This window comes from Thalassococcus arenae (assembly GCF_019104745.1).
Lineage (GTDB): Bacteria > Pseudomonadota > Alphaproteobacteria > Rhodobacterales > Rhodobacteraceae > Thalassococcus_B > Thalassococcus_B arenae.
In genome coordinates this window covers 952089-1061339 of sequence record NZ_JAHRWL010000002.1, presented here as the reverse complement: position 1 = coordinate 1061339, position 109251 = coordinate 952089, and the positions used below count along the sequence as shown (strand labels likewise).

At 66.5% G+C, this 109251-nt stretch carries 116 protein-coding genes, 1 tRNA gene and 1 pseudogene (2 of these 118 running past the window's edge); 64 read left to right on the top strand and 54 right to left on the bottom strand.

The window, feature by feature from the left end; translation table 11 throughout:
* Together glnA and KUH32_RS16550 are read right to left on the bottom strand one after the other, a co-directional pair.
* On the bottom strand, positions 1 to 112 hold the start of the coding sequence (gene glnA, locus KUH32_RS16555) for a type I glutamate--ammonia ligase (RefSeq protein WP_217779703.1). 1295 nt of this gene lie to the left of the window's left edge; the window shows 112 of its 1407 coding nt (coding positions 1–112); the start codon lies at positions 110 to 112; its stop codon lies beyond the left edge, outside the window.
* Between the two features lie 73 nt (positions 113 to 185).
* On the bottom strand, positions 186 to 524 hold the full coding sequence (locus tag KUH32_RS16550) for a P-II family nitrogen regulator (RefSeq protein ID WP_217779702.1): 339 nt from the start codon (positions 522 to 524) through the stop codon (positions 186 to 188).
* Between the two features lie 177 nt (positions 525 to 701).
* On the opposite strand from KUH32_RS16550, the gene KUH32_RS16545 reads away from it, so the two are divergent.
* Positions 702 to 2315 carry an NAD(P)H-hydrate dehydratase gene (locus KUH32_RS16545; protein ID WP_217779701.1) on the top strand — a complete coding sequence of 538 codons (1614 nt, stop codon included), beginning with the start codon at positions 702 to 704 and terminating at the stop codon, positions 2313 to 2315.
* A gap of 24 nt (positions 2316 to 2339) precedes the next feature.
* On the opposite strand, the gene KUH32_RS16540 is transcribed toward KUH32_RS16545, so the two are convergent.
* A complete protein-coding gene (locus tag KUH32_RS16540; protein ID WP_217779700.1) occupies positions 2340 to 2837 on the bottom strand; it encodes a Hint domain-containing protein in 498 nt (165 codons plus the stop codon).
* A 155-nt stretch (positions 2838 to 2992) separates the two neighbouring features.
* Between KUH32_RS16540 and KUH32_RS16535 the strand changes: the two genes are divergently transcribed.
* Positions 2993 to 3077, top strand: a tRNA-Leu gene (locus KUH32_RS16535).
* Positions 3078 to 3130: 53 nt separating this feature from the next.
* On the opposite strand, the gene KUH32_RS16530 is transcribed toward KUH32_RS16535, so the two are convergent.
* Positions 3131 to 6412 carry a hypothetical protein gene (locus tag KUH32_RS16530; RefSeq protein WP_217779699.1) on the bottom strand — a complete coding sequence of 1094 codons (3282 nt, stop codon included), beginning with the start codon at positions 6410 to 6412 and terminating at the stop codon, positions 3131 to 3133.
* Positions 6413 to 6621: 209 nt separating this feature from the next.
* Between KUH32_RS16530 and tig the strand changes: the two genes are divergently transcribed.
* Positions 6622 to 7953: a trigger factor gene (gene tig / locus KUH32_RS16525; RefSeq protein WP_217779698.1), complete on the top strand. Its 1332-nt coding sequence runs from the start codon at positions 6622 to 6624 to the stop codon at positions 7951 to 7953.
* A 287-nt stretch (positions 7954 to 8240) separates the two neighbouring features.
* On the opposite strand, the gene KUH32_RS16520 is transcribed toward tig, so the two are convergent.
* The 4 genes from KUH32_RS16520 to rpsF form a co-directional block, all read right to left on the bottom strand.
* A complete protein-coding gene (locus tag KUH32_RS16520) occupies positions 8241 to 8762 on the bottom strand; it encodes a GNAT family N-acetyltransferase (RefSeq protein ID WP_217779697.1) in 522 nt (173 codons plus the stop codon).
* Between the two features lie 197 nt (positions 8763 to 8959).
* Positions 8960 to 9583 carry a 50S ribosomal protein L9 gene (gene rplI / locus KUH32_RS16515; protein ID WP_217779696.1) on the bottom strand — a complete coding sequence of 208 codons (624 nt, stop codon included), beginning with the start codon at positions 9581 to 9583 and terminating at the stop codon, positions 8960 to 8962.
* Between the two features lie 13 nt (positions 9584 to 9596).
* Positions 9597 to 9824 carry a 30S ribosomal protein S18 gene (rpsR, locus tag KUH32_RS16510; protein WP_093029287.1) on the bottom strand — a complete coding sequence of 76 codons (228 nt, stop codon included), beginning with the start codon at positions 9822 to 9824 and terminating at the stop codon, positions 9597 to 9599.
* Positions 9825 to 9841: 17 nt separating this feature from the next.
* Positions 9842 to 10198 (bottom strand): 30S ribosomal protein S6, encoded by a 357-nt coding sequence (gene rpsF, locus KUH32_RS16505; protein WP_217779695.1) that lies wholly within the window; start codon positions 10196 to 10198, stop codon positions 9842 to 9844.
* Between the two features lie 241 nt (positions 10199 to 10439).
* On the opposite strand from rpsF, the gene KUH32_RS16500 reads away from it, so the two are divergent.
* Entirely contained in the window at positions 10440 to 10673 is a 234-nt protein-coding gene (locus KUH32_RS16500; RefSeq protein WP_217779694.1) for a hypothetical protein, read from the top strand.
* A 109-nt stretch (positions 10674 to 10782) separates the two neighbouring features.
* On the top strand, positions 10783 to 11352 hold the full coding sequence (locus KUH32_RS16495; RefSeq protein WP_217779693.1) for a YceI family protein: 570 nt from the start codon (positions 10783 to 10785) through the stop codon (positions 11350 to 11352).
* 116 nt (positions 11353 to 11468) lie between these two features.
* On the opposite strand, the gene KUH32_RS16490 is transcribed toward KUH32_RS16495, so the two are convergent.
* On the bottom strand, positions 11469 to 12659 hold the full coding sequence (locus KUH32_RS16490; RefSeq protein ID WP_217779692.1) for a cytochrome b/b6 domain-containing protein: 1191 nt from the start codon (positions 12657 to 12659) through the stop codon (positions 11469 to 11471).
* 155 nt (positions 12660 to 12814) lie between these two features.
* On the opposite strand from KUH32_RS16490, the gene fabD reads away from it, so the two are divergent.
* The 4 genes from fabD (at position 12815) to KUH32_RS16470 (ending at position 15926) form a co-directional block, all read left to right on the top strand.
* Positions 12815 to 13759 (top strand): ACP S-malonyltransferase, encoded by a 945-nt coding sequence (gene fabD / locus KUH32_RS16485; RefSeq protein ID WP_217779691.1) that lies wholly within the window; start codon positions 12815 to 12817, stop codon positions 13757 to 13759.
* A 90-nt stretch (positions 13760 to 13849) separates the two neighbouring features.
* Complete coding sequence (fabG, locus tag KUH32_RS16480) at positions 13850 to 14587, top strand: 3-oxoacyl-[acyl-carrier-protein] reductase (RefSeq protein ID WP_217779690.1); 738 nt, start codon at positions 13850 to 13852, stop codon at positions 14585 to 14587.
* Between the two features lie 185 nt (positions 14588 to 14772).
* Entirely contained in the window at positions 14773 to 15006 is a 234-nt protein-coding gene (locus tag KUH32_RS16475) for an acyl carrier protein (RefSeq protein ID WP_121898256.1), read from the top strand.
* Positions 15007 to 15182: 176 nt separating this feature from the next.
* Positions 15183 to 15926: a 1-(5-phosphoribosyl)-5-[(5-phosphoribosylamino)methylideneamino]imidazole-4-carboxamide isomerase gene (locus KUH32_RS16470; RefSeq protein ID WP_217779689.1), complete on the top strand. Its 744-nt coding sequence runs from the start codon at positions 15183 to 15185 to the stop codon at positions 15924 to 15926.
* A gap of 57 nt (positions 15927 to 15983) precedes the next feature.
* Here the strand turns inward: KUH32_RS16470 and KUH32_RS16465 are convergent, their stop codons facing one another.
* Positions 15984 to 16991, bottom strand: a complete 1008-nt coding sequence (locus tag KUH32_RS16465; protein ID WP_217779688.1) for a Fe(3+) ABC transporter substrate-binding protein — start codon at positions 16989 to 16991, stop codon at positions 15984 to 15986.
* A gap of 85 nt (positions 16992 to 17076) precedes the next feature.
* Positions 17077 to 17892: a nucleoside triphosphate pyrophosphohydrolase gene (gene mazG / locus KUH32_RS16460; RefSeq protein WP_217779687.1), complete on the bottom strand. Its 816-nt coding sequence runs from the start codon at positions 17890 to 17892 to the stop codon at positions 17077 to 17079.
* Between the two features lie 57 nt (positions 17893 to 17949).
* Between mazG and KUH32_RS16455 the strand changes: the two genes are divergently transcribed.
* From KUH32_RS16455 to KUH32_RS16430, 6 genes are all read left to right on the top strand, one after another.
* On the top strand, positions 17950 to 19110 hold the full coding sequence (locus KUH32_RS16455; RefSeq protein WP_217779686.1) for a M20 aminoacylase family protein: 1161 nt from the start codon (positions 17950 to 17952) through the stop codon (positions 19108 to 19110).
* Positions 19111 to 19137: 27 nt separating this feature from the next.
* A complete protein-coding gene (gene speB / locus KUH32_RS16450) occupies positions 19138 to 20097 on the top strand; it encodes an agmatinase (protein ID WP_217779685.1) in 960 nt (319 codons plus the stop codon).
* 144 nt (positions 20098 to 20241) lie between these two features.
* Positions 20242 to 20652, top strand: coding sequence for a DUF1499 domain-containing protein (locus tag KUH32_RS16445; protein ID WP_217779860.1), 411 nt, complete (start codon positions 20242 to 20244; stop codon positions 20650 to 20652).
* 31 nt (positions 20653 to 20683) lie between these two features.
* Complete coding sequence (prfA, locus tag KUH32_RS16440; protein ID WP_217779683.1) at positions 20684 to 21733, top strand: peptide chain release factor 1; 1050 nt, start codon at positions 20684 to 20686, stop codon at positions 21731 to 21733.
* Positions 21734 to 21814: 81 nt separating this feature from the next.
* Positions 21815 to 22660, top strand: a complete 846-nt coding sequence (gene prmC / locus KUH32_RS16435; protein WP_217779681.1) for a peptide chain release factor N(5)-glutamine methyltransferase — start codon at positions 21815 to 21817, stop codon at positions 22658 to 22660.
* A gap of 211 nt (positions 22661 to 22871) precedes the next feature.
* Positions 22872 to 23483 carry a DUF4167 domain-containing protein gene (locus KUH32_RS16430; protein ID WP_217779679.1) on the top strand — a complete coding sequence of 204 codons (612 nt, stop codon included), beginning with the start codon at positions 22872 to 22874 and terminating at the stop codon, positions 23481 to 23483.
* 6 nt (positions 23484 to 23489) lie between these two features.
* Here the strand turns inward: KUH32_RS16430 and rsmA are convergent, their stop codons facing one another.
* Genes rsmA through lptF form a run of 6 tightly spaced genes read right to left on the bottom strand, consistent with a single transcriptional unit; the run spans position 23490 to position 30873 of the window.
* Positions 23490 to 24329 carry a 16S rRNA (adenine(1518)-N(6)/adenine(1519)-N(6))-dimethyltransferase RsmA gene (gene rsmA / locus KUH32_RS16425; RefSeq protein ID WP_217779678.1) on the bottom strand — a complete coding sequence of 280 codons (840 nt, stop codon included), beginning with the start codon at positions 24327 to 24329 and terminating at the stop codon, positions 23490 to 23492.
* Positions 24326 to 25297 (bottom strand): 4-hydroxythreonine-4-phosphate dehydrogenase PdxA, encoded by a 972-nt coding sequence (gene pdxA, locus KUH32_RS16420; RefSeq protein ID WP_217779677.1) that lies wholly within the window; start codon positions 25295 to 25297, stop codon positions 24326 to 24328. Before pdxA ends, rsmA begins: the two co-directional genes overlap by 4 nt.
* Positions 25294 to 26517 (bottom strand): peptidylprolyl isomerase, encoded by a 1224-nt coding sequence (locus tag KUH32_RS16415; protein ID WP_217779676.1) that lies wholly within the window; start codon positions 26515 to 26517, stop codon positions 25294 to 25296. The genes pdxA and KUH32_RS16415 overlap by 4 nt, the downstream gene beginning before the upstream one ends.
* Positions 26505 to 28646, bottom strand: a complete 2142-nt coding sequence (locus KUH32_RS16410; protein WP_217779675.1) for an LPS-assembly protein LptD — start codon at positions 28644 to 28646, stop codon at positions 26505 to 26507. The genes KUH32_RS16415 and KUH32_RS16410 overlap by 13 nt, the downstream gene beginning before the upstream one ends.
* Entirely contained in the window at positions 28646 to 29740 is a 1095-nt protein-coding gene (gene lptG / locus KUH32_RS16405) for an LPS export ABC transporter permease LptG (protein ID WP_217779673.1), read from the bottom strand. Before lptG ends, KUH32_RS16410 begins: the two co-directional genes overlap by 1 nt.
* The gene (gene lptF, locus KUH32_RS16400) at positions 29737 to 30873 is read right to left on the bottom strand and encodes an LPS export ABC transporter permease LptF (protein WP_348541134.1); all 1137 of its coding nucleotides are present in this window, start codon (positions 30871 to 30873) and stop codon (positions 29737 to 29739) included. The genes lptG and lptF overlap by 4 nt, the downstream gene beginning before the upstream one ends.
* Positions 30874 to 31014: 141 nt before the next feature.
* Between lptF and KUH32_RS16395 the strand changes: the two genes are divergently transcribed.
* The 3 genes from KUH32_RS16395 to KUH32_RS16385 are packed head-to-tail and all read left to right on the top strand — an operon-like array spanning position 31015 to position 33411.
* Positions 31015 to 32475, top strand: coding sequence for a leucyl aminopeptidase (locus tag KUH32_RS16395; protein WP_217779672.1), 1461 nt, complete (start codon positions 31015 to 31017; stop codon positions 32473 to 32475).
* A 58-nt stretch (positions 32476 to 32533) separates the two neighbouring features.
* The gene (locus KUH32_RS16390; RefSeq protein ID WP_217779671.1) at positions 32534 to 32944 is read left to right on the top strand and encodes a VOC family protein; all 411 of its coding nucleotides are present in this window, start codon (positions 32534 to 32536) and stop codon (positions 32942 to 32944) included.
* Positions 32944 to 33411: a DNA polymerase III subunit chi gene (locus tag KUH32_RS16385; protein WP_217779670.1), complete on the top strand. Its 468-nt coding sequence runs from the start codon at positions 32944 to 32946 to the stop codon at positions 33409 to 33411. Before KUH32_RS16390 ends, KUH32_RS16385 begins: the two co-directional genes overlap by 1 nt.
* On the opposite strand, the gene KUH32_RS16380 is transcribed toward KUH32_RS16385, so the two are convergent.
* Both KUH32_RS16380 and KUH32_RS16375 read right to left on the bottom strand, forming a co-directional pair.
* Positions 33408 to 33989, bottom strand: a complete 582-nt coding sequence (locus KUH32_RS16380; RefSeq protein ID WP_217779669.1) for a retropepsin-like aspartic protease family protein — start codon at positions 33987 to 33989, stop codon at positions 33408 to 33410. The two genes, KUH32_RS16385 and KUH32_RS16380, sit on opposite strands and share 4 nt — an antisense overlap.
* A 49-nt stretch (positions 33990 to 34038) precedes the next feature.
* Complete coding sequence (locus tag KUH32_RS16375) at positions 34039 to 34668, bottom strand: MarC family protein (RefSeq protein ID WP_217779668.1); 630 nt, start codon at positions 34666 to 34668, stop codon at positions 34039 to 34041.
* Between KUH32_RS16375 and KUH32_RS16370 the strand changes: the two genes are divergently transcribed.
* Positions 34558 to 36369 carry an oleate hydratase gene (locus KUH32_RS16370; protein ID WP_284438346.1) on the top strand — a complete coding sequence of 604 codons (1812 nt, stop codon included), beginning with the start codon at positions 34558 to 34560 and terminating at the stop codon, positions 36367 to 36369. The two genes, KUH32_RS16375 and KUH32_RS16370, sit on opposite strands and share 111 nt — an antisense overlap.
* Positions 36370 to 36430: 61 nt before the next feature.
* Here the strand turns inward: KUH32_RS16370 and KUH32_RS16365 are convergent, their stop codons facing one another.
* Together KUH32_RS16365 and KUH32_RS16360 are read right to left on the bottom strand one after the other, a co-directional pair.
* Positions 36431 to 38284, bottom strand: coding sequence for an ABC-F family ATP-binding cassette domain-containing protein (locus KUH32_RS16365; protein ID WP_217779666.1), 1854 nt, complete (start codon positions 38282 to 38284; stop codon positions 36431 to 36433).
* Positions 38285 to 38326: 42 nt separating this feature from the next.
* Positions 38327 to 38941 carry a YceI family protein gene (locus KUH32_RS16360; RefSeq protein ID WP_217779665.1) on the bottom strand — a complete coding sequence of 205 codons (615 nt, stop codon included), beginning with the start codon at positions 38939 to 38941 and terminating at the stop codon, positions 38327 to 38329.
* A gap of 156 nt (positions 38942 to 39097) precedes the next feature.
* On the opposite strand from KUH32_RS16360, the gene ndk reads away from it, so the two are divergent.
* Positions 39098 to 39520 (top strand): nucleoside-diphosphate kinase, encoded by a 423-nt coding sequence (ndk, locus tag KUH32_RS16355; protein ID WP_217779662.1) that lies wholly within the window; start codon positions 39098 to 39100, stop codon positions 39518 to 39520.
* A gap of 137 nt (positions 39521 to 39657) precedes the next feature.
* On the opposite strand, the gene KUH32_RS16350 is transcribed toward ndk, so the two are convergent.
* Both KUH32_RS16350 and KUH32_RS16345 read right to left on the bottom strand, forming a co-directional pair.
* Positions 39658 to 39993: a TfoX/Sxy family protein gene (locus KUH32_RS16350; protein ID WP_217779661.1), complete on the bottom strand. Its 336-nt coding sequence runs from the start codon at positions 39991 to 39993 to the stop codon at positions 39658 to 39660.
* On the bottom strand, positions 39990 to 41174 hold the full coding sequence (locus tag KUH32_RS16345; protein ID WP_217779660.1) for a pyridoxal phosphate-dependent aminotransferase: 1185 nt from the start codon (positions 41172 to 41174) through the stop codon (positions 39990 to 39992). Before KUH32_RS16345 ends, KUH32_RS16350 begins: the two co-directional genes overlap by 4 nt.
* Before the next feature lie 273 nt (positions 41175 to 41447).
* Between KUH32_RS16345 and KUH32_RS16340 the strand changes: the two genes are divergently transcribed.
* The 17 genes from KUH32_RS16340 (at position 41448) to KUH32_RS16260 (ending at position 55433) form a co-directional block, all read left to right on the top strand.
* Positions 41448 to 41792 carry a hypothetical protein gene (locus tag KUH32_RS16340; RefSeq protein ID WP_217779659.1) on the top strand — a complete coding sequence of 115 codons (345 nt, stop codon included), beginning with the start codon at positions 41448 to 41450 and terminating at the stop codon, positions 41790 to 41792.
* A complete protein-coding gene (locus tag KUH32_RS16335) occupies positions 41716 to 43074 on the top strand; it encodes a DNA-packaging protein (protein ID WP_217779658.1) in 1359 nt (452 codons plus the stop codon). The genes KUH32_RS16340 and KUH32_RS16335 overlap by 77 nt, the downstream gene beginning before the upstream one ends.
* A gap of 140 nt (positions 43075 to 43214) precedes the next feature.
* A complete protein-coding gene (locus KUH32_RS16330; RefSeq protein ID WP_217779657.1) occupies positions 43215 to 44405 on the top strand; it encodes a phage portal protein in 1191 nt (396 codons plus the stop codon).
* A 1-nt stretch (position 44406) separates the two neighbouring features.
* A complete protein-coding gene (locus KUH32_RS16325; RefSeq protein ID WP_217779858.1) occupies positions 44407 to 44625 on the top strand; it encodes a GTA head formation protein, RCAP_rcc01685 family in 219 nt (72 codons plus the stop codon).
* 16 nt (positions 44626 to 44641) lie between these two features.
* Complete coding sequence (locus KUH32_RS16320) at positions 44642 to 45181, top strand: HK97 family phage prohead protease (protein ID WP_217779857.1); 540 nt, start codon at positions 44642 to 44644, stop codon at positions 45179 to 45181.
* A 30-nt stretch (positions 45182 to 45211) separates the two neighbouring features.
* Entirely contained in the window at positions 45212 to 46393 is a 1182-nt protein-coding gene (locus tag KUH32_RS16315; RefSeq protein WP_217779656.1) for a phage major capsid protein, read from the top strand.
* A gap of 160 nt (positions 46394 to 46553) precedes the next feature.
* Positions 46554 to 47147: a head-tail connector protein gene (locus KUH32_RS16310; protein ID WP_217779655.1), complete on the top strand. Its 594-nt coding sequence runs from the start codon at positions 46554 to 46556 to the stop codon at positions 47145 to 47147.
* Positions 47144 to 47482, top strand: coding sequence for a head-tail adaptor protein (locus KUH32_RS16305; protein WP_217779654.1), 339 nt, complete (start codon positions 47144 to 47146; stop codon positions 47480 to 47482). The genes KUH32_RS16310 and KUH32_RS16305 overlap by 4 nt, the downstream gene beginning before the upstream one ends.
* Complete coding sequence (locus KUH32_RS16300) at positions 47479 to 47886, top strand: DUF3168 domain-containing protein (RefSeq protein WP_217779653.1); 408 nt, start codon at positions 47479 to 47481, stop codon at positions 47884 to 47886. The genes KUH32_RS16305 and KUH32_RS16300 overlap by 4 nt, the downstream gene beginning before the upstream one ends.
* A 53-nt stretch (positions 47887 to 47939) precedes the next feature.
* Entirely contained in the window at positions 47940 to 48362 is a 423-nt protein-coding gene (locus tag KUH32_RS16295; protein WP_217779652.1) for a phage major tail protein, TP901-1 family, read from the top strand.
* On the top strand, positions 48362 to 48694 hold the full coding sequence (locus KUH32_RS16290; protein ID WP_217779651.1) for a gene transfer agent family protein: 333 nt from the start codon (positions 48362 to 48364) through the stop codon (positions 48692 to 48694). Before KUH32_RS16295 ends, KUH32_RS16290 begins: the two co-directional genes overlap by 1 nt.
* Positions 48681 to 48881: a rcc01693 family protein gene (locus KUH32_RS16285; protein ID WP_217779650.1), complete on the top strand. Its 201-nt coding sequence runs from the start codon at positions 48681 to 48683 to the stop codon at positions 48879 to 48881. Before KUH32_RS16290 ends, KUH32_RS16285 begins: the two co-directional genes overlap by 14 nt.
* Positions 48878 to 49540, top strand: coding sequence for a phage tail tape measure protein (locus tag KUH32_RS16280; RefSeq protein WP_217779649.1), 663 nt, complete (start codon positions 48878 to 48880; stop codon positions 49538 to 49540). The genes KUH32_RS16285 and KUH32_RS16280 overlap by 4 nt, the downstream gene beginning before the upstream one ends.
* 10 nt (positions 49541 to 49550) lie before the next feature.
* A complete protein-coding gene (locus KUH32_RS16275) occupies positions 49551 to 50183 on the top strand; it encodes a DUF2460 domain-containing protein (RefSeq protein WP_217779647.1) in 633 nt (210 codons plus the stop codon).
* Positions 50183 to 51070, top strand: coding sequence for a DUF2163 domain-containing protein (locus KUH32_RS16270; protein WP_217779646.1), 888 nt, complete (start codon positions 50183 to 50185; stop codon positions 51068 to 51070). The genes KUH32_RS16275 and KUH32_RS16270 overlap by 1 nt, the downstream gene beginning before the upstream one ends.
* On the top strand, positions 51067 to 51501 hold the full coding sequence (locus tag KUH32_RS16265; RefSeq protein ID WP_217779645.1) for an NlpC/P60 family protein: 435 nt from the start codon (positions 51067 to 51069) through the stop codon (positions 51499 to 51501). The genes KUH32_RS16270 and KUH32_RS16265 overlap by 4 nt, the downstream gene beginning before the upstream one ends.
* The gene (locus KUH32_RS16260; RefSeq protein ID WP_217779643.1) at positions 51501 to 55433 is read left to right on the top strand and encodes a baseplate multidomain protein megatron; all 3933 of its coding nucleotides are present in this window, start codon (positions 51501 to 51503) and stop codon (positions 55431 to 55433) included. The genes KUH32_RS16265 and KUH32_RS16260 overlap by 1 nt, the downstream gene beginning before the upstream one ends.
* A 7-nt stretch (positions 55434 to 55440) precedes the next feature.
* On the opposite strand, the gene KUH32_RS16255 is transcribed toward KUH32_RS16260, so the two are convergent.
* A complete protein-coding gene (locus KUH32_RS16255) occupies positions 55441 to 55782 on the bottom strand; it encodes a TraR/DksA family transcriptional regulator (RefSeq protein ID WP_217779642.1) in 342 nt (113 codons plus the stop codon).
* 83 nt (positions 55783 to 55865) lie between these two features.
* Here KUH32_RS16255 and cysE point away from each other — a divergent pair, with 83 nt between their 5' ends.
* Entirely contained in the window at positions 55866 to 56672 is an 807-nt protein-coding gene (gene cysE, locus KUH32_RS16250; protein WP_217779641.1) for a serine O-acetyltransferase, read from the top strand.
* Between the two features lie 15 nt (positions 56673 to 56687).
* Here cysE and KUH32_RS16245 read toward each other — a convergent pair whose 3' ends face one another.
* The 8 genes from KUH32_RS16245 to KUH32_RS16210 form a co-directional block, all read right to left on the bottom strand.
* The gene (locus KUH32_RS16245; RefSeq protein ID WP_217779640.1) at positions 56688 to 57977 is read right to left on the bottom strand and encodes a pyruvate dehydrogenase complex dihydrolipoamide acetyltransferase; all 1290 of its coding nucleotides are present in this window, start codon (positions 57975 to 57977) and stop codon (positions 56688 to 56690) included.
* 60 nt (positions 57978 to 58037) lie between these two features.
* Entirely contained in the window at positions 58038 to 58292 is a 255-nt protein-coding gene (locus KUH32_RS16240; protein ID WP_217779639.1) for a hypothetical protein, read from the bottom strand.
* On the bottom strand, positions 58289 to 59683 hold the full coding sequence (locus KUH32_RS16235) for a pyruvate dehydrogenase complex E1 component subunit beta (protein WP_217779638.1): 1395 nt from the start codon (positions 59681 to 59683) through the stop codon (positions 58289 to 58291). Before KUH32_RS16235 ends, KUH32_RS16240 begins: the two co-directional genes overlap by 4 nt.
* Before the next feature lie 3 nt (positions 59684 to 59686).
* A complete protein-coding gene (locus KUH32_RS16230) occupies positions 59687 to 60073 on the bottom strand; it encodes a VOC family protein (protein ID WP_217779637.1) in 387 nt (128 codons plus the stop codon).
* The gene (gene pdhA / locus KUH32_RS16225) at positions 60073 to 61074 is read right to left on the bottom strand and encodes a pyruvate dehydrogenase (acetyl-transferring) E1 component subunit alpha (RefSeq protein ID WP_217779636.1); all 1002 of its coding nucleotides are present in this window, start codon (positions 61072 to 61074) and stop codon (positions 60073 to 60075) included. Before pdhA ends, KUH32_RS16230 begins: the two co-directional genes overlap by 1 nt.
* A gap of 102 nt (positions 61075 to 61176) precedes the next feature.
* Entirely contained in the window at positions 61177 to 61479 is a 303-nt protein-coding gene (locus KUH32_RS16220; protein ID WP_217779635.1) for an FtsB family cell division protein, read from the bottom strand.
* A gap of 107 nt (positions 61480 to 61586) precedes the next feature.
* A complete protein-coding gene (locus KUH32_RS16215) occupies positions 61587 to 61745 on the bottom strand; it encodes a hypothetical protein (protein WP_217779633.1) in 159 nt (52 codons plus the stop codon).
* Positions 61742 to 61984: a YdcH family protein gene (locus KUH32_RS16210; RefSeq protein WP_217779632.1), complete on the bottom strand. Its 243-nt coding sequence runs from the start codon at positions 61982 to 61984 to the stop codon at positions 61742 to 61744. The genes KUH32_RS16215 and KUH32_RS16210 overlap by 4 nt, the downstream gene beginning before the upstream one ends.
* Positions 61985 to 62114: 130 nt before the next feature.
* On the opposite strand from KUH32_RS16210, the gene KUH32_RS16205 reads away from it, so the two are divergent.
* The 3 genes from KUH32_RS16205 to KUH32_RS16195 all read left to right on the top strand — a co-directional run bounded on the left by KUH32_RS16205 (position 62115) and on the right by KUH32_RS16195 (position 65983).
* Positions 62115 to 63050 carry a hydrogen peroxide-inducible genes activator gene (locus tag KUH32_RS16205; RefSeq protein ID WP_217779631.1) on the top strand — a complete coding sequence of 312 codons (936 nt, stop codon included), beginning with the start codon at positions 62115 to 62117 and terminating at the stop codon, positions 63048 to 63050.
* Positions 63051 to 63110: 60 nt separating this feature from the next.
* Positions 63111 to 64112, top strand: coding sequence for an alpha/beta hydrolase (locus KUH32_RS16200; RefSeq protein ID WP_217779630.1), 1002 nt, complete (start codon positions 63111 to 63113; stop codon positions 64110 to 64112).
* 197 nt (positions 64113 to 64309) lie between these two features.
* Positions 64310 to 65983, top strand: coding sequence for a chloride channel protein (locus tag KUH32_RS16195; RefSeq protein ID WP_254899188.1), 1674 nt, complete (start codon positions 64310 to 64312; stop codon positions 65981 to 65983).
* 16 nt (positions 65984 to 65999) lie between these two features.
* On the opposite strand, the gene KUH32_RS16190 is transcribed toward KUH32_RS16195, so the two are convergent.
* The 7 genes and pseudogenes from KUH32_RS16190 to KUH32_RS18660 all read right to left on the bottom strand — a co-directional run.
* Positions 66000 to 66653, bottom strand: a complete 654-nt coding sequence (locus KUH32_RS16190; protein WP_217779629.1) for an SH3 domain-containing protein — start codon at positions 66651 to 66653, stop codon at positions 66000 to 66002.
* A gap of 116 nt (positions 66654 to 66769) precedes the next feature.
* Positions 66770 to 67192, bottom strand: a complete 423-nt coding sequence (locus KUH32_RS16185) for a hypothetical protein (RefSeq protein WP_217779628.1) — start codon at positions 67190 to 67192, stop codon at positions 66770 to 66772.
* Positions 67193 to 67324: 132 nt separating this feature from the next.
* Entirely contained in the window at positions 67325 to 67669 is a 345-nt protein-coding gene (locus tag KUH32_RS16180; protein WP_217779627.1) for a DUF427 domain-containing protein, read from the bottom strand.
* A gap of 57 nt (positions 67670 to 67726) precedes the next feature.
* Positions 67727 to 69499 carry an aminopeptidase P family protein gene (locus KUH32_RS16175; RefSeq protein ID WP_217779626.1) on the bottom strand — a complete coding sequence of 591 codons (1773 nt, stop codon included), beginning with the start codon at positions 69497 to 69499 and terminating at the stop codon, positions 67727 to 67729.
* A gap of 60 nt (positions 69500 to 69559) precedes the next feature.
* Positions 69560 to 70744, bottom strand: a complete 1185-nt coding sequence (locus KUH32_RS16170; protein ID WP_217779625.1) for an alpha/beta hydrolase — start codon at positions 70742 to 70744, stop codon at positions 69560 to 69562.
* Positions 70745 to 70796: 52 nt separating this feature from the next.
* Positions 70797 to 71666: an alpha/beta fold hydrolase gene (locus tag KUH32_RS16165; protein ID WP_217779624.1), complete on the bottom strand. Its 870-nt coding sequence runs from the start codon at positions 71664 to 71666 to the stop codon at positions 70797 to 70799.
* A 31-nt stretch (positions 71667 to 71697) separates the two neighbouring features.
* Positions 71698 to 71964: pseudogene (locus tag KUH32_RS18660) on the bottom strand (winged helix-turn-helix domain-containing protein); the annotation flags it as partial.
* 152 nt (positions 71965 to 72116) lie between these two features.
* On the opposite strand from KUH32_RS18660, the gene KUH32_RS16155 reads away from it, so the two are divergent.
* Entirely contained in the window at positions 72117 to 72311 is a 195-nt protein-coding gene (locus KUH32_RS16155; protein ID WP_217779623.1) for a hypothetical protein, read from the top strand.
* On the opposite strand, the gene cobT is transcribed toward KUH32_RS16155, so the two are convergent.
* Both cobT and cobS read right to left on the bottom strand, forming a co-directional pair.
* Positions 72295 to 74175: a cobaltochelatase subunit CobT gene (cobT, locus tag KUH32_RS16150; RefSeq protein ID WP_217779622.1), complete on the bottom strand. Its 1881-nt coding sequence runs from the start codon at positions 74173 to 74175 to the stop codon at positions 72295 to 72297. The genes KUH32_RS16155 and cobT overlap by 17 nt on opposite strands.
* A 70-nt stretch (positions 74176 to 74245) precedes the next feature.
* A complete protein-coding gene (cobS, locus tag KUH32_RS16145) occupies positions 74246 to 75232 on the bottom strand; it encodes a cobaltochelatase subunit CobS (protein WP_217779621.1) in 987 nt (328 codons plus the stop codon).
* 89 nt (positions 75233 to 75321) lie between these two features.
* Here cobS and KUH32_RS16140 point away from each other — a divergent pair, with 89 nt between their 5' ends.
* The 4 genes from KUH32_RS16140 (at position 75322) to msrB (ending at position 77836) form a co-directional block, all read left to right on the top strand.
* Positions 75322 to 75870, top strand: a complete 549-nt coding sequence (locus KUH32_RS16140) for a sigma-70 family RNA polymerase sigma factor (protein ID WP_217779620.1) — start codon at positions 75322 to 75324, stop codon at positions 75868 to 75870.
* Positions 75867 to 76553, top strand: coding sequence for an anti-sigma factor (locus KUH32_RS16135; protein WP_217779619.1), 687 nt, complete (start codon positions 75867 to 75869; stop codon positions 76551 to 76553). The genes KUH32_RS16140 and KUH32_RS16135 overlap by 4 nt, the downstream gene beginning before the upstream one ends.
* 98 nt (positions 76554 to 76651) lie before the next feature.
* A complete protein-coding gene (locus tag KUH32_RS16130; RefSeq protein WP_217779618.1) occupies positions 76652 to 77221 on the top strand; it encodes a fasciclin domain-containing protein in 570 nt (189 codons plus the stop codon).
* A 153-nt stretch (positions 77222 to 77374) separates the two neighbouring features.
* Complete coding sequence (gene msrB, locus KUH32_RS16125; protein WP_217779617.1) at positions 77375 to 77836, top strand: peptide-methionine (R)-S-oxide reductase MsrB; 462 nt, start codon at positions 77375 to 77377, stop codon at positions 77834 to 77836.
* A 203-nt stretch (positions 77837 to 78039) separates the two neighbouring features.
* Here msrB and KUH32_RS16120 read toward each other — a convergent pair whose 3' ends face one another.
* On the bottom strand, positions 78040 to 78663 hold the full coding sequence (locus KUH32_RS16120) for a J domain-containing protein (RefSeq protein WP_217779616.1): 624 nt from the start codon (positions 78661 to 78663) through the stop codon (positions 78040 to 78042).
* Between the two features lie 74 nt (positions 78664 to 78737).
* Between KUH32_RS16120 and KUH32_RS16115 the strand changes: the two genes are divergently transcribed.
* A complete protein-coding gene (locus KUH32_RS16115) occupies positions 78738 to 78995 on the top strand; it encodes a BolA family protein (protein ID WP_217779615.1) in 258 nt (85 codons plus the stop codon).
* Positions 78996 to 79005: 10 nt separating this feature from the next.
* On the opposite strand, the gene KUH32_RS16110 is transcribed toward KUH32_RS16115, so the two are convergent.
* From KUH32_RS16110 to KUH32_RS16100, 3 genes are all read right to left on the bottom strand, one after another.
* On the bottom strand, positions 79006 to 79521 hold the full coding sequence (locus KUH32_RS16110; RefSeq protein WP_217779614.1) for a hypothetical protein: 516 nt from the start codon (positions 79519 to 79521) through the stop codon (positions 79006 to 79008).
* A 513-nt stretch (positions 79522 to 80034) separates the two neighbouring features.
* Complete coding sequence (gene gatB, locus KUH32_RS16105; protein WP_217779613.1) at positions 80035 to 81549, bottom strand: Asp-tRNA(Asn)/Glu-tRNA(Gln) amidotransferase subunit GatB; 1515 nt, start codon at positions 81547 to 81549, stop codon at positions 80035 to 80037.
* Positions 81550 to 81614: 65 nt separating this feature from the next.
* The gene (locus KUH32_RS16100; protein ID WP_217779612.1) at positions 81615 to 82862 is read right to left on the bottom strand and encodes a hypothetical protein; all 1248 of its coding nucleotides are present in this window, start codon (positions 82860 to 82862) and stop codon (positions 81615 to 81617) included.
* A 212-nt stretch (positions 82863 to 83074) separates the two neighbouring features.
* On the opposite strand from KUH32_RS16100, the gene KUH32_RS16095 reads away from it, so the two are divergent.
* The gene (locus tag KUH32_RS16095) at positions 83075 to 83812 is read left to right on the top strand and encodes a transglycosylase SLT domain-containing protein (RefSeq protein WP_254899187.1); all 738 of its coding nucleotides are present in this window, start codon (positions 83075 to 83077) and stop codon (positions 83810 to 83812) included.
* A gap of 41 nt (positions 83813 to 83853) precedes the next feature.
* Here the strand turns inward: KUH32_RS16095 and KUH32_RS16090 are convergent, their stop codons facing one another.
* The 4 genes from KUH32_RS16090 to pepN form a co-directional block, all read right to left on the bottom strand.
* Positions 83854 to 84717 (bottom strand): lysophospholipid acyltransferase family protein, encoded by an 864-nt coding sequence (locus KUH32_RS16090; RefSeq protein ID WP_217779611.1) that lies wholly within the window; start codon positions 84715 to 84717, stop codon positions 83854 to 83856.
* A gap of 122 nt (positions 84718 to 84839) precedes the next feature.
* Positions 84840 to 85265, bottom strand: a complete 426-nt coding sequence (locus tag KUH32_RS16085) for a hypothetical protein (protein ID WP_217779610.1) — start codon at positions 85263 to 85265, stop codon at positions 84840 to 84842.
* Positions 85262 to 86005, bottom strand: coding sequence for an SDR family oxidoreductase (locus KUH32_RS16080; RefSeq protein ID WP_217779609.1), 744 nt, complete (start codon positions 86003 to 86005; stop codon positions 85262 to 85264). Before KUH32_RS16080 ends, KUH32_RS16085 begins: the two co-directional genes overlap by 4 nt.
* A complete protein-coding gene (pepN, locus tag KUH32_RS16075) occupies positions 86002 to 88629 on the bottom strand; it encodes an aminopeptidase N (RefSeq protein WP_217779608.1) in 2628 nt (875 codons plus the stop codon). Before pepN ends, KUH32_RS16080 begins: the two co-directional genes overlap by 4 nt.
* A gap of 116 nt (positions 88630 to 88745) precedes the next feature.
* On the opposite strand from pepN, the gene KUH32_RS16070 reads away from it, so the two are divergent.
* From KUH32_RS16070 to KUH32_RS18600, 3 genes are read left to right on the top strand one after another with little or no spacing between them, the layout of a single operon-like run.
* Positions 88746 to 88940, top strand: a complete 195-nt coding sequence (locus KUH32_RS16070; protein WP_217779607.1) for a hypothetical protein — start codon at positions 88746 to 88748, stop codon at positions 88938 to 88940.
* Positions 88941 to 88947: 7 nt separating this feature from the next.
* Complete coding sequence (locus KUH32_RS16065) at positions 88948 to 90450, top strand: FAD-binding domain-containing protein (protein ID WP_217779606.1); 1503 nt, start codon at positions 88948 to 88950, stop codon at positions 90448 to 90450.
* Positions 90451 to 90612, top strand: a complete 162-nt coding sequence (locus KUH32_RS18600) for a DUF2256 domain-containing protein (RefSeq protein ID WP_217779605.1) — start codon at positions 90451 to 90453, stop codon at positions 90610 to 90612. It abuts the gene before it with no gap.
* 58 nt (positions 90613 to 90670) lie between these two features.
* Here KUH32_RS18600 and KUH32_RS16055 read toward each other — a convergent pair whose 3' ends face one another.
* Both KUH32_RS16055 and KUH32_RS16050 read right to left on the bottom strand, forming a co-directional pair.
* Positions 90671 to 94390, bottom strand: a complete 3720-nt coding sequence (locus tag KUH32_RS16055) for an efflux RND transporter permease subunit (RefSeq protein WP_217779604.1) — start codon at positions 94388 to 94390, stop codon at positions 90671 to 90673.
* Positions 94387 to 95949, bottom strand: coding sequence for an efflux RND transporter periplasmic adaptor subunit (locus KUH32_RS16050; RefSeq protein WP_217779854.1), 1563 nt, complete (start codon positions 95947 to 95949; stop codon positions 94387 to 94389). The genes KUH32_RS16055 and KUH32_RS16050 overlap by 4 nt, the downstream gene beginning before the upstream one ends.
* Before the next feature lie 488 nt (positions 95950 to 96437).
* Here KUH32_RS16050 and KUH32_RS16045 point away from each other — a divergent pair, with 488 nt between their 5' ends.
* The 4 genes from KUH32_RS16045 to KUH32_RS16030 all read left to right on the top strand — a co-directional run bounded on the left by KUH32_RS16045 (position 96438) and on the right by KUH32_RS16030 (position 100472).
* Complete coding sequence (locus tag KUH32_RS16045; RefSeq protein ID WP_217779603.1) at positions 96438 to 97094, top strand: hypothetical protein; 657 nt, start codon at positions 96438 to 96440, stop codon at positions 97092 to 97094.
* Between the two features lie 91 nt (positions 97095 to 97185).
* Positions 97186 to 98490, top strand: a complete 1305-nt coding sequence (locus KUH32_RS16040; protein WP_254899186.1) for an outer membrane protein assembly factor BamB family protein — start codon at positions 97186 to 97188, stop codon at positions 98488 to 98490.
* A gap of 68 nt (positions 98491 to 98558) precedes the next feature.
* Positions 98559 to 100022 carry a ribosome biogenesis GTPase Der gene (gene der, locus KUH32_RS16035; RefSeq protein WP_217779601.1) on the top strand — a complete coding sequence of 488 codons (1464 nt, stop codon included), beginning with the start codon at positions 98559 to 98561 and terminating at the stop codon, positions 100020 to 100022.
* 219 nt (positions 100023 to 100241) lie between these two features.
* Positions 100242 to 100472 (top strand): EF-hand domain-containing protein, encoded by a 231-nt coding sequence (locus KUH32_RS16030; RefSeq protein ID WP_217779600.1) that lies wholly within the window; start codon positions 100242 to 100244, stop codon positions 100470 to 100472.
* Between the two features lie 60 nt (positions 100473 to 100532).
* Here KUH32_RS16030 and KUH32_RS16025 read toward each other — a convergent pair whose 3' ends face one another.
* On the bottom strand, positions 100533 to 101234 hold the full coding sequence (locus tag KUH32_RS16025; RefSeq protein WP_217779599.1) for a hypothetical protein: 702 nt from the start codon (positions 101232 to 101234) through the stop codon (positions 100533 to 100535).
* Positions 101231 to 102523, bottom strand: a complete 1293-nt coding sequence (gene serS, locus KUH32_RS16020; RefSeq protein ID WP_217779598.1) for a serine--tRNA ligase — start codon at positions 102521 to 102523, stop codon at positions 101231 to 101233. The genes KUH32_RS16025 and serS overlap by 4 nt, the downstream gene beginning before the upstream one ends.
* 239 nt (positions 102524 to 102762) lie before the next feature.
* On the opposite strand from serS, the gene yajC reads away from it, so the two are divergent.
* The 9 genes from yajC (at position 102763) to KUH32_RS15975 (ending at position 109112) form a co-directional block, all read left to right on the top strand.
* On the top strand, positions 102763 to 103050 hold the full coding sequence (gene yajC / locus KUH32_RS16015) for a preprotein translocase subunit YajC (RefSeq protein ID WP_217779597.1): 288 nt from the start codon (positions 102763 to 102765) through the stop codon (positions 103048 to 103050).
* A gap of 29 nt (positions 103051 to 103079) precedes the next feature.
* A complete protein-coding gene (secD, locus tag KUH32_RS16010) occupies positions 103080 to 104741 on the top strand; it encodes a protein translocase subunit SecD (protein ID WP_217779596.1) in 1662 nt (553 codons plus the stop codon).
* A gap of 1 nt (position 104742) precedes the next feature.
* A complete protein-coding gene (secF, locus tag KUH32_RS16005) occupies positions 104743 to 105714 on the top strand; it encodes a protein translocase subunit SecF (protein ID WP_217779595.1) in 972 nt (323 codons plus the stop codon).
* Between the two features lie 136 nt (positions 105715 to 105850).
* Positions 105851 to 106204 carry an Mth938-like domain-containing protein gene (locus KUH32_RS16000; protein ID WP_217779594.1) on the top strand — a complete coding sequence of 118 codons (354 nt, stop codon included), beginning with the start codon at positions 105851 to 105853 and terminating at the stop codon, positions 106202 to 106204.
* A gap of 105 nt (positions 106205 to 106309) precedes the next feature.
* Positions 106310 to 106924: a heme ABC exporter ATP-binding protein CcmA gene (ccmA, locus tag KUH32_RS15995; protein WP_217779593.1), complete on the top strand. Its 615-nt coding sequence runs from the start codon at positions 106310 to 106312 to the stop codon at positions 106922 to 106924.
* Positions 106921 to 107577, top strand: coding sequence for a heme exporter protein CcmB (ccmB, locus tag KUH32_RS15990; protein ID WP_217779592.1), 657 nt, complete (start codon positions 106921 to 106923; stop codon positions 107575 to 107577). The genes ccmA and ccmB overlap by 4 nt, the downstream gene beginning before the upstream one ends.
* A gap of 101 nt (positions 107578 to 107678) precedes the next feature.
* Complete coding sequence (locus tag KUH32_RS15985) at positions 107679 to 108410, top strand: heme ABC transporter permease (RefSeq protein WP_217779591.1); 732 nt, start codon at positions 107679 to 107681, stop codon at positions 108408 to 108410.
* Positions 108407 to 108565, top strand: a complete 159-nt coding sequence (gene ccmD, locus KUH32_RS15980; RefSeq protein WP_217779590.1) for a heme exporter protein CcmD — start codon at positions 108407 to 108409, stop codon at positions 108563 to 108565. Before KUH32_RS15985 ends, ccmD begins: the two co-directional genes overlap by 4 nt.
* Positions 108558 to 109112 (top strand): DsbE family thiol:disulfide interchange protein, encoded by a 555-nt coding sequence (locus KUH32_RS15975; protein WP_254899185.1) that lies wholly within the window; start codon positions 108558 to 108560, stop codon positions 109110 to 109112. The genes ccmD and KUH32_RS15975 overlap by 8 nt, the downstream gene beginning before the upstream one ends.
* A gap of 69 nt (positions 109113 to 109181) precedes the next feature.
* On the opposite strand, the gene KUH32_RS15970 is transcribed toward KUH32_RS15975, so the two are convergent.
* Positions 109182 to 109251: the 3' portion of a hypothetical protein gene (locus KUH32_RS15970; protein WP_217779589.1), read on the bottom strand. Its footprint extends 92 nt past the window's final position; 70 of the gene's 162 nt are visible here — the last part of the coding sequence; its start codon lies off the right edge, out of view; its stop codon occupies positions 109182 to 109184.

Sequence of the window (109251 nt, the reverse complement as noted above, 5' to 3'; positions counted from 1 at the left end):
GGTCGGCCATCACCGTCACGTGCTGCAGCTTGCCGCGCGGATCGGTGAACCGGATGTCGACATAAGCGACGTCCTCGTCCTTCATCAGCTTGAGAACTGCGGAATTGCTCATTCTCTTCGTCCCTTCCTATCTCTTGGGTCGTATTCTGGGTTGATTGGGTGCGCGCCGCGGCGCGCCAGGAAAATCAGATCGCGTCCGAGCCGGTCTCGCCGGTACGGATACGGATCGCCTGTTCGATCGAACTGACGAAGATCTTTCCGTCGCCGATCTTGTCGGTCTTCGCGGCGCCGACAATGGCCTCGATCGCGCCGTCGACCTGGTCGTCGTCCAGCACCACCTCGATTTTCACCTTGGGCAGGAAATCCACCACGTATTCGGCACCGCGATACAATTCGGTATGGCCTTTCTGGCGGCCGAAGCCCTTGACCTCGACCACGCTGAGGCCCTGGATGCCGGCCTCCTGCAGCGCTTCCTTCACCTCGTCGAGTTTGAACGGTTTGATGATCGCCTCGATCTTTTTCATCGCTGGGGCCTCCCTCGTCTTGCGCCGTGCTGCGGCATGGCAGACCATTTCTTCTTGGGGGCCACAATCGGATAGGGTGCCGCAGGGGCGCCAGGGCCCGGCGGGATGCAGGTGCCGCCTAAAAAACAGGCAAAACGCCCGCAAGATGGGCGAAATTGAATCGCGGGGGAGCGCAGGGTGACGGAAGTTCTGACGGCGGCGCAGATGCGGGCCATCGAAAAGGCTTCGATCGACAGCGGCGCGGTGACCGGGCTCGAGCTGATGGAACGCGCCGGACGCGGTGTGGTCGAAGCGGTGTTCGAGGAATGGCCGGAGCTTGCCAAGGCCCCGCACCGGGCCGTGGTGCTGTGCGGACCGGGCAACAATGGCGGCGACGGATTTGTCGTGGCGCGGCTGCTGAAGGAATGGGGCTGGGAGGTGGAGGTGTTTCTCTACGGCGACCCGGCCAAACTGCCGCCGGACGCGCGCGTGAATTACGAGCGGTGGTGCGCATTGGGGGACGTCGCAATTCGCGCCATCGACCCGCCGCCGCTGATGGATGACACCCTGAGAACAGCGGAAAAGTTCGAGTTGCTTGTGGACGCGCTTTTTGGAACCGGGCTCACGCGTCCATTCAAGGGGCTATACACCATATGCGCCCAAATGCGGGACGAGTTGCGAAAGAACAAGGTTCGGGTGGTTGCGGTCGATATCCCCACAGGTCTTTGCTCTGACAGTGGTCGGGTCTTGGGCACTGTCCTCTCGGCGGACCTGACCGTCACGTTCCATGCTCGAAAGATCGGTCACGTTTTGGACTACGGGTCGGAGAATTGTGGCAAGGTCGCGGTTGCAACGATCGGACTGGAGGGGAGCCCCCGGCCGCGGGTGGGGGCAAAGCCCCCGACCAGCGGGGCGGTCAGGGGCTGCCCGGCGGTGCCGCCGGGCGCATGGGTGACCTTAATCGAGGCGCCTCGCTCCGGCGTCCCCAAATCTGGTGCGCACAAATACACCCACGGTCACGCCCTGATCCTCACCGGCGGATCGGGCCGCACCGGCGCGGCGCGACTGGCCGCGCGCGGCGCGCTGCGGATCGGGGCCGGGCTGGTGACGCTGGGCGTGCCGGGATCGGCGCAGCAGGAGGTGGCGTGCCAGATCACGGCGCTGATGTTGGCGCGGGTCGACGACGGGGCCGGGCTGGCGGAGGTGTTGCAGGACGACCGGCTGAACGCGCTCTGCCTGGGGCCGGGATTGGGTGTGGCGCGGGCGCGGGACCTGGTGCCGGTGGCGGTGCGTGCAAAGCACACACCCCACGTCGTGCTCGACGCCGATGTGCTGACCGCCTTCGCGGACGACCCACAGGGGCTGTTCGCGGTGCTGCATGAGCATTGCATGCTGACCCCGCATGGCGGCGAATTCGCGCGGCTCTTCCCTGACCTCGCGGAGAAACTGAACGCCCCAGCCGAAAAGGGCCCGGCCTATTCCAAGGTCGACGCAACGCGAGAGGCGGCCAAGCGGGCGGGCTGCGTGGTGCTGTTCAAGGGGGCGGACACGGTTATCGCCGACCCGTCGGGCCGCTGTTCGATCAACGCCGCCGTTTACGACCGCGCCGCGCCGTGGCTGGCCACAGCCGGGTCGGGCGACGTGCTGGCCGGGTTCATCACCGGCTTGCTGGCGCGCGGACTCGATCCGATGCCCGCGGCGGAAACCGCGGCGTGGTTGCATGTGGAATGCGCACGCCGCTTTGGCCCCGGCCTGATCGCCGAAGACCTGCCCGAAGAACTGCCGAAAGTCTTTCGCGATCTGGGGCTGTAGGGCGGGGTTCACCCCGCCACGCGCTCACGCGGAAACCGTCTCCGGCGCCGCAGCCGCGACCTCGAGCCCATCGGCGTACAGGATATGCGGCGCGTCGAAGACCAGCGCCACCAGATCCAGATCGACCGGGCCCAGATGGCGGATGTATTCGCCGTCCACCAGCCGCGCCGCGGGCACCAGTGCCCGTTCCGCACCGAACAGCGCCTGCGCACGCCAGTCGCGCACCAGCACCTCCTGGTTGGCGGGCAGGACCACATCCGCATCGGGCCGGGCATTGCCCAGCGTATCGGCGCCGATCGACACGGCCGGCACGCGCAGCCGCATCCGCCGCACCGCGCGCAGCACGGCCATGCCGCTGTCGCGGGTGATCACGCGGTCACCCGGGTTGAGATATTCGACCGGCAACGCGCCATCCAGCGTCAGCACGACAGTGCCGGCGACCAGCGCGTTCAAAGCGGTATCGGAATCGATATGACGTGCGGAGCGCTGCCCCGTTTCACGCCGGACCGTTTTCGGTTCCATTGGCGTCTTCCCGTTGATTTCCTGCCTCTTATTGCCGCCACAATATGGCAGGAATGGGTTAATGTCGCGCCTTTTCTTCGTTCAAATTCTACTCGCACTCGAACTGTTGCTTTGCTAGAAACCGCCGCACCGCCGGGGCGCCGCCCCGTGGGGATGCGGGTGTGGCGAAATTGGTAGACGCACCAGATTTAGGTTCTGGCGCCGCAAGGCGTGGGGGTTCAAGTCCCTCCACCCGCACCACAGTGAAAGGACTGCCGACTTCGGTTGCTCGAGGCCGTCGAGATGATTTCGTGCTATTCGCCCGTCGACCGACGGAAGATGCGCGAGAAGGTCAGGATCAGAAGCGATCCGACGATCCATCCGAACAGCTTGTAGACCGCGGTTGCGACGTGCCACAGCGCCGGAACGTCCAGCGCCTCGTCGGTCCAGACGATCAGCCGCCCTGCGCTTTCGTTCAACGACGGACCGTAGGGAAGGAATCCAGCCATGCGGGTTGCGGGTTCGGGCATCGCGGGGAAGGGCGGAAGGCCGCTTTCATCGGCGCGCACCCGGCACTGGCTTTCCTGGCCCAGTTCGATCAGCGGCACCAGCTTGTCCAGCGCAAACAACAGCGGCACGGCTTGCCCGCGGCAGGGGATGTCAATCATGCGGGACGCGGTGCCGCTGATCGTTGCGGTGTCCGGGGTGGTGTTCAGCACCAATATGTCACGCTGCAGTGCCGTTTGCGTGCCGACATAGCCGAGCACGAGAAGGGCGACGAAGGTCACCGCTCCACGCTGCAGAGAGTAGCCGTAGCCGAAGCACAGGCTGTAGAGCAGCATGAAAGGCCGCCAGATCGGCGCCGTGACCGTGCTGTGCTGCCACCGTGCGCGCAGCCGCGATACGCGGCGGTATTCCTCTTCCTGGCCCTGGTGACGCAGGACGCGCGCAAGCTGTTCGAAGGGCTGCGGATTGAACTCGGCCCGCGTCGGGTTGTAGCCGTCGTATTGCAGCCGCAGCCAGCGTCGTCGGCGCTGGTAAGTGGTGCGCGCGTCGCTCGACCGGACGGAGCGGTGTTTCTTGATGGCGGCAAAGGCGATGAGCGCCGCGATGGCCGCCAGAACCGGCCACCAGCCCGTCATACTGGCCGCGGTCTGCACGCCTTTCCATGTCAACCACAGCACGCCGAGGGCAAAGGCAATCGCCAGGGCCTGGCCCAGTCGTTCCCAGAAACCGGTCGACCCCGTGCCCGAATGCGCACCTTGCAGCGCCGCCACCCGACGCTTGAGCCTTGCGGCGTGCCTTTTCTGCCGGTCCGCCACCTGGGTGTCGCGCCGCGTGACGACGGTCAGGGCGTCGTATGTGAAGCCCGACAGGTCCAAACGCGCTTCCTTGGGCCAGGCATTGCCGTCGGAATCCGACAACTCGCGGGCGTGGGCATTGGTCAGCGATATCGTCGGACGCACGGCAAAGACCCGGTCCCTCTTCGGCATGGCGCGCCGTAGCCGTTTCAGCGTCACCTTGTCCAGAGCGCCCTCGCTGGCGGGCTGGTCCGGCAGCACCGGCGGCAGCGGCCATTCGTCGGAAAACCGCGGCCCGCCCGGCAAGGCGAAGAACAGCGGCGCATGCGACCAGGTCAGCATCGGCAGACCTTCGAACAGCGGCTTGTCCTCGGTCATCTTGAGGATCAGCGAATTGCCGGGCATGGCGATCTTGGCCTCGAAGATCGCGTTGGCGTACCAGATCGTGGCGAGCACCATCGCGCGGTTGCCCTCGGACTCGCCGGGTGGCAGCAGGCGCAACGGGCGCACAAGTTCCGCTGCGGGCCTTGGCAATTGCTGGCAAGCCCAGTCGCCGGGCTCGATAATGCGGAACGGACCGGCGGGGCCAAGCACGGTCGCGCAGAACATCCGGATAAAGGCCAGCTTGTCGGCGGCGCTGTCCAACGATAGGCCGTGCGCCATAAGCGGGGCGATCACAGTGGGCCCGGTGCCGTCCAATAATTGCACACCCTTCGATGTCCGGATCGCATAGGCGAAATGCGTCTCTCCGTCGATGGGGCCGGCGAATTCGATCAGCTCGGCGCCGGGCGCAAACGGCAAAGCCAGGATGCGCGCCTTGGGCGCCGTCTTGGCTGCGAGCAGGGCGTGCAGCTTTTCGGTTCCGGTCTGGCAGTCGATCGCGATCTTGCCCACCGCCAGCCGGTTGCCGCATCGCAGGTTTTCCAGCGATAGCGCGACGTGGTTGGTCGGCGGCACACGAAGCCGCAGGAATTGCGACGGATGGGCGTGGCCCAGCGTCAGGGTCTTGCCGACTTCGGCATCGGAGAGGCTGCACTGGCCGGCGATGTCGGCATAGAGCGCAAGCGACCCGTCGACGCGCGCCTGCGAGAGGTCCAGCAGCACAGCCGTGTTCGCCTGATCGGCCGCTGTCTTCAGCGCGGCGGTGCGCACCGGTCGCACGATTGTACCGTCCAGGGTCAGGTCTTCGCGGATGTGGCTGTTGCGCAGGCTGAAGGGACCGATGATCTCGGTCACGACGGGCGGGTCGTTTGTATCCCGGTTGCACACCAGGTTTTCCATGTCGGTTCCGAAAAAGGCCAGGGCGAATCTGTCGGGCGCTTCGGCTGAAAAATAGCCGCCGCTCAGATCGCAGGCGCTGCCAATCTTGGCGCCCATCAGATCCACGCCCCCATAGGCTTCGAACCGCTCGCGCGGTTGGCCGGGAGTGTTGCGGTTGCGCAGAGCGAGAAACCCGTCGATGCAGCAGGTTTGCCCGCGAATGGCGGTGCCTTCGCCGCCGATAACCAAGCACCCGGCCAGATAGAGATCGCCACCGATCCGCGCATTGGCCAGGTTGATACCACCCAGCACCGCCGACCGTTCGATGATCTGAACCGAACCGGCGATGCGCGTGTTGGACAATTGCAGCGCAAATTTCAGTACGGTGTTGCTGACATCCAGCCCCTTGCGCGGCTCGTCTCCGACGACCAGCGTGCGTTTCAAAACGAAACTGCCCTCGATTCTGGCGCCGTTGAAATTCAGCAGACACAACCCCTGCGCGCGCTTGGCGCGGCTGACCACGGCGTTTCGGGTCCAGGGTTCCGACAGCGGAGCGGTTTCGGCGGCCCTGTCGGCCATCGGACCGCGGCCGCCATGCCAATCGTCCAGATGCACCTGGCCGGTTCCCCGGCCGGGGGGTTCGGAACTGCACACCCCTTCCAGCGCGACCGCCCCCGAAACCCGGCAATGTTCGGCCTCGATCCGGCGCAGACGGCAATCGGTGAAGGTCATCCGCGACAGGCATGACCGACTGATGTCGATGCCCTCCTCGAAGGTGCAATTCCTGAAGTCGAGCGCGATCAGGCTCTGGCCGCCTTCCGGAAACAGACCGTCCAGCGCAAGCATGCCCGAGATCCGCGCGTTCTCGACGCGGAAGGCCCGGGGATAGGCGATGTCGTTCAGATGCGCGACATGCGCGGCAAGGATCGCCGCCCGGACTGTTTCGGATGTGATCGCGCCACCGTCGTCGGTGCCTCGCAACACCGCGGGCACGGCATTGACCGTGGCCTCGGGGGTGTCTGGAATGTCAGTCATGGCAAGACGCGAAATGGGAAATAGGAACCTGCAGGCCGCCAGACTACCGGCAGCGAGGCACCTGTCAACGTTCGCGCCGCCGCCTGGATCGGCACCGACGACACCGCGTGCGTTTCCGCTTGCAGCGCGATCGGCGCACCCGTAAGACGCGCGTCGACTCTGACCGCCGCAGACGCCTCTGCGGCCCCAATGCAATGGAAAAGGACGACATGCAGGTCACCGAAACACTCAAGGACGGTCTCAAGCGCGGCTACGCCATCACGGTCACCGCCAAACAGCTCGAAGACAAGGTCATGGAAAAGCTGGTCGAGGCGCAGCCCGACATCGAGATGAAGGGCTTTCGCAAGGGCAAGGTGCCCCTGCCGCTGCTGAAAAAGCAGTTCGGCCAGCGCCTGCTGGGCGAGGCGATGCAGGAAACCATCGACGGCGCCATGAACAAGCATTTCGAGGAAAGCGGCGACCGCCCGGCGCTCCAGCCTCAGGTCAAGATGACCAACGAGGACTGGAAGGAAGGCGACGACGTGCATGTCGAGATGACCTACGAGGCGCTGCCGGAGGTGCCCGAACTCGACACTTCCAAGATCAAGGTTCAGCGCCTGGTGGTCGAACCGGCCGAAGCCGACGTGGACGAGGCGCTGGCGTCGCTGGCCGAGACCGCGCAGGATTTCAAGGATCGCAAGAAGGGCGCCAAGGCCAAGGACGGCGACCAGGTGGTCATCGACTTCCTGGGCAAGGTCGACGGCGAAGCCTTCGAGGGCGGCGCAGCCGAGGATTACCCGCTGACGCTCGGTTCGGGCAGCTTCATTCCCGGCTTCGAAGAGCAGCTGGTCGGCGTCAAGGCCGGCGACAAGAAGGATGTCGAGGTCAAGTTCCCCGATGAATACGGTGCCGAGCACCTAGCCGGCAAGGACGCGGTTTTCGAGGTGACGGTCAAGGCCGTCAAGGAACCGGTCGCAGCCGCGATCGACGACGAACTGGCCAAGAAATTCGGCGCCGAGGATCTCGACGCCCTCAAGGGGCAGATCCGCGACCGGCTGTCGGCCGAATACGCCGGAGCCGCCCGCCAGGTGATGAAGCGCGCGATCCTCGACGAACTGGACAAGCTGGTGGATTTCGACCTGCCGCCGACCCTGGTCGAAGCCGAAGCCAAACAGATCGCGCATCAATTGTGGCACGAGGAAAACCCCGACGTGCACGGCCACGATCACCCCGATATCGAGCCGACCGAGGAGCACAACAAACTGGCCGTGCGCCGGGTGCGGCTGGGTCTGCTGCTGGCCGATCTGGGTCAGAAGTCGGAAATCGAGGTCACCGATTCCGAGATGACCCAGGCGATCATGAACCAGGCCCGTCAGTATCCGGGCCAGGAACGCGCCTTTTTCGATTACGTCCGGCAGAACCCGCAGATGCAGCAGCAACTGCGCGCGCCGATCTTCGAAGACAAGGTGATCGACCAGATCGCCGAAGCTGCGAAAGTGTCCGAAAAGAAGGTTTCGAAGGAAGACCTGCAAAAGGCGGTCGAGGCGCTGGACGACGAATAATCCCGCATCCCGCGGCGATCACAGGCGGGCCTTCGGGCCCGCTTTTTTTTCCGGCGGCGACGTGCCGATGCTGACTGCACGGACAACTCGGCCTTTTGCCAGATCGGTCTGCCAGACTGAAAGCGAGCGCTGCGTCTGCCTTTGCGCGGGTCGTGCGACTGGCCCCCGTGCTTGTCGGCGAAAACCATCCATCGCGACGTGGGCACGATCGAACCGGTTCTCGAGGAAACCCGACAGGGCAGCGATGCGATTTCCCGGGAATAGGCGACGGCTTTCGGCCTTTCGGTTCAATGGCGTCGCACTGCGTGCACCCACACCTCCGCGTCCGGTTCATGCAGGGCCCGTGTTCCGTCCGTGACGGCACCAAGCCGCTTTGCCACGGCCTGCGAACGCGTATTCTGCCGGTCGATGTAGCTGTGCAGGCTCTCCAAACCCAGTTGCTCACGGGCCCATGTCTTGACGGCCATCGCAGCTTCGGTGGCAAATCCGTTTCCTTCCGCGCCTTCGAACAGGTGCCATGCCAGTTCCACGTCCGGCCAGTTCGAATGTTTGATCAAGCCCACTCGGCCGACGGGATGCCCTGTCTGCCGGTCAACCACAGTGAAAAAGCCGAAGCCGTGCCAATGCCAATGGCCAATACCGGCCAGGAATCCGAACCAGGCCTGTTCGGCCGTGACCGTCTCTCGCAGGGCGACCATGGACGGGGCACTTGTCATGAATCGGGTGAACACTGGCAGATCTTCCCGCACGGGCCCGCGTAGAACCAGTCGGAGCGTCGTCAGCGTGGGTGCGGTCGTGAGTTTTTGCATCGGATGCTTTTCCGGTTGCGGAAATGGGTTCAGTCAGGACCAGTCTAGCGACCGATCGCGTTCAGCCGAAAGACGTCAATCGAACGGACCGATGCGGTCTTCGGGAAGGGCTCGGTCCTGTCACTCGCTCCGGGTTCCCCAAACGAAAAAGGCCGCGGGCTGATCCCGCGGCCTTTGGCTTTGTTCTGGCGATCCGCTCAGGGCTGTTCGTCTTCGCCTTCGTTCGCGGCTTCCGGTGTCGGGACAAGGTCGGCATCGTCCGTCGCGGCCGAGCCGATGTCGTCGAACAGCTCCGCGATCTCGAATTCGGCCTGTGCCTCTTCCTCGGCGGCGGCTTCCTGAATGGTCTTGCCCGAAGCCTGCAATTCGGCCTCCTCGGGCGACCGCGCGACGTTCAGGGTGATCGTGACCATCACTTCGGGGTGCAGGTGAACCTCGACCTCGTGCAGGCCCAGTTCCTTGATCGGGCGGGTGATCAGCACCTGCTTGCGATCAAGGCTGAAGCCCGCTTCGGTGGCCACGTCCGCGGCGTCACGGGTGGTGACGGAACCATAGAGCGCGCCGCCGTCCGAAGCCTGGCGAATCACGATGAACTTCTGACCGTCCAGCTTGGCGGCCATCGCATCGGCCTCTTTCTTGGTCTCGAGGTTGCGCGCCTCGAGCTGCGCCTTCTGCGCTTCGAACTGGGCGATGTTTTCCTTGGATGCGGTCAGCGCCTTGCCCTGCAGCAGCAGGTAGTTGCGCGCATAGCCCGGGCGGACATCGACGATGTCGCCCATCTGGCCCAGCTTGGCCACGCGTTCGAGAAGAATGACTTGCATGGGTCTTCCCTCCTTATTTCACGGCGTAGGGCAGCAGGGCGAGAAAGCGGGCGCGCTTGATCGCACGGGCCAGCTCACGCTGCTTCTTGGCCGACACCGCGGTGATGCGGCTGGGCACGATCTTGCCGCGCTCGGAAATGTAGCGCTGCAACAGCTTGGTGTCCTTGTAGTCGATCTTCGGCGCATCGTCCCCCGAGAAGGGGCAGACCTTGCGGCGGCGGAAAAACGGTTTGGCTGCCATGGGTTAGCTCCTTTTCCTCAGGCCCGGCGTTCGCGGCGGTCGCCGCGTTCGTCGCGTTTCTGCATCTGTGCCGAGGGGCCTTCCTCGTGGGCGTCGACCTTGATGGTCAGCACGCGCATCACGTCGTCATGCAGCCGCATCAGGCGCTCCATCTCCTGCACGGCTTCGGCCGGTGCATCGGTGCGCAGAAAGGCGTAGTGGCCCTTGCGGTTCTTGTTGATCTTGTAGGCCATCGTCTTGACGCCCCAATACTCGTTCTCGACGAGTTTGCCGCCATTGTCGGCAAGGACGGTGCCAAAGTGTTCGATGAGGCTTTCGGCCTGCGCCGGGGAAAGGTCCTGGCGCGCGATGAAAACATGCTCGTAAAGCGGCATGTGCTCTCCGGTTCTGTCAAGGCGCATTTCATAGGGCCCGGGTTTTCGCCTTCCGCTCCCGGCCCACGAGAGACTGCGCGGTGAATAGTGCCGCGGAAGGATGGTGCCTTTTACACGCTTCGCCCCGCGGCGCAAGCGTTTCGCGGCGCCTTTCCGCCGGTTCGCCGCTTTGCCCAAGCCGTGCCGTATTGTCGCCGATTTTAGGGGTTTTTCTTGGAACCGTAGCAACGAGGGCGAATCCGTGGCCGAAACGAAGACGCAGCGCAAGCGAACGATCCACATCGAGAATACGCAGCCCGATGTCGTGACACGCCTGATCGTGTCGATCGTCGGGGTTGCCCTGACGGCATCGGCCTTTGGCATCTGGCTGGTGCCGGGCGACATTCGTTACCCCGAAATGTCGCTGCTCAAGCTCGGTTTGTCGCTGTTCATGCTGCTGTCGGGCCTGTGCTGCCTGACCGTTCTGCGCCGCTAGCGCGGTCTTTGTTCGGAATTCCACAGACCCTGTTTGAATCCGGCGAATTGAAGCCGCGGCCGAATAGGTCAGTTTTCTGGCATCCACAGCAACCCAAAGGATGCCCGACATGAAATCCCTGCTATTCGCTTCGGCGCTTGCCGCACTGCCAGTCATCGGCCAGGCCGCCGAAACCTATGTTCTGGATTCCAGCCACAGCCAGATCCTGTTTTCCTACGACCACCTCGGCTACTCGACCACCTGGGGCATGTTCTCGGGCTTCGAGGGCGAGATCCAGTTCGACCAGGAAAACCCTGCCGCATCTTCGGTATCCGTGTCGTTCCCGGTCCGCAGCATGTTCACCGGCTGGGAAGCCCGGTTCGAGCACTTCATGTCCGGCGATTTCTTCGGCGCGGACGCGGATGAGATGGTCACCTTCACCTCGACCGCGATCGAGGTGACCGGCGAGAACACCGCCGACATCACCGGCGACCTGACGCTGAACGGTGTGACCAAGCCCGTCGTGCTTGCCGCAACGCTCAACCAGACCGGCGAACACCCGATGGCGAAAAAGCCCTGGGCCGGGTTCGATGCCACGACGACGCTCCTGCGGTCCGACTTCAACGTCGGTGCCTTCGCGCCTTTCGTCGGCGACGAGGTTCAGGTGCAGATCTCGGTCGAGGCGTCCAAGGCCGACTGAGCCCCCGCATCATGCAGGCGACCCCGCCCGGGACCGGGCGGGGTCGTTTGGTTTGGCGCAACCGTGATCCTGCGTGCCGCCGATCCTGTGGACGGGCGTCGATATCGGCCTCGGCTTCAGTTTTCGGCCCGCGCAGCCGTCACCGCCACGTCGACGATCACGTCGAAACCAAGCTGCGAGGCATCCGTCATCGTGTCGCCGATCCCGAAGGCGCGACGGTCCAGCGTGACCTGGCCCTGCATGTCCGCCTTGCCGTCCACGACAGTCATCTCGAAGGGCAGGGTGACAGGCAGATCGGTGCCGCGGATGCGCAGACTGCCAGCGGCGACGAACCCGGTCTCGGACGGTGCGATATCCGCTTCGAAACGCGCGGTGGGAAATTGCCCGGCGTCGAAATAGTCGGGCCCCATGGCCTGGCTTGTGACCGACCCAAGCGTCAGCGAGGCGATCGCGACCTCGACCGTCACCGTGCCGGTGCCCGCGCTTTCGTCGAACGTGATATCGGCAGTCCAGTCGGCGAACTGCCCAGACACGGCGCTGCCGAGCTGCTGCACGGTGATCGTCAGCGTTCCGCTTTCGACCTGCCAGTCGCTGTCGACGGCTTCAAGCGCGGCGACCTGCGCGGCGCTCGCCTCGTGCTCGAAAACGCCCAGACCAGCGCCGATTCCAAGCGCCCCGGCCCAGACCGCCACGGCCGCGATGGGCGCGATCAGATGGCCGCCACGGGTGTCGCTGCCCGCCTCTGTCCTGCCAGGCAACATGCGCGCCAGCGTTTCGTCGCGGTCGATGATCGCGTGTTTCACGGCGCCCGCGACATGCAGCAGAACCGCAACCACCAATACCCGTTCGAACACGATATGCAGCGCAGCGGTGGTTTCGGCCCATGCCTTGCTTTCAGGCACGAAGGCCAGGTTTTGCCCGAACGGCCACCAGATCGGTGCGAAGCCTTCGGTCGCGGCGTGATGCATCCAGCCGGTCGCCGGCACCAGCACCAGCGAACCGTAAAGCAGCCAGTGCACCACTTCGGCCAGCAGCGTTTCCAGCCGCCGTTCGGGATGCAGCGGTGCCGGTTTCGGCTGGCTCAACGCCCAACCGATCCGGGCCAGTGCAACGAAGAAGATCGTCACCCCCAGCGTCTTGTGCACCGAAAACAGCCAGGCCTTGCGGGCCAGCGCCTCGGGCGTGTCGAAGGGCGCGCCGTTGGCGAGAATACCCAGCGGGATGGCGGCCAGGATGCCGAACGCGATGGTCCAGTGAAAGACTTTGGCCACGCTGCCATAGCGCTTCGCGGTGTTCGTCAGTGCCATGTCGGGCTCCATCTTCGGCTTGTCTTCCTAGCTAGCGGATCGGGCCCGGCGCGCAATCTTCGTTCCTGCACAGCAACCGTGCAGGGGCGTTGCACCCGAGAGCGGCAGGCTGTATCCACCCGGCCTCAGAGGGACAGGAGCACAAGGGGCGGGTCATGAGCCGAGCATTCATCTTTCCGGGACAGGGCGCCCAGACCATCGGCATGGGCCGTGACCTGGCCGAAGCCTACCCGGCGGCGCGCGCGGTGTTCGACGAGGTCGATGACGCTCTGGGCGAAAAGCTGTCGGCGCTGATCTGGGAAGGCGAGATCGAAACGCTGACGCTGACCGAGAACGCCCAGCCCGCGCTGATGGCGACCTCACTGGCAGCGATGCGCGCGCTTCAGGCCGAGGGCGTCGCGATCGATGCGGCGGCCTTTGTCGCGGGCCATTCGCTGGGTGAGTATTCGGCATTGACCGCGGCGGGTGCCTTCAGCATCGCCGACGCGGCCCGGCTGTTGCGCGCTCGGGGCAAGGCGATGCAGGCCGCCGTTCCGGTCGGACAGGGCGCGATGGCGGCCATTCTCGGACTTGACCTGGCCGCGGTGCGCGCCGTCGCCGATCAGGCGGCGCAGGGCGCGGTCTGCGCGGCGGCCAATGACAACGATCCCGCTCAGGTGGTGATCTCGGGCGACAAGGCGGCGGTGGAACGGGCGGTCGACCTGGCCAAGCAAGCCGGTGCCAAGCGGGCCTTGATGCTGCCGGTCAGCGCGCCTTTCCATTGCACGCTGATGCAGCCCGCGGCGGAGGTCATGCAGGCGGCCCTGGCGGACGTGACGATCCATGCCCCGACGGTGCCCGTGGTGTCGAATGTCCGTGCCGAGGCGGTCAGCGACCCCGAAACCATCCGCGCGCTGCTGGTCGCGCAGATCTGCGGTGCCGTGCGCTGGCGCGAGTCGGTCGAGTGGATGGCCGGGCAGGGCGTGACGTCGTTCTGGGAAATCGGCGCGGGCAAGGCGCTGTCGGGCATGGTCCGCCGCATCGTCCGCGAGGCATCGGTGGGCAATGTCGGAAACGCGGCGGATGTGACCGCCGCCGCGCAAGCCCTTGCCGACGGCTGAAGCGGAGCAAGACTTTTTGCGAAAAGTCTTGCAAAAGTCTCACAAGACTTTTGCCGGTCGCGCCGCGGCCGCAGCTTGGGAAGGAACCACATGTTCGATCTGACGGGAAAATCGGCGCTGATCACCGGCGCATCGGGTGGAATCGGCGGGGCGATCGCGCATGCCCTGCACCAGGCCGGGGCGAGTGTCGGCCTGTCCGGCACCCGGACCGAACCGCTGCAGGCGCTGGCGGCGGACCTGGGCGACCGATGCTTCGTGCTGCCCTGCAACCTGTCCGACCCCGATGCGGTCGCCGCGCTGCCCAAACAGGCGGCCGAAGCGATGGGGGCGGTCGATATCCTGGTGAACAACGCCGGCATCACCCGCGACAACCTTTTCATGCGGATGTCGGACGAGGAATGGCAAAGCGTCCTTGACGTGAACCTCACCGCCACCTTCAAGCTCTGCAAGGGCGTGCTGCGCGGCATGATGAAATCCCGCTGGGGCCGGATCGTGAACATCTCGTCTGTTGTCGGGGCCATCGGCAATCCGGGCCAGGGCAACTATGCCGCGTCCAAGGCCGGGATGATCGGCATGTCCAAATCGCTCGCCTACGAGGTCGCCAGCCGCGGGATCACCGTCAACGCGGTTGCGCCGGGCTTCATCGAAACCGCGATGACGACCAAGCTGACCGACGACCAGAAACAGTCGATTTTTGCCAAGGTGCCCGCCGGGCGCATGGGCACGCCCGAGGAAATCGCCGCGGCGGTGCTGTATCTTTCCAGCCCCGAAGCCGCCTATGTGACGGGCGCCACGCTGCACGTCAACGGCGGTATGGCGATGCTCTGAAATCGGCTGCAAGTGCAGCATGCGAAAGCATTTGCCATCCCCGCCGCCTGTGCTATAGGCCCGCGGGACGGGGAAACCCACCACGCCCGGCGACGGGTCATCAAACCGCCCGGACGGGCAATCGGTGCCACCCCCTGCGGGGCGACGGCGAACAGGGCCCTTGGCCCCAGAAGTGAGGACGAGACATGAGCGACATCGCGGATCGCGTGAAAAAGATTGTGGTCGAGCATCTGAGCGTGGAAGAGGACAAGGTGACCGAGAACGCCTCGTTCATCGACGATCTGGGCGCCGACAGCCTCGACACGGTCGAGCTGGTGATGGCCTTCGAAGAAGAGTTCGGCATCGAGATCCCGGACGACGCAGCCGAGACCATTCAGACTTTTGGCGATGCGGTGAAGTTCATCAAGGAAGCGTCGTAAGACAGGTTCCGGCGGCAAACGCCACGATTTCGACGGCGCCCCCAACGGGCGCCGTTTTTCGTCGCGGTTTCGCTTTTGGTCTGCGGGTCGTCGCAGCGCGGCGATGGCGGCGCGTGATCGTGTTATACTCCGCAGACAGGCGCCGGATCGCGGCGCCGATGCAGGTGGGGGATGCCATGCAGATCATACCGACCATCGAACTGAAGAGCGGCCGCAGCGTCAGCCTGCGCAAGGGCCGGCTGGACGATGCCGAAATCTGGCATGTCGATCCGGTGGCCACGGCGCAGTCCTTTGCCGGCGATGGCGCTGAACTCATGCGCATCACCGATTTCGATGCGATCGCCGGCGGCACGCAGAACGATGCCCTGATCGAGGAAATCATCCGCAAGGCCGGGATCCCGGTCCAGGTCGCCGGCGGAATCCGGTCGCGCGAGCGCGCCGAGCACTGGATCGACCGCGGCGCCGGACAGGTTGTCATCGGAACGCTTGCGGCGCAGGCGCCTCAGGTTGTCAAGGCACTGGCCAAGGCGCATCCCGCGATGATCGCGCTCAGCCTGGACATTCGCGGTGGCAAGCTGGTCACACATGGCTGGAACGAGGCCAGCGCGCTGGATCCCAACAGCTTTCTTGCGTCCTTCGCCACCGATCCGCTGGCCTCGGTGATCGTCACCGATATCGACAACGACGACGCGCAGGTCGACGCCCAACTGGGTCTGATCACCGGCCTAGCGGCCGAAACCCGCCATCCGGTCATCGCCAGTGGCGTGGTCAACAGCCTCGACGATATTTCACGGCTGCACTACGTGCCGAACGTCGCCGGGGCGATCGTCGGCCGTGCCCTGATGCGGCAGGTCTTCACGCTTGCAGACGCCTTGAAGATCGCCCGCTCCAGCGGCGAAGCGGTTGCCGAATTCCAGTAACGCAAGAAAGGGCGCCCGGTGAGGCGCCCTTTCGCGTCGTGCTGCGTGGACCGCCGCTCAGCCGTCGAAATCCACTTCTTCGACCAGCCGCAGGGCGGCCGCGCTGTGGCTGGCGATGGTCATCAGGTTGACGTCGTCGGCGGTGAAGGCGCCCCAGCCCTGAACCAGTTCGACCGGCTCGGATCCCGGCGCGATGGGGTATTCGTAATTCGCGGCCGCATAGATTTCCTGCGCCTCCTTCGAGGTCAGGAATTCCATCATTTTCAGGGCGTTGTCCTTGTTCGGCGCCGATTTGGTCATCGCCACGCCCGAAATGTTCACATGCGTGCCCGCGCCTTCGAAGGTCGGGAACAGCACATTGACCGAATTGGCCCATTCCGCCTGTTCGGCGTCTTCCAGCATCTTGCCCATGTAATAGGTGTTGCCCAGGCTGATGTCGCATTCGCCCGACCAGATCGCCTTGACCTGCGCGCGGTCATTGCCCTGCGGCTTGCGGGCCAGGTTGGCCTTGACGCCTTCCAGCCAGGCCTTGGCGGCCTCTTCGCCGTGGTGGTGGATCACCGCGGACACCAGCGCGACGGTGTATTCATGGGTGCCCGAGCGCGTGCAGATGCGGCCCTGCCACTTGGGGTCGGCCAGATCCTCGTAGGTGGTCACTTCGGACGGATCGACCCGGTCCTTGCTGGCATAGACGATGCGGGCGCGGGTGGTCAGGCCCCACCAGTGGCCACCCGGGTCGTGATAGGCGTCCGGCACGTTGGCGCGCAGCATCTCGCTGTCGACCGGCTGGGTCAGCCCTGCGTCGACCGCCGCGGCCAGGCGCGAGATGTCGACCGTGAAGATGAGGTCGGCAGGCGAACGACTGCCTTCGGCCTGGAGCCGTTCGACCATCCCCTTTTCCAGGAAGGCCACGTTGACCTTGATGCCCGTTGCTTCGGTAAAGGCATCGGTCAGCGGCTGGATCAGCTCGGGCTGGCGATAGGAATAGATGTTGACCTCTTCGGCCAGGGCAGGGGCGGCGGTGGCGGCAAGAGCCAGGGCCGAAACGGCAAGACGCAGATTCATCGGAAACTCCTTCTGGGCGTCGGTGACATTCGATGCGCCCGTTATTTCCGACTAAAATGCTCAGGTCAATACCCGAATAGAAAAGTCAGGTATTCCGGGACGCCTTGTCGCGGGCCTTCGCCGCGTCCCACAGCGCGTCCATTTCCGCCAGATCGCTGTCTTCCGGCCGCCGCCCCTGCCTGGCCAGCGCCGCCTCTATCGCTTCGAAACGCCGCACGAATTTCGCATTGGCGCCGCGCAACGCCTCTTCGGGGTCGATGTCCAGGTGCCGGGCCAGGTTCGCCACCACGAACAGCAGATCGCCGAATTCCTCGCGGATGTGATCGGGGTCGGTGGCGTGGCGCAGTTCGTCGGCCTCTTCCACCAGCTTGTCGATCACCTCGTCCGTGGATGGCCAGTCGAACCCGACCCGCGCCGCGCGCTTCTGCAGCTTGACCGCCCGCATCAGCGCCGGCAGGCCCTTGGCCACGCCATCCAATACGCCGCGCTGTTTCTGTCCGGCGCGTTCCGCGGCCTTGATGCGTTCCCAGTCCTGAACCTGCTGCTCGGCCGATTTGTCCCGGCTCTCGTCGCCGAAGACATGCGGATGTCGCGCGACCATCTTGTCCGAGATCGCGTTGGCCACGTCGTCGAAGGTGAACAGCCCCGCCTCGTCGGCCATCTGCGTGTGATAGACCGATTGCAGCAGCAGATCGCCCAACTCGCCCTTCAACTCGTCCCAGGCCTGCCGTTCGATGGCGTCGGCCACCTCGTAGGCCTCTTCGATCGTATAGGGCGCGATGGAAGCGAAATCCTGTTCGATGTCCCAGGGACAGCCGGTTTGCGGGTCGCGCAGGCGGCGCATGATCTCGATCAGCCGGGGCATCCCGCCCTTTGGGTCGTGGACCAGGTCATCGGACATTGCGCATGGGCTCCTTTTGGCCTCAGATGTGCGGCACCTGACCCGAGGAGTCCAGCCTTGCCCATCGTGAACCGCATCGCCGAATTCGGACCCGACATGGCGGCCTGGCGCCAGCACATCCACGCGCATCCCGAATTGGGGCTGGACTGCCACCAGACCGCCGCCTTCGTGGCCGAGCGTCTGCGCGAATTCGGCGTAGACGAGATTCACGAAGGCCTTGCCACCAGCGGCGTCGTGGCGATCATCCGCGGACAGGGCGACGGGCCGGTGACGGGCTTGCGCGCCGACATGGACGCGCTGCCGATGCAGGAGGAAACCGGCGTGGCCTATGCCTCGACCGTGCCTGGGCGGATGCATGCCTGCGGTCACGACGGGCATACCGCGATGCTGCTGGGAGCCGCGCGTTACCTCGCCGAGACGCGGAATTTCGCAGGCTCGGTCGCGCTGATCTTTCAGCCGGCCGAGGAAACCATCGGCGGTGGGCGCATCATGGTCGAAGAGGGCATGATGGACCGCTTCGGCATATCCGAGGTCTATGCCCTGCACACCGACCCCTTTGCCGATGCCGGGGAAATGCGCACCTGTCCGGGGCCGATCATGGCGGCGGTGGATGACTTCCGCATCACCGTGACCGGCAAGGGCGGGCACGCCGCCTATCCCGACAGCACCCGCGATCCGATGCCCTGCGCGCTGGCCATCGGTCAGGCCCTGCCGACGATCGTGTCGCGCAACGCCCCGGCGCTAAGCCCTGTCGTGGTGTCGCTGACGATGATCGCAGGCGGCACCGCCAGCAACATCATCCCCGAAACCGTTACCCTTGGCGGCACGGTGCGCACGCTCGACCCGGCGCTGCGCGACCTGGCCGAACGCCGCATCGGCGAAATCGTGGCGGGGCAGGCGGCCAGCTATGGCGTTTCGGCCGAGTTGGATTACCAGCGGTCCTATCCCGCGACGATCAATCACGCCGAACAGGCGGAATTCGCCGCAGGCGTCGCGCGCGAAATCACGCCCGATGTCGTGACCGATCTCGCGCCGGAAATGGGTGCCGAGGATTTCTCGTACATGCTTCAGGCCCGGCCCGGCGCCTTCCTGTTCCTCGGGCAGGGCAAGGGGCCGTCGGTGCACCATCCGAAGTTCAATTTCAACGACGCCATCGCCCCGGTCGGCGCGTCGTTCTTCGCCCGATTGGTGGAACGGCGCCAGCCCTTGCGCACCTGACGTTCCCGGAAAGAGAAAGGCCCGACCATGGCTCTCGAAGACGCCAAGACCCAGATCGACCACGCCTTTACCCGCGACGACCTGAAGGGTCCGAGTTTCGAGAACGTCTTCGCCGGGGCGGCGTCCTTTCTGCGGCGGCGGTATACCAAGGATCTGACCGGGGTGGACATCGCGGTAACCGGGCTGCCCTTCGACCAGGCGGTGACGAACCGGCCCGGCACGCGGTTGGGGCCGCGGGCGATCCGCGAGGCATCGCTGCTCCAACCCTGCGACGCGCCCTATGGCTGGGGCTATGACGTGCTGAGCGAATTCGCCATCGCCGATTACGGCGACATGGCTTTCGACTATGCCCAGCCCTCCGAGGTGCCCGAACGGATCGAGGCGCATGTGGCGGGCATTCTCGACCAGGGTGCGGCCTGCGTGGCGCTTGGTGGCGATCATTCGGTCACGTTGGGATGCCTTCGCGCCCATGCCGCGCAATGCGGGCCGATGTCGGTGATCCAGTTCGACGCCCATACCGACACCTGGGCCGACGACGATCCGGCCCGCGTCGACCACGGCACGTTTCTCTACAAGGCGGTGCAGGAAGGGCTGGTCGATCCCGAACGGTCGGTTCAGATCGGCATCCGCACCGAAAATCCCGACACGCTGGGGTTCCGAATCTTCGACGCCCGCGATGTGCAGGCATTGGGTCCGCTGGCGGTGGCCGAACAGGCGCGCGAAATCGTCGCCGGTCGCCCGGTCTATCTGACCTTCGACATCGATGCGCTGGATCCCGCCTTTGCGCCGGGGACCGGCACGCCGGTCTGGGGCGGGCTGACCAGCCAGCAGGCCGCAGTGATGCTGCGTGCCCTGGCGGGCATCGAGATGGTGGGCGGCGACGTGGTCGAGGTTTCACCGCCCTTCGACCACGCCGGCATCACCGCCATCGCCGCCGCCCATGTCGCCACCGACCTGTGCTGCCTGTGGGGCTGGACCCGACGCTGAGCCGGCCTCTGGCGATCCCTTGCCGATCGGCACGAATTCGCTCGGCGCCTCTTTGCCTTGACGCGGAAACATGACACTCAGACCGGCGGGGATGGGCACTGGCCGCTGTCGAGCCAGCCGGGAAAAAGGACGGGAACCGTGCGCATGGTCTTTTGGCTGATCGTGATCCTGATCGTGGGCGGGCTGGCCTGGATCCGCTTCGCGCCGTCGGATGTCGCGGTCTGGCATGTCGATCCGATGGTCGCTTCGGACCAGGATCTGACCGGTGGCGTTCGTCGCCGGATCGATGGCGGGCTGGACACTTTCGAACGCCTGCATGGCATCATCCTGGCCACGCCGCGCACCGAATTGCTGGCCGGAAGCCCGGCCGAGGGCCGCGCCACCTATGTCACGCGGTCGCAATGGATGGGCTTTCCCGACTATACCACCGTGCAGTTCACCGACGACCATCTCGAGCTGTTCTCGCGGTTGCGATTCGGCCAGTCGGATTTCGGCGTGAACAAGGCCCGCGTCGAAGGCTGGCTGGCAGCCCTCGAGACGCAGCCCGGGGATTGACCCCGGCCTGCGCCCATGTGCATCTGCGCGCATGATCCCGACCGACCGCCTGCAACAGATCAAGGAACGTCTCGAATATGTCGAGGCGCGCATGGCCACGGGCGAAGGCGACATCGCGGCCCTGGGCCGCGAATATGCCGAGTTGCGCCCGGTGGTCGGCGTGATTGCCGAATGGGAACAGGCCCAGAGCGATATCGCCGAGGCGCGCGCGATGCTGGCCGACCCCGAGATGAAGGCTCTGGCCGAAGAGGAACTGCCCGCGCTCCAGGCCCGTCTGCCGGAGCTCGAACGCGCCGTTCAACTGGCGCTTTTGCCGCGCGACGCCGCCGACAGCCGCGCGGCAATGCTGGAGATCCGCCCCGGCACGGGGGGGGAGGAGGCGGCGCTGTTCGCGGCGGACCTGGCGCGCATGTACCAGCGCTATGCCGAGGCGCGCGGATGGCGGTGGGAGGTGATCGACGAGACGCCGACCGAGTTGGGTGGGCTCAAGGAATTGGTGGTGCGCATCGCCGGCGACGGCGTCTTCGCCCGGCTCAAGTTCGAAAGCGGCGTGCACCGGGTGCAGCGGGTGCCGGAAACCGAAAGCGGCGGGCGCATCCACACCTCGGCGGCGACGGTAGCGGTGCTGCCCGAGGCCGAGGAGGTCGACATCCGCATCGACCCCGCCGATATCCGCATCGACACGATGCGCGCCTCTGGCGCCGGCGGGCAACACGTCAACACCACGGATTCGGCGGTGCGGATCACCCATATCCCCAGCGGGATCGTGGTGACGAGTTCCGAGAAAAGCCAGCACCGCAACCGCGAGATCGCCATGCAGGTGCTGCGCGCGCGGCTGTTCGACCTGGAGCGCCAGAAAGCCGCCGATGCGCGGTCCGCCGACCGCAAGGCGCAGGTGGGCTCGGGCGACCGCTCGGAACGCATCCGCACCTACAACTTTCCCCAGGGAAGGATGACCGATCACCGCATCGGGCTGACGCTGTACCGGCTGGATCAGATCATGGCGGGCGACCTGGACGAGATCATCGACGCGCTGATCGCCGAACACCAGGCGGCGCTGCTGGCCGAGATGGAGGGCTGAGCATGCCGCGGGCGGCAAATTTCGCCACCGAAATTTGCAAATTCCTCGCAAGGAATTTGCGGCTGGAGACCGGGAACGGCGATGCGCGGTGCTGATCTTCTGGCGCGGGGCACCGCGACGCTGACGCAGGCCGGCGTTCCGGACGCCGGGCGCGATGCGCGGCGCCTGCTGGCTCATGTGCTCAAGGTCCCGCCCGGCCGGCTGACGCTGTTCCTGCCCGAAGAGGTCGAGCCGCAGCTTACGGTGATCTTCAATGCCATGATAGAACGTCGTGCCGACCGGGTGCCGGTCAGTCATCTGACCGGACGGCGGCTGTTCTACGGCCGGGAATTCATCGTCACCAGGGACGTTCTCGATCCGCGTCCCGAAACCGAAACGCTGATCGAGGCGGCCTTGTCCCAGCCCTTCGTCTCCGTTCTCGATCTGGGCACCGGCTCCGGTTGCATCCTGCTCACCCTGCTGATGGAACGCGAAGACAGCTGGGGCATCGGCACCGATCTCAGCCGCGAAGCGCTGGATGTGGCGTTCTGGAACCGCAATGCCTTGCGGCTCGAGCCGCGCGCGGCACTCGAGCTGGGCAGCTGGTTCGCGCCGCTGGAGGATATCGGCCGCCGGTTCGACCTGATCGTCTCGAACCCGCCCTACATCGCCGCCGACGAAATGCCGGGTCTGGCGCCCGAACTGCGCGACCACGAACCGCGCATGGCCCTGACCGACGAGGCTGACGGGCTGACCGCCTATCGCGAAATCGCTGCCCGGGCGCCGGAATTCCTTGAACCCGGCGGGCGGCTCTTGCTGGAAATCGGCGCCACCCAGGGCCGTGCCGTGGCGGGGTTGCTGCGCCGCGCCGGCTTTGATCGGGTCCGCGTCATCCCCGACCTGGATGGCCGTCCAAGGGTGGTCAGCGGCGTCCGAATCCACACATGAACAGGCTTTTTCGCGAAATTCCGCCGGATTCGTCGAATTATCGCTTGCCCAACACGGTCTGGCATGGTTAGCACGAAACAGTTGACGCGGTGGATGCCTTCGGGCGGTCCCGCGCAGCGGCAAGCCAAACAATGCAGCGATCCGCAAACCCGGTGCCACAGCGCCACGCGGACCGCCAAACAGTCAGACCAAAGGCTGAAATTCGTTTACCATGCGCCAATCGAAGTCCCGATCGCGGTCGAAGTCGAACCGCAACCGCAACACACTCGGCAACGTCGTCAACCGCGTGTTCGACAGCAGCGGCCCCGAGGGCAAGGTACGCGGCACGCCGCAGCAGATCATCGATAAGTACAACCAGCTGGCCCGCGATGCGGCCCTGGGCAATGATCGCGTTGCCGCCGAGAATTTCCAGCAACATGCCGAACACTACCTGCGCCTTCTGAGCGAAGCGCAGAAGGAACAGGATGCGCGTCGCGAACAGCAAGAGCGCGAGAACCGCGAGCGTCAGGCGCAGCGGGATCGCGAACGGGCCGAGCGCGATGCCACGCGCGGCGACCCGTCGGACGATCAGCCCGACGAACAGCCCCGTCAGGAACGTCAGCCCCGCCGGAACGACCCCGACCGTCAGCAGGGCGATGTGTTCGACCTTGGCGGCGACGAGGAAGGTCCGGGCCTGGTGGACACGCCCGAAAGCCGTTCCGAAGCCAAGCCCGACGAGGCCAAGGCGGAAAAGCCGAAAAAGCCCCGCGCGCCCCGCCGCAAGAAGACCGATCCGGCTTCGGATGCAGCGGCCGCCAAAGACGCGCCCGACGCCGCCGAATAATCCCTCCTAGCCTGCCAGCGATCGCGCCAGGGCACAGAACCGCTCGAGGGATACCTGTTCGGCCCGTTCGGTCGGTGCGATCCCGGCCGCCACCAGGTGCGCCTCGATGTCCCGGTCCAGCCCCTTCAGCGCCGAACGCAACATCTTGCGCCGCTGGTTGAAGGCCATCGCAACCACCTTTTCCAGCACCGCCGGATCAGCGGGATAGCGCGGTTCGGGCAAGGCGCGCAGGTGCACCACCGCCGAGCTGACCTTGGGCGGCGGGGTAAAGGCTTCGGGCGGCAATGTCATCACGATGCGGGCCTCGCAGCGCCATTGCGCCAGGATGGCCAGCCTTCCATAGGCCTTTCCACCCGGCCGGGCGGTGATGCGTTCGGCAACCTCGCGCTGGAACATCAGCGTCAGGCTGTGCCAGACCGGCGGCCAGGCAGGCGGTGTCAGCCAGCGCACCAGCAATTCGGTGCCCACGTTGTAGGGCAGGTTGGCCACCACCGCGATGGGCGGGGTCAGGTGTTCGGCCAGGTCGACCGTCAGCGCGTCGGCGTTGATGACCTCCAGCCGGCCCGGATAGGCCGCGGCGATCTCGGCCAGCGCCGGCAGGCACCGGGCATCCTTTTCCACGGCAAGAACCCGGCGCGCGCCCTCGGCCAGCAGACCGCGGGTCAATCCGCCGGGGCCGGGGCCGACCTCGAACACGTCGAACCCGCTCAGATCGCCCGCCTGTCGCGCGATCTTGGCCGTCAGGTTCAGGTCCAGCAGGAAATTCTGCCCCAAGGCCTTTTTCGCCGACAGACCGTGTGCGGCGATCACCTCGCGCAGCGGCGGCAGCCCGTCGATGGTGCTCATGCCGCGCCCCCGGTCATCCGGTCGGCGAGGCGCAGCGCCTCGACGAACGAGGCCGGGTTCGCCCGGCCGGTCCCCGCGATGTCGAAGGCGGTGCCGTGATCGGGCGATGTGCGGACGAAAGGCAGGCCCAGCGTCACGTTCACGCCGCGGTCGAAATCCAGCGTCTTGATCGGGATCAGCGCCTGGTCGTGATACATCGCGATGGCGGCGTCATAGCGCGTGCGGGCGGCGGCGTGGAACAGCGTGTCGGCGGAATGCGGGCCGGTCAGGGCCATGCCCTCGGCGCGCAGCCGCTCCAGCACCGGTGTGATGATCTCGATCTCTTCGTGGCCCATCTTGCCGCCCTCGCCGGCATGTGGGTTCAGCCCGGCCACTGCCAGCCGGGGCGAGGCGATGTTGAATTGCGTGACCAGCGCGGCATGCGTGATGCGGATACGCGATTCCAGCAGGTCGGCCGTCAGCGCCCGCGGCACGTCGGCCAGCGCGACATGTATCGTGACCGGCACCACCCGCAACTGCTCCGAGGCCAGCATCATGACCACGTCGTCGGCACCGGCCAGGTGACACAGGAATTCGGTATGACCCGGAAAGCCGAAACCGGCGCCATCGGCCAGCGCCTGCTTGTGGATCGGCAGGGTGCAGATCGCCCGCGCGGCGCCGGACTGCACCAGCGCTACGGCGCGTTCGATCGCGGCAACCACGCCCTTGGCCTGTGCCGCTTGCGGCTGACCGGGGGTGCGTGCGCCGTCGAAGCGCAGCGGCAGAACCGGCAGACCCCGTTCGGAAGCACCGGGCGCCTCGGAGGGATCAGGGACGACGACATGCGGCACCGCGCCGGGCAGATGTGCCGGATCGCCGATCCAGACGAAAGGCAGCGTCGCCCGAAGCCGCGCCCAGGCGGCTTCGGCCAGTTCCGGCCCGATCCCCGCCGGTTCGCCGCAGGACACGGCGATGGGCAGCGGGGTCATCGTTCGACGATGCGGGCGTCGGCGCGCAACTGGGCCAGGTAACCGTCCGCCAGCCGCGCGATGCGCTGATTGCGCAGGCCAAGCGTGAATTGTTCGCGATCCAGGTTTTCGTCGATCTTGTTGGTCCGGCCGCAAAGCATCAGGAACACCAGCGTCTGCCCGTTGGCGCGGGTCAGGGCGGTGGATACCTCGCCGGGATCGAGCTTGGACAGCTCGATGGCGATGTCGGTCGGTATGTCGCCGGGGGGCAGCGACCCGCGTTCCAGCACCTCGGCGGGCTGGCCCTGGGCGATGCCGTAAAGATCGTCGCAGCGGTCGACCTTGCTTGCCAGGACGCGCGCCTGGGCAAGCGTCTCCGGCGACCGGCCGCCGGGCATGTAATAGGCGGCGTATTCGACCGCCGCGATCTCGGGCGCGGAAAACCCGGTTTCTTCGATCTCGCGCAGCTGGAACAGCGCCACCGCGTTGGGGATGGTCAACGGCTGCGTCACTTCGCCTGGACGCAGCCCGATGATCAGCGGCTGGAGAACCGGGGGCAGTTCGGTCAGGTCGCGCCAGGGCAGGCGTCCGCCATTGCCGCGTGACGCGGTGGCCGAATAGCGCCGCGCCTCGGCCGAGAATTCCGATTGCGAGGTGATTTGCGAGATCCGCGCGGCACGGGCCTGCACTTCGTCTTCGCTTCCCGGCGGCATCGGCATTATGATCTCGGACAGCAGCACCCGGATGTTCGACCCGCTGCCGCGTGTCGCCAAGGCGCGATCGATCTCGTCTTCGCTGACACTGGCGCGCCCGGCAAAGCGCTGGCGCACCAGTTCGCGCCAGGCGACACCCGCCAGAACGAAATCGCGGAAGGTCTGTTCGGCGATGCCGCGCTGTGCCAGCGCGCTGACGAATTCCTCGCGGGTGAGATTGGCGCGGCCGGCGAATTCGGACATGCCGTCGATGACGTCATCCTCGTTGGGGCGGATGCCGGCGTCACGCGCGGCCTGCAGGCGCAAGCGGTCGTCGATCAGCTGTTCGCGCGCCAGCGTGGCGTGATTACCGGGGGCGTTCAGCGCCCGCAGCATCAGCGTCCGCTGTTCGATCTCGTACCCGGTGATCGAACTTTCGTTCACCGTGATCACGGGCGAAAACGTGCCCTGTGCGGCCAGTGGCACAGGGCTGGCCGCCAAGATGGCGAACACCAGGGCGGCTCGGATGAAAGCGGTCAGTTGCGGCATGTCCGGCGGTACTCCTTCGCGCTGCCGCCCGTGCCGAACCCTTTCAGCGCGACGGTCAGGTCGAAATCGGTTGACGGTTCCAGGTTGCTGGCCGAGGCGAACCGGCGCGAAACACCCATCCCCACCTCAACGCATTCGTTGCGGTATTGCAAGCCAAGCCCCACGCGGTCAAGCCGTTGGTCGGCCAGGTCGTAACGCCACTCGGTCGAACCTGTCCACTGGCGGTTGAACCGGTAGGCGCCGTCGAAGCTCCATTCCGATTGCGCCTGGTCGCGGTCCTCCTCGGGATCGGTGACCAGCAACAGGTAGGAAGCGCCCAGTTCGACGCGCGTATTGGACCAGGCGGCCCGGGCCTCAGCCTTGGAAAACCGCGCATTGTCGTCGATCAGACCGCGCGCGGTCAGCGACAGGCCGTCGTCGTTGGCGAAGCGCCCGGCGATCAGCCAGTCCGACACCTCGCCCTCCAACCCTGACGACCGGGTGAAATCGCCATCGGCCTCTTCGCGCCAGATGCGCGCGACGGTCATCGCCGCACGCCAGCCCTGTGGCGCGGCATGCATCCAGCGCAGCCCGGCGGCCAGGGTCTGACCGTGTTCGCGGCGGTCCTGCGCGGGAAAGCGCGACAGGCTCAGCAGGTTGCCTTCGTCGAATTCGATCCGCGTGCTTTCGTCGTTGGGGTTGCCGGCGCGTTCGCCGCCGGTCCAGCCGTATTGCAGCACCGGTTCCACCAGCGTCCGTCCGCCTTGGGCGCCGCGACGTTCGAACGGCCAGCGCAATTCCAGCGCCGTGCCCAGTGTCGCGCGGCTGACATCGGCCTCCGACGTGATGTCCTGCCGCGTGGCGTAGCGATCCAGCCAGAGATGGGTGGTCAGCCCTGCACGCATGCCCGCCATCAGGGTCCAGCGGTTGCGCCAGCTCAGATCCACGTTCAGCCGCGCCACGTCGCGGCCATCGACTTCGGTGTCGTCGTCATCGCCGTCGAAATCGCGGTCGGAATAGCGGAAATGGCCGTGCACCACGCCGCCGATCCGCAATTCACCCGCAAGCGCCGACGGGAACAGCCGTTTTTCATAGCGGGCATTGGCGATGATCGTCGGCTGGGTCGCGTTGTTTTCGGTCTCGCGCAGGGATTCGTAATGCACGATGCTGCTTGCAATGAAATCGTCGCGCCGCGCACGGCTGACCTCCAGCGCCGAATCCAGTCGATCGCCGCCGGCATAGCCGTAGTCGTTGATGTAACTGTTGTCCGAAACCGTCTCGATATCGAAGGTCAGCTTGAACCCGTCGCGCAGGTCGAACGCGCCTTCGGCGAAGAACAGACCACGCACCTCGCCGGGCAGCAGGCTGTCCGAACTGAGCGTCGTGTCCACCGTCAGATCGCCATTGTGAAAGGCGCGACGGTAGCGCAGTTCGACCGTTCGCGTGACCGGCGACAGGTAGGGCGTGATGGTGATGTCCTGATGATCGCCGATGGGCACGAAATAGGGCAGTTTCAGGCCCGTTCCCAGCAGCGTGGTCGATCGGATCGACGGGATCAGGAATCCTGGTGCGCGTTTGAGGGTGGGGTCCGGCAGACGCAGGCGCGGCAGCCAGAACACCGGCACGTCCAGCACGCGGAACTGCGCATCGTCGAAATAGAGCTGCCGCTCGTCCCGATCGTGGATCACCCGAGAGGCCCGGATCTGCCACAACGGAACACCGTCGGACCCGCAAACCTGGCACGACGTCACAGCCACCTTGCGCAACTGCGTATAGCGTCCCTCGCGGCGCGCTTCGGTGGCGGCCAGTTGCAACTGCTGGTCCAGAACCATCCGCGCACCGGTCAACAGCCCGTTGCGGAATCGGGTGTCCAGTTGTGCCTGGTCGGCCAGCAGGATCGTTCCTTCGGCGTCGGTCAGACGGATCGGACCCTCGATCACGACGCTGTCCGAAGACTGATCGTAGACGATGCGCGTTGCGGATAGATGCACGCCGTCATGCAGCGCTTCGACATTGCCGGTGGCGATCAGTCGGCTGTCGGACTCGACGGTCACGCTGTCGGCTACCAGCAAGGCCGGGCTGCTGTCCTGCGCATGCACGGCGGGCGGTGTCATCACCAGCAGCAGCACGCAGAGGATCAGCGCACGCATCACCCGTCCTCGCGTTGCAGGACCAGTCCCAGGGCAAGCAGTAGCGACGCCAGCGGCGGCACCCAGGCGGCCAGGATCGGCTGAAGCTGTCCGTTTTCGCCCAGGATCTGCGCGAAGTTGCGCACGTAGTAGAGCCCGAAGCCCAGCAGCACCGCCGACAATACCGAAATGCCGGTGCGCCCAAGCCGCGGATGCCGCATGGTGAAACCGGCCGCGACCAGCACCATCGCCAGCAGGAAAACCGGCCGCGCCAGCTCCATCTGAAGCCAGACGACGTGACGCCGGGCCGAGAACCCGGCTTCGTCCAGCCCGTCGATGAAAGCGGGCAGGTCCCAGATCGCGATGGCGGACGGTTTGCCGAAGCGGTCGCGGATGTCTTCCTCGGTCAGGGTCGAGGGCAGGCGCAGCTGCGCGTGTTCGCGCGCGCCGGCCTCGGGGTTCAGCCCGGCCGCAAGCGGCCAGGCCTTGGCGTCACTGAGCACCCAGGCGCCGTCCTCGAGCCGGGCGGATTTCGCCACGATCCGCTTGATCGGCCCGCCTTCGGCGGCATAGGCCAGGAAACTGACGTCGAACAGCACCGTGGCCTCGGCATTGGCGCTGCGGGCCTGGATCACCGTCTGTCCCTGCGGTCCGCCCTGGCGCAGCCACAGCCCTTCCGAGCCGACCGACAGGGTCGACACGTTGCCGCCGCGCAGCCGTTCGGAAAGGTCGGCGTATTTCTTGGACGTGGTCGCGACGATCGGGTTGACCATCGCCACCGCCGCAAAGCCGATCAGCAGGGCGACGATCACCGGACCGACCAGCGCCACCAGCCCCGAACGCCCCGAGGCCCGTGTCACCACCAGTTCCGACGACCGCGCCAGACCGAGAAACAGCGCCACCGTCGACAGGATCATCACCAGCGGCAGGATCTGGTACATCCCTTCCGGCAGTTTCAGCGCGGTCAGACGCAGGATGTCGGCAAAGCGCACGTCCTCGTCGAACCGGCGCAACTGGTCGATCAGGTCCAGCAGTGCCTGGAAGATCGCGAAGACCAGGAAGGTCGCGCTGAACAACCACAGGAACCGCCGGGCGAAGTAACGGTGCAGGATCATGCCGGCACCTCGTCGCCGGATGCCGGCACCGGGCGCGGACGAAAGGGCCGGGATGCCAGCCGCAGCAGGCCCAGCACAAAGACCAGCCCCACCAGCGACGGCAGGTAGACCAGCGGCCAGAGCGCGGCGTTCGAGCGGACCGGATCGGTGACCGCGCTTTCCACCAACTTGACCAGCACCAGCAGAAAGATCGCGAGGATGATCTGCCGGGTCACGCCGAACCGCGAAAAGCCGCCGGTCATCAGCGTCGCATAGCCGATCAGCGCCGCGATCGCGGCCAGCAGCGGACCCTGGAACCGCAGGTGTGCCTCTTCCAGCACTTCGCCCAGCGTCTCGTCCGCCTCCTCGGCAACGGCCGCGGACCGGGTCAGCAACTCGGTCGTGGGGATGTATTCGATCTTGCGCCGTTTCTGTTTGCCCGGCGCGATCAGCCCCGAGATGTCGTAGGTCAGGTCGTTGAAATTCGTCGTCGAAAGCCTGTTCTGCGCGACGTTCAGCGTCTGCGCGAGCCCGGCCAGCATCACCAGCTTGGTCCCGCCGTCGTCGTTCAGCAGAAAGGCGCGGTCCGCGGTGTAGGTGATCGTGCGATCCGCCTGACGGCGGTCCGACAGGAACACGTCACGCAGTTCGCCCGCCTCGTTTATGTCGCGCACGAAAAAGGTCACGCCCTTGTCGGGATGCAGGAACACTCCTTCGCGCAGCAGCCGGGCCGAGATCGAGCCCGAAATCTGCTGTTCGCGCAGCCGCAGCTGTTCCTGCGACTTGGGGATCAGCAGATGCGTCAGGATCGACATCATGACCGCCACGATCAGCCCGAAGACCAGCACCGGCCGCCCCAGTCGCCAGGGTGACATGCCCGTCGACTGGATCACGGTCAGCTCGGATTCGTTGCTCATCCGGTTGGTGACATAGACCGAGGCGGCAAAGGTCGCCATCGGCAGGACAAGGCCGATCACCGATGGCAGCGACAATGCGGTGAATTCCAGGAACACACCCGCCGAATGGCCATCCGCGATCAGCCGGTCGAACAGGATGATCGCCCGGTTGACCCAGTAGACCGCCACCAGAACCAGGGCGAAGAACCCGAACAGCACCATTAGCTGCGACAGCACATATCGGTCGAATCGCTGCACGCGACGAAGCCCCCAAGGCGACAATTGGGGGCGACCCTAGCGGATCGGGGCGAGGCGGAAAAGGCGGCACTGGCCTTTGCGGTGGCGGGCCGCTACCTAATCGGGACAAGACCGCGAGGCACACGACAAAAGGGGTAGACGATGACCGCATTGCGACAGTTGGAATTCCGGGCGACCGATCTCGACATGCTGGCCGAGGCGCCGGGCTGGGTTGCGGTGTTCGTGCCCGCCGACCGCAAGATGAGCCCCGGCGCTCGGCGTCTCAACCGCCTGACCAAGGGCGCCGTTGCGCGTGCGGTTGACGGCGACGCCTGGGACAAGACCAAGCCCGGCGACAGTCTGCGGCTGAACTTTCCCGCCGGGATGGCGGCCGAGGCGGTGCTGGTGATCAAGCTCGACCGGCGCCCGTCGGCGGCCGAGGCGCGCAAGGCCGGCGCGGCCATCGCCGCGGCGGCGGACAAACCCGTCACCGTGCTGGCCGAATCCGTATCGCGCCCGGCCGACATCGCGCTTGGCCTGGCGCTGCGCAGCTACGCCTTTTCCGATCACAAGACGGAAGAGACCAAGACGCCGGGCAAGGCCGTCGTGATGTGCTCCAGACCCGACGACGCGAAACAGGCTGCCGCACCGATGATGGCGGCCGCGCAGGGCGCTTTCTTTACCCGCGACCTGGTCAATGAACCGGCCAACGTGCTGACCACGACCGAATTCGCCTCGCGCCTGCAGGGGCTGAGCGAACTGGGCGTCGAGGTCAAGGTGCTGGAAGAACCGGAACTGGCCAAACTGGGCATGGGCGCCCTGCTGGCGGTCGGTCAGGGGTCGGAGGCGCCGTCCAAGGTGGTCGTCATGCGGTGGAAGGGGGCCAAGGACGCGCCGCTGGCACTGGTCGGCAAGGGCGTGGTCTTTGACACTGGCGGCATTTCGCTGAAACCCGCCGCCGGCATGGAAGACATGACCATGGACATGGGCGGTGCGGGCGTCGTGGCAGGCGTGATGAAGACGCTGGCCCTGCGCAAGGCCAAGGCGCATGTGGTGGGCATCGTCGGCCTGGTCGAAAACATGCCTTCGGGCAATGCGCAGCGCCCGGGCGATATCGTGCGCTCGATGAAGGGCGACACGATCGAGGTCATCAACACCGATGCCGAGGGCCGGCTGGTTCTTGCCGATATTATGTGGCACGTGCAGGAGGCCGAAAAGCCGGCGGCGATGATCGATCTCGCCACGCTGACCGGGGCCTGCATCATCGCGCTCGGGCACGAGAACGCGGCGGTGTTTTCCAACGATGACGGGCTGGCCGGGGATTTCCTGAAGGCCGCGCAGACCGAAGGCGAAGGCGCCTGGCGCATGCCGTTGGCCCCCGCCTATGACGAGATGCTGAAATCGCCGCTGGCCGACATGAAGAATGTCGGCGGCCGTCCCGCGGGCGCGATCACCGCGGCGCAGTTCCTGCAGCGTTTCGTCAAGGAAGGCACGCCCTGGATTCATCTGGACATTGCGGGCGTTGCGCATATCGCCAAGGATACGGTCCTGGCTCCGCAGGGCGCGACCGGCTGGGGCGTGTTGTCGTTGGACCGCCTCGTCAGGGATCGGTTCGAAAGCTGACGGGCAACTTCCGGCATCGTCCGAATCGGCTATCGTGGACCCAGAGAGGACCGTGCCCATGCTGATCCCCGCCACCCGTTACCGCGATTGCGAGGCCGCGTTGCGTTTCATCAACGACGTCCTGAACCTGCCCGCCCATGCCGTGTACCGCGACGATGCCGGCCGCATCCAGCATGCCCAGATCGCGCTTGGCGCCGGCCTGATGATGTTCGGACCGCCCAATGACGGCCCGTTCGATCGCTACATGGCAGACCCGGGTGATATCGGCGGCCGGGAAACCACGACGATCTACGCCGTGCTGCCCGACCGCGCGACGCTGCAAGCGCATTACGACCGCGCCAGGGCGGCGGGCGCCGAGATCCTGATGCCGCTCGAAGATCAGCCCTATGGCGGGGCGAATTTCACCCTTGCCGACCCCGAAGGACATATCTGGTCTTTCGGGGACTACGATCCCCGCGCGGAGGCGTGATGGGCGCGGTGTTTTTCTACCACCTGACGCGAAAGCCGCTCGAGGCGACCTTGCCGCTCTTGCTGGGCAAGGCGCTCGAGGCCGGCTGGCGGGTCGCCGTGCGTGGACCCGACAGGGCGCATCTGGAAACCCTGGACGAACAGCTGTGGCTGGGGCCCGAGGACGGGTTCCTGCCGCACGGGTTGTCCGGCGGCCCGCATGACGCGCGTCAGCCGGTGCTGCTGACCCAAGCCGATGCGACCAACGATCCGTCTTGTCTCATGGCCATCGATGGCGCCGAGGTTTCCGCCGCAGAGGTTGCGGCGATGCAGCGGGTCTGCATCCTGTTCGACGGCCATGACGACGCCGCGGTGCAAGCGGCGCGCGGCCAGTGGAAGGCGTTGACCGATGCCGGATGCGCCGCGCAATACTGGTCCGAGGAGTCGGGCCGCTGGGAGAAGAAGGCCGAGGCCGAACCGAACGCCTAGCGTTCCAGCACCATCTCGCCGCCGGTGATCGTAACCCGCCCGAAATGCTGAAGATACGTCATGCCCAGCAGCGACTGGTCCATCTCGCCGCTGTTGACGAAGGCGCGCACGCCGCGATCCTCGAAGGGTCCGAAGGTCACGCTGTCGAGCCGCACGGGCGCGGTCTTGACCGGGCCGTTGGCGGTCATCGCTTCGGAAAAGAACGCGAGGTCGCTTTCCTGCAAGCCCGCGCGGCGCGCGTCGTCCAGCGTCAGCACCATCGCGGTGGCGCCGGTGTCGACGACGAAGCGGGTGGGCGAGCCGTTGATGTCGAGCGTCGCGTAGTAATGCCCGTCAGGCGCCCGGGGCAGGGCGATCCGGCCATCCTCGGCAAAGACCGATTGCTGCGGCGCGACCGTCTGGCGGATGTCGCCCCACAGCCCGTAAGCCGCTATGACACCGAGGAAAATCAACGCCCAAAGAGCCGCCTGCTGCAGCATCTTGTTCATCGCGCCGCGATTGGCCACGACATACCATGCCGCCAGCGCCGCTCCGAGCGCACCAAGATAGATCAGGCTGCCGATATCGTCTCCGGTCACGGGTTTCCCTCCAGCAATACGTCCTGAAATAGGTCCGTTCGGTACGGAATTACAGGGTTGCCGCGGTGGCGATACCGAAATCCCGCAACCCGTCCAGCACGAACTGCACCGACAACGCCGCCAGCAGCATGCCCAGCAACCGCGTCACCACGGTGATCCCGGTCTTGCCGAGCGCCCGTTCGATCACCCCCGCCATGAGAAAGAACAGCAGCACGATGACCAGCACGCTGGCGGCGACGCCCAGCACGCCGGCCATCTGCGCGGCGTCCTGGCTGCGCCCCATCAGCAGGATGATCGTCGCGATGGCGCCGGGCCCGGCGATCAGCGGAATGGCGATGGGAAAGACCGAGGGGTCGGGATGCTCTTCTTCGTCGGCGGCGCCCTTGCGCCGCTTGGTGCGGCGTTCGAACAGCATGTCGAGCGCGGTCAGGAACAGCAGGATGCCGCCCGCGATCCGGAACGCCGGCATGGAAATGCCGATGAAGCCCAGAACCGCCTCGCCGAGGAACGCGAACAGCGCGAGGATCCCGGCCGCGACCAGGCAGGCCCGCAGCGCCACGGCACGGCGATGCGCGGCATCGGCGCCGCTGGTCAGCGCGATGAAGATCGGCGTCAGCCCGATCGGGTCGATCACCACGAACAGCGTGGCGAACGCGGTGATGTAGAAGGTCGCGTCCATGGCCGACGGCTAGCCGTTTCGCATCACCTCGTCCAGCCCCGCCGATTGATCGGCGACAGGTCCGACCGGTCGGGCGACCCTAGACTTGGCCGGCAGCACGGACACGCACGGGCGGAGGCGGACATGACGGAAAGCACAGGGCAGGCACAGCATCATATCGTCGGCGCCGGGATCGCCGGCCTGGCGACGGCGGTTTTTCTGGTCCGCGATGCCGGGGTCGCCGGAGACCGCGTTCGCCTTTACGAGCAGCTTGGGGTGGCGGGGGGATCGCTGGACGGATCGGGCGAGGCCGAAACGGGGTATCTGGCCCGCGGCGGGCGGATGTTCGAGGACCATTTCGCCTGCACCTTCGATCTGCTGGGGTCGATCCCGTCGGCGGACGATCCGGCCGTTTCGGTTCGCGACGACATCCTGGCGTTCAACCGCATGGTGCCGGGGTCTTCGAATTGCCGGCTGGTGCGCGATGGCGCCCCGGCCGAGGACCGGTTCGACCTGCTGCTGAGCGCGCAGGACATCGTCGACATCAACCGCCTGATCCTGCATCGCGAGGGCGGTCTGGGCCCGCGCACGATCGAGGACTGGTTCAACCCGGGCTTTTTCGAAAGCAATTTCTGGCTGATGTGGTCGACGATGTTTTCCTTTCAGCCCTGGCATTCCGCGGCAGAGATGCGGCGCTACCTGCGGCGCTTCATCCATCTGTTTCCCGGATTTACCCGGATCGAGGGGATATTGCGCACCCGCTACAACCAGTACGATTCGATCATCGCGCCGATCGTCGACTGGCTGCGGGCCCGAGATGTGCAGATCCGCACCGACACGGCGGTGACGGATGTCACGATCGGCGGGACGCGGCAGGACCGTGTCGCCACCGCGATAATCCTGTCGGATGGCGAAACGGTGCCGGTCTCGGAAATCGACCGGGTCTACCTGACGCTGGGGTCGATGACGGACGGCTCGACGCTGGGCACGAATGACGCGGCGCCGTCGCGGGCCGACCGGGAGAGCGGTGCCTGGACGCTGTGGCGGCGCCTGGCCACCGCAAACGAAGGCTTTGGCCGGCCCGAAGTGTTCTGCGGCGACACCGGACGCAGCGCGTGGCATTCCTTTACCGTCACGCTGGATGGGCCGGATTTCTTTGAATTCATGGAGGATTTCACCGGAAACCGGACGGGGACCGGCGGGCTGGTGACCTTTGCGGGGTCCGGCTGGACGCTGTCGATCGTGCTGTTTCACCAGCCGCATTTCCGCGGTCAGAAACACGGCACCTACACCTTGTGGGGCTATGGGTTGCGGGGCGACCGGCCGGGCGATTTCGTGCACAAACCGATGTGGGACGCGACCGGTGATGAAATCCTGGAAGAGCTGTTCGGCCAGTTGCGGCTGACGCCGGAACAGCGGCGCTGGTTCGACGGCGCACGGGTGCGGGTTTGCCGGATGCCGTTCATCACCAGCCAGTTCATGCCCCGCCAGCCGGGGGACCGCCCCGATCCGGTGCCGACCGGCGCGCGCAATTTCGCGGTGATCGGCCAGTTCTGCGAATTGCCGCGCGATTGCGTCTTTACGGTGGAATACTCGGTGCGGTCGGCACGGACCGCCGCGGCACGGTTGACCGGGCGTGTATCGCCGCCGCCGCCCGTGGCGCGGACCGATCTGGACCCGATGGTGCTGATCCGGGCGGCGCGGGTGCTGATGGGGGTTTGACGGCGGCCCTGGCGCGCCGCAACGGCCGCGACGACGATGCCGATGACCCCGGAGCGGCCGGTCAGGCCGATTCCGCCTCGTCCAGCCGCGCGAGCGCGCTTTCCCACAGCGCCTCGGCGCGGTGCAGGCCTTCCATCACCTCGGCGTATTTGCGGTTCCAGACCGCCAGATCGCCCTTGCGATCGTCCTCGTACAGCGCCGGGTCGGCCAGCTTGGCGGACAGCTTGTCGCGCATGTCCTCGATCTTGGCGATGCGGTCCTCGCATTTGCGCACCTCGGCGCGCAGTTCGAGCATCACATCGCGCGAGGGCCGTTTCTGTTTGGTTTCCTTCTGTTTTTCCGATTTCGCCGATGTGTCGCGCGCCAGAAGCATGGCGCGGTAGGCGTCGAGATCGTCATCGTAGGGTTTGACCGTACCGTCGGAAACCAGCCAGAGCCGGTCGGCCACCAGCGACAGCAGGTGCATGTCATGGCTGACCAGGATCACCGCGCCGGAATAGGCGGTCAGTGCCCCGACCAGCGCCTCGCGCGATTCGATGTCGAGATGGTTGGTCGGCTCGTCGAGGATCAGCAGGTGCGGCGCGTCCAGCGTTGCCAGCAGCAGCGACAGCCGGGCCTTTTGCCCGCCGGACAGGCGACCGACTTCGGTCTCGGCCTGCGCCGCCATCAGCCCGAACCCGGCCAGTTGCGCGCGCAGTTTCGCGGGTGGGGTGTCGGGGCGTTCGCGTTGCAGGTGCTGGAGCGGTGTTTCGTCGAGGTGCAATTCGTCGACCTGGTGCTGGGCGAAATAGCCGATGCGCAGCTTGCCGGACCGGTTCATGCGGCCCGCGGTCAGGGGCAGGCGGTCGGACAGCAGCTTGGACAGGGTCGATTTGCCCTGGCCGTTCTTGCCCAGCAGCGCGATGCGGTCGTCCTGGTCGATGCGCAGATCGAGGCGCTTGAGAACCGTCGTGTTGCCGTAGCCGGTTGCACCCCCTTCGATGTTGATGATGGGCGGGGAAAGCTCGTCGGGCTGGGGAAAGCTGAAGACGCGTTTGGCGGCGTCTTCGGGGGCGGCGACCATGTCCATCCGTTCGATCATCTTGAGCCGCGCCTGCGCCTGCCGGGCCTTGGACGCCTTGGCGCGGAAGCGGTCGACGAAGCTTTGCAGATGGGCGCGGCGGGCTTCCTGTTTCTTGGCCGTGGCGCCGGCCTGGGCGCGGCGCTCGGCGCGCAGCCTGGCAAAGCCGTCATAGGGCGTGCCGTAATAGGTCAGCTTGCGGTCCTCGAGATGCAGGATGCTGCCCACGGCACGGTTGAGCAGGCCGCGGTCATGGCTGATGACGATGACGGTGTGGGGGTATTTCGCGAGATAGCTTTCCAGCCAGAGCGCGCCTTCGAGGTCGAGATAGTTGGTGGGTTCGTCGAGCAGCAGCAGGTCGGGTTGCGCGAACAGCACGCCCGCCAGAGCGACGCGCATCCGCCAGCCGCCGGAGAAGGCCGAGCAGGGCTGGGACTGGTCGCCGTCGTCGAAGCCCAGGCCGCGCAGGATGGTGCTGGCGCGCGCCTCGGCCGACCAGGCGTCGATATCGGCGAGCCGGGTCTGGACTTCGGCGATGCGGGTGCTGTCGGTCGCGGTGTCGGCCTCGGCCAGCAGCGACGCGCGTTCGGTGTCGGCGGCCAGGACGGTGTCCAACAGGCTGACCTCGTTGGCGGGCACCTCTTGCGCGACGCCGCCGATGCGGGCGCGGGCGGGCAGCTCGATCTCGCCGCCGTCCAGCGTCAGTTCGCCCTTGATGAGCCGGAAAAGCGTGGTCTTGCCGGTGCCGTTCGGCCCCACCAGCCCCACCTTGTGGCCGGCGGGAATCGTGGCGCTGGCGCCGTCGAACAGCGGGCGGCCCTCGATCGAGAAGGATATGTCTTTCAGGCGCAGCATGGCCGGTGCATGCCGCAGCGCGGGGCTGGCGTCAATCGGATGTCAGGGTTTGGGCTGGCCGATGAACTCGGCCTCGATGGCGAAGCTGACGGTGTCGCCGACGCCCAGCGTGCTGCCCGGGGGCGGCACGCCAATGGCCATGCCGAAGGCCGACCGGCTGAGGCTGCCCCGGGCGGAAAAGCCGATGCGGGCATAGGGTTCCCACTCGGCTTGGGGATAACCGCCATTGAAGGTGACTTCCATCGTGACGGGCGACGAGACGCCCAGCATCTGCATCGTTCCCGTCACCGTGGCCGTCGTGCCGCCGGTCGGGGTGATCGTATCGGAAGTGAAGCGTATGACCGGATGGGTCGCGGCATCGAACCAGTTGGCGCCCAGCAATTCGGCCAGGAACCCGTCGGGCGGGCTGGGCAGATCGAGCGAGGCGACGTCGATTTCCGCGCTGAGACGGGCGTCCTGCGGCCGGTCGGTGCCGAAATCCAGCGTCGCCGCAAAGCGGTCGAAGCCGGCGGTGTAGTGCGAAAAGCCGAGGTGGTCGACGCGAAAGGTGATCGTGGCGTGCGCGGGGTCGAGCGTCAGGGTCTGGAAGGCAATGTCGGGCAGGTCCTGGGCCAGGGCGGGCAGGGGCAGCAGGGCGGCGGCGATCAGGGTTCGCATGATGGGGCCTTTCGCGGATCGGCCCAGCCTTGGCACGGCGGCGTTCGGCTATGATGGGAAAAATCGGCGGCGGAGTGGCTTTTCAAGCCGTCCGGCGCGTGTTAGGCGGCGCCCGGGAATTCAGGGCGCAAAGCCCCAGTCAAAGGATCGATCATCATGGCTACCGAACGCACGCTGTCCATCATCAAGCCCGACGCCACCCGCCGCAATCTGACCGGCAAGATCAACGCCAAGTTCGAGGAAGCCGGCCTGCGCATCATCGCGCAGAAGCGCATTCACCTGACCAAGGCGCAGGCAGGCGAATTCTACAAGGTTCATGCCGAGCGCCCGTTCTATGACGAGCTGTGCGAGTTCATGGCATCCGAACCGGTCGTCGTGCAGGTTCTGGAAGGCGAAGGCGCCATCGTGAAGAACCGCGAAGTGATGGGCGCGACCAACCCCGCCGATGCGGCCCCCGGCACGATCCGCGCCGAGTTCGCGGAATCGGTGGGTGAGAACTCGGTGCACGGCTCGGACGCGCCGGACACCGCCGCGCAGGAAATCTCGTTCTTCTTCTCGGGGCTCGAACTGGTCGGCTGAACCGGTCTGGATAGTCGAAACGGAAAGGCGCCCTGCGGGGCGCTTTTTTGTTGGGTTTGGGTCGTCAAGGCAGTTTTCGACGCGCCCGCCCGGTCAACCGCCGCTCTTGCGCGGCCCAACGTTGACGTCTGAGCCCGTCACTTGTCGAGCCCGATGTCGCGCAGAAACCCCGACAGGCCGTCGGGCATGCTGTCGGGGTCTTTCGCGGCGCTGGCCTTGAGCGCGTCGAAGCGTTTGCGCAGATCGGCCTTTTCCTTGCCCTTGCAATCGTTCCAGGGCCGGCCCTGCAAGGCCATGTGCAGCACGTAATAGCCGATGAAATGCGGGCGGGTGCCGTTCAGCAGGAGCTGGCGGTAGGCCTCGTCGGCACCGAGCGCGCGCAGGGTTTCGGCATCGGGGATGCCGGCGCGCTTGAACGCCTGTTCCATCGCCGGACCGAGATTGCGGATCGTCGAGATGGGTGTGCCGGTCATGCGGATATGGCCGCCTTGGCGGCGAAGGCGCAGAGGGTCTCGACGGCCTGCACCAACCGGTCATCGGCAACGGTCAGGGCGACGCGCAGATGGCCCGCGGCCGAGCGGCCGAAGCTTTCGCCGGGCATGACGGCGATGCGGTGGCTGTCGAGCAGGTGCAGGGCGAAGTCCTGGCCGGACAGGCCGGTGGCGCGGATATCCAGCATCAGGTACATCGCGCCGCTGGATGGGATCGCGCGAACGATCTGCTGGCGGGCGATGACATCCAGCACCGCGTCGCGGCGGCGTCGGAACGGTTCTGCGATGCGCGCTTCGAACGCGGTGCCCTGGTCGAGCGCGAAGAGCGCGGCATCCTGGATGAAGCCCGGCACACCGTAGGTGGTGGTGGTCGCGAGATCGATCAGCGCCGCGATGGCGGGTTCCGGCCCGACGATCCAGCCGATGCGCGAGCCGGTCATGGCGTGGCTTTTCGACATCGAGCCGATGACCAGCGTGCGGTCGGCCATGCCGGGCAGGGCGCGAGGCGACAGGTGTGTGCCCTGCCAGACCTGGGTGTCGTAGACCTCGTCCGAGATGAGCCAGAGATCGCGGTCGGTGCAGATGTCTGCCAGCGCGCGCAGGGTGGTGTCGGGGTAGACCACGCCGGTGGGGTTGTTGGGCGAGTTGATCAGCAGCGATGCCGCGCCCTGTGCCGCCGCGGCGTCGACGGCGGCGGGATCGGGCAGGAAGCCGTCTTCGGACCGGGTCGGGATAGCCACGGCCTGCGCCCCGGCGGCGCGCAGCGTACCGGGATAGGTGGCGTAATAGGGATCGATATACAGAGCGCGCCGCCCGGGCGGGCAGGCGGCGACATGGGCGGCGAAGAGCCCGGCCTGGCCGCCGGGCGTGATCAGCACATTGGCCTGCGTCGTGGCGACCCCGGTGCGGTTGCGGATGCGGTCGGCCACGCGCTGGCGCAGTGCCGCGACGCCGGGGATCATGGCATAGCCGGTATGGCCGCCGCGTGCCGCGGCATGCATGGCGTCGAGAATCGCGGGATCGGTGCGGATGTCGTGTTCGCCGATCGTCAGCTCGGTGACGTCGATGCCGTCGGCCTTCATCCGGCGGGCCTTGTAGAACACGCCCCAGCCGTCGTCGCCGCCTTCGTTGATGCCGGTCAGGCGCGGGGAAATCTCGGGCATCGGTGTCTCCTGTCGTTGTCCCGGATGTGCCAGAGGGCGGGGCCGCGCCGCAACCCCCTGCGCTTAACCTTCGGTTCAAACGGGGCGGCGCGTTTACCTTGCGCAGAGCCGCCCGCACGGTGGCGTCACGCTTTGGCGGGAAGTGACGGCTAGGGTGGTCGTACGTCGGAAAACCCCGGAACGACCCAGCGGCAAAGCACCGCGCGGCGGATCGGGGCCGAGCACCGGCGGAGGTACATGCAGGCATTCATACAGGCAAGAAAGGTATCGAGCATGACGGCACTGATCACGGCGAAGACCGAAGGCGGACGGCTGGAAGAACAACGCGAGGAAATCGCGGAGACGCTGGCGCAGCTGGCGGAGGATATCCGGGCCCTGCGCGCCCGGCTGAAGGATGGAGAGGTCGAGAAACCCAGCGAGGCGGTCAGGCTGATGGCCGATCTGCGCTATTGGCTGCGGGCTGCCCGCGAAACGGAGGCCGAACTTGAAACCATCAAACGCAAGCAAGCCGGGATCGCCGGCGAATACGGGCTTGACCTCGATGCCGCGCGGATTGCGATCGGGTGCCGTCTGGATAGCCTCCGGGCCTGCTGCGCGGAAGCGGAAATTCCTGGATGATCTGTCGGATGGGGAGCGCCTGGCGCTCCCCTACCTATTCGAGTTCTGGGCGCATGACCACCAATTGCCACCCGACGGCGACTGGCGTTCCTGGGTGATCCTGGGCGGCCGCGGCGCGGGCAAGACGCGGGCCGGGGCGGAATGGGTGCGCAGCATGGTCGAAGGGGCCCGTCCGCTGGATGCGGGGCGGGCCAAGCGCGTGGCGCTGGTGGGCGAGACCCTGGACCAGGTGCGCGAGGTGATGATCTTTGGCGACAGCGGCATCCTGGCCTGTTCGCCGCCCGACCGTCGGCCGCATTGGGTGGCGTCTCGGCGTTGCCTGGTCTGGCCGAACGGCGCCGAGGCGATGGCGTTTTCGGCGCATGAGCCCGAGGCCTTGCGCGGCCCGCAATTCGATGCCGCCTGGGTCGACGAACTGGCCAAGTGGCGCAACGCGCGCGACACCTGGGACATGCTGCAATTCGGGCTGCGGCTGGGCGCGCACCCACAGGTCTGCGTCACGACCACGCCGCGCAACGTGGGCATCCTGAAGGAATTGCTGGAACTGCCTTCGACGGCGGTCACGCGGGCGGCGACCGAGGCGAACCAGGCCTTTCTGGCGGCGTCTTTCCTGCAGGAGGTGCGGGCGCGCTATGCCGGGTCGCGCCTGGGGCTGCAGGAACTGGACGGTATCCTGCTGGACGAGGTGGATGGCGCGCTGTGGACGCGCGAGATGCTGGATGGCTGCCGCGGCGGGCGAATGCCGGATTTCGACCGGATCGTGGTCGCGGTGGACCCGCCCGCCGGCGCCGGCAAGGCGGCGGACGAATGCGGGATCGTCGTCGCCGGGGTGGTGGCGCAGGGCGCGCCGCAGGAGTGGCGCGCGGTGGTGTTGGAGGATGCCAGCGTGCAGGGCGCGTCGCCGCTGGGCTGGGCCAGCGCGGCGGCGGATGCCTATCGCCGCTGGCAGGCCGACCGCGTGGTCGCCGAGGTCAACCAGGGCGGCGCGATGGTGGAAACGGTGCTGCAGCAGGTCGATCCCGGCCTGCCGATCCGCCAGGTCCACGCGACACGCGGCAAGGCGGCGCGGGCCGAACCGGTGGCCGCGCTTTACGAGCAGGGCAGGGTGGCGCATGTCGCCGGTTTGTCCGAGCTCGAGTCGCAGATGTGCCTGATGACGCAGGGCGGATTCGAAGGTTCGGGCAGCCCCGACCGCGTCGACGCGCTGGTCTGGGCGTTGACCGACCTGATGCTGGCGCAGGGCGCGCGACCAGTGTTGCCGAAGCTGCGCACGCTGCTGTGAGGCGGCGTTAAGGCGGCAATCCTAGGGTGGCCCTCGATCGGACGGGAGCCACCCGGTTCCCGACAGGATGACCGGACGGACGGGTGTCGCCAGCGGCGCTGCCCGCCCGATTGCCAGCGACCGGAAAGGAGCGACCAGACATGGTGTTTGATTTTCTGCGGCGAAGCGAGGCGAAGGCGGAGGTGCCGGAGGTCAAGGCATCGGCTGCCGGTCCGCTGGTGGCGCATATGAGCGCCGGCCGCGTGGCCTGGTCGCCGCGCGATACGGTGTCGCTGACCAAGCAGGGCTTTTCCGGCAACCCGGTGGGCTTTCGCGCGGTCAAGCTGATCGCCGAGGCCGCCGCGGCGCTGCCGCTGGTGCTGCAGGACAATACCTGCCGGTTCAGCGACCATCCGCTGCTGCGCCTGGTCGGCGCGCCGAACCCCGCACAGGGCCGGGCCGAGCTGTTCGAGGCGATCTACGGCCAGCTTTTGCTGACCGGCGACGGCTATGTCGAGGCGGTCTGCGCCGAGGATGGCCAACCGGTCGAACTGCATGTGCTGCGGTCGGACCGGATGCGGCTGGTGCCGGGGGCGGATGGCTGGCCGGTGGCCTATGAATACCAGGTCGGCGGGCGCAAACATCGCTATGACGTGAGCGGGCCGGTATCGCCGGTCTGCCATATCAAGACCTTCCACCCGCAGGACGACCATTACGGGCTGAGCCCGATCCAGGCGGCCGCTCAGGCGCTGGACGTGCACAATGCCGCGTCGCGCTGGTCCAAGGGGTTGCTGGACAACGCTGCCCGGCCTTCGGGCGCCATCGTCTGGCGTGGCGTCGACGGGCAGGGCAACCTGTCGCCGGACCAGTATGACCGGCTGGTGACCGAGATCGAGACGCATCACCAGGGCGCGCGCAATGCCGGGCGGCCGATGCTGCTGGAAGGCGGGCTGGACTGGAAGCCGATGGGCTTTTCGCCCTCGGACATGGAATTCCAGAAGACCAAGGAAGCGGCGGCGCGCGAGATCGCGGTGGCCTTCGGCGTGCCGCCGATGCTGCTGGGCATCCCGGGCGAGGCGACTTATGCCAACTACGCCGAGGCGCACCGGGCGTTTTATCGCCTGACGGTGCTGCCGCTGGCCACCAAGGTCACCGCCGCGATCGGCCGCTGGCTGGCGGATTTCGCCGGGGAGGCGGTGGAGCTGAAGCCCGACCTGGACCAGGTGCCGGCATTGGCGGCCGAGCGGGACGCCCACTGGAACCGGGTGTCGTCGGCCGATTTCCTGACCGAAGCCGAAAAGCGCCAGATGCTTGGCCTGCCGGCATTGTCCGAGGAGGGGGCCGTTGAGTGACATGCGACGCATCGCGGCGCCGTTCGCCTGTGCGCCGGGTCTGCGGCTGGAGGCGCATGAGCGCGTCAGCAAGCTGCAGGTCGACGGGCTGAATGACCGGCTGAACCGGCTGGAGATCCTGATGGAACGGCTGGAGCGACGTTTGTGGCTGACCGTTTACGGCGTCGTCGGCGCCATCCTGGGCCAGGCCTTTCAGGGACTGTTGAATGCGGTTCCCTAAATCCGAGGAGACGATGATGGAATTGGAGCACAAGTTTTGCCGGTTCGAGGTCGAAGCCTCGGGCAAGGACGGATTGCGGATCGAGGGCTATGCCAGCCTGTTCGGAGCTTGCGATCAGGGCGGCGATATCGTGGCCCGGGGCGCCTATGCGGCCTCGCTCAAACGGGTGATGTCGGAGAAGCGGGCGATCAAGATGCTGTGGCAGCACGATCCGGCCCAGCCCATCGGGATCTGGGACGAGGTGCGTGAGGACGAACGCGGGTTGTACGTCAAGGGCCGGCTGCTGGAGAGCGTGGAGAAGGGCCGCGAGGCCGCCGCGCTGATCGCCGCAGGCGCCATCGACGGGCTGTCGATCGGCTATCGCACGGTCAAGGCCACCAAGACAGACGGGGGCCGACGGCTCCTGAACGAGCTGGAGCTTTGGGAGGTGTCGCTTGTGACCTTCCCGATGCTGCCCAGTGCGCGGGTCGCCGCCAAGGGGGACATCCCCGAGGACGGCCTGTGCGAATTGGCGGATGCGCTGGAGCGTGCCCGCCGCGACCTGGCGGGCCGCTGACGCACGCCACCAAGCAACGGGAATGACGAGATGAGCACAACCGAGACCCAGTCTCGGACCGGGGACGATCTGTCTCCGGTCGCCCGGGTGAGCGCCGCGATGACGGGGCTGATCGGGGATTTCAGGGCCATGCAGGCCGACCTTCAAACCAAGCTTCAGAAACAGGAAGAGCGACTGACCATGCTGGATCGCAAGAGCCTTACCGCCGCCCGCCCGGCGCTGTCCGCGGCGAACAACACCGCTGCCCCCCACCAGAAAGCCTTTGACGCCTACCTGCGTTCCGGCGACGACGACGGCCTGCGCGGCCTTGAGCTGGAAGGCAAGGCGATGTCGACCGCCGTCAACAGCGATGGCGGTTATCTGGTCGATCCGCAGACCGCCGACACGATCAAGTCGGTTCTGGCTTCGACCGCGTCGATCCGCGCCATCGCCAACGTGGTGAATGTCGAGGCGTCGTCGTTCGACGTGCTGATCGACCAGAACGACACCGGCGCGGGTTGGGCGAACGAGACGGCTTCGTCGTCGGAAACCGGCACGCCGTCGATCGAGCGGATCTCGATCCCGCTTTACGAGCTGAACGCGCTGCCCAAGGTGTCGCAGCGCCTGCTGGATGACAGCGCATTCGACGTCGAGGGCTGGCTGGCCGGCCGCATCGCCGACAAGTTCGCCCGCGCCGAAGCGGCGGCCTTTGTCAGCGGCGACGGCATCGACAAGCCGCGCGGCTTCCTCGACCACACCGCCGTCGACGATGCCAGCTGGAGCTGGGGCAACCTGGGCTATGTCGCCACGGGCGTCGATGGCGATATCGGCGATGGCGACGGGCTGATCGATCTCGTCTATGCACTGGGCGCGCAATACCGCGCCAAGGCGAGCTTCGTGATGAACTCGAAGACCGCCGGCGCGCTGCGCAAGCTCAAGGACACGGACGGCCGTCACCTGTGGAGCGACGGGTTCGCCGCCGGTGAACCGGCACGTCTGCTGGGCTATCCGGTGCTGATCGCCGAGGACATGCCGGACATCGCCAGCGGTGCCGATGCCATCGCGTTCGGCGATTTCGGCGCAGGCTACACGATCGCCGAACGTCCTGACCTGCGCGTGTTGCGCGATCCGTTCAGCGCCAAGCCGCATGTGCTGTTCTACGCCACCAAGCGCGTCGGCGGCGATGTCAGCGACTTTGCCGCGATCAAACTGCTGCGGTTCGCGGTGTCCTGATCGCCGATCGACCGGATGGCGGGGTCCGTGCCCCGCCATTTCCCGGGCGCGCGTCCCTAGCCACGTTGTCCTGCTGCTCCCCTCTGTCCGAGCAACGTGACCGGCGCGCGCCCACCCAGCGGACCCAAGGGGAAACCCAAGCGGATTTCGGAGAAAGACCATGATGTTAGTCGAAGAAGGCCAAATCCCGGAGGCGGTGCTGCCTGTCGATGCTTTGAAGCGGCACCTGCGCCTTGGAACGGGCTTTGGTGAAGACGACCTGCAGGATGCGGTCCTGGCATCATTCCTTCGGGCCGCACTGGCGGCAATCGAGGCGCGGACCGGCAAGGCGCTTGTCCGGCGGACCTTCCTGCTGACGCTTGATGCGTGGCGGGATCCGGCGGGCCAATCGCTCCAGATCGCGCCTGTGGAGTCGATCGTGCAAGTCGCCTTGGTCGACAGGACCGGCGCTGCGACAATTCTGACGGCCGATCGCTACAGGCTGCAGGCCGACAGCCAGCAACCGATGCTGCGGCCGACCGGCGCCCTGTTGCCGACCATTCCCGGCGGCGGGCGGGCCGAAATCCGGTTTGATGCGGGGTTCGCGGCCGATTTCGGCGGCTTGCCCGCGGATCTGGCACAGGCCGTGCTGATGCTGGCCGCCCACTACTACGAATTCCGGCACGAGACGGCACTGGGCGAAGGCTGCATGCCGTTCGGCGTCACCAGCCTGATTTCCCGCTACCGTCCGCTGCGCGCGGGGTTCACGGGATGACCCGGCATGTTCTGAACCGAAAGCTGGTGCTGGAGGCGCCGGTGCGCCTGGCCGATGGCGCGGGTGGCTTCGCCGAAAGCTGGCAGGTGCGCGGTACGCTTTGGGCGGCGATCCAGCCGCGCGGCGCCCGGCTGGGCAGTTCGGCAGCAGGAGCGCTGTCGATCGCGGGGTTCCGGATCGTCGTGCGCGCCACGCCGTTCGGGCATCCGTCGCGGCCCGAACCCGGCCACCGGCTGCGCAGTGGCGCGCGGGCCTTCCGCATCGAAGCGGTCACCGAAGAAGAGCCGGCAGGTCTGTACCTGCTGTGCGAAGCGCAAGAGGAGATGGCGCCATGAGCTATGCCCTGTCCGCGGCGCTGCAGGCTGCGATCTACCAGCACCTGGCCAACGATGCGGCGTTGCAGGCCCTGGTCGGCAGCAACGTGTTCGACGCGATGCCCGAAGGCAGCGTCCCGGCTCTGTACGTGCTTTTGGGCCAGGAGAGCGTGCGCGATGCTTCGGACGTCTCGGGCCGGGGAAGCTGGCATGACCTGGGCGTATCCGTCGTGACCGCAAGTGCCGGGTTCCAGACCGCCAAGGACGCCGCCGCCGCGATCTGCGATGCGCTGATCGACGCACCGCTTGCCCTGACCCGCGGGCGTTTGGTCGGCATGGCCTTTCGCCGTGCGCGCGCGGTGCGGGCTTCGGGCGGGGTGCGTCGGATCGATCTGACCTTCCGCGCCCGCGTCGATGACGGGTGACGGTGGGTCGAAAACCCACACCACGCAAATTTCCAATCCAAGGAGCAAGACCCATGACTGCCCAGAACGGCAAGGATTTGTTGATCAAGGTTGACCTGACCGGCGACGGCCAGTTCCAGACCATGGCGGGCCTGCGTGCCACCCGTGTCAGTTTCAACGCCGAGCAGGTCGACGTGACCACGCTGGAAAGCCAGGGCGGTTGGCGCGAGCTGCTGGCCGGGGCCGGCGTAAAGACGGCGAACATCTCTGGTTCGGGCGTGTTCCGCGATGCCGATACCGACGAACGGGCGCGGCAGATCTTCTTTGACGGCGAGACGCCGGAGTTTCAGGTCATCATCCCCGATTTCGGTACGGTCGAAGGACCGTTCCAGGTGACCTCGATCGAATATGCCGGGTCGCATAACGGCGAGGCCACCTACGAGGTGTCGCTGGCCTCGGCGGGCGCCCTGCAATTCACCGCCCAGCCGGTGGCGTGATGGCCAATCCCTGGAGGGGCGAGGTGGAACTGGTGATCGACGGCGAGCCGCGCTGTTTGCGGCTGACGCTGGGCGCTTTGGCCGAATTGGAGACGCGGCTGGAGAAGGGCACGCTGGTCGATCTGGTCAAACGGTTCGAGGCAGGCGCCTTCAGCACCCGAGACGTGCTGGCGCTGATCGTGGCCGGGCTGCGCGGTGGCGGCTGGTCGGGCAATGCGGCCGATCTGTTGCATGCCGAGATCGAGGGCGGGCCGATCGCTGCGGCGCGCGCCGCCGCCGAGATGCTGGCGCGCGCTTTCCTGTTGCCCGGAGAGGGCGATGAGCGGGTTTGACTGGCCTGGTCTGATGCGTGCCGGAATGCGCGGCCTGGGATTGAAGCCCGCGGAGTTCTGGGGGCTGACCCCGGCCGAGCTGCGTCTGCTTCTGGGCGAGAACACGGGGTCAGCCCCAATGGGGCGGACCCGGCTTGACGAATTGATGGCGGCGTTTCCCGACATCTCAGGAAAGGGATCTGAATGAGCGAGCACGACATGATCGACGATCTCGATGCGCAGGTCGAGGCGCTGGAAACCTCGTTGGCCGGGGCTGCCGGCATGGCGGCCGGATTCGATGCCGAATTGCGGCGCATCCACGAGACGTTTTCGGCGACGGGGCGGGGTGCGGCAGCGTTGGAGACGACGCTGAGCCGAGGGGTGTCCAAGGCCATCGATGGAGTGATCCTGGACGGCATGAAGTTGTCGGATGCAATGGGCGTGGTTGCGCGATCGATGATCGATGCGGCCTACAAGGCCGCCGTCAAGCCGGTTGCCGACCATTTCGGCGGCATGATGGCATCCGGCGTCAATGCGGTTTTCGGCGCGTTTTCGCCCTTTGCCGAAGGTGGCGCCTTTGCGCAGGGGCGGGTGATGCCCTTTGCAAAGGGCGGGGTGGTCAGCGGGCCGGTGAGCTTTCCGATGCGCGGCGGCACCGGGCTCATGGGCGAAGCCGGGCCCGAGGCGATCATGCCTCTGACCCGCGGCGCGGATGGTCGGCTGGGTGTGCGTGCCGAGGGCGGCGCGCGCCCGGTCAGCGTGGTGATGAACATCTCGACGCCCGACGTTCAAGGCTTTCAACGCAGCCAGAGCCAGATCGCCGCCCAGATGAGCCGCGCCTTGGGCCGCGGCGCCCGCAACCGCTGAGGAGGCTTTCATGTCCTTTCACGAAATACGCTTTCCCGCCGATCTGAGTTTCGGTGCCCTGGGGGGCCCTGAACGCCGCACCGACATCGTTGCCCTGACGAGCGGTCATGAGGAACGCAACACACCCTGGGCGCATGCGCGGCGGCGGTATGATGCGGGCCTGGGATTGCGGTCGCTGGACGATATCGAGGCGCTCGTGGCGTTCTTCGAGGCGCGGCGCGGGCAGCTTTTCGGGTTCCGATGGAAGGACTGGTCGGACTACAAGTCCTGCAAGCCTTCGCGCAAACCGGGCGGGGAAGACCAGGTCATTGCGCGCGGCGACGGGGAAACCCGCAGTTTCCAGCTTGTCAAAACCTATCGATCGGGGCCCGGCGTCTATGCCCGGCCGATCACCAAGCCGGTCGCCGGCACCGTCACGGCAGCGGTTCAGAACGTCGAGCAGCGCGAAGGCGTGCATTTCGATCTGGATATCACGACTGGCATCCTGACCTTTCGCGAACCGCCGCTGGCCGGGGTCGAAATCACCGCCGGTTACGAATTCGACGTTCCGGTCCGGTTCGACACGGACCGGATCATGGTGTCGGTCGCCAGTTTCCAGGCCGGGCAGGTGCCGGATGTACCGGTTGTGGAGGTGCGTGTGTGATGCCCGAACAGAACGCGCTTTTGAACCACCTGGCCACCGGTTGTACGACGGTGGCCCGGGCCTGGTCCGTGATCCGGCGCGACGGCGTGCGGTATGGCTTCACGGACCATGATCGGGATCTGGAATTCGATGGCCAGGTTTTCCGCGCCGGAACGGGCCTGTCCGCCAAGGCGCTGGCCCAATCGACCGGCCTTTCGGTCGACAACACCGAAGCGATGGGCGCGCTGACGGACGCCGCGATACGCGAAAGCGATATCGCCGCAGGCCGCTTTGACGATGCGGAGGTCATTTCGTGGTTGGTGAACTGGGCCGATACGTCTGCGCGGAAGGTCCTGTTTCGCGGCTCGATCGGTGAAATCCGCCGGAGCGGCGGTGCATTTCATGCCGAACTGCGCGGATTGACCGAAGCGCTGAACCGTCCGGTAGGCCGGGTGTTCCAGAAGCCGTGCACGGCGGTTCTGGGTGACAGCGCCTGCCTGTTCGACCTTGCGACGCCGGGATACCAAGTCGAAGCCGTCGTCGCTTTGGTCGAAGAAAACCGTGTGCTTGGTTTCGACGATTTCGGATCGTACGAGGAAGGTTGGTTCCGGCGGGGCCGCGTCGACATCCTGAGCGGAGACGCCGCAGGTCTGAGCGGCGCGATAAAGCAGGACGTGGCGGGCACCAATCCGGATCGAACCGTGTCGATGTGGCAAGCGTTGCGGGCACGGATCGCCCCCGGCGACGCGGTCCGACTGACAGCGGGATGCGACAAGCGGTTTTCGACCTGTCGGCTAAAGTTCAACAACGGACTGAATTATCAGGGATTTCCGGACATCCCGTCCGAAGACTGGATGACCGTTCATCCGTCGCAAGCGCAACGCAAGAACGGGGGCAGCCGGCGGTGACGGTGGTGGTGACAATTGCGCGCGGCTGGATCGGCACGCCCTACCTGCATCAGGGGTCGCACCGAAATGTCGGATGCGACTGCCTTGGCCTTTTGCGCGGTGTTTGGCGGGAACTGCGCGGAACTGAGCCCGAAACGGTTCCCCCCTACAGCATGGACTGGTCCGAGCCGCAGGGCGAGGAGCGGCTTTGGGCGGCCGCAAGGCGCCATCTGGTTGGCAAGGCCACGAACGACATCGCGTCTGGCGACGTCCTGCTGTTCCGCATGCGCAACGCTTCGGTGGCCAAACACATCGGCATCCAGGCCGAAACCGGTGCCGCACCGAGCTTTGTGCATGCCTATAGCGGTCATGGCGTGGTCGAAAGCGCTTTGACGCGCCCCTGGCAGCGCCGCATCGTGGCGCGCTTTTCCCTACCGGCGGAGAACGACTGATGGCGACAATTCTTCTTTCCGCGGCGGGTGCCGCGATCGGCAGTTCGGTGGGTGGATCGGTTCTGGGCCTGTCGATGACGGCGGTCGGGCGGTTCATCGGCGCCAGCCTTGGCCGCGCGATTGACCAGAGGCTGATGGGGTCGGGTGCCGAAGCGGTGGAAACCGGCCGGATCGAACGCTTTCGGCTGACCGGTGCGGGTGAAGGCGCGCCCATCGCGCAGGTCTACGGACGCATGCGCGTCGGTGGCCACGTCATCTGGTCGACCGAGTTCAGGGAACATGTCAAGAAAAAGCGCGGTGGTGGCGGAGGTGGCAAGGGCGCACCCGAACAACCGACAGTCAAAACCTATTCCTATTCGATCAGCCTGGCCGTGGCCTTGTGCGAAGGCGAGATCGCCGGGGTGACCCGGGTTTGGGCGGATGGCGTCGAGCTCTCTTCCGATGACCTGACGATGCGGGTGTACCTGGGAACCCGCGACCAACAGCCCGATCCCAAGATGGAAGCGGTCGAAGGTGCCGGAACGGTGCCGGCCTATCGCGGCACGGCCTATGTGGTCTTCGAAGACCTGCAGCTGGACCGGTTCGGCAATCGAGTTCCGCAGTTCAGTTTCGAGGTTCTTCGACCGGACCTGACCGATCAGACCGACGTGCCGCTGGCGGTCAAGGGTGTCGCTCTGATGCCGGGCAGCGGCGAATACACGTTGGCGACACAGCGCGTTACGCTGCGCGACGGACGCACCCTGTTCGGCCAGGTCGGAGCGAAGAAGGTCGCCAACATCAACACGCCTTCCGAACGCCCGGATTTCGAAGTGGCAATGGACGCCTTGCAGACCGATCTTCCCAATTGCGAAGCCGCTTCGCTGGTGGTGAGCTGGTTCGGTGACGATCTGCGCTGCGGCAGCTGCACCATCCGTCCCAAGGTCGAACAGACCTCGCGCGATTCCGGCAGGATGCCATGGCGTGTCGCGGGTTTGACACGGGATACGGCGCAATCGGTGCCGATGCTGGGCGATGGTGCGGTCTACGGTGGCACTCCCACGGATCAATCGGTGATCCAGGCGATCCGGCACATGAACGACCGTGGATTGGCCGTGGTCTATTATCCGTTCATCCTCATGGACCAGTTGGACGGAAACACGCTGCCCGATCCCTGGACAGGAAAGGACGGACAGCCGGCTTTGCCCTGGCGTGGCCGTATCACTCTGGATGCCGCGCCGGGACGTGCAGGATCGACCGACGGGACTGCTGCAGCAGAGGTGGATGTCGCGGCATTTTTCGGAACCGCCGAAGCCGCGGATTTCACCATCGGCGCCGACTCCGTGTCCTACCAGGGTCCGGCCGAATGGCGATATCGCCGGTTCATCCTGCACCAAGCTGCATTGTGCGCGGCCGCGGGCGGCGTCGATGCCTTCTGCATCGGTTCCGAAATGCGCAGCCTGACCCAGATTCGCGGAGCGTCGGGGTTCCCGGCGGTCGAAGCCCTGCGCGCCTTGGCGGCGGAGTGCCGGACGATCCTGGGCCCGGACGTCAAGATCGGTTATGCCGCCGACTGGTCGGAATATTTCGGCTATCACCCGCAGGATGGCAGCGGCGATGTGCTGTTCCACCTCGACCCGCTTTGGGCCGATCCGCAAATCGACTTCATCGGCATCGACAACTACATGCCGCTGTCGGATTGGCGCGACGGAGCGAACCACGCAGACGCGGAATGGTCGTCGGTCTACAACCTCGACTACCTGGCGGCCAATGTCGCGGGCGGCGAGGGATACGATTGGTACTACCCCGGCGATGAAGCGCGCGACCTGCAATTGCGCGAACCGATCACCGATGGCGCATTCGACGAACCATGGGTCTGGCGATACAAGGATATTCGCGGATGGTGGGAAAACCGCCACCACAACCGTATTGGCGGGCTTCGCAGCGAAACGCCCACCGAATGGGTGCCGGGGTCGAAGCCGATCTGGTTCACCGAAATGGGGTGCGCCGCGATCGACAAGGGGACCAACCAGCCGAACAAGTTTCTGGACGAAAAGAGTTCGGAATCCGCGCTGCCGTATTTTTCGTCCGGGCAACGCGACGAGTTGATCCAGCGTCAATATCTGCGGGCGATGTACGGCTTTTGGACCGATCCCGCCAACAACCCCGTGTCCGAGGTGTATGATGGCCCGATGGTCGACATGTCCCGTGCGCTGGTCTGGGCGTGGGACACGCGCCCCTATCCCTGGTTTCCGGGAAATTCAGAGCTTTGGACCGACAGTCCCAACTACCGGCGGGGTCATTGGCTGACGGGTCGCGCGACAGGCCGGACGCTGGCATCGGTCGTTTGCGAGATCTGCGCGCGCGTCGGACTGACCGAGATCGACACTTCGGGCCTGCATGGCTTCGTGCGCGGCTTTCTCGTTCCCGATGTGGCCGATGCGCGCCATGCACTTCAGCCGCTGATGCTGGCCTATGGTTTCGACGCCATCGAGCGCGACGGGCGTTTGGTTTTCCGGATGCGCGACGGCGCCAAGCGCGGGGTGGTGAACGCCGAGCACCTCGCGCTATCGGACGAGATCGATGGCGACCAGATCGAGACGCGCAGCGCCGAAGCGGAAATGGCGGGCCGCGTTCGGGTTCAGTTCGTCGAGGCCGATGGTGACCATGGTATCGCCGCCGAAGAGGCCGTGATGCCGGAGGACCGCACGCATGCCGTGGCCGAAAGTGATCTCGCGCTTGCGCTGACCCGAGCCGAGGGGCGGCAAACCGCCGAACGTTGGTTGGCCGAAGCCCGCGTGGTGCGCGACACGTTCCGCTTGTCCCTGCCGCTGTCCCGGTTGGACGTGGCCGCTGGTGATCTGGTCTCCTTGCCCGCGAAATCGGGTCCGATCCTGGCCCGGATCGATCGTGTCGAACTGGGCGCCCAGCAATTGATCGAAGCGGTCCGGGTTGAGCCGGACGTCTACAAACCGGCCGAGATCGAGGATTTCCCGCCGCGCATGACGGGATTTACCGCCGCTGTTCCGGTGTCGCCTGTCTTCCTCGATCTGCCGTTGATGACCGGAGACGAGGTTCCGCATGCGCCGCACCTGGCCCTCACGGCCGATCCCTGGCCGGGCTCGGTGGCGGTCTACACCTCACCCGATGACAGCGACTATGCGCTCGACACCATCATCGCCGCGCAATCGGTGATCGGTGTGACCGAGACGCCGTTGTTCGCCGCATCTTCGGGGGTTTTTGACAACGGTGCGCCCCTGCAGGTGCGTTTGGCGTCGGGGTCGTTGCAATCCGTCGGCACCCAACGCCTGTTGAGCGGAGCCAACGTGCTGGCAATCGGCGACGGCAGTCCGGGCAACTGGGAATTGTTGCAATTCGCGAATGCCGAACCCTTGGGCGCCGACACCTGGCTTCTCGGCCGCCGGTTGCGCGGGCAACTTGGCACCGACGCGGTGATGCCCGATGTCTGGCCGGAGGGGTCGATCGTTGTTTTGATGGACGGCACACCCGCGCAGATCGCGCTGAGTGCGTCCGAGCGGCGGTTGAACCGGCATTTCCGCATCGGCCCGTCCCGGCGCTTCTACGACGACGACACCTACGTTCACGAACAGCACGCCTTCGACGGGGTCGGATTGCGTCCCTACAGCCCTGCACACCTGCGCTTGCGCGACGATGGCGGAGATTTCGTCGTATCGTGGATCCGCCGGACCCGGATCGACGGCGATGGATGGGAAGGCTACGATGTTCCTCTGGGCGAGGACCGGGAAATCTACCTGGTGCGAGTGATGCAAGGCGATACGGTGCGCCGCGAGGTGCAGGTTTCCGAACCGGTCTGGACCTACTCCCAAGCATTGCGCGCCAGCGATGGTCTGGTACCGGGCGCCCGGATCCTGGTGGCTCAGATGTCGGATCGCTTCGGCCCGGGGCCATTCGCAGAACTTGCCTGTCCGGTGTGAGTCCCGGTCACCGCGCCGCGGCGCAAGACACGCACAGCATCGCCGTCGGATCGAGTTCGAGCCTTTTCGGCGCGATTTCTTCGCCGCAGTCGTCGCAAAACCCGAATTCGCCGCGCTCGATTCGGTCGAGCGCGGCCAAAAGCGCACGGCGCTGTCCGTCGCGCCGCGCCTGGGTGGCTTTGGCCATCGATTGGCTGAGCAGCGCGTCCTGACGGCTGAGCCGCCCGACCGCCTGCTGATCCAGGACGACCACGTCCTGTCCGTCTTTTCCCAGCCGGTCTTCCTCGTCAAGCGTCGCGATCCGGGTCTCGATCAGCCGGCGAAACACTGTGTTTTCCGAGCCATTCATGCCTGTTACCCCCGTCATCACGGTTTTGCGTTTCAGCCGGTACACCCTATCTGGTATATCCAAGGGATCAAAGGAGGGCACGCATGGCCGAAACACGCGCGAATATCGCCGAACTCGACCCGGTCTGGGCGCGCATCATGCGCGAGGCCGAAGATGCGGTGGCGAACGAACCGCTGCTGGGTGGCATGGTGCACTATTCGATCCTGCACCACCCGACCATCGAGCGGGCGCTGAGCTACCGGATCTCGCTGAAACTCGCCAACCAGGAGATGTCGGAACAGATCCTGCGCGAAATCTGCGACGAAGCCTATGCCAGCGAGCCGGAACTGTCGCTCGCCGCGCGTGCCGATATCGTCGCGGTCTACGAACGCGATCCGGCCTGCCACAGGTTCCTGCAGCCATTGCTGTTCTTCAAGGGCTTCCAGGCGATCCAGGCCTACCGCGTCGGCCATTGGCTGTGGCAGGAAGGCCGCCGCGATCTGGCCTATTTCTTTCAGATGCGTTGCTCGGAGGTGTTCGGGATCGATATCCACCCGGCGGCCCGGATCGGGCGCGGCATCATGATCGACCACGCCCATTCCATCGTGATCGGCGAAACCGCCGTTGTCGGCGACAATGTCTCGATGCTGCATTCGGTGACGCTGGGCGGCACTGGCAAGGAAGAGGAAGACCGACACCCCAAGATCGGCGACGGCGTGCTGATCGGGGCCGGGGCCAAGGTCTTGGGAAACATCAAGGTCGGCAATTGCTCGCGGATCGCGGCCGGGTCGGTGGTGCTGACCGAAGTGCCGCCCTGCAAGACCGTGGCCGGCGTGCCGGCCAAGATCGTCGGCGAGGCGGGCTGCGCCCAGCCCTCGGTCAGCATGGACCAGATCCTGCGCGGCGAATGATCCCGCTCAGGGGCGTCAGGCCAGCATTCCCAACGGGTTTTCCAGGTTGTCGACGACGGCCTGCAGAAACTCTGCGCCAAGCGCTCCGTCGATGACACGGTGATCGACCGATAGGGTGACCGACATCACCGTCGCGGTGCCAAGTGCGCCGTCGGCAGTGACCACAGGTTTCCTGACCCCTGCGCCAACCGCCAGGATCGACCCGTGCGGCGGGTTGATGACCGCGTCGAAACTCTCGATCCCGAACATGCCGAGATTGGAGATCGCGAAGGCACCGCCCTGGTATTCGTGCGGTGCCAGCTTGCGGTCGCGGGCGCGCGCGGCGAGATCCTTCATTTCGGCGCTCAGGGCCGAAAGCGATTTCAGATGCGCGTCGCGCAGAACCGGGGTGAAAAGCCCGCCCTCGATGGCCACGGCCACGGCGACGTCGGAGGGTTCGAGTTGCAGGATGCGGTCACCGGCCCAGACCGCGTTGGCGGCAGGCACCTGTTGCAGCGCCAGCGCGCAGGCCTTGATGATGAAATCATTGACGCTGAGCTTGATGCCGCGGGGTTCGAGCTGCGTGTTGATCTGCTTGCGGAAATCCATCAGCGCGTCGAGACGCACGCTCCGGCGCAGGTAGAAATGCGGAATGGTCTGCTTGGCCTCGGTCAGCCGCGCGGCGATGGTGCGGCGCATGCCGTCGAGCGGAAGTTCGGTGAAGGCGCGGTCGGAATAGAGGCGGGTGACGGCGTCGGCGGAAACCGCGGCCGGCCGGGGTGCGGCTGCGGGCGGGGCGGCCGCCGTTTCGGATGACGCGACTGCCCCCGGGCGCGCGTCTTCGACATCGGCGCGCACGATCCGGCCGCGCGGACCCGACCCGGTGATCTGCGCCAGGTCGATGCCCTTGTCCGCGGCGATCCGGCGTGCCAGCGGCGAGGCGAAGACCCGGGCGCCATCGCTGGCCGGAGAGGCAGCGGGAGCCGCCTTGTCGGGACCCCGTGCCGGGGCCGCCTCCACGGCGGCGGCCGCCTGCGCCAAGGGCGCTGTGGCGGCGGGCGCGGCGATGTCCGCGGCGCTTTCGCCCTCGTCCAGCAAGACCGCGATTGGCGTGTTCACCGTGACGCCGGACGTGCCTTCGGCCACCAGGATCCGTCCGATCGTGCCTTCGTCCACGGCTTCGAACTCCATCGTCGCCTTGTCGGTCTCGATCTCGGCGATGACGTCACCGGCACTGACCGTGTCGCCTTCCTGCACCAGCCATTTGGCCAGCGTGCCTTCCTCCATCGTCGGAGACAGCGCGGGCATGAGGATCTCGATGGGCATCGGCGTTGGTCCTGTGGTGGTCGGTGCGGGACCGGGGGCCAGCCCCCGGACCCCCGGAGTTTATCGGGCAAGATGAAGGGGTTGGAGAATGTCGAAGGGGCGGTGCGGGGTGCGGCCGGCGGCGAGCGTCGCGACGGCGCGGGACAGCGCGCGGTCATGTGCGGCGATCCATTCATAGGCTTCCTGATGGCTTGGCCGCTGGCCGGGGCGCAGCGTGTCGATCAGGCATTCCGGCAGCCAGGCTTCGCCATCGGCGGTGCGGATGCGGTAGGCCTCGCGCGCGGGGTCGCGGCCTTTGACCTCGACGGCGCTCATCGGTAGCAGACCTCGCGCGCCGCCGCGACGACCTCGTCGACCGTGACCAGTGCGTGTTTTTCCAGGTTGGCGGCATAGGGCATCGGCACATCCTTGCCGGTGAGATTGCGCACCGGGGCGTCGAGCCAGTCGAAAGCGTGCTGCATCAGCACCGCCGAGAGGTGATTGCCGATGGACCCCGTCGGCCAGCCTTCTTCGACCGTGACGCATCGGTTGGTCTTCTGCACGCTGGCAATCACGGTGGCGGTGTCCATCGGACGCAGGGTGCGCAGGTCAATCACCTCGGCATCGATTCCGTCTTCTGCAAGCTTTTCAGCGGCTTGCAGAGTGTGGCTCATGCCGATGCCGAAACTGACAAGGGTGACATCGCTACCGGACCGCCAGATCCGGGCCTTGCCGAAGGGCACGGTGAAATCATCGAGCTCGGGCACATCGAAGCTGCGGCCGTAGAGAATTTCGTTTTCAAGGAAGATCACCGGGTTGGGATCGCGGATCGCGGTTTTCAGCAGGCCCTTGGCATCCGAGGCCGAATAGGGCATCGCGACCTTGAGCCCCGGAACATGGGCATACCAGGCGGCGTAATCCTGGCTGTGCTGGGCAGCGACGCGGGCGGCGGCGCCGTTGGGGCCGCGGAACACGATCGGACAGCCCATCTGACCGCCCGACATATAGAGCGTCTTGGCTGCTGAATTGATAATCTGGTCAATAGCTTGCATGGCGAAGTTGAACGTCATGAACTCGACCACCGGCTTCAGCCCGCCAAAGGCCGCACCGACACCGATTCCCGCGAAGCCGTGTTCGGTGATCGGCGTGTCGATCACGCGCTTGGCGCCGAATTCGTCCAGCAGGCCCTGGCTGATCTTGTAGGCGCCCTGGTATTCGCCGACCTCTTCGCCCATCAGGAAGACATCCGGATCGGCGCGCATCTCTTCGGCCATGGCGTCGCGCAGGGCTTCGCGCACGGTCTGCTGCTTGAGCCTGGTGCCTTCGGGCCAGTCGGGTTCGGGCATGGCGGCGGGCGCATCGGCTGGTTGCGGCGGCGGGGCCGTGCGGCCCTCGGGCCCGGACAGATCGGCCGCGATGGGTTGCGCGGCGGGGGCGGCGGCGGCACGGGGGGCGTCCGGGACCGTCACGTCCGGCACTGCCTCGCCCTCGTCGACCAACACGGCGATGGGGGTGTTGACGGCGACGTTCTGCGTGCCCTCGGCCACCAGGATCCGTCCGATCGTGCCTTCGTCCACGGCTTCGAACTCCATCGTCGCCTTGTCGGTCTCGATCTCGGCGATGACATCGCCGGCGTTGACGGTGTCGCCTTCCTTGACCAGCCATCTGGCCAGCGTGCCTTCTTCCATCGTCGGGCTGAGGGCGGGCATGAGAATTTCGGTGGCCATGTCTCAAGCCTCCTTCGACGGTGTAACCATGCCGACGATATTGCCCTGTCCATCCTCGACATAAGCGCAGCGTCCGATGCCGGGGTAATCCGTGGGCGGCAAAGCCTCGGCTCCGCCATTGTCAAGCGCCCAGGCGTAACGATCATCGCAATCGGCGACCTCGAAGGTCATCGTGCCGCCCCGAACAGGCGACCCGGCGACCGGAGCCACGCCCATGCGCGCCATCATTCCGCCGGTCACGCCCTTTTCCATGCCGATGTCACCGCCGTCGATCAGGTGATATCGCACGTCCTCGCCGCCCGGCATGGGCGCGAAGGCCCAGCCGAACAGACCCGCGTAGAAGGCTTTTCCGGCATCGATATCGCCAACGTGGATTTCGAAATGCGGCATCAGCGGACCCCTTCCGCGTATATGTCGGTCCAGAGCTCGTCGAGCGCCGGTTCCGGGCTTTCCTTGGCGAAATCGGCAGCGGCATTCACCACCGCCTTGATTTCCTTGTCGATGGCCTTGAGATCGTCTTCGGTCGCGTGTTTGCCGGTCAGCAGAAGGGCGCGCACGTGTTCGATCGGGTCGCGTTCGTCGCGCATCTTCTGCACCTCTTCACGGGTGCGGTACTTGGCCGGATCCGACATCGAATGGCCGCGATAGCGATAGGTCTTGATTTCCAGGATATACGGACCCTTGCCCGCCCGGCAGTGCCTGACCGCCTTTTCACCCGCCGCCTTGACCGCCAGCACATCCATGCCGTCGACCACCTCGCCCGGGATGCCGAAGGCGGCGCCGCGGGTGAAAAGATCGGGGGTCGAGGTCGATCGGGCCTGCGCGGTGCCCATGGCATATTGGTTGTTCTCGATCACGAAGATGCAGGGCAATTGCCAAAGCGCGGCCATGTTGAAGGTCTCGTAGACCTGTCCCTGGTTCGCGGCGCCATCGCCGAAATAGGTGAAGGTGACGCGATCGTTGCCGCGATACTTGTCCGAGAACGCCAGCCCGGCGCCCAGCGGCACCTGCGCCGCGACGATGCCGTGACCGCCGTAGAAATGCTTTTCGCGGCTGAACATGTGCATGCTGCCGCCCTTGCCCTTGGAATAGCCGCCCTCGCGTCCGGTCAGTTCGGCCATGACGCCACCGGGGTCCATGCCGCAGGCCAGCATGTGGCCGTGATCGCGATAGGACGTGATCCGCTTGTCGCCATCCTCGGCGGCGGCCTCGAGCCCGACGACCACGGCTTCCTGGCCGATGTAGAGATGGCAGAACCCGCCGATCAGGCCCATACCGTACAACTGGCCGGCCTTTTCCTCGAACCGGCGGATCAGCAGCATGTCGTGGTAGTAGGCCTTGAGTTCGTCGGCCGACACGTTCGGTTTCGCGGTGCCCTTGCGCGCGGCCATGAGCGTCCTCCCCGGGATCGTTTAGTATTGAACGATTTCGCAAGGGTAGGGTGCGGCGGCGCGCGAGTAAAGATGCCTTGATCGCGCGATGCGGACCGGGGGTCAGTTCACAACGACTTCGTCTGACCGCACGAGCCCCAGAACGTCGCGGGCCTGCTGGTCCAGCAAATCGATGTCCAGGAAATCATCCGACAGGCGTCGGGTCAGGTTCTCCAGATGCGCCACGTCGCGTCGCAGGCCGGCCAGCTCGGTGGCAAGGGTCTGCCCCTCGACGATGATCTCGGCTCGGCGGAACAGGCCGTAATCGCCCTGCACCGCGGCAAAGACGAAATACGCGGAAAGCGTCAGTGCGACGGCGAAGAAAATAAGAACGCCGAAAGCGGGACGGGTGCGGTTGGTGACCATTGCTCTGCCTCTGTGCCGCGCCTCTGGCGGGCGCGTGCAGACACTATGGCACAGCCGCGCGGGCAAGGGAATCCCCCGCGCAACCTGTTGATTCACGTGCGTCCCGATTACACCCGACGGTGTTGCACATTTGTGCCGTGTTTGGGCGGGCGCGTCACCACGGCCAGTTCGGGTGGGCTGTCATCGTCGCTCAGCGCCTCGTACAATTCGTCGATCCGCTGGCTTTGGAACAGCCGCGACGCGGTGGCCAGATCGCGCGGGGTCATGCGCGCAGGTCTCTTGCATGGGGCGCTTCCATCCCGGCCAAGGTGCGCAGGACGCCCTCGTAATAGGTCATCTCGTCCTTGAGTTTGAGTTTGCGGCTCTTGAGGTGGCGCAGATGGGCGGCATTGGGCAGCGGGCGCAATTGCTCCGAACGGATGCGCGCGTCGAGATCGCCGTGGCGGCTGCGCAAGGCGTCGATGCGGGCTTCGATCGATGCGGGCGGTGTGAACTGGCGGGTCATTGTGTCCTCCCTGTGTGACTCTGCGGTGCGACAGAGATGGGGTTCCACAGGCTTTCTGAAAACCAAATGCAACTCGCAATCAATATAGGAAATACCTATGTCTTCTTCCGGACAGCGGGATGAGGCAGCGATGGCGACGACACCCAGTTTGCGGCAACTGAGATATTTCGTGACGCTGGCCGAGGCCGGGCAGGTCAGTCGCGCGGCGGAATGGCTGGGGCTGAGCCAGCCGTCACTCAGCCTGCAGATTTCGGCACTGGAAACCCGGCTGGGCCTGGCGTTGGTCGAACGGCGCCGCCGCGGCGTGGTTCTGACCCCCGAGGGCCGGCTGGTTCTGGAGCGCGCCAAGCGGGTGCTGGACGAAGTGTCGGCACTGGGCGATCTCGCGCAATCGCTGGGCGCCGGGCTGACCGGGCAATTGCGATTGGGCGCATCTCCGACCGTCGGACCCTACCTGCTGCCGGGGCTCGTTCGGCGGATGCATCGCGACCATCCGGATTTTCGGCTGGTGCTGCGCGACGGCGCGCCGCGTGATCTTGTCGAGGAATTGCTTGCGGGGCGGCATGACGTGATCCTCACGCAATTGCCGGTCACGGCGCGCGGGATCGCGGTCGCCAGGCTGTTCCGCGAACCGTTGCGCGTGGCGATGGCGCATGACCATCCGCTTGCGGCCAAGGACATGCTGACCGATGCCGACCTGGCAGGGCAGGACGTGTTGACCTTGCCGGACGCCTTCGCCCTGCACAGCCAGATCGCCGAGTTGTGCCGCGATGTCGGTGCCGGGCTGCGCGCGGATTACGAAGGCACCAGCCTCGATGCACTCAGACTGATGGCGTCGATGGGGATGGGACTGGCCTTTCTGCCCGCGCTCTATCTGGCTTCCGAAGCCGGACACAGTGCCGGCGACGTGGTGGTGCGGCCGTTCCGCCAGGACCGAGTGACACGTTCGATCGGCCTGGTCTGGCGACAAAGCGCAGCGCCGAGCGTCGCGCTGGAGCGTTTGACGAACCTGTTGCGCCGCACCTTGCGCGAAGATCACGCGGGACGGGTCATCGCCGAGGCATAGAAGCGCCCAGGTCGAATTTGCCGCTTTCCAGCCCGGCTGGGAATCGGGCATGCAGGTCATATGCTCCGTGTCGTTCTCATGCTGTGCCTGATCGTCGCCGTGCCGGGTTGCGCCGCGCGCGGCGTGCTGAGCATCCTGCCCGGCGTGACGGCACCCGGTGCCGTGATCCAGCCGGTCTTCATCGCGACCAACCGGCTGCCGTCGCAGCAGGCCGAAACCGGCCTTTTCCAGCAGCGCTTCGGTGAAACCCGCGATCCGACGCTGCGCTATGCGCGGCTCGACGTGTCGATACCGCCGGGGCATCTGCCGGGTCGGATCGAATGGCCGGGCGGGCAGCTTCCCGACCCGTCGCAGCATTTCGTCGTGGCCCAAGAGGATCGCCTGGATCGCGGCGATTTCCTGCGCGCCCTGCAGACGGCCGGGGCGGGGCAGGTGGATGTGCTGCTGTTCGTGCATGGCTACAACGTCAACAACGCGGAAGCCGCCTACCGGTTGGCGCAGATCGCCCACGATTTCGATGCCGACCTGCCGGTCATCGCCTATTCCTGGCCCTCGGCCGGCAGCCCGCGCGGCTATGTCTACGACCGCGACAGCGTGATCTTTTCCCGCGACGGGCTGGAAGAGCTGCTTCTGGCGCTGACCGGGCCGGGCGGGCGGCGTGTGCTGATCGTGGCGCATTCCATGGGCAGCCAGCTGGTGATGGAGACGCTGCGCCAGATGGCGATCGGCGGCAAGGGCACGGCGCTGTCGCGGCTGGCCGGCGTGGCGTTGATCTCGCCCGATATCGACGAAGACGTGTTCCTGCGTCAGGCCGCACGCATCCAGCCCTTTCCGCAACCCTTCCTGCTGATGGTGTCCAGCCGTGACCGTATCCTGGATGTCTCGGCCTTCCTGACCGGCAAGCCCAGCCGCCTGGGCTCGATCGAGAATCCGACCCGCCTGGGCGACCTGCCGGTCGAGATCATCGACCTGTCGACCGTCGAAGGCGGCGACCGGCTGGGCCATTCCACCGCCTTCACCTCGCCCGCGGCGATCACGCTGATCCGCGACACGACCCGCTGATCGGCGGCACGGGGCGCGGGCATTTCGGGTGAAAATCGCGGGAAACCGGCCGCTTGGCGGGAAAACGGACTTGGACAGTCCGTGCCCATCGCCTAGGACTGGAGACAGCGCCTTGCGTGCCCGGCGACGTCCCTGACCGTTTCACCCTTTCCGCGACGTCCCGCATGGCTTTGCGCGACGAAACGGCAGGAGCACGCATGAGTGCCTTTCGGCGGCAATTGAACCACACCATCGACGCCTGCGGGCGCGGTTGGGACATGCTGCGCCACAAGGCGCCGGGGCAGGTGCAATTCTGGTTCATCGCGCTTGGCGTCGGCATCGCTTCGGGCTTGGCCGCCATCGGTTTCCGCGGTGCGGTCGAAAGCCTTCAGGCGGCGATCTACGGCACGACCGAAGTGCACCTGCTGCATTCCTTCGCCGAAACGCTGCCTTGGTTCGTGATCCTGGTCATCCCGGTCTTCGGCGGCATCGCGGTGGGGATCATCCTGCACCTGTTCACCCCCGACGGGCGGGTGCGCGCCGTGGCCGACGTGATCGAGGGCGCGGCGCTGAACGACGGGCGGGTCGAGCGCAAAGCGGGTCTGGCCTCTGTCGCCTGTTCCTGCATCACTCTGTCCACCGGCGGCTCGACCGGGCGAGAAGGGCCGGTGGTGCATCTGGCGGCGCTGATTTCGACCTGGGTGGCCAACGCGCTCAAGGTCGACGGGATCACCGGGCGCGACCTTTTGGGCTGCGCGGTGGCGGCCGCGGTTTCGGCCAGCTTCAACGCGCCCATCGCCGGCGCGCTCTTCGCGCTCGAGGTTGTGCTGCGCCATTTCGCCGTGCATGCCTTCGCGCCGATCGTCGTCGCTTCGGCCGCGGGCACGGTGATCAACCGGTTGACCTATGGCGACGTGACCGAATTCGCGCTGCCCGGCACCGGGGTGGTCGAGTTCTACCTGGAACTGCCCGCCTTCTTCCTGATGGGGCTGGTCTGCGGCCTGGTGGCGGTGCTGATGATGCGGGCGATCTTCTGGGCCGACGATATCGAAACCGCGATCCAGAAACGCCTTGGCCTGCCGCATTGGCTCAGCCCTTCGGTGGCGGGGCTGGCCCTGGGTGCCATCGCGATCTTCTACCCGCATATCATCGGCGTCGGCTACGAGACCACGTCGCGTGCGCTGACCGGCGACCTGCTGCTGCACGAGGCGATCGTGTTCACCATCGTCAAGGTTGCCGCGGTGGCGATCACGCTTGCGGGTCGGATGGGCGGCGGCGTGTTTTCGCCCTCGCTGATGGTCGGCGCCACGACAGGGCTGGCCTTCGGGATGATCGCCACCAGCGTCTTTCCCGACCAGTCCGGCGCCTACACGCTGTATGCGCTGGCGGGTATGGGCGCGGTGGCCGCGGCGGTCCTGGGTGCGCCGATCTCGACCACGCTGATCGTGTTCGAGCTGACCGGGGACTGGCAGACCGGGCTGGCGGTCATGGTGTCGGTGTCGATGTCCACCGCGCTGGCGGCGCGGCTGGTCGACCGCAGCTATTTCCTGACCCAACTGGAACGGCGCAACGTGCACCTGGCCGCCGGGCCGCAGGCCTATCTGCTGACCATGTTCCGGGTGCGCAGCGTGATGCGCCGGCCCAATGACGAACGCGCCGCGGACGAGGCCGCCTGTCTCGAGATGATCGATCGCGGGCTGTTCGTGCAGGCGCAATCGACGCTGGAAACCGCGCTGCCGATGTTCGACAAGTCCGGGGTCGCCTTCCTTCCGGTGGTGACGCTGGATGGCGAGGACGGCGCGCCCGTTCTGCAGGGCGCGCTGTTTCATGTCGATGCGCTCAAGGCCTACAACCGGGCACTGGCGGCGACCGCTGCAGAAGAACACTCCTGACCGGGGCCACGGCCGGTCAACTGCCGGCATCCATGCCCAGTTCGCGCCGGATGCAACGGCGCAAGTCGCGCTCATAGGCGTCCCGGCAGCGGTTCACGATGCGCGCGATCATCGGCACCACGGGCCCCGGAACGGCGGTCGGCGGCGCGATCACCGGGTCCGGTCGCGGCGCGCGGTCGACAAGGTAGCGCGTGGCGGACCAGCCCAGCGGCCCGGTTTCGGGTTGCACAAGGCTCCAGCTTCCGATGTCTCCCAGAACCGTCACGGCATCGCCGTTGCGCAGGATCGATTGGACGGCGTATTGCGTGTCGGGGCCGCCGCGCAGGTTCAAGGCTCCGTCCGGCGCATCGACCCAGCGGCGCTCTTGCACCGGATCGGGGGCCGGCACGGGGTCGCGAACCTCGATCAGCACCGGTTGCGCGGACAGATAGCCGCCATGCGCCCAACCAACCCGGCCGGACGCGCTTTCGACTTTCAGCCAGGTGCCCGGAGCGGACAAGACCCGCACCCGGCTGCCATGTGGCATCGCCTCGAGAACGGAATAGCCGGTCGATGGCCCGGCGCGCAGGTTCAGCGCGCCATCGCGCGGCGCGTCCACGAACAGATGAGTCGCCGCCGGGGCAGAGGTGGCAATCACAAGGGCGGCGAGCAAAGCGAGCAGTCGCAGCATCGGGACATCCTTTCGGTAAGGTGGCATGTCGCGATGGTCGGCCGGGGCCCGGTGGCTAGACAATAACGCCTGCCCGGCCGGTCAGGCGGCGCGGGCGGTTATCCGATGACAGGCTTTCAACGGCGGCCGATGATGCCGCGCCCGTCGATCATGCCCAGCTTGGCGCACAGCCGCAGCACCATCCAGTATCCGGTCCGGCTGGCTGCGTCCTGCAACGCGCTATCGGCCGCGAACGGCAGGAACAGCACCTCGTCCACCGGTTGGTTCGGGGCGTGGTCCAGCCCGCAAACCGTGCGTCCTTCGTTCAGCGCGCCCAGCGAAACCAGCGTCAGCGTGCCGCGCAGCCAGGGCAGCGTGGGCAGGGCCAGCAGCCGGTCGAAGACCTGCAGGGCCAAGGGCGCGTAGCCCGCCACCATCAGCGATGGGCCGGGCCGCGCGCCGCCCAGTCGGTAGCCGACGATATCACCGCCATCCGCCGTGAGAATCTCGACAAAGCGGTTGGCCTCGCTCGCGTCGGTCTTGAATTCCAGAACGGTCATGCGCTGCATCTCCGGGTTTTCACCTGTCATGCATGACGGGTTACCGGAGATCCTGCCATCGGCAAAACTTGAAATATTAATCGTTATCGTGAGCGCTCGTTATGCAAGGATCATAACGGGCGGGCGTGCGGATCAGACCTGTTCGACCGTCACGCCGTCCTGTTCGTAGAACGCAAGGTGCCCGGCGATCCGCGCCGCCTCGGGTTTGGGCGCCTCGTAGGACCATACGGCGTTGGTGTAGGTCTTGGATTTGGACATGATCGAAAAATACGACGCCTCGCCCTTGTGCGGGCATGTCGTGGTCTTTTCGGTCTTTTCCAGGAAAGCCATGCCGATATCGGCACGCGGAAAGTAGATCACCGGGGGATGGCTGCCCTCGACCAGTTCCAGCGCATTGCTGCTTTCGCCCAGAACGGCCCCGCCGGCGCGGATGACCCAGGTGCCTTCGGCGGGGGTGATGGTGATGTGCTTGGTCATGGATGGGACTCCGTTTTGGCGCCCCCGGTCAAACAGGGGTTGTATTGCGCAACTATGTCAAATCGGCCGGCAGGCCAGCGAAAGCCAGTCGCGTTCGGGATCATCGACCAGCGGTCCGACGCGGTCGAGCACCGCGGCGTGGTAGTCGTTGAGCCAGTCACGCTCGGCCTGGGTCAACAGGGCGGGAACGACAAGCCGGGTGTCGATCGGAACCCATGTGAGGGTCTCGAACCGATACATCTCGGACACGGTCTGGCCGGGCAGGGCCGGGGCGCGTTCGACCGCGATCAGATTCTCGATGCGGATGCCGAACGCGCCTTCGCGGTAGAACCCGGGCTCGTTCGACAGGATCATGCCAGGCTCCAGCGCCACGGTGCCGGCGCGGGCGATTCGTGCCGGACCTTCGTGTACCGAAAGGTAACTGCCGACGCCGTGTCCGGTGCCATGGTCGTAGTCCAGCCCCGCCTCCCACAGCGCATGGCGCGCGAAGGGATCGATGTCGCGACCGGCAAGGCCCTTGGGAAAGCGCAAGCGCGACACCGCAATCATGCCCTTCAGCACGCGGGTAAAGGCGGCACATTCCTCGGCACCCGGATCGCCGATCGCAACGGTTCGGGTGATGTCCGTGGTGCCGTCAACGTATTGCCCGCCGCTGTCCACCAGCAGAAGCTGGCCGTCCGCGACCGGTGCATCGGTCGCCTCGGTCACGCGGTAATGCACGATGGCGCCATGTGCTCCAGCGCCGGCGATCGTCTCGAAGGAAATGTCGCGCAGCGCGTTCGAGGCCGTCCGTTCCGCCTCCAACCGCCGGACGACGTCGATTTCCGTCAGGCTGCCGGCCGGTTGCGCGTCGAGCCAGGCCAGGAACCGCACCATCGCCGCCGCATCGCGCAGTTGCGCTGAACGGGCGCCGTCCAGTTCGGTGGCGTTCTTGCACGCCTTGGGCAAAAGGCAGGGATCGGGCGCCTCGACGATGTCGCCGGCGATGGCTTCGGCGACGGCGACCGGACAGGTCGCCGGGTCGATCAACGCGGCGCCGTCCAGCGCAGCGACGGCCGACAGGAATTCATCGGGTGGCCGCACAGTGACCCGCGGCCCCAGATGATCCGTGACATCCACCAGTTTTCTGTCGTCCATGAAGAGAGTTACGCGCGCATCTTCATGCAGGATGGCGAAACCGTGCGCCACCGGGTTGCGCGGGATGTCGCTGCCGCGAATATTCAGCAGCCAGGCGATGCTGTCAGGCAGCGTCAGGATCGCCGCCCGGGCCTTGCCCAGCCCCGCGGCCAGGCGCGCGATCTTGTCGCCATGCGCCTCGCCAGCCAGTTCCGGCGGCTGCACGATCACCTTGCCGAGCGGTGGGTCGGGTTGATCGGCCCAGATCGCATCGACAAGGTTTTCGCAGGCCCGAAGAGCCACCTGCTCCAGCTTCGCCTCCAGCCCGCGCTTCTGTTCGACGCTCAGCAGCCACGGATCGAATCCGATAACCCCCTTCGGCAATGCGGAGGAAATCCAGTCGCCCAGTGACGTCTCGGGCCAGGCGACCGGTTCGAAGACATCCGCCACCTGCCGTTTGATCTGCACCCGATAGCGACCGTCGACGAAGACGCCGGCGCGGTCGGCCAGCGCCACGCACCACCCGGCCGAGCCGGTGAACCCGGTCAGCCAGGCCAGCCGGTCGTCGCGTGGCGCCACGTATTCACCCTGGTGGGCATCGGCGCGTGGCACGATGAACCCGTCCAGCCCGGCCTCGGCCATCCGCGCCCGCAACGCCGCCAGCCGCGGCGGGCCCTGATCGGGCGAGGCTGTTTCGGTGAAACTCTGGAACATCGTCCCCTCCTGCGCGGCGGAGATTAGCAAGTTGCGCGCCCTGCGCCAGAGGCGGTGCGGTCAGGATGAAAGAAAAGCGTTGAATTCGCTCAGAAAGCTGTCCCAGCCGGGCATCCCGGGAAAGGGGTTGTGGTTGGCGCTGTCGATCACCACCAGTTCGGCACCGGGAATACCCTGGGCCAGCTTGCGCCCCTCGCTCAGCGGATGCACAGCGTCGTCGCGGCTGTGCAGGACCAGCGTCGGCGTGCGGACCTGCGGCAACAGATCGGCGATCGACACGGTGTTGACCATCGACCGCATCACCAGAAGCGACTCGACCCCGCTGGCCAGCTGGATGTTGCGCGTCCAGTTCTGCACCGTCTGGCGGCTGGCATCGGGGTAATAGGCGCTCAGCCAGGCGCCGATCAGCGGGCTGCCGGGCGTTGTCCAGCCGTCGCGGATCAGCGCGACGATGGCCTCGGTATTCTCGTCCTGTCGCTTGGCTCCGCGGCGCGACCGGCCATCGACGTAGCCGCCCATCAGTACCAGTTTGCGCAGCCGTTCGGGATAGCGCGCGGCGAAAGCCACCGAAAAGATCGCTCCGCCGGACATCGCCAGCATGTCGAACGTGTCGAACCCCGCGGCGTCGGCGACGGCGTACAGGTCGTCGGCCGCGCGATCCAGGTCGATATCGGGCAGGGACGGATCGGACTGGCCGCAACCGCGATGATCGTAGCGCAGCAGGCGGCGACCATCGCCGACCGCATCGAAGAACGGGCGGCAATCGGGGTCCGACCAATCGCGTTCCAGGTTGGTGGGGAAATGCCAGGCCAGAAACAGCGGCGGTCCGTCGCCGGTCAGCGCATAGGCGATGCTGGCACCGTCCGGCGCGCGGGCAAAGCGGATCGCCTGGTGGGCCTGGATTGGCGCGGTCGACGCGGCCGGTGCCGGGCTGGTGTGTTCCGTCACCTCCGCCACCATCTGCAACCCGCGCCGCGCCACGGTGCGGATCACGCGCTGTGCCTTGCCATCGTCGCCCAACGCCTTGCGCGCCGCCGCGATGCGGGCGGAGATGGCGGATTCGGACACGATGCGGCCCTGCCAGACCGCCTCGACGATCTCGTCGCGGCTGACCACACGGTCGGGATGCGCCGCCAGCAGCGTGATCAGGTCGAAGACCTGCGGTTCCACCGGTACGACCGTGCCGTTGCGGGACAGGCGGCGGGTATCGGTTTCAAGTTCGCAATCGGCAAATCGAAATTTCATGACCCAGCATTGCCGGGCAGCGTCGTTGCGGCAAGCGCAAACGGCGCGCCGGTCACGGTGCGAGGAAGTCCAGCAGGATGTCCAGGTAGTCCGCCCAGACCGCGTTGCCGGGCAGGGGGACGTGGTTGGCGGTATCCAGCACCACCAGTTCGGCCTTTGGAATGCCCGCGGCCAGCTTTTGCGCCTCGGACAGCGGATGCACGGCGTTGCTGCGGCCCTGGACGATCAGCGTCGGGCATTGAACGCGCGGCAGGATGTCGGCGATGCTGTCGGTGTTTACGACATCGCGCAGCCGCAGCATCTGCGCCTCCGAGGCGGTCGTTTGCTCGCGCTCGACCATCGCCTTGAGCATATCCATCGGGCCCTCGGGAAAATAACTCAGCTGGTAGGCCAGCGCCAGACCGCCGCCGCCGGTGGTCCAGCCTTCCTCGATCAATCCGCGGATCGGGTCGGGTGAAGTGGCGGGCCCGCGCCGGGCGCGCCCGTCGACATAGCCGCCGACCAGCGCCATTTTGGTGATCCGGTCCGGGTGCCGCGCGGCCAGGCGCACGGCGGCCAGCGAGGCGCCGGATTCCGAGAGAAAGGCAAAGCGGTCGATCCCCGCCGCGTCGGCCACCGTCAGGATGTCGTCGATCAGGGTATCTATCTGAAAGGGTTCGGGGCTCGGTTCGCTCAGTCCGAAGCCCGAGGCATCGAAATGCACCAGACGATGGCGCGCCGAGAGCGCGTCGATCAGCGGGCGTTCCGAAGGGAAGGTCCACTGCTCGGCGACGTTGATCATCGGCGCGCCGATGCGCAGGACCGGCGGGCCGGTGCCGTTGGCGGCCCAGGCCAGCGTTCGGCCCGCCCGGTTGCGGGCATAGCGGACCGGCGGCGCGCGGGTGGCAGGGGCCGATGGCGTAGGCGCGCTGTCGCCCGTCACCTCCCGCCACCATCTGCAAGCCCCGCCGCGCCACGGTGCGGATGACGCTCTGCGCCTTGCCATCGTCGCCCACTGCCTTTCGCGCGGCGGCGATGCGGGCGGAGATGGCGGATCCCGACACGATGCGGCCCTTCCATACCGCCTCGACGATTTCGTCGCGGGTCACCACGCGGCCCGGGTTCTCGACCAGCAGGCGGATCAGGTCGAAGACCTGAGGCTCGACGGGCACGGGCGTTCCCGCACGGGTCAGGCTCAGCGTGTCCGTGTCCAGCAGGCAGGTGGCAAAGGCGTGGCGCATGGCGAAAGTAAACGCCGCTACCGGGTCCGTCACAAGCGTTTCCGCAAGCTTCGGATCGTTTCTCAGGGGTTTCCAAGGGAAAAGACAGGACTGTCTTCAAGCGCGCCGCCGCGGTCCGGGCGAGGATGGGACATCAACCAAGGAGAGCCGCGATGTTCACCCCCTTCGACACCGCTCACATGACCCACCGTGCCGCACGCCACGTTCCCGCAAGCGATGACCTGCGCCAGGCGAACCACCAGCGCCGCAGCGCAAGACGCGCCGCCTTTCGTGCCTTCGTCGCGGCGGTCTTTTCCCGGGCGCCGCGTCACGGCGCACCGGTCAAGCCGGTCAGCTCGCGCGCCTGATCCCGAGGATGCGGGCCCGGGCGCGCGGGTCTTTGTCGAACAACGAGGCCAGCTGTTCGGTCATCGCGCCGGCCAGCTGCTCGACATCGGTGATCGTTACGGCGCGGTCGTAATAGCGCGTCACGTCGTGGCCGATGCCGATGGCCAGCAACTCCACCTGCTTCTTGCGCTCGACCATGGCGATCACGTCGCGCAGGTGTTTTTCAAGGTAATTCGCGGGGTTGACGGACAAAGTTGAGTCGTCCACCGGGGCGCCGTCGGAAATCACCATCAGGATCTTGCGCGCCTCGGGCCGCCCGATCATACGGCGGTGCGCCCATTCCAGCGCCTCGCCGTCGATGTTTTCCTTCAGCAGCCCTTCTTTCATCATCAGGCCCAGATTGTCGCGGGTCCGTCGCCACGGCGCGTCGGCGGATTTGTAGACGATGTGGCGCAAGTCGTTCAGGCGCCCGGGTTGCTGTTCGCGCCCCGAGTTCAACCACCGCTCGCGGGCTTGTCCGCCCTTCCAGGCCCGGGTGGTGAAACCCAGGATCTCGACCTTGACGGAACAGCGTTCCAGCGTGCGGGCCAGAACGTCCGCACAGATCGCGGCGATCGAGATCGGCCGCCCGCGCATCGACCCGGAATTGTCCAGAAGCAGCGTCACCACGGTGTCGCGGAACTCGGTGTCCTTTTCCACCTTGAAGCTCAGCGGCGTCGTGGGATTGGCCACCACACGCGCCAGCCGTCCGGCATCCAGGATGCCTTCCTCGCGGTCGAATTCCCAACTGCGGCTTTGCTGCGCCTGCAACCGGCGCTGCAGCTTGTTGGCCAAACGGCTGACCGCGCCTTTCAACGGTTCCAGCTGCTGGTCCAGATAGGCGCGCAGGCGCTCCAGTTCGACCGGTTCGGCCAGGTCCTCGGCGGCGATTTCCTCGTCATTGTCGGTGTTGTACACCCGGTAGTCGGGATCGGCCTCGGAGATCGGCTGCGGCGCGGGCGGCTCGAGCGGCGCCTCGCCCTCGGGCATCTCCATCTCGTCGCCCATCTGGTCTTCGGCCATCTCGTCCAGGCTGACTTGCGCCTGGCTGGGGTCCTGTGTCTCGTCCTGGCTGCTTTCCGGATTGGCCTCGGCGTTTTCGTCCTGGTCGTCGTCCTGGCCGGTGCTGTCGGGCTGTTCCTCGGGCTCTTCGGCACCTTCCTCGGCCGCGTCGTCGGACTGGTCGTCCATGTCGTCGGGGTCGTCGCCCAGCTGGTCGCCATACCCCAGGTCGGTGATGACCTGGCGGGCAAAGCGCGCAAACGCAGCCTGGTCGTCCAGCTTGTCGCCCAGATCCTCGAGCGTGCCGCCTGCCTGGTCTTCGATAAAGCCGCGCCACAGTTCCATCACGTGGGCGGCATCCTTGGGAAGATCGCGTCCGGTGGCGAGGTGGCGGATAAGATAGCCCGCGGCGACGGGCAGGGGCGCTTCGGAGGCCTGGGTGATCTGGCCATAGCCGCGCCGCATCGCCTCGTGCCCGATCTTGGCGTCGATATTGCCGGCGGTGCCGGGCATGTCGCGCGCGCCCATCGCTTCGCACCGCGCGGTCTCCATCGCCTCGTAGATCTCGCGTGCCATGTCACCGGGCGGACAATAGCGGCTGTGGGTGGCGTTGTCGTGATAGCGGTGGTGCAGCGCCAGCGCATCCGCCGTGCCGCGGGCCAGCAACACCTCGTCGCGGGTCATCCGGCGGCTGACCTGGGGCAGGCGCATCGTGTCGCCGCTGACGCCCGAGGGATCGACGGAATAGGAGACCGACAGGTCCGGGTCGTCGGCCATGACCTTGGTGGCCTCGGCCAGGGCCTTCTTGAACGGATCGGCGGGGTTGTCGCTGTCGCGTTTCATGCGCGCCTAGCTCCTGGTTTTCCGTCTTGCCCGGTCGTGACCGGGCCATTCATTCGGGCCGCGATCGCCCTTACCCCAAGCTCACGCTGGCCGCGCTTTCGGGCAGTTCCTCGTCAAAGCAGCGCTGGTAGAATTCGGCCACGGTCTGGCGCTCCAGCTCGTCGCACTTGTTCAGGAACGACACGCGGAATGCGTAACCGACCGAGCGGAAGATCTCGGCATTCTGCGCCCAGGCGATCACGGTGCGGGGCGACATCACCGTCGACAATTCGCCGTTCATGAAGGCGCGACGGCTGAAATCGGCGACCGTCACCATCTGGCGCACCTGCTTGCGGCCCTTGTCGTTGTTGTAATGCGGGCATTTCGCCAGCACGATCGCGGTTTCGGCGTCGATCGACAGGTAGTTCAGCGTCGCCACCAGCGACCAGCGGTCCATCTGGCCCTGGTTGATCTGCTGGGTGCCGTGATACAGCCCGGTGGTATCGCCCAGGCCCACGGTGTTGGCGGTGGCGAAGATGCGGAAATACTTGTGCGGCGTGATGACCTCGTTCTGGTCCAGCAGCGTCAGCTTGCCGTCGGTTTCCAGAACCCGCTGGATCACGAACATCACGTCGGCCCGGCCGGCATCGTATTCGTCGAAGACGATGGCGGTGGGGTTGCGCAGGGCCCAGGGCAGGATGCCTTCCTGGAATTGCGTCACCTGCTTGCCGTCCACCAGCTTGATCGCATCCTTGCCGATCAGGTCGATCCGGCTGATATGACTGTCCAGGTTCACCCGCACGCAGGGCCAGTTCAGACGCGCCGCGACCTGTTCGATATGGGTGGACTTGCCGGTGCCGTGATAGCCCTGGATCATCACCCGTCGGTTGTTGCGGAACCCCGCCAGGATCGCCAGCGTCGTGTCGGGGTCGAACTTGTAGGTGCTGTCGATATCGGGCACGCGCTCGGTCCGGTCGGGAAAACCGTGAACCACCATGTCCGAATCGATGCCGAACATTTCACGAACCTCGATTTCTTCGGTCGGTTTCGCGTTGATGTCGATCATGCCGTCCGCCATGCTGGTCTTGTCCTTCTCGTCGCGTGCTGTCCGCCTCTGGTGCAACATATCGCGGTAAGGGGCAAGGGGAAGCGAGCCGAACGAACGCCATGTCGCCGCAGGACGAGATAGAGGGGCTGATCGCCCGTGTCGCGATGGGCAACCGCGAGGCGTTCCGCCGGCTTTATGGCCGGACTTCGGCGAAACTCTTTGGCATCTGCCTGCGTGTCTTGAACGACAAGGAACTGGCCGAGGAGGCGCTGCAGGAAGTCTATGTCACGATCTGGCGCAAGGCGGGGATGTATCGCGAAGGCGTGGCATCCCCGATGACCTGGCTGATCACATTGGCGCGCAACGCCGCCGTGGATCGCCGCCGCCGCATCGGCGGGTTGCCCCTGGACGGCGACGGTCAGGCGATCGAACGGCTGCGCGATCCGGCCCCGGGCCCCGAGGCGCAGGCCGTGGCGCGATCCGAGGCGCGGGCGTTGCAAGCCTGCCTGGACACGTTGAACCCGGACCACGCGGCGATGATCCGCAGTGTCTATCTGGACGGCGCCACCTATGCCGAGATGGCCGCGGCCCACGGCGCCAAGCTGAATACCGTGCGCACCTGGCTGCGCCGCAGCCTGATGCAACTGAGGGAGTGCCTGAGCCGATGAGCGCGACCGATCCCGGAAACGACCTGCCCGGCGGCGACGAAGCCGCGGCGGCGGAATACGTGCTGGGCCTTCTGTCCGAGGACGAGGCGCGCGTCTTTGAAGCGCGCATGGCGACCGATCCGGATCTGGCGCAGGATGTGCAGGCCTGGTCGGAGTATTTCGCGACGCTGACAGACGACCTGCCCGAGATCGAGGCGCCGCTGCAGGTGCTGCAACGCGCCGAGGCGCAGGCTCTGGCCACCGGCAAACCGCCGGTCTGGCGCGCGCTCTGGCCCTATCTGGCGGGCGCCGTCGCCGCTTCGCTTCTGGCCTGGCTGGTTCTGTCCGGCGACCTGCTGGGCCCCGGCGGCACGCCGCTGCGCGCCGAGCTTGTTCCGGCCGATGGCACGATCACGCTGACCGCCGCCTTCGACCCCACCGATGCCACGCTGCGCCTGGGTCCGGTGGTCGGCACGGCACCCGAAGGCCGTGCTTTGGAATTGTGGCTGATCGCGGCCCCCGATGCCGCGCCGGTCTCGCTGGGGCTGGTGCCGCCGGGCGGCGCCGTGATCGCCCTGCCACCGTTGCTGGCCGACCGCCTGAACGGTGCGACGCTGGCCGTGTCGGACGAACCGCCCGGTGGATCGCCCACCGGTGCGCCCACCGGCGCCGTTTTGGCGGCGGGCACGCTCGCGGCGTCGTGATCGTGTTGTGACCGTCGATCCGAAACTCTGCGGCACCGCATTCCGTGTCTTCGTCTGACCCTGCCCCGAACGGGCCGGGCAGATCGAGGAGAGACACGATGAAATTCAACCGCATCCTGGCCCAGGCGGCCGCCGTTCTGGTCGCAACCGGTGCCGCCCAGGCCGCCAGTCACAGCCAGACGGAAAACCCGATGGTCGGCGGCGCCGCGATGTTGCCGACCATGACCATCGTCGACAACGCGATGAACTCGCAGGATCACGAGACACTGGTCGCAGCCGTGGTTCAGGCCGGATTGGCCGAAACGCTGAAAGGGGCAGGGCCCTTCACGGTCTTTGCACCCACCGATGACGCCTTCGACATGATCGCCAAGGACAGCCTGGCCGCGCTGATGATGGACGAGAACAAGGCGCAACTGGCGCAGATCCTGACCTGCCACGTCGTCGCCGCCAGCGCCATGTCCGATGCCATCGCCGGGATGATCGCGGCCGATGGCGGCGCGCATCCGGTCGAAACGCTGGGCGGCTGCACGCTCAGGGCGACCCTGTCGGGCGACACAATCACGTTGACGGACGAAAACGGGCGCGATGCCACGGTGACGATTGCCGATGTCGTCCAGTCCAACGGCGTCATCCACGTCATCGACCGGGTGCTGCTGCCCAAGCAATAAGGCCCGTATGCTGTGGCGGGTCCGGTTCGGTCGATCCCCGGCCGAACCGGCCCGAACCCGCCCGAACCCACCCGGCGCTCGCGCGATCGTGCAGAAGTGTCGGTTGATTCCGCCACCCATCCGCGCAAGCTGGACGCAAACCCGGAGAAAGACATGAACCGACGCAGTTTTCTGGCCACCGCCGCCGCGACCATGGGCCTGGCATCCGCCGCGCGCACGGCCGCGGGATTCGAAGTCACGCGAAGCGATACCGAATGGCGCGCCATGCTGAACGACCTGGAATACAAGGTGATGCGCAAACACGGCACCGAACGGGCCTTTACCTCGCCGCTGCACGCGGAAAAACGCGCCGGGACATACCTGTGTCGCGGTTGCGATCTGCCGCTCTATTCCTCGGCCGACAAGTTCGACAGCGGCACGGGATGGCCCAGTTTCACCCGCGCAAAGCCCGACGCGGTGGGCACCAGCACCGACCGGCGCTTTTTCATGACCCGGACCGAGGTGCATTGCCGCCGCTGCGGGTCGCATCTGGGCCATATCTTCAAGGACGGCCCACCGCCCACGAACACCCGGCATTGCATCAACGGCGTGAGCTTGAAATTCGCCGCAGCGTGATCCGCCATCCGGCACGAAAAAAGGCCTTTGGGCGATCCCAAAGGCCTTTTCCGTGAGTGAAATTACTCGCTTGACGCATCTGACCTGGGGGTCGCTCAACGACGCGCCTTGCAAAAACGCTAGCACACCAAAAAGTTGAGTGTCGAGCGGCAAATGCGCGTTTTTGACGATTTACCGCGGCTCTGAACGTTTCGGGGCGGCGGTCACTTGAAGTTGCGGCTGTCCTTGAGCTGATCCCAGGCCCAGACGACTTCCTGCAACTGCTCTTCCTGGCTGCGGTCGCCGCCGTTCATGTCGGGATGCAAGACCTTGATCAGCGCCTTGTAGGCGCCGCGGATATCCGCCTTGGACGCGTTTTCCGACACTTCGAGGATTTCGACCGCGCGCCGTTCGGTTGGCGGCAGCTTGCGCCCCGCGCCTGCGGTCTTGCCGGGATTGCGCGTCGCGTTCGCGCCCAGCACCTGGTGCGGGTCCTCGATACCCAGGCGCGCCCATGCCTTGGCCTCGGGGTCGCGCCAATCCTTGGTCTTGCGTTCCCACACCTTGTCGGCGCTGGCCTGGGCGTTCATCTCGGCTTCGGTCTTGCCATCAAAGAAGTTCCACTTGAGGTTGTATTCCCGAACGTGGTCCTTGCAGAACCACAGGAAGTCGTCCAGCACGTCCGGCGCTTTCGGCGCACGGAACTTGCCGGGTTCCTCGCAGCCCTCGTGGTCGCAAAGCCGTGTCGAGGTTTCCTGTTCGCCCGACATGCTGCGCCGCCCGCGCGGGTTCTTTTTCTTTGCCGACTTGATCGACATGTCGAAACCGAAGGGATCTGGTCTGCTCATCGCTCATACCTTTTCGACTCGGACGCAGGAGTGTAGACGATCGGACGGCCATGAACAGGGGGAAGGGGTAAAAAATGACACGCGACGCCGAGATCGAGGCAAAACTTCGCGCAGCGTTCACGCCGCACGTTCTGGTTGTTCGCAACGACAGCGAAAAACACCGTGGACATGCCGGTTTCCAGGAAGGCGGCGAAAGCCATTACCACGTTCTGATCCGGGCGGCGGCGTTCGACGGCATGTCGCGCATCGCGCGACACCGGGCCGTGCATGCCGCGCTTGGGCCCGATCTTGTAACCGCCATTCACGCGCTGTCTCTGGATATCGAGGTCTAGCCGACCGGGTTCAGTCGGTCGGATCGCGCATGCGGTCGGCCCGGGCGCGCAGGATATCGGGCACCGGGCCGATGCTGCCCGTGTCTTCTACTCCGTTGTCGCGGCGCATCTCGGACGCGTCGTCAGGGCTTGAAAAGACGATGTCGCGCTGTGCAAGCGCACCCGGTGACGACGGCCTTGGCGCATTGTCGGCCTCCGCGTCGCGCCCGAAACGCGCGTCGGCACGGGCAACCCCTGCAAGGTCGGTCGCCGGCGCCGCGGGCTCGGACGGAAGATCTCCGATGCCCGCGGCGGCGCGCGGACGCCGGAACACCAGGAAATCACGCCGGACACCGCCCTCGGACGCCGGGCTTGCGCGGTCTTCGCAGGTCAGGGTTTCGGCTCGAAGAAAATCCCAGCCGTCCGACGCCATCTGGTTCAGCAGCCGTTCGATGGCCAGGGCAAAGCGTTCGTCGGTCGTGCGGGGGACCGGTGTGCGTTCGCCGCGTCCCGGTCCGGGTATGACCCTGTATTCGTAGCGTGGCATTCTAAACCGGTCGCCCGTTCATCCGGCCTGCCCGGTGTCGCGGCATGAGGCGGCGCATGCGCCGGGCAGAAAACATGCGCCAGACAGAATAAAGGGGCCGGCACTGCCGACCCCCCGATGCAAGAAACAGGAATAAACGGATCAAACCCCCCAGTGACAATCTTTTGTATCTACGCCCCTAAATGGATGAAGCGCCCTGGGGTTGCCCCCGGTAACGCCACGTTAACATTTCCGGCTTGATTTTTGAAGCAAGGTTTTCACGACTTTGCCATTCTTTGTGTAAAAGCGCTTTGAAGAACGAAAAAATCCCGAAACCGGAAACGATTCGCCACGCCGTGGGACCGTTGTTCCGCGAGATCGATTCGAAAAACCACAGAATCGCTGCACGCCTTCGGCGGTAATCCCCGCTTGCCGCGACCGATTCCGGCAAGTTTCGGCTTAGGCCAAAGGTCGCATGTACGGCCGGACCGGCCGCCGAACGACGGCGTGTGATACCGCCGCCGCGCCGGGGTGCTATTGCGCCAGTTTCTTCGCGACCAGTTCGTTCACCGCCTTGGGGTTCGCCTTGCCGCCGGTGGCCTTCATGACCTGGCCCACGAACCAGCCGGCCAGCTTGGGGTTTTCCTTGGCCTTGTCGACCTGGGCGGGATTGGCGGCGATGATCTCGTCGACCGCCGCTTCGATCGCGCCGGTATCGGTGACCTGTTTCATGCCGCGCGCCTCGACGATCTCGGCCGGGTCGCCGCCTTCGGTATAGACGATCTCGAACAGGTCCTTGGCGATCTTGCCCGAGATGTCGCCCTTGACGATCAATTGGATGATGCCCGCCAGCTGCGCCGCCGAAACCGGGCTTTCGCCGATGTCGTGGTCTTCCTTCTTCAGCCGTCCGAACAATTCGTTGATGACCCAGTTGGCCGCCAGCTTGCCATCGCCCGATGCAGCGGCGACGGCTTCGAAGTAGTCGGCATTCTCGACCTCGGCGGTCAGCACGCCGGCATCGTATTCCGACAGGCCGAAATCCGAAACGAACCGGGCTTTCTTGGCGTCCGGAAGTTCCGGCAACGAGGCGGCGATGCCGTCGACCCATTCCTGCTCGATCTCCAGCGGCAGCAGGTCGGGATCGGGGAAGTAGCGGTAATCATGCGCCTCTTCCTTGGATCGCATCGACCGCGTCTCGCCCTTGTCCGGATCGTAGAGCCGGGTTTCCTGGTCGATCTTGCCGCCGGCCTCGAGAATGGCGATCTGGCGGCGCGCCTCATAGTCGATGGCCTGCTGGATGAACCGCATCGAGTTCATGTTCTTGATCTCGCAGCGCGTGCCAAGATGCGAAAAGTCCTGTGTTTCCTGATACTTCTCGTACTGGCCCGGCCGGCAGACGCTGACGTTGACATCGGCGCGCAGGTTGCCGTTCTGCATGTTGCCATCGCAGGTGCCAAGGTAGCGCAGGATCTGGCGCAGCTTGGCGACATAAGCGGCCGCCTCTTCGGGGCCGCGGATATCGGGGCGGCTGACGATCTCCATCAGCGCCACGCCGGTGCGGTTGAGATCGACAAAGGACATGTGCGGGTCCATGTCGTGGATCGACTTGCCGGCATCCTGTTCGATATGGATACGCTCGATGCGCACCTTCCGGGCGACGCCAGGGCCCATGTCGACGATCACCTCGCCTTCGCCCACGATGGGGTGGTAAAGCTGGCTGATCTGGTAGCCCTGCGGCAGGTCGGGATAGAAATAGTTCTTGCGGTCGAAGGCTGAAACCAGGTTGATCTGCGCCTTCAGCCCCAGCCCGGTGCGCACCGCCTGTTCGACGCAATACTCGTTGATGACCGGCAGCATCCCCGGCATCGCGGCATCGATGAAGGACACGTTCGAATTGGGTTCGGCGCCGAATTTCGTGGACGCGCCGGAAAACAGCTTGGCCTGGCTGGCGACCTGGGCATGCACCTCCATCCCGATCACCAGTTCCCAATCGTGCTTGGCCCCGGCGATCACCTTGGGTTTGGGGGTCTCGTAGGTCAGGTCCAGCATCGGCCACCTCATCCGCTTGTCGTTGCGAGAGGGGATAATCCAGCCCCCGCGGCGGGGCAAGGGCGTCAGGCGTCGCGCAGGAAGTTCAGACCCGCGTCCGAGAAGATCAGCCGCTGGTCGTCGCGCAGTTGCGGCGCGAAATGCTCGGCCAGGGCCGACAATGCGCGCACCTTGCCGCGGCTGACCGGGTCTTCGCCGGGGCGATCCTCGGTCTGGCCCGGGCGGCGCGCCTCTGTCCAGGCCAGCGGATGCACCTCGCGCAGGTGGTCGCGGGCGATCCAGCCCAGGCAATTGGCGATGCGTGCACGGGTGGAACCGGCGATCGCCTTGCCCGACAACGAATAGCCGCAGAACGCCGCCAGCCGGTTCACCATGTGCTGGTCGCCACGCCGTTCCAGGATATCGTGCATGCCGGCGATGAACAGCTCTGCGTCGAGACGGCGAAAGGCGCGCGGATCCAGGGTCAGCGGGTCCAGCATGACCCAGACATATCCGCCCAGGCCCCAGATGTCCTGCACCCGCGCGGCAGTGCGGCGGGCCTCGCGGTCGAGCTTCTCGAAATCGCCGTAGCGGTCGGGCATCAGGTCGCGGCCGAGCGCGCGCATGTGATCGGGGCAGGCGGGGTCGAGGTCGATCGCGTCTTCGTAATCGTCCGCGACACGCGCCTGCGGCCGCGCGTCGATCGCCAGAAGCGCACAGCGCAACCGGGCGAGCAGGGGGCTGTCCAGCGCGAAGGGATCGAAGCGGTCGGCAAGGCACAAGGCCGTCTCGTAGCACCGGTCGCGTGCATCGTTGCAGGCCGCGGCGTGTTTGCCGCGTCGCGCCTGCACGTCCCAGGCTTCGGCCAGCGCGACATGGGCGCGGGCCACGACCGCGGCGGCGCCGAAATCGTCGGGGCAATCGGCAAGGTTGTCCTGCAGGTCTGTCATCGCAAGCCGGGCCTGGCCGGGATCGTCGTCCCGCACGGCGAGCCGCGCGCTGTCCAACGCGTCCGACGCCGCACCATCGGCCATCAGCGCGGCAACCGGCAGGCCGCCGGGCGTCGCGGCGCGGGCGGCGTCGGCTTCGCGGATGGCGGCGCCAAGATCGTCCCAGGCGCCCTGTCGTGCCAGGTGACGACCCAGGTTGCGATGCCGCGAACGGGCCTCGCCCTCGGGCGAAACGGCCCGCACGGCGATGTCGATGCGGGGCCGTAGCGGTGTCGCAGCCGCCGGCGGTTCGGCGGGGACGGGCTGCGGGCGCGCACCGAACGTCCGCCAATGAAAGGTCGGCAGGCTGAACTTGGGCAGTCGGCGGGTCAGGGTGCTTGGCATCGTCGGCAACGGTTGTGGATTTCCTTGCACGCAGTCTTGCCCGGGATTGCGGCGGCAACGCGGCATCGGCAAGGATTTGGCGCGCCGCGTTGGGGCAATTCGCGGGCAGGGCGGCCGGGGCGTTATCGCAAGGGTTGATCGACGGCGGCTTATCGCCGATGCGCGCCGTGTCGTCTTGCCAAACCCATGCCCGGCTGGCAGGAATCGCGGTCATGCTGCGCCATCTGAGCCTTATCCTCATGCTGGTTGCCGCGCCTGTGGGGGCTGTAACCGAAGTCACGCCGAAACCGGCGATCACCACCGCGCCATCCGCGCAGGCGGTGGATGCCTCGTTGCGCCCGATGGCACGCACCCTGGTGATCCCCAAGGCCCGCTGGGGCAGCCGCAACGGCCGCTCCGCCTGGACCCTGGCGACATTGTCGGCGCTGCGCGGCCATGCCAGCGTGTTGCCGGAACTCGTTCCCAAGGATATCGCGGCCTGGTGCCCGGCCTATCCCACCGCCGACCGCGCGCAGCGCGAAGCGTTCTGGGTGGGGCTCATCTCGTCCCTGGCCTGGCACGAAAGCACGCACCGCCCGCATGCCGTTGGCGGCGGCGGCCTGTGGTACGGTCTGACCCAGATCCTGCCCGGAACGGCACGCGGCTACGGCTGCAAGGCCCGGACCGGATCGGCGCTGAAAGATCCCGAGGACAACCTGTCCTGCGCCCTGCGGATCATGGCCGTCACCGTGCCGCGTGACCAGGTGATCAGCCAACGGATGCGCGGCGTGGCCGCCGATTGGGGTCCGTTCCATTCCCGCAAGAAACGCGAGGACATGGCCGCCTGGGTCCGCAAGCAGGATTACTGCACGGGTCTGGCCCGCTCGCTGCGCCCCGTGGCGCGGCCGCTGGCGCCCGAAACCGAACCGGCCTTCGGCAGCGTTCCCATCGTCACAACGCAGGGCCGCTGACCGCTCGGGCGGGCGATTTCGGTCACGTCAATTCCGAGAGATCAGGCCTTGAGCCAGCTCGGCCGGCGCGTGGCATCGACCAGCGACACGACCGGCGCGCGCGGCCCGCCCAGGGCCAGCGTGGCCCGACGCAGCATCGCGATTCCATCTTCCGATTTCACCGGCAGCGCCGCGGCCGAAATCGGCTCGCCCACGGTGATGCGGAACGGCTGGCGGTGCTTGTTCAGCGTCTCGTGGAACAGCGTGATGTCGCGCAATGTCGGGTGGATCAGGTCGAACAGGTAGAACAGCACCGAATTGCGCGCGCGGATGTTGACCGGGATCACCGGCAGGTCGAACTTTCGCGCGATCATCGCGGCGCTGGCCATCCAGGGCCGTTCATGCAGGCTCAGCCCGCGGCGCTTGGCCAGGCGTCCCGAGGGAAAGATCACGCCCAGCCGGCCGTCCTCGACCGCGCGGCGGGTATAGGCCATGGTCTCGCGCGTCTTGCCGTGGCTGCGCTTTTCCTGCCGCCATTCGACCGGACAGATCATCGTCTCGAACTGCGGCAGCACCTTGCAGATGTCGTGATTGGCGAAATAGTAGGTGTCGGGCCGCAGATCGCGGATCAAATGATGCAGGATGATGCCATCGGCGATGCCGGTGGGATGATTGGCCACGATCAGCGCCGGCCCGTGCAGTGGAATGTGCTGGCGTCCCGCGATCTCGACATCGCGGGCCAGCATCCGGGCCAGTTCCGCCATGATGTCATCGGCCGGCAGGTCGCGCAGGCGTTCGCCGAGCGCGATGGTGTTCTCATAGCCGAGGACATGGTTCAGCGCGGCGCGGGCCAATGCCACGCCCGGGCGTGGTTTGAACAGCCACGGCGCGCGTTCCTCGATCAGGGGATCGATGCGATCTTTCATGGGCCCCCCCGTCGCAGATCGGAGCAACAAACACATGACAATGTCATGCGTCCGCGGCGGAAAATCAATGTCTTGGCGCGCTGCACCGGCGCACCGGCGGGGTTCCGCGGATGCGCAGCCGATCAGAACGGCGAAAACGGGTGGCGGTCGTGGCGCAGGCCCGCCGCATCCAGCGCGCCCTCGAAGGCCGCGATCGGCGGCAGGCAATCCTGCGGCAGGGTGATGCGCCGGCCGCCCGGCAGCACCAGCCGGGCACGCATCGACCCGTCAAAGCGCCGTTCCAGCCGCACGCGGTCTATCTTGTCCAGGGGCGCGTCGCCCCGGTGACGGCCGCTCCACCAGGTCAGCCGGCCGGCATCGATGGCCAGGCCAGCGCGCCGCGCAGCGATGAAATCCCAGGCTGCGGGCAGGGTGATCGCCAGGCCGATCGCCACGATCCACGCCGCTGCGTCGGCCAGCCGCCAGAGCGCCAGAAGCGCCAGCCAGGCCGCCACCAGCGCGACCGCCGCCACCGGCCTCCGCCCGCTGCGTTCAAAGCGGTAGCTCACCGCCCTCCGGCCACGTCGAGGATCGACCGCGTGACGTAGGACGCGCCGTCCGACAGCAGCCACAGGATCGCCTCGGCGCATTCCTCTGCGCTGCCGGGCCGGCCCAGCGGCGGGGTATGTCCGATACGCTCCAGCCGGTCGGGCTCGCCGCCCTTGGCGTGCAGGTCGGTGGCGATCAGGCCCGGGCGGATGGCGTTGACGCGGATGCCCTCGGGCGCCAGTTCGTCCGCCAGGCCAAGGGTCAGCGTATCGATGGCGCCCTTGGATGCGGCATAGTCGATATACTGGTTGGCGCTGCCCAGCCGCGCCGCCGCCGACGAGACGTTCACGATCCCGCCGCCCTTGCCCCATTTGCGCATCAGCGCGACGGTCTGGCGGGCGACCTCGATGGCACCGAAGACGTTGACGGCAAAGACCTGCCGCACCCGTTCGGGCCGGCAGTCGGCCAGCTTGCCGGTGGGCGAGACCACGCCCGCATTGTTGACCAGCCCGATGGGGCCGGGCGGCAGATCGGCCACCGCCAGCAGCATCGTCGCGATGTGGTCGTCGTCGCGCACATCGGCGCCGACGACAAAGGCTTCGGCCCCGGTCTCGCGCACCTCGGCGGCCACCGCCTCGGCGCCGTCGCGGTCGCGGCCGTAATGCACCACCACGCGGTCCCAGCCGTGTTCCGGCCCCAGCCGCGCCGTGGCGGCACCGATACCGGCGCTGGCGCCGGTGACGAACAGGATCTTGCTCATGTCAGCATCCTCGTGACCATTTCGTTGGTGTCGCGGCTCAGGCCCGGCGTTGCGGCGATGCGTTCCAGCGCCGCGCGCGCCCTGGCCTGCCGCCCCTCATCGTAGCGCTTCCAGGTCTGGAACGCCGCACACATCCGCGCCGTGGTCTGCGGGTTCTTGGCATCCAGCCGGATCAGCCAGTCGGCCAGCAGGTCGTATCCGCTGCCATCGGCGGCATGGAAAGCCGCATGGTGGCCCGCCAGCGCGCTCAGCACGGCGCGAAAGCGATTGGGGTTCCGCCAGTCGAAATCCGCGTGCCGCGTCAGCGCGGCGGCGACGGACACCGCCGTGTCGGGTTCCGCGCAAGCCACCTGCAATCCGAACCACTTGTCCATCACAAGCCGGTCGTCTTTCCACTGCGCGTGGAACGCCGCAAGCGCCGCATCCCCGGCACCGGCACCCGCGCGCAGCAGGCAGGCCAGCGCGGTCAGTTGCAACGTCATGTTGTCGGCGGCGTCGAACTGCGCCTGTGCCGCCTTGCCGCCGTCCAGCCGCGATTGCAGCGCCAATATCTTGCTTCCCAGGGCGCGCTTGCCGGTCTGTTCCGCATCCGGCCTGTAGGGTGCATCGACCCGCGCCTCTTCGGCGAGGGCGGGCAGACTGGCCCGCCAGCGTTCGGCCATGATCCCGCGCAGCCCTTCGCTGGCCTGCCAGATGGCGTCGGGGTCGGGCACGTTCCCGCGTCGATGCAGCAATTGCGCCAATTCGCCCTGCGACGGAAGGTCGAGCATCGATGACCGGAAATCCGGGGTCAGGGTGCTGTCGGTCACCACCTTGTGCAACGCATCCAGCCAGGCCGCGTCGGGTGGCGTGCCGTCGGTGATCGTCGACAGCAGGCTGTCGCGCGCCAGTGACTGGGACGCCTCCCAGCGATTGAAGGCATCGGTGTCATGCGCCAGCAGAAAGGCGCGTTCCTCGCGACTTTGCTCGCGCTCCAGCACCACCGGAGCCGAGAAGCCGCGCAGGATCGAGGCCACCGGCCGCGTGGCCAGCCCGTCGAAGCTGAAGGATTGGCTGGCTTGCGTCATCTCCAGAACGGTGGTCGGCACCACCTCGTCGCCGTTGGGGTTCAGCAGCCCGACCGCGATGGGGATGACCTGCGGCGCCTTGTCCGGCTGTCCCGGCGTCGGCGGTGTGTGTTGGGTGAAGCTCAGGGTAAAGCGCCCGTCGCCCCGGGCTTGATCCGGGGCTTCTTGCGTCGCGGGATCCCGGCTCGGGGGCGTCGACGCGGGGGCGCGCGGCTCCCATGTTTCGCGCACGCTCAGGCGCGGCGTGCCGGCCTGGCTGTACCAGCGCTTGAACTGGCCAAGGTCGCGGCCCGTCGCATCCTCGAAGACGCGCAGCCAATCCTCGATCGTCGCCGCGTCGCCGTCATGGCGCTCGAAATACAGGTCCAACGCCCTGGCATAGCCGTCATCGCCCACCAGCCGTTTCAGCATGCCGATCACCTCGGCGCCCTTCTCGTAGACCGTCGCGGTGTAGAAGTTGTTGATTTCCTGAAAGCTTTCCGGCCGCACCGGATGCGACAATGGCCCCTGATCCTCGGGGAACTGGCGCGCCCGCAGATCGCGCACATCGTTGATCCGCTTCACCTCGGGCCCGCGCATATCGGATGTGAACTGGCTGTCACGGAACACCGTCAGCCCTTCCTTCAGGCACAGCTGGAACCAGTCGCGGCAGGTGATGCGGTTGCCGGTCCAGTTGTGGAAATACTCATGCGCGATGATCGCTTCGATGCGCTCGAAATTGTCGTCGGTCGAGGTCTCGGGCGAGGCCAGCACGCAAGACGAGTTGAAGATGTTCAGCCCCTTGTTCTCCATCGCGCCCATGTTGAAATCGTCCACCGCGACGATGTTGAAGACGTCCAGGTCGTATTCCCTTCCATAGACCTCTTCGTCCCAGGTCATCGACTTCTTGAGCGCCTCCATCCCGAAGGCGCATTTGCCCTCGTCGCCCGGCCGGACCCAGATGTTCAGGGCCACCGCGCGGCCGGACCGGGTGGTGAAGCTGTCGGAATGCGCCACCAGATCGCCGGCCACCAGCGCGAACAGGTAGGCCGGTTTCGGCCAGGGGTCGTGCCATTCCGCCCAGCCGTCGCCGGCACCCGTGGGATTGCCGTTCGACAGCAGCACGGGCAGATCGCCTTCGATCCGCACGGTAAAGGTGCTCATCACGTCGGGGCGGTCGGGATAAAAGGTGATCTTGCGGAACCCTTCGGCCTCGCATTGCGTGCAATACATGCCTTTCGACATGTAGAGACCTTCCAGCGCGGTGTTGGCGGCCGGCGCGATCTCGACCTCGGCTTCCCACAAAAACGGCCCGTCGGGCACCGGGCAGCGCAGCCCCTCGGCGGTCACCACCGGCACGATCTCGGCCCCGTCGATGGCGGCGCGGATCAGCCGCAGCTCTTCTCCATGCAGGAAAAAGTCCTGCGCGGGCGCGCCCGGATTGGGCGCGAAATGGATGCGGGCGATGACGCGGGTCGTCTCGGGGGCCAGTCGGAAGGTCAGGTGGACATCCTCGATCTGCCAGCCGAACGGCTTGTAATCGCTAAGATAAATCGTCTGCGGCGACGCGTCTTTCATGGCCTGCCTTTCGCGAGGGCGGTTGATGCACGGGCGGTGTGACCTAAGTGGTAGGCCGCGACGGCGCCACCTGCAACCACCGGCGGCGTGCGACCCTGAACCTGAAAGGAGACGTCATGTCGGCCCCCGACACGAATATCGAAAAACAACGGAAACGGCACAAGCCGGCCCTGCTCGGGATCGGCGCCGTGGTCGGATTTGCCGGGGTGCTGCTCTTCGCTCTCGTGGTCTGGGTCTTCGGACAATCCGACGGGATCGAAGGCGCCGACCGACAGATCGACGGCCGCACCGGCGCGGTGGTCGAGAACTGACAGCGCGATGACGGCGCTGGTCTGGTTCAAGCGTGACCTGCGGCTGGCCGACCACGCCGCGCTGACGCGCGCCGCCGACCGCGGCGCCGTCGTTCCCGTTTGCGTCGTCGAACCCGAATACTGGGCATTGCCCGACGTCTCGGGCCGCCAATACGCCTTTCTGCGCGACAGCGTGACCTGCCTGCGCGACGCCCTGCGCGCGATCGGCTCCGACCTGGTCATCCGGGTCGGCGACGCGGTGGCCGAGCTCGATCGTCTGGCCGACGAAACCGGCGCCGACGCGCTGTTCAGCCACGAGGAAACCGGCAACGCCTGGACCTTTGCCCGTGACCGGCGCGTAGCGGCCTGGGCGCGGGGCCGGGGGTTGCCCTGGCAGGAACTGCCGCAATGCGCGGTCATCAGGGGCGCGCATGATCGCGACCGCTGGGCGGCACAACGCAACCGCTGGATGGCGCAGCCCATCCTGCCCGCGCCCCGATCGCTGCCGCCGGTCGATCTGGCCTCCGATCCCTTGCCCGACGCGATGACGCCGGCCGATACATGCCCCGACAGGCAACCCGGGGGGCGCGCGGCGGCACTGCAGCTGCTGGGTGGTTTCCTGACCGAACGCGGCCGGACCTACCGCAAGGACATGTCGACGCCGCTGCAGGGCGCGACGGCCTGTTCGCGTCTCAGCCCGCACCTGGCCTTGGGCACGCTGTCGCTGCGCGAGGTGGTTCGGGCGACGGCCGCCCGGCAGGCCGAACTGCGCGGCACCCGTGACGGCTGGTCCGGCAGCCTGAAAAGCTTTCAGTCCCGGCTCGCCTGGCGCGATCACTTCATGCAGAAACTCGAGGACGAACCCGAACTGGAAACGCGCTGCCTGCACCGCGCCTACGAAGGCCTGCGCCCGGCACAGCCCGACGCGGCCCGGCTCGACGCCTGGCGAAGCGGCGAAACCGGGCTGCCCTTCGTCGACGCCTGCATGCGGTCGCTGCACGCCACCGGCTGGCTGAATTTCCGCATGCGTTCCATGCTGATGAGCGTGGCGTCCTACCATCTCTGGCTGGACTGGCGCGTCACCGGCACCCATCTCGCGCGGCTCTTCACCGATTACGAACCGGGCATCCACTGGAGCCAGTGCCAGATGCAATCCGGCACCACCGGCATCAACACGCTGCGCATCTACAACCCGGTCAAACAGGGCCACGACCAGGATCCGACCGGCGCCTTCACGCGGCGCTGGCTGCCGGAACTGGCCGCCGTGCCGGACGCGCATCTGCAAGAGCCGTGGACATGGGACGGCGCCGCCGCACTGCGCTATCCGCCGCCCATCGTCGATGTGGCGGCCGCCGCCAGGGTCGCCCGCGCGGCGATCTGGTCGGTCCGGCGCGATCCGGATTTCCGCGAAGAAGCCGCCCGCGTCGTGCGCAAGCATGCCAGCCGCAAGGACCCGAAGCGCCATTTCGTCAACGACCGCGCGCCGCGCGGCAGGCCGAAGGACAGCCGCCAGATGAGCCTCGATCTCTGAATGCCGCGCGGAACCAGAAAGGAACACCTGCCGTCCAAGACCTGCGCCACCTGCGGGCGGCCTTTCACCTGGCGCAAGAAATGGGCCAAGGTCTGGGACCAGGTCCGCTATTGCTCGGACCGTTGCCGCACCAGGCGCCAATCCGCTTCTTCATCTGGCTGAAAATATCCCGGGGTGAATGCCGCCAGCGGCGGCAGAGGGGCAGCGCCCCTCCGCCCGGTCACTCGGCCGCGCGCAGCGGCCGGTCGGCCGTCGCGGGTTCCGGCGCGTCCTCCCACAGGATCGTGGGCGCCTTGATCTGCCGCGCGGCGGCCTGCAGCGCCCAGTCCTGCGCGATCCGGCTGCCCCGGCCCATCGACATCTTGGCCAGCAGCCGTGCCAGCCAGCGGACATAGGTCACGAACCAGATCCGCAGCGCCAGCATCGACGGCGTGAAGACCAGCGTCAGCACCGTCGCGATGCCCAGCCCGAACACCACCGCCGTGGCCAGGTTCTTCCACCACAGCGCGGTCGGTGAATCGATCGACCAGCCGCCGCCGAAGAAATCCAGCGACAGTCCGAACATCATCGGCGCCAGGCCGGCCATCGTGGTGATCGTGGTCAGCAGAACCGGGCGGATACGGTCCTCGGCGGTGCGCACGATGGCCTCGATCCGCGGCATGTAGCGGGCGTAATCCTGGTAGGTGTCGATCAGCACGATGTTGTTGTTCACCACGATACCCGCCAGCGCGACGATGCCGGTGCCGGTCATGATGATGCTGAAATACTGGTCCATCACCAGCATCCCGATCAGCACGCCGGTGGTCGACAGCACCACCGCCAGCAGCACCAGCGTCGCGTTGTAGAAGCTGTTGAACTGCGCCAGCAGGATGATGAACATCAGCCCCAAAGCGGCGGCAAAGGCCGAGGACAGGAAAGCCTGGCTTTCGGCCTGGTCTTCCTGGTCGCCGGTCCATTCCCACTCGATGCCCGCAGGCAAGGGGCGGGTGTCCAGCCATTTCGTGATCTCGGCGATGCGTTCGTTGGGATTGACGAACTTCGCGAACACGTTGCCGCCGTCCTCGATCTGGGATACGCGCTCGGCGGTTGCCTCGTCGGTGAAATAGGTCTCCGTGCCGAGGGTGATCCGCGCCGGACCGCCGTCAGGTGCCACGAACGCGGTGCCGAGAAATGCGCCTGCCGAGCTGTCGCCCTCGCGCAGCACGACCATTCCCGATCGGACGTCCGCCTTGACGTCGAAATAGCGTTTCTGACCGACCCGGCTGATCTCGGCCAGCTTGGCCACCGGCTCGCGGGTGATGAAATTGGCCAAGGGCACCAGCCCGTCATTGGTCCGCACCTTCAGCGTGTCCAGCGTCGACAGCAGCCGGTCCTGCTCGGGCAGGCGGACGCGGATTTCGATTTCCTCGTCGCTGGTGTCCACCCGCATCGTGTCCAGCAGGATGCCGCGCGTCACAAGCTGCACCATCGCGCCCACGGTCGCCACATCGGCGCCGTAGCGGCCCGCCTTCTCGACATCGACGTCGATCTGCCAGTCGATGCCGGGCAGGGGCAGGGTGTCCTCGATCAGGGTCAGGCCGGGGGTTTCGTCGAACACCGCGCGCGCTTGCGCCGTGGCCGCCAGCAGGTCGGACCAGTTGTCGCCTTTCAGCCGCAGGTGAACGGGTTTGGCCGAGGCGGGGCCACGGCTGAGGTTCAGGATTTCCGTCTCGATGCCCGGAATGGTATCCAGCCGCGCCTGCAGCCGGTCCAGCACCACGTCGCCGTCCAGTTCCTCCAGCGTGATCTCAGCGGGATGCTCGCGCGCATAGGCCGGACGATCCTCCCAGGGGATCAGTTCGATCTGGACCTGTCCGATCGCGTCCTTGGGGCCCTCCGCACCGCCGGTGTTGGAATTCAGCCCGCCATCGCCGGCAAAGGCAAAGGCGGTGTCGATGCCGGTGGTCTCCAGCACCACCGCCTCGACCCGGCGCACCAGCGCATCCTTTTCCGGCAAGCTCAGGTTGCCGCGGGCGCGGACATAGACGATGGCCTGTTCCGGTTCGCTGTCGACGAAGAATTCCACGCCGTTGTTGTTCTGGCCGTAATAGCTGAACACGTTGAGGACAAGAAAGACCACCGTGCCGATGGTGACCAGCGGCATGATCGGGTTGCCCGCGATCATCTGGATGAACCAGCCAAAGGGGGTGCGTCGATACCCGCTTTGAACGCGGCTTTTCTGGCGCCGGATCGCGGCGGCGTCCATCACCACCGAACAGGCGACCGCGAACAGCAGGAACACCACGATACCCGGCACATAAGCGACAAAGCCCGACCCGATGGGTGCGAACAGGTAGGCCGGGTTCAGAACCATCATCGCGCCGACGAACAGCCCCAGCAGCGCCACGGGCACCAGCGCCGCGCGCAGCCACCAGGGTGCGGCCGCGCGCAAGGCGTCGGCCGCGTGGGTCACCTTGCGTGAAAAGCGCCCCGTCACCCCGCCCATGACCGGCAGATAGACCAGCGCCACCACCAGCGAGGCCGACAGCACGAAGATCAGCGTGACCGGCAGCATCCCCATGAACTCGCCCGGCACGCCGGGCCAGAACAGCATCGGCAGAAAGGCGCACAGCGTCGTCGCGGTGGACGACACGACCGGCCAGAACATCCGCTTGGCGGCCTCGACATAGGCATGCATCGGGCCCACGCCCTGGCTGATGCGCTTGTCGGCGTATTCCACCACCACGATGGCACCGTCGACCAGCATGCCCACCGCCAGGATCAGGCCGAACATGACGATGTTCGACACGCTCACGCCCATCAGCGCGAGGAAGGCGAAACACAGCAGGAACGAGGTCGGGATGGCGAAGCCCACCAGCAGTGCCGGGCGGGTGCCAAGTGCTGCCAGCACCACGATCATCACCAGCGCGATGGCGGTCAGCACCGAGCCTTCCAGCTGGCTGACCATCGAGCCCACGGTGCGGCTCTGGTCGTTCGAGGTGCCCACGTTGACCGCGGCCTGCAATTCGGGCGGCCATTCGGCACGGGCGGCATCGACCGCGGCGCGCACCTGCGCGGCGGTGTCGATGATGTTGTAACCCTTGCGCTTGACCACCTGCAGCGCGATCGTCGTCTCGCCGTTGAACCGCGCCGTGCCGACGCGGTCCTCGAAGGTCAGGTTGATCGTCGCCAGGTCGCCCAGCGTCACGACCCGGTCGCCGTTGACCTTGACCGGCAGGTCATAGACGTCACGGGCCTCGTCGAAGCTGGACGGGATCTTGACCGCGAAGGTGCCCTGGTCGGTTTCCACCTCGCCCGCCGCGATCAGCTGGTTGTTGTTCTGCACCACGCTGATCAACTCGCCCGCGGTGACGTTATAACTTTCCAGCCGCAGCGGATCGATCACCACCTCCAGCATCTCGTCGCGATTGCCGGCGATCCCGGCCTCCAGCACTGCGTCGATGGCCTCGATCCGGTCCTGCAGATCCTTGGCGACCCGCGCCATCGTGCGTTCCGGCACCGGGCCCGACAGGTTCACGATGATGATCGGAAACTCGCTGAAATTGATCTCGTTGATCGAGTATTGCTCGGCGCCTTCGGGAAACTCGGCCTCGGCGTTGTTCATCGCGTCGCGGACATCGGCCATGACCTTGGTCTTGTCCCAGCCGAACTCGAACTCCAGCACCAGACCGGCATAGCCCTCGGCAGCGGTTGCCGACATGGTCTTGAGCCCGTCGAGATCGCTCAGCTCGGTCTCCATCGGCTTGACCAGCAGCGTCTCGCTGTCCGCGGCCGAGATGCCGGGGAAGGGCACCGACACGAACAGCGCCGGGATCTCGATGTCCGGTTCGCCCTCCTTGGGCAGCGCGACATAGGCATAGCCGCCGATCACCAGCGACAGCGCGATGAAGGCCAGGATCATCCGCGCCCGTTCGGCGGCCCAGTCGACGATGCCGGTCATTGCAGAAGCTCCTCGAAGCTGGGTTCGACCGGCACGCCGTCGGTGACGTATTCCTGGCCCACGGTGATGATGTCGACCTCGTCGGGCAGCCCGGCGACCCAGACGCCTTGCCGCGTGTCGCGCAGCACGTTGACGGGCTGGAACAGCGCGGTCTTGTCGGCGGCGACGGTGCGCACGCCCAGCACGCCGCCATCGTTCAGCGTCAGCGCCGATTGCGGCAGAAGATGCGCCGGGGCACCCTCGGCCTCGATGGCGATCTCGGCGGTCTGGCCATCGCGAATGGCCAGGTCGGTATTGTCCACGGTCAGTTCGACACGGAAGGTGCGCGTCAGCGGATCGGCGCTGCGCGACACGAAGCTGACGGTGCCGGTCACCTCGCGTTCACCCGCCAGGCGGGCGCCGGCGGCTGCGCCGGTGCGCACCCGCGCCACTTCGGTTTCCGGAACGAAGCCCACGATCTTGATCGGGTCCAGCTGGATCACCGTGGCGCACAACGTGCCCGGTTGCAGCAACGCGCCCAGTTCGGCGGTGTCGCTTTCCAGCAGACCCGCAAAGGGCGCGTGGATCTTCAGACGCTCGATTTCCTTTTCCGCCGCGGCGACCGCGGCCTCGGCGGCCTGGATGCCGGACAGGGCGTTTTCCTCGCCGGCGCGGGCGGATTCGATGCCGGCCACCGAACCTTCCAGTTGCGCCCGTGCGGAAATGACCGCGGCGCGGGCGCCTTCGATCTGCGACAGCGCGGTTTCGACCCCGGCCTTGGCGTTCTCCACCTGGGCCTGCGCCGATTGCAGCCCGGCCCGGGCCGCTTCGATGTCGGACTTGGCCGATTCCACGCTGGCCAGCGCGCCTTCGACGCCGCCCTTGGCGGATTCGATGGCCGCTTCGGCGGTCTTCAGCCCCGCCAGCGCCGCCTGTTCCTGCGCCAGCGCCGATTCATAGGCCGCCTGGGCGCCGGCCAGCCGGGTCTGCGCGGCAAAACCTTCCCTGGCCAGTTCGCGCGCGGCGTTCAGATTGATCTCGGCCTCGACCACGCGGGCACGCGCCTCGGCCAGCCGGGCATTGGCGGTGGGCACGCCGGCCTCGGCCTCGGCGAGGCGGGCGCGGGCCTCGGGAACCCGGGCGATCGCCTCTTTCAGGCGCGCTTCGGCGGCGGGAATGCGCGCCGCGGCCTCGGCCAGTCGCGCCTCGGCTTCGGGCACGCGGGCGCGCGCCTCCAGCAGACCGGCTTCGGCGGCGGGCACGCCGGCCTCGGCTTCCGAGATGCGGGCGCGCGACGCCGGAGGCTGCGATTCCGCCTCCAACTGGCGGGCACGCGCCTCGGGCAAGCGCGCGCGGGCCTCGGCCAACCGCGCCACGGCCTCTTGCAAGGACACGCCGCGGGTGCCCGGATCGATCTCGCACAGCAGCTGCCCGGCCTCGACGAACGCGCCGCGCCGCAACGGTTCCGACACCACCTTGCCCGACGTCTCGGCCCGCACGTCGACCTGGCGGATCGCCTCGGTTTCGCCGCGCAGGATAACCGCGCTGTCGACCAGTTGCGCCACCGATCGCCGCGCCATGACCTTGACCGCGCCTTCGACCGGCACTTCGGGCTCGGCCAGCGCGACAGGTGCGATTTCGGCATCCGAACCGGCGTCGCCACCGTCGCCCAGCAGCGCCGCGGGTGCCGCGTCGCGGGCAAATCCCAGCAGCCGGTCGCGTTCGATCACGATGCCGTAAAGAACACCGGCCACGATCAGCGCGGTGATAATGGGAAGAAAACGCATCGGTTCGTTCCGTATCTCGCGGCGCATGGCGCGCCGGGCTTGTTGGCGGGACACACGCAGCACCCCGGTTCATTCGGTTCTACGCAAGACTGAACCGCTTGGTTCAGTTTTAGGTCACCGTGACGTCACTTTCAACCCGCGAGGCGGGATTCGGGGGGCCGATGCGCGGGAAACCACGAATTTTCCCGACGGTGCGCCCGGCGCGCCACGGCAACGCGGCTTCACACCGCCGGGACAGCACGCTAAGAGAGGGCGGAATCCGGGCAGGGACCGCAGGCGACATGAGCAATTCCGACAGTTTCATCGAGGAAGTCACCGAAGAGGTCCGCCGCGACCGGCTGTTCGCGCTGATGCGCCGCTATGGCTGGATCGCGATCCTCGCGGTGCTGCTGCTGGTCGGCGGCGCGGCCTGGCGGGAACTCCGGCTGGCGCAGGACCGCGCCACGGCGCAGGCGTTCGGCGACAGTCTGCTGGCGGCGCTCGAGGCCGACGATCCGGCGCAGCGGCTGACGGCCCTGGCCGGCGTCGAGGCGGACGAGGCGGCCGCACGTGCGCTGCGCGACATGCTGGCCGCGGCCGAAGCGCAGGCCTCGGGCGACACCGCCGCCGCCGCCGCCTTGCTGCAAGGCGTCGCCGATGATGGCGCGGTGCCCGCGATCTACCGCCAGATCGCCCAGTTCAAGGCCCTCAGCGGCGCCAGCGACGACCTCGATCCGGCCACCCGCCGTGCCGGGTTGCAGGCCCTGGCGACGCCGGGCCAGCCGCTGCGCGCCCTGGCCGAAGAACAACTGGCCATTCTGGACATCGAGGAAGGCGCGACCGATGCCGCGCTGACCCGACTGCAGGCGCTGATGCAGGATGCCGAGGCAACCGCGGGCTTGCGCCGTCGCGCCACACAGTTGATTGTGGCGCTTGGCGGCACCCCGGACGAGGGCTGAGAACCGTATCGTGCGCCGGGACGGCGGCGACCAACACGCGCAAGACCGCAAGGGGGCGACGAGGATGCAGGCGAGGGCGAAACTTACGGGCATGGCGCTGTTTGCGCTGATCGGACTGGCGGCCTGCGCCGATCGCGATCCGGTGCTGGTCGGCGACCGTCTGGGCGTGCGCGACGTGCTGGAAAGCCAGGGCGGCGCCGATGTCATCCCCGAAAACCAGTCCCGCGCGATCGCCTTGGCCGCGCAGCAATCCAATGCCAGCTGGCCGCAAAGCGCTGTTTCGCCGGCCTATCGCACCGATCACGCGGCCCTTGGCCTGCCTCTGCAGCCGCTGTGGTCCCTGTCGATCGGTGCCGGAGACAGCCGCCGCCAGCGTCTGAATACCGATCCCGTCGTCGCCGATGGCCGGATCTACACGATGGATGCAGAAAGCCAGGTGCGGGCGGTCTCGACCGCGGGTGCGCTGCTGTGGAGCTATGACCTGATCCCGTTGCGCGACGGCGTCGAACAGGGGCAGGGCGGCGGGCTGGCCTTTGCCGACGGGCGGCTGTTCGTCAGTTCGGGCTTTGGCACGCTGACCGCGCTCGACGCCGCTTCGGGTCAGGAAATCTGGACCCAGCGTCTGGGCAACACCGCCACCGGCAAGCCGACCGTGGCGGGCGACCTGGTCTATGTCGTCGGCGGCGATTCCACCGGTTGGGCGATCGAGGCCGGCAACGGCCGCATCCGCTGGCAGATCGAAGGCCAGGGCGACAGCAACAACGTCGCCGGTGGTCCTGCCCCGGCGGTCGACGACGACCTGGTGATCTTTTCCTTCGGCGAAGCCTTCGTGCAGGCCGCCTTCCGCAAGGGCGGGCTGGGCCGCTGGGGCGCCGACATCCTGGGCCGTCGCACCGGCGTGACCGTCGCCGGTATCGACGACATCACCGGCGACCCGCTGATCGACGGCAGCACCGTCTATGTCGGTAACCATTCCGGCCGCGTCGTGGCGCTGTCCACCGGCGATGGCGAACGGCTCTGGACCGCCAAGCACGGCGCGCTCGGCCCGGTCTGGCCGGCGGGCGACAGCGTGTTCTTCGTATCCGACCGCAACCAGCTGATCCGGCTGGATGCCGCGACCGGTGAACAGATCTGGGCGGTCGACCTGCCGGGCTACAAGCCCGAACGCCGCCCGCAACGCCGCCGCGACACCGCCTTTGCCCATCACGGGCCGATCCTGGCGGGCGGGCGGCTGATCGTGGCCTCTTCGGACGGGCTGTTGCGCTATTTCGACCCGACCGATGGCGCGCTGGCCGGGCAGACCCCGATCGACGGCGGTGCGACGACCCGGCCCGTGGTGGCCGGCGGCACGCTGTATGTCGTGTCGAAAAAGGGCGTGCTGCACGCCTATCGCTGAGCACCGCCGCGCTGGACTTTGCCTGTGGGCTTCGCTAGAGGGCGGGCTTCGCTGAACCGGAGTAACCGATGACCTTCTCGCTTGCCCTTGTGGGGCGCCCCAACGTGGGCAAGTCCACGCTGTTCAACCGGCTGGTGGGCAAGCGGCTGGCTCTGGTCGACGACCAGCCCGGCGTCACCCGCGACCTGCGCGAGGGCGAGGCCCGGCTGGGCGATCTGCGCTTTACCGTGATCGACACCGCGGGGCTGGAAGAGGCTACCGACGACAGCCTGCCGGCGCGGATGCGGCGCTTGACCGAACGCGCCGTCGACATGGCCGATATCTGCCTCTTCATCGTCGATGCCCGAGCCGGGATCACCGCCTCGGACGAGGTTTTCGCCGAGATCCTGCGCCGCCGCGCCAAGCACGTGATCCTGGCCGCCAACAAGGCCGAGGGACGGGCGGGCGAAAGCGGCACGCTCGAAGCCTTCTCGCTGGGGCTGGGCGAGCCGGTGCGCATCTCGGCCGAACATGGCGAAGGCATGGGCGAGCTCTATGCCGCCCTGGCGCCATTGGCCGAGGATTATGCCGCCCGCGCCGCCGAAGAGGCCCCCGAGGTGGAAATCAGCGTCGAAGAGGGCGACGAGGACGACGGCCCGCGCCCGATCACGCGCGACAAGCCGCTGCAGATCGCCGTTGTGGGCCGGCCCAACGCGGGCAAGTCGACCCTGGTCAACGCCATCCTGGGCGAAGACCGGATGCTGACCGGCCCCGAGGCCGGCATCACCCGCGACGCGATTTCGGTCCAGCTCGACTGGGGCGGGGTGCCGGTGCGCATCTTCGACACCGCCGGCATGCGCAAGCGCGCCAAGGTCCAGGAAAAACTGGAAAAACTGTCGGTCAGCGACGGCATCCGCGCGGTCAAGTTCGCCGAGGTGGTGATCGTGCTGCTGGATGCGGCCATCCCCTTCGAGGTGCAGGATCTCAAGATCGCCGATCTGGCCGAACGCGAGGGCCGCGCCGTGGTCGTGGCGGTCAACAAGTGGGATGTCGAGGACGACAAGAACGCCAAGATCCGCGACCTGCGCGAAACCTTCGAAAAGGTGCTGCCGCAACTGCGCGGCGCGCCGCTGGTGACGATCTCGGCCCGCACCGGGCGCGGGCTCGACAAGCTGCAGGAGGCGGTGATGAAGGCCCACGAGGTCTGGAACCGCCGCGTCTCGACCGGACAGCTCAACCGCTGGCTCGACGGAATGGTGCAGCGCCATCCGCCGCCGGCGCCACAGGGCAAGCGGATCAAGCTGCGCTACATGACCCAGGCCAAGACGCGCCCGCCGGGCTTCGTGGTGATGTGCAGCCATCCCGACAAGCTGCCCGAAAGCTATTCGCGCTACCTGGTCAACGGTCTGCGCGAGGATTTCGACATGCCCGGCACGCCGATCCGCCTGACGATGCGCGGCCAGGGCGACCAGAACCCGTTCAAGGGCCGCAAGAAAAAGCGCCCGGGTGCGCTCGGCAAACATCTGGGCAAGCTGCAATCCAAGAAGGACTGACCCCGGCGCACGTGTCCGCGGCGGGCGCGCGACGCTTGGGACACCGGCGCTGTGCCGCCCATGAATGCGCGGTTTCGGCCTGCATCGGCGCGCCTTTGCCGATCCCCGTTCACGCAAATATTTCAGGGTCTTGCGGGCGGATATGGCCTTGCTACATGAACACGCGACGGCACCAAGCCGTTGTTTCGCGGACATGATCCGCCTTGGAGTAGACACCAAATGAAGTCCACCGTGATTGCCCTCGTTGCCGCGCTGTCGGTGACCGGATTTGCTGCCCATGCCGAAGTGGCCGACAGCAATGGCGACGGCGTCTTTTCGATGGAAGAAATGCTGGTCAGCTATCCCGACCTGACCGAAGAAACCTTCGCCGAGATCGACGCCGATGCCGATGGCGCCATCAACGCCGAAGAACTGGCCGCCGCAGTGTCGGCCGGCCTGATCGCAGGCTGATCCCGAAGCGACAAAGGCACGGGAAACGGGGGGTGTTCCGGGCAACCGGACACCCCTTTGTCATTCCGTGTCGGTGCCGCGCAGCGCCAGGATCGCGAAGATGCCCAGGATGGCCAGACCCGCCACGGCGGCGTTGAACGGCTGGGAATTGGCCACGATCACGCCGACCAGCGCCCAGATCACCGTGATGCCGTATTCCGGGGCGCGGTGCAGCCGGTATTGCACCACAAGCGCGATGCCCAACGCCAGTGCCAGCGCCACCAGCGCCGCCGGCGTGCCGTCAAGCAACCCGTAGCCGCCCAGCAGCAGGCCAAGCGCCACGCACGAGGCCGCCGTCAGCCAGCCCGCATAGATCGCCACCGGCGCCTGTTGCAGCCAGCGGTCGGTGTCGCCGACGCGGAACAGGCTGACCAGCACCGCGGCCAGCATCACCCAGATCAGCACCGTGGCGGCGATGGGCGAGACCTGCGCGATCGGCAGCCAGGTGGCGCCGACGGCCAGGCTCAGCGTCAGAGGCGGGCGCATCGGGGCCCAGTCCGGATCGGCGCTGCGGCGCAACAGGCCAAAGCCCGCGCCGACCACCAGCCAGGCATAGATCAATCCCCAGATGCCAAAGGCATATCCCGCCGGCTGCACCGGCGGCGCATCCTGCGGCACCGGGAACTGGTCGGCCTCGAACCCGTTGAACCCGGGCGCCAGCAGCGGCGACACGACAAAGGCCAGCGCCGCCGCCAGAACCAGCGCTGCCCAGACCCGCGTCATGCCAGTGTTCCCTCCGGCGTGATCCGCGTCTTGCCGCCCAGCCAGGGCGCCAGGACCTGCGGCAGCACCACGCCGCCATCCTCGGTCTGGCCGTTCTCCAGCACCGCGATCAGGCAGCGCCCCACCGCCAGGCCCGAACCGTTCAGCGTGTGCACGAATTCCGGTTTGCCGCCGCCTGCGGGCTTGAACCGCGCATTCATCCGTCGCGCCTGGAAATCCCCGCAGACCGAGACGGAACTGATCTCGCGATAGGTGTTCTGTCCGGGCAACCAGACCTCGATGTCATGGGTCTTGATCGCACCGAAACCGATATCGCCGCTGCACAGAACCACCGTGCGATAGGGCAGGCCCAGCCGTTCCAGGATGTCCTCGGCGCAGCGCGTCATCCGCGCGTGTTCCTCCATCGACCGGTCGGGATGGGTGATGGACACCATCTCGACCTTCTCGAACTGGTGCTGGCGCAACATGCCGGCGGTGTCCTTGCCGGCGCTGCCGGCCTCGGAGCGGAAGCACTGCGTATGGGCGACGTAGCGCCGCGGCAGATAGCTTTCCTCGACCACCAGCCCGTTGACGATGTTGGTCAGCGTGACCTCGGCGGTGGGCACCAGCCACCAGCCATTGGTGGTCTGATAGCTGTCGTCGCCGAATTTCGGCAATTGCCCGGTGCCCAGCATCATCTCTTCGCGTACCAGCACCGGCGTCCAGGTCTCGGTCAGGCCGTTTTCGGTGGTGTGGGTGTCCAGCATGAACTGCGCCAGCGCCCGGTGCAGCCGGGCGACGGCGCCGGACATGACGGCAAAGCGCGCGCCCGACAGTTTGGCGGCGGTCTCGAAATCCAACCCGTCCTGCACGCAGGCCAGCTGGTAATGCTCCTTCGGCTGGAAATCGAAGGCGCGCGGCTCGCCCCAGCGGCGGATCTCGGCATTGTCGGCCTCGTCCGCGCCGTCCGGCACGTCGTCATGCAGCCGGTTGGGCAGGCGCATCAGCAGGTCGGTCAGCTGCGCGTCCAGCGCCTTGGCGCGGTCCTGCATCTCGGCCACCTCGGCCTTTTTCTCGGCCACCAGCGCGCGCAGGCGCTCGAACTCGGCCTCGTCGCCGCCGGCCTTGGCGGCACCCACCTGCTTGGACGCCTTGTTCTGATCGGCCTGCGCGGTTTCCGCGGCGTGGATCGCGGCGCGGCGCGCCTCGTCCAGGCTCAGGATTTCCGACGACACCGCATCCAGCCCCCGGCGAGACATGACGGCATCGAAAGCCGCCGGATTGTCGCGGATGGCGCGGATGTCATGCATCGGATCCTCCCTTGGGGTCGTGAGTCGTCGCGCGCCTTATGACGCATCTTCGCCGCAGGGGGTAGGGGCCGCGTTCCCGCGCTTTGATGCGGCCCGCGACAAGGCGGACCAATCCGTCCCGAAATCGCGGCGAACAGGACGGATCGCTGCGCCCGCTTCGTCTTGCATCCCGGCCCGCCCGGGCATAGGTTCCGCGCAATTCGCGGGGGTGCCCCGCCGTAGCGACCAAGGAGCATCCCATGGAAGGCAATGCCTTTGCCCAGTTCATCCCGCTGATCCTGATCTTCGCGATCATGTATTTTCTGCTGATCCGTCCGCAGCAGAAAAAGATGAAACAGCACCAGGCGATGGTGGCCGGCCTGCGCCGGGGTGACCAGGTGGTGACCCAGGGCGGCATGATCGGCAAGGTCGTGAAGGTCAAGGAAAACAACGAGTTGGAGCTTGAAATTGCCGAAGGCGTCAAGGTCCGCGTGGTGCAGAACACCATCGCTCAGGTGATCTCCAAGACCGAACCGGCCAATTCCTGACCTGATCCTTTCCCAAGGGGGCGCGGCCGATGCTGCAGATCGATCTCTGGAAACGCGTGCTGATCTGGGGCGTTGTGGCCCTTGGCCTCGTGCTCGCGCTTCCCAACGCCTTCTATACCCGTGTCGAAGTCCACAACGACGCGATGGCGGCGATCGAACTGGGCGCGGACACGCCGGAAAATCAAGAAAAATCAGCGGCGTGGCCGACTTTCCTGCCATCGAGGCTCGTCAATCTGGGGCTTGATCTGCGCGGCGGCGCGCATCTGCTGGCCGAGGTCAAGGTGGCCGATGTCTACCAGACCCGGCTCGAGTCGTTCTGGCCCGAGGTGCGCGACGCGCTGCGTCCCGAGCGCGCCACCGTCGGCACGATCCGCCTGCAACCTTCGCCGCCGGACGAATTGCGCGTGCGCATCTCGCAGCCCGAGGGCATGACCCGCGCGGTCGAACTGGTGCGCGGATTGGCGCGGCCGGTGGTCACGCTGACCGGCGCGGGCGCCACGGACCTGGACGTGCGCGCCGATGGCAGCGACATCGTCGTCACCCTGTCCGAGGCCGAAAAGGCCGCCACCGACGAACGCACGATGCGCCAGTCGCTGGAAATCATCCGCCGCCGCATCGACGAGGTCGGCACCCGCGAACCGACGATCCAGCGCCAGGGCTTCGACCGCATCCTGATCCAGGTGCCGGGCATCGGATCGGCGGCGGAGCTGAAGGAAATCATCGGCACCACGGCGCAGCTGACATTCCAGCCCGTCGTCGGGCGCGCCGCCGATGCAGGCGCGCCCGCCGGCGCCGGCAACGAGGTGCTGCCGTCGCTGGACGAAGAGGGCGTGTTCTACATCCTCGAACAGGCGCCGGTGGTCACCGGCGAAGACCTGGTCGATGCGCAGCCCAGTTTCGACCAGAACGGGCGACCGGCGGTCAATTTCCGTTTCAACCCGTCAGGAGGCCGCAAGTTCGGCGACTACACCGCCGAAAACATCGGCAATCCCTTTGCCATCGTGCTGGATGACGAAGTGATCTCGGCCCCGGTGATCCAGAGCCACATCCCCGGAGGGTCGGGCATCATCACCGGCAATTTCACGGTCGAGGAATCGACCAACCTGGCGATCCTGCTGCGCGCGGGTGCCTTGCCGGCGGGGCTGGAATTCCTCGAGGAACGCACGATCGGGCCGGAACTGGGGCAGGACAGCATCGATGCGGGCAAGGTGGCGACGCTGGTCGCCTTCGTCGCGGTGCTGGTCTACATGGCGCTCAGCTACGGCCTGTTCGGCCTGTTCGCCAATGTCGCGCTGATCCTGAACATCGCGCTGCTGTTCGGCATGCTGAGCCTGATCGGCGCCACGCTGACCTTGCCGGGCATCGCCGGGATCGTGCTGACCGTCGGCATGGCGGTGGATGCCAACGTGCTGGTCTTCGAGCGGATCCGCGAGGAATTGAAGACCGCCAAAGGTCCGGCCCGCGCGATCGAACTGGGCTACGAAAAGGCGCTGTCGGCCATTGTCGATGCCAATATCACCACGTTCATCACGGCGACGATCCTGTTCGTCATGGGGTCGGGCCCGGTACGCGGCTTTGCCATCACGCTGGGTCTGGGAATCCTGACATCGGTCTTTACCGCGATCTTCGTCACGCGGCTGTTGATCGTGATCTGGTTCGAACGCCGCCGTCCGAAAACCATCGAGGTATGAGATGCGACTGAAACTGGTTCCGGACGAGACGAATTTCGATTTCTTCGGGCGGCCCAAGCTGTGGCTGGGCATCTCTGTCTTCCTGATCCTGCTGTCCTTCGGCAGCTTCCTGATCCAGGGGCTGAATTACGGCATCGATTTTCGTGGCGGCACGACGATCCGCACCGAAAGCGCGCAGCCGGTGGATGTCGGTGCCTATCGCGATGCGCTGAACGCGCTGGAACTGGGCGATGTGCTGATTTCCGAAGTCTTCGATCCGACCTTCGGGCCGGACCAGAACGTCGCGATGGTGCGCATCCAGGCGCAGGAGGGCGAAGAGGCCGTCACCCCGGAGTTGATCACCGCGGCGCAGGCTGCGCTGGCGACGGTGGCACCGGACATCCAGTTCGTGTCGGTCGAATCCGTTGGCCCCAAGGTGTCGGGCGAATTGATCCGAACGGCGGCGCTGGCGGTCGCGCTCGCCATCGGCGCGGTGCTGGTCTATATCTGGCTGCGGTTCGAATGGCAGTTCGCCCTGGGCGCCGTGGTGGCGCTGGTGCATGACGTGGTGCTGACCATCGGCATCTTTTCCGAGCTTCAGATCCGCTTTGACCTGGCGATCATCGCGGCCCTGCTGACCATCGTCGGCTATTCGCTGAACGACACCGTCGTGGTGTTCGACCGGGTGCGCGAGAACCTGATCCGCTACAAATCGCGCCCGCTGAAAGAGGTTCTGAACCTGTCGATCAACGAAACTCTCAGCCGGACCTTCATGACCTCGGTCACCACGTTGCTGGCCCTGATCGCCCTGTTCGTGCTGGGCGGCGACGTGATCCGCGGCTTCGTCTTCGCGATGATCTGGGGCGTGGTGGTCGGGACCTATTCGTCGATCTTCGTGGCCAGCACCTTTTTGCTGTGGCTGGGCGTCAAGCGGGACTGGACCACAACCGGAGATGGTGGCGCCGGAACGCAGTTCGCGGATGTGGATGCCTGAGCCAAGCGATGCGGGCAGAACTTGCATCGGAAATGCCGCTTTGACTTGGTCAAGATGTCGTGGCGCCCTATGGTCTGATCCGAAAACGCCGGGCTGAACGCCCGGCACGACGGCCCGGTCGCAGGAGGACCCAGCCATGCGGATGAACGAGATCGCCTTTACCGATGCCCAGCCGGTCGACGGCTATGGACCGGGTTTCTTTCGCGTTGCCGGCCAGGCGCATCCCGGCCCGCTGCTGTTGACGCCCGGCGGGCGGATGAACTGGGGCGGGTTCGACGATCTCGACACGCTGACCGGGCTGACCGGCCAGATCGACGTGCTGTTCCTGGGCACCGGCGCCGAGACGGCGCATGTTCCCGGCGGATTGCGCCAGAGCCTGGAAAGCGTCGGGATCGGCGTCGAGGCGATGAACTCGCCCTCGGCCTGCCGGACCTACAACGTGCTCTTGAGCGAAGGGCGCCGGGTGGCATTGGCCGCGCTGCCGGTCTGAGCGCACGCGCCTGTCGGCGTCGCGCCGGCGTATTTTTCAAAGAGAAGAAGGACAGGGCGGGTTTGCCGCTTTTTCTCGCGCGTCCGGTGGGTTAAGGCTCGGGTCATGGAATTGACGGTCACGGATCTGGCGGTGTCGCGCGGCGGGGTGCCGGTGCTGGAGGGCATCGGTTTTTCTCTGCCTGCGGGCCGCGCACTGGTGCTGCGCGGGCCGAACGGGTCGGGCAAGACGACGCTGCTGCGTACCGTGGCGGGTTTGCAGCCGGCCTTTGCCGGGCGGGTCGCGGGCGCGGGCGAGCGCATCGCCTATGCCGCCCATGCCGACGGGTTGAAGGCGATGCTGAGCGTGCGCGAGAACCTGACATTCTGGGCGCGGGTCTTTGTCCATGACGGCATCGACGAGGCGCTGGACGGGTTCGACCTGCGGGGGTTGGAAACGCGGCTCGCCGGCACGCTGAGCGCCGGGCAGAAGCGGCGGCTGGGGCTGGCGCGGCTGGTGGTCACCGGCCGGCCGGTCTGGGTGCTGGACGAACCGACCGTGTCGCTGGACGCGGCGTCGGTCGCGTTGTTCGCCGCCGCGGTGCGTCGGCACCTGCAGGGCGGGGGATCGGCGCTGATCGCCACCCATATCGATCTGGGGCTGGATGAGGCCGAGATCTTCGACGTCACGCCCTATCGTGCCGAACCGCGGGTATCCGTCCAAGACGAGGCCTTCCTGTGATCGCGCTGTTGATGCGGGACCTGCGCCTGGCGGTGCGGGCGGGCGGCGGGTTCGGCCTGGGGCTGGCGTTCTTCCTGATCGTGACGGTGCTGGTGCCGTTCGGCGTGGGCCCGGAAACCGGCCTGCTGACCCGGATCGCGCCCGGCGTGCTGTGGATCGGTGCTCTGCTGGCCTGCCTGTTGTCGCTGGACCGGATCTTTGCGCTGGACTGGGAAGATGGCTCGCTCGATCTGCTGGCCACCGCGCCGCTGCCGATGGAGGGCATCGTCAGCATCAAGGCCCTGGCGCATTGGCTGACCACGGCGCTGCCGCTGGTGCTGGTGGCGCCCGTGCTGGGACTGCTGTTGAACCTGCCGGGTCCGGGCTTTCCCTGGCTTGTCGCCTCTCTGGCGATCGGCACGCCGGCGCTGTCGGTGATCGGCACCTTCGGCGCGGCGCTGACCGTGGGACTGAAGCGGGGCGGGTTGCTGTTGTCGCTGCTGGTGCTGCCGCTATATGTTCCGACGCTGATCTTCGGCGCCGAAGTGGCGCGGCGCGGGGCGGAAGGGCTGGACGTGCAGACGCCGCTGCTGATGCTGGCGGGGATCAGTTTCGGCACGATGGCGCTGTTGCCTTTCGCCTCGGCGGCGGTGCTGCGCATCAACTTGAGATAAGTCACGGACCCGGGCACCGGGACGCGCTAGGGCAGGGCGTGACATTGCACCTCGCGGGGATTTGAGGTGTAAGCGGGAAAGATGGAAATAGGGTGCAGCTTATGGCCTCGCTTTGGGAATATGCCAATCCGGTGAAGTTCATCCGCACGACGGATCGCGTGCTGCCGTGGATTTCGGCGCTGGCGCTGGTTTGCCTGGTGGTCGGTCTGGTCTGGGGCTTTTTCTTTACCCCCGACGATTTCCGTCAGGGTTCGACCGTCAAGATCATCTACCTGCACGTACCCTCGGCGCTGATGGCGATCAATGCCTGGCTGATGATGCTGGTCGCCTCGCTGGTCTGGATCGTGCGGCGCCACCATGTCAGTGCGCTGGCGGCCCGCGCCGCCGCACCTGTCGGCGCGGTGATGACGGTCATCGCGCTGGCCACCGGCGCGATCTGGGGCCAGCCGATGTGGGGCACCTGGTGGGCCTGGGATCCGCGGCTGACCTCGTTCCTGATCCTGTTCCTGTTCTACCTGGGCTACATGGCCCTGTGGGAGGCGATCGAGAACGACGACACCGCCGCGGATCTGACCGCCATCCTGTGCCTGGTCGGATCGGTCTTTGCGGTGCTCAGCCGCTATGCGGTGAATTTCTGGAACCAGGGCCTGCACCAGGGTGCGTCGCTCAGCCTCGACAAGGAGGAAAACGTGGCCGACGTGTTCTATTTCCCGCTGCTTGTCTGCATCGCGGGGTTCGTTCTGCTGTTCATCGCGCTGGTCTTTTTGCGCACCCAGACCGAAATCCGGGCGCGCCGGGCGCGCGCCCTGCTGGCACGGGAGCAGGTGGCATGATCCCCGACCTGGGCAAATACGCCAGCGCGGTCCTGTCATCCTACGCGGTGTCGATCGTACTGATCGTGGCGCTGGTTGTCGTGAGCGTGATGCGCGCGCGCCGCATCAAGCGCGAACTGGCCGCAATAGAGGAGCGGCAGAAGCGTCATGGCTGAACCCAAACGTGTTTCGCTCATGATGATGCTGCCGCCGCTGATCTTCGCGGCCTTCGCCATCATGGCGCTTTTCGGGATGTATCGCGAGAACCCGCGCGAATTGCCCTCGACCCGCATCGGCCAGCAGGCGCCCGCCTTGCCGTCCGGCGCGATGGCGGCGTTTCCCGGCGCCGGCGACGACGTGTTGCGCACCGGCGAGGTGACATTGGTGAATTTCTGGGCCAGCTGGTGCCCGCCCTGCCGCGCCGAGCATCCCAAGCTGCTGGAGATGCAGGACGCGGGAATCCGGATCGTGGGCGTGAACTTCAAGGACCAGGAAAGCACGGCGACGCGGTATCTGACCGAGGATGGCAATCCTTTCATCGGCGTGCCCTTCGACCCGGCGGGGCGCACGGCCATCGATTGGGGTGTCACTGCGCCGCCCGAGACCTTTATCGTCGCGGGCGACGGCACGGTGCTGTTCCGCTTCGTCGGGCCGCTGGTGGGGTCGGATTACCAGCAGCGTTTCGTGCCCGAACTGGAAAAGGCCCTGGCCGCATCCCAATGAGCGCGCTGGCGCGCGCGCAGGTCGTCTCGGATGCGGGGCTTTGCCCCGCGCCTCGGCAGGGCGTATTTTTCAAAGAGAAGAAGGGACAGGTGCCGCCTGGTCGAGCGGAAGGCTGCAATGCGCCGCGGCGACGAGCGAG

What these genes read in the sequence shown, in the direction of transcription:
- KUH32_RS16550 (WP_217779702.1), bottom strand. Translation starts at nt 524, where the DNA reads ATGAAAAAGATCGAGGCGATCATCAAACCGTTCAAACTCGACGAGGTG.
- KUH32_RS16540 (WP_217779700.1), bottom strand. Translation starts at nt 2,837, where the DNA reads ATGGAACCGAAAACGGTCCGGCGTGAAACGGGGCAGCGCTCCGCACGT.
- KUH32_RS16530 (WP_217779699.1), bottom strand. Translation starts at nt 6,412, where the DNA reads ATGACTGACATTCCAGACACCCCCGAGGCCACGGTCAATGCCGTGCCC.
- tig (WP_217779698.1), top strand. Translation starts at nt 6,622, where the DNA reads ATGCAGGTCACCGAAACACTCAAGGACGGTCTCAAGCGCGGCTACGCC.
- KUH32_RS16520 (WP_217779697.1), bottom strand. Translation starts at nt 8,762, where the DNA reads ATGCAAAAACTCACGACCGCACCCACGCTGACGACGCTCCGACTGGTT.
- rplI (WP_217779696.1), bottom strand. Translation starts at nt 9,583, where the DNA reads ATGCAAGTCATTCTTCTCGAACGCGTGGCCAAGCTGGGCCAGATGGGC.
- rpsR (WP_093029287.1), bottom strand. Translation starts at nt 9,824, where the DNA reads ATGGCAGCCAAACCGTTTTTCCGCCGCCGCAAGGTCTGCCCCTTCTCG.
- rpsF (WP_217779695.1), bottom strand. Translation starts at nt 10,198, where the DNA reads ATGCCGCTTTACGAGCATGTTTTCATCGCGCGCCAGGACCTTTCCCCG.
- KUH32_RS16495 (WP_217779693.1), top strand. Translation starts at nt 10,783, where the DNA reads ATGAAATCCCTGCTATTCGCTTCGGCGCTTGCCGCACTGCCAGTCATC.
- KUH32_RS16490 (WP_217779692.1), bottom strand. Translation starts at nt 12,659, where the DNA reads ATGGCACTGACGAACACCGCGAAGCGCTATGGCAGCGTGGCCAAAGTC.
- fabD (WP_217779691.1), top strand. Translation starts at nt 12,815, where the DNA reads ATGAGCCGAGCATTCATCTTTCCGGGACAGGGCGCCCAGACCATCGGC.
- fabG (WP_217779690.1), top strand. Translation starts at nt 13,850, where the DNA reads ATGTTCGATCTGACGGGAAAATCGGCGCTGATCACCGGCGCATCGGGT.
- KUH32_RS16475 (WP_121898256.1), top strand. Translation starts at nt 14,773, where the DNA reads ATGAGCGACATCGCGGATCGCGTGAAAAAGATTGTGGTCGAGCATCTG.
- KUH32_RS16470 (WP_217779689.1), top strand. Translation starts at nt 15,183, where the DNA reads ATGCAGATCATACCGACCATCGAACTGAAGAGCGGCCGCAGCGTCAGC.
- KUH32_RS16465 (WP_217779688.1), bottom strand. Translation starts at nt 16,991, where the DNA reads ATGAATCTGCGTCTTGCCGTTTCGGCCCTGGCTCTTGCCGCCACCGCC.
- mazG (WP_217779687.1), bottom strand. Translation starts at nt 17,892, where the DNA reads ATGTCCGATGACCTGGTCCACGACCCAAAGGGCGGGATGCCCCGGCTG.
- speB (WP_217779685.1), top strand. Translation starts at nt 19,138, where the DNA reads ATGGCTCTCGAAGACGCCAAGACCCAGATCGACCACGCCTTTACCCGC.
- KUH32_RS16445 (WP_217779860.1), top strand. Translation starts at nt 20,242, where the DNA reads ATGGTCTTTTGGCTGATCGTGATCCTGATCGTGGGCGGGCTGGCCTGG.
- prfA (WP_217779683.1), top strand. Translation starts at nt 20,684, where the DNA reads ATGATCCCGACCGACCGCCTGCAACAGATCAAGGAACGTCTCGAATAT.
- prmC (WP_217779681.1), top strand. Translation starts at nt 21,815, where the DNA reads ATGCGCGGTGCTGATCTTCTGGCGCGGGGCACCGCGACGCTGACGCAG.
- KUH32_RS16430 (WP_217779679.1), top strand. Translation starts at nt 22,872, where the DNA reads ATGCGCCAATCGAAGTCCCGATCGCGGTCGAAGTCGAACCGCAACCGC.
- rsmA (WP_217779678.1), bottom strand. Translation starts at nt 24,329, where the DNA reads ATGAGCACCATCGACGGGCTGCCGCCGCTGCGCGAGGTGATCGCCGCA.
- pdxA (WP_217779677.1), bottom strand. Translation starts at nt 25,297, where the DNA reads ATGACCCCGCTGCCCATCGCCGTGTCCTGCGGCGAACCGGCGGGGATC.
- KUH32_RS16415 (WP_217779676.1), bottom strand. Translation starts at nt 26,517, where the DNA reads ATGCCGCAACTGACCGCTTTCATCCGAGCCGCCCTGGTGTTCGCCATC.
- KUH32_RS16410 (WP_217779675.1), bottom strand. Translation starts at nt 28,646, where the DNA reads ATGCGTGCGCTGATCCTCTGCGTGCTGCTGCTGGTGATGACACCGCCC.
- lptG (WP_217779673.1), bottom strand. Translation starts at nt 29,740, where the DNA reads ATGATCCTGCACCGTTACTTCGCCCGGCGGTTCCTGTGGTTGTTCAGC.
- KUH32_RS16395 (WP_217779672.1), top strand. Translation starts at nt 31,015, where the DNA reads ATGACCGCATTGCGACAGTTGGAATTCCGGGCGACCGATCTCGACATG.
- KUH32_RS16390 (WP_217779671.1), top strand. Translation starts at nt 32,534, where the DNA reads ATGCTGATCCCCGCCACCCGTTACCGCGATTGCGAGGCCGCGTTGCGT.
- KUH32_RS16385 (WP_217779670.1), top strand. Translation starts at nt 32,944, where the DNA reads ATGGGCGCGGTGTTTTTCTACCACCTGACGCGAAAGCCGCTCGAGGCG.
- KUH32_RS16370 (WP_284438346.1), top strand. Translation starts at nt 34,558, where the DNA reads ATGCGCGGCATCGGCGCCGCTGGTCAGCGCGATGAAGATCGGCGTCAG.
- KUH32_RS16375 (WP_217779668.1), bottom strand. Translation starts at nt 34,668, where the DNA reads ATGGACGCGACCTTCTACATCACCGCGTTCGCCACGCTGTTCGTGGTG.
- KUH32_RS16365 (WP_217779666.1), bottom strand. Translation starts at nt 38,284, where the DNA reads ATGCTGCGCCTGAAAGACATATCCTTCTCGATCGAGGGCCGCCCGCTG.
- KUH32_RS16360 (WP_217779665.1), bottom strand. Translation starts at nt 38,941, where the DNA reads ATGCGAACCCTGATCGCCGCCGCCCTGCTGCCCCTGCCCGCCCTGGCC.
- ndk (WP_217779662.1), top strand. Translation starts at nt 39,098, where the DNA reads ATGGCTACCGAACGCACGCTGTCCATCATCAAGCCCGACGCCACCCGC.
- KUH32_RS16350 (WP_217779661.1), bottom strand. Translation starts at nt 39,993, where the DNA reads ATGACCGGCACACCCATCTCGACGATCCGCAATCTCGGTCCGGCGATG.
- KUH32_RS16345 (WP_217779660.1), bottom strand. Translation starts at nt 41,174, where the DNA reads ATGCCCGAGATTTCCCCGCGCCTGACCGGCATCAACGAAGGCGGCGAC.
- KUH32_RS16340 (WP_217779659.1), top strand. Translation starts at nt 41,448, where the DNA reads ATGACGGCACTGATCACGGCGAAGACCGAAGGCGGACGGCTGGAAGAA.
- KUH32_RS16335 (WP_217779658.1), top strand. Translation starts at nt 41,716, where the DNA reads ATGCCGCGCGGATTGCGATCGGGTGCCGTCTGGATAGCCTCCGGGCCT.
- KUH32_RS16330 (WP_217779657.1), top strand. Translation starts at nt 43,215, where the DNA reads ATGGTGTTTGATTTTCTGCGGCGAAGCGAGGCGAAGGCGGAGGTGCCG.
- KUH32_RS16325 (WP_217779858.1), top strand. Translation starts at nt 44,407, where the DNA reads ATGCGACGCATCGCGGCGCCGTTCGCCTGTGCGCCGGGTCTGCGGCTG.
- KUH32_RS16320 (WP_217779857.1), top strand. Translation starts at nt 44,642, where the DNA reads ATGGAATTGGAGCACAAGTTTTGCCGGTTCGAGGTCGAAGCCTCGGGC.
- KUH32_RS16315 (WP_217779656.1), top strand. Translation starts at nt 45,212, where the DNA reads ATGAGCACAACCGAGACCCAGTCTCGGACCGGGGACGATCTGTCTCCG.
- KUH32_RS16310 (WP_217779655.1), top strand. Translation starts at nt 46,554, where the DNA reads ATGATGTTAGTCGAAGAAGGCCAAATCCCGGAGGCGGTGCTGCCTGTC.
- KUH32_RS16305 (WP_217779654.1), top strand. Translation starts at nt 47,144, where the DNA reads ATGACCCGGCATGTTCTGAACCGAAAGCTGGTGCTGGAGGCGCCGGTG.
- KUH32_RS16300 (WP_217779653.1), top strand. Translation starts at nt 47,479, where the DNA reads ATGAGCTATGCCCTGTCCGCGGCGCTGCAGGCTGCGATCTACCAGCAC.
- KUH32_RS16295 (WP_217779652.1), top strand. Translation starts at nt 47,940, where the DNA reads ATGACTGCCCAGAACGGCAAGGATTTGTTGATCAAGGTTGACCTGACC.
- KUH32_RS16290 (WP_217779651.1), top strand. Translation starts at nt 48,362, where the DNA reads ATGGCCAATCCCTGGAGGGGCGAGGTGGAACTGGTGATCGACGGCGAG.
- KUH32_RS16285 (WP_217779650.1), top strand. Translation starts at nt 48,681, where the DNA reads ATGAGCGGGTTTGACTGGCCTGGTCTGATGCGTGCCGGAATGCGCGGC.
- KUH32_RS16280 (WP_217779649.1), top strand. Translation starts at nt 48,878, where the DNA reads ATGAGCGAGCACGACATGATCGACGATCTCGATGCGCAGGTCGAGGCG.
- KUH32_RS16275 (WP_217779647.1), top strand. Translation starts at nt 49,551, where the DNA reads ATGTCCTTTCACGAAATACGCTTTCCCGCCGATCTGAGTTTCGGTGCC.
- KUH32_RS16270 (WP_217779646.1), top strand. Translation starts at nt 50,183, where the DNA reads ATGCCCGAACAGAACGCGCTTTTGAACCACCTGGCCACCGGTTGTACG.
- KUH32_RS16260 (WP_217779643.1), top strand. Translation starts at nt 51,501, where the DNA reads ATGGCGACAATTCTTCTTTCCGCGGCGGGTGCCGCGATCGGCAGTTCG.
- KUH32_RS16255 (WP_217779642.1), bottom strand. Translation starts at nt 55,782, where the DNA reads ATGAATGGCTCGGAAAACACAGTGTTTCGCCGGCTGATCGAGACCCGG.
- cysE (WP_217779641.1), top strand. Translation starts at nt 55,866, where the DNA reads ATGGCCGAAACACGCGCGAATATCGCCGAACTCGACCCGGTCTGGGCG.
- KUH32_RS16245 (WP_217779640.1), bottom strand. Translation starts at nt 57,977, where the DNA reads ATGCCCATCGAGATCCTCATGCCCGCGCTGTCTCCGACGATGGAGGAA.
- KUH32_RS16240 (WP_217779639.1), bottom strand. Translation starts at nt 58,292, where the DNA reads ATGAGCGCCGTCGAGGTCAAAGGCCGCGACCCCGCGCGCGAGGCCTAC.
- KUH32_RS16235 (WP_217779638.1), bottom strand. Translation starts at nt 59,683, where the DNA reads ATGGCCACCGAAATTCTCATGCCCGCCCTCAGCCCGACGATGGAAGAA.
- KUH32_RS16230 (WP_217779637.1), bottom strand. Translation starts at nt 60,073, where the DNA reads ATGCCGCATTTCGAAATCCACGTTGGCGATATCGATGCCGGAAAAGCC.
- pdhA (WP_217779636.1), bottom strand. Translation starts at nt 61,074, where the DNA reads ATGGCCGCGCGCAAGGGCACCGCGAAACCGAACGTGTCGGCCGACGAA.
- KUH32_RS16220 (WP_217779635.1), bottom strand. Translation starts at nt 61,479, where the DNA reads ATGGTCACCAACCGCACCCGTCCCGCTTTCGGCGTTCTTATTTTCTTC.
- KUH32_RS16215 (WP_217779633.1), bottom strand. Translation starts at nt 61,745, where the DNA reads ATGACCCCGCGCGATCTGGCCACCGCGTCGCGGCTGTTCCAAAGCCAG.
- KUH32_RS16210 (WP_217779632.1), bottom strand. Translation starts at nt 61,984, where the DNA reads ATGACCCGCCAGTTCACACCGCCCGCATCGATCGAAGCCCGCATCGAC.
- KUH32_RS16205 (WP_217779631.1), top strand. Translation starts at nt 62,115, where the DNA reads ATGGCGACGACACCCAGTTTGCGGCAACTGAGATATTTCGTGACGCTG.
- KUH32_RS16200 (WP_217779630.1), top strand. Translation starts at nt 63,111, where the DNA reads ATGCTCCGTGTCGTTCTCATGCTGTGCCTGATCGTCGCCGTGCCGGGT.
- KUH32_RS16195 (WP_254899188.1), top strand. Translation starts at nt 64,310, where the DNA reads ATGAGTGCCTTTCGGCGGCAATTGAACCACACCATCGACGCCTGCGGG.
- KUH32_RS16190 (WP_217779629.1), bottom strand. Translation starts at nt 66,653, where the DNA reads ATGCTGCGACTGCTCGCTTTGCTCGCCGCCCTTGTGATTGCCACCTCT.
- KUH32_RS16185 (WP_217779628.1), bottom strand. Translation starts at nt 67,192, where the DNA reads ATGACCGTTCTGGAATTCAAGACCGACGCGAGCGAGGCCAACCGCTTT.
- KUH32_RS16180 (WP_217779627.1), bottom strand. Translation starts at nt 67,669, where the DNA reads ATGACCAAGCACATCACCATCACCCCCGCCGAAGGCACCTGGGTCATC.
- KUH32_RS16175 (WP_217779626.1), bottom strand. Translation starts at nt 69,499, where the DNA reads ATGTTCCAGAGTTTCACCGAAACAGCCTCGCCCGATCAGGGCCCGCCG.
- KUH32_RS16170 (WP_217779625.1), bottom strand. Translation starts at nt 70,744, where the DNA reads ATGAAATTTCGATTTGCCGATTGCGAACTTGAAACCGATACCCGCCGC.
- KUH32_RS16155 (WP_217779623.1), top strand. Translation starts at nt 72,117, where the DNA reads ATGTTCACCCCCTTCGACACCGCTCACATGACCCACCGTGCCGCACGC.
- cobT (WP_217779622.1), bottom strand. Translation starts at nt 74,175, where the DNA reads ATGAAACGCGACAGCGACAACCCCGCCGATCCGTTCAAGAAGGCCCTG.
- cobS (WP_217779621.1), bottom strand. Translation starts at nt 75,232, where the DNA reads ATGGCGGACGGCATGATCGACATCAACGCGAAACCGACCGAAGAAATC.
- KUH32_RS16140 (WP_217779620.1), top strand. Translation starts at nt 75,322, where the DNA reads ATGTCGCCGCAGGACGAGATAGAGGGGCTGATCGCCCGTGTCGCGATG.
- KUH32_RS16135 (WP_217779619.1), top strand. Translation starts at nt 75,867, where the DNA reads ATGAGCGCGACCGATCCCGGAAACGACCTGCCCGGCGGCGACGAAGCC.
- KUH32_RS16130 (WP_217779618.1), top strand. Translation starts at nt 76,652, where the DNA reads ATGAAATTCAACCGCATCCTGGCCCAGGCGGCCGCCGTTCTGGTCGCA.
- msrB (WP_217779617.1), top strand. Translation starts at nt 77,375, where the DNA reads ATGAACCGACGCAGTTTTCTGGCCACCGCCGCCGCGACCATGGGCCTG.
- KUH32_RS16120 (WP_217779616.1), bottom strand. Translation starts at nt 78,663, where the DNA reads ATGAGCAGACCAGATCCCTTCGGTTTCGACATGTCGATCAAGTCGGCA.
- KUH32_RS16115 (WP_217779615.1), top strand. Translation starts at nt 78,738, where the DNA reads ATGACACGCGACGCCGAGATCGAGGCAAAACTTCGCGCAGCGTTCACG.
- KUH32_RS16110 (WP_217779614.1), bottom strand. Translation starts at nt 79,521, where the DNA reads ATGCCACGCTACGAATACAGGGTCATACCCGGACCGGGACGCGGCGAA.
- gatB (WP_217779613.1), bottom strand. Translation starts at nt 81,549, where the DNA reads ATGCTGGACCTGACCTACGAGACCCCCAAACCCAAGGTGATCGCCGGG.
- KUH32_RS16100 (WP_217779612.1), bottom strand. Translation starts at nt 82,862, where the DNA reads ATGCCAAGCACCCTGACCCGCCGACTGCCCAAGTTCAGCCTGCCGACC.
- KUH32_RS16095 (WP_254899187.1), top strand. Translation starts at nt 83,075, where the DNA reads ATGCTGCGCCATCTGAGCCTTATCCTCATGCTGGTTGCCGCGCCTGTG.
- KUH32_RS16090 (WP_217779611.1), bottom strand. Translation starts at nt 84,717, where the DNA reads ATGAAAGATCGCATCGATCCCCTGATCGAGGAACGCGCGCCGTGGCTG.
- KUH32_RS16080 (WP_217779609.1), bottom strand. Translation starts at nt 86,005, where the DNA reads ATGAGCAAGATCCTGTTCGTCACCGGCGCCAGCGCCGGTATCGGTGCC.
- pepN (WP_217779608.1), bottom strand. Translation starts at nt 88,629, where the DNA reads ATGAAAGACGCGTCGCCGCAGACGATTTATCTTAGCGATTACAAGCCG.
- KUH32_RS16070 (WP_217779607.1), top strand. Translation starts at nt 88,746, where the DNA reads ATGTCGGCCCCCGACACGAATATCGAAAAACAACGGAAACGGCACAAG.
- KUH32_RS16065 (WP_217779606.1), top strand. Translation starts at nt 88,948, where the DNA reads ATGACGGCGCTGGTCTGGTTCAAGCGTGACCTGCGGCTGGCCGACCAC.
- KUH32_RS18600 (WP_217779605.1), top strand. Translation starts at nt 90,451, where the DNA reads ATGCCGCGCGGAACCAGAAAGGAACACCTGCCGTCCAAGACCTGCGCC.
- KUH32_RS16055 (WP_217779604.1), bottom strand. Translation starts at nt 94,390, where the DNA reads ATGACCGGCATCGTCGACTGGGCCGCCGAACGGGCGCGGATGATCCTG.
- KUH32_RS16050 (WP_217779854.1), bottom strand. Translation starts at nt 95,949, where the DNA reads ATGGCGCGGCGATCGGTGGCGCAACTGGTCGACAGCGCGGTTATCCTG.
- KUH32_RS16045 (WP_217779603.1), top strand. Translation starts at nt 96,438, where the DNA reads ATGAGCAATTCCGACAGTTTCATCGAGGAAGTCACCGAAGAGGTCCGC.
- KUH32_RS16040 (WP_254899186.1), top strand. Translation starts at nt 97,186, where the DNA reads ATGGCGCTGTTTGCGCTGATCGGACTGGCGGCCTGCGCCGATCGCGAT.
- der (WP_217779601.1), top strand. Translation starts at nt 98,559, where the DNA reads ATGACCTTCTCGCTTGCCCTTGTGGGGCGCCCCAACGTGGGCAAGTCC.
- KUH32_RS16030 (WP_217779600.1), top strand. Translation starts at nt 100,242, where the DNA reads ATGAAGTCCACCGTGATTGCCCTCGTTGCCGCGCTGTCGGTGACCGGA.
- KUH32_RS16025 (WP_217779599.1), bottom strand. Translation starts at nt 101,234, where the DNA reads ATGACGCGGGTCTGGGCAGCGCTGGTTCTGGCGGCGGCGCTGGCCTTT.
- serS (WP_217779598.1), bottom strand. Translation starts at nt 102,523, where the DNA reads ATGCATGACATCCGCGCCATCCGCGACAATCCGGCGGCTTTCGATGCC.
- yajC (WP_217779597.1), top strand. Translation starts at nt 102,763, where the DNA reads ATGGAAGGCAATGCCTTTGCCCAGTTCATCCCGCTGATCCTGATCTTC.
- secD (WP_217779596.1), top strand. Translation starts at nt 103,080, where the DNA reads ATGCTGCAGATCGATCTCTGGAAACGCGTGCTGATCTGGGGCGTTGTG.
- secF (WP_217779595.1), top strand. Translation starts at nt 104,743, where the DNA reads ATGCGACTGAAACTGGTTCCGGACGAGACGAATTTCGATTTCTTCGGG.
- KUH32_RS16000 (WP_217779594.1), top strand. Translation starts at nt 105,851, where the DNA reads ATGCGGATGAACGAGATCGCCTTTACCGATGCCCAGCCGGTCGACGGC.
- ccmA (WP_217779593.1), top strand. Translation starts at nt 106,310, where the DNA reads ATGGAATTGACGGTCACGGATCTGGCGGTGTCGCGCGGCGGGGTGCCG.
- KUH32_RS15985 (WP_217779591.1), top strand. Translation starts at nt 107,679, where the DNA reads ATGGCCTCGCTTTGGGAATATGCCAATCCGGTGAAGTTCATCCGCACG.
- ccmD (WP_217779590.1), top strand. Translation starts at nt 108,407, where the DNA reads ATGATCCCCGACCTGGGCAAATACGCCAGCGCGGTCCTGTCATCCTAC.
- KUH32_RS15975 (WP_254899185.1), top strand. Translation starts at nt 108,558, where the DNA reads ATGGCTGAACCCAAACGTGTTTCGCTCATGATGATGCTGCCGCCGCTG.